At 67.4% G+C, this 114,083-nt stretch carries 101 protein-coding genes, 2 pseudogenes and 1 riboswitch (1 of these 104 running past the window's edge); of the genes and pseudogenes, 60 read left to right on the top strand and 43 right to left on the bottom strand.

Features of this window, described 5'->3' with window-relative positions:
* Window positions 1-146: 146 nt before the first annotated feature.
* Both V5F84_RS17595 and V5F84_RS17600 read right to left on the bottom strand, forming a co-directional pair.
* Entirely contained in the window at window positions 147-1,160 is a 1,014-nt protein-coding gene (locus tag V5F84_RS17595; RefSeq protein ID WP_394041412.1) for a GntR family transcriptional regulator, read from the bottom strand.
* Complete coding sequence (locus tag V5F84_RS17600) at window positions 1,136-2,680, bottom strand: D-arabinonate dehydratase (protein WP_394041413.1); 1,545 nt, start codon at window positions 2,678-2,680, stop codon at window positions 1,136-1,138. The genes V5F84_RS17595 and V5F84_RS17600 overlap by 25 nt, the downstream gene beginning before the upstream one ends.
* Window positions 2,681-2,918: 238 nt before the next feature.
* Here V5F84_RS17600 and V5F84_RS17605 point away from each other — a divergent pair, with 238 nt between their 5' ends.
* The 12 genes from V5F84_RS17605 (at window position 2,919) to V5F84_RS17660 (ending at window position 14,604) form a co-directional block, all read left to right on the top strand.
* On the top strand, window positions 2,919-3,602 hold the full coding sequence (locus V5F84_RS17605; protein WP_394041414.1) for an amino acid ABC transporter permease: 684 nt from the start codon (window positions 2,919-2,921) through the stop codon (window positions 3,600-3,602).
* A 7-nt stretch (window positions 3,603-3,609) separates the two neighbouring features.
* On the top strand, window positions 3,610-4,254 hold the full coding sequence (locus tag V5F84_RS17610; RefSeq protein ID WP_394041415.1) for an amino acid ABC transporter permease: 645 nt from the start codon (window positions 3,610-3,612) through the stop codon (window positions 4,252-4,254).
* 66 nt (window positions 4,255-4,320) lie between these two features.
* A complete protein-coding gene (locus V5F84_RS17615) occupies window positions 4,321-5,061 on the top strand; it encodes an amino acid ABC transporter ATP-binding protein (protein ID WP_394041416.1) in 741 nt (246 codons plus the stop codon).
* A 49-nt stretch (window positions 5,062-5,110) separates the two neighbouring features.
* Window positions 5,111-5,914: a transporter substrate-binding domain-containing protein gene (locus tag V5F84_RS17620; RefSeq protein ID WP_394041417.1), complete on the top strand. Its 804-nt coding sequence runs from the start codon at window positions 5,111-5,113 to the stop codon at window positions 5,912-5,914.
* Window positions 5,915-5,983: 69 nt separating this feature from the next.
* Window positions 5,984-6,910: a dihydrodipicolinate synthase family protein gene (locus V5F84_RS17625; protein ID WP_394041418.1), complete on the top strand. Its 927-nt coding sequence runs from the start codon at window positions 5,984-5,986 to the stop codon at window positions 6,908-6,910.
* Between the two features lie 86 nt (window positions 6,911-6,996).
* Window positions 6,997-8,571, top strand: a complete 1,575-nt coding sequence (locus V5F84_RS17630; protein ID WP_394041419.1) for an aldehyde dehydrogenase (NADP(+)) — start codon at window positions 6,997-6,999, stop codon at window positions 8,569-8,571.
* A complete protein-coding gene (locus tag V5F84_RS17635; RefSeq protein WP_394041420.1) occupies window positions 8,568-9,374 on the top strand; it encodes a shikimate dehydrogenase family protein in 807 nt (268 codons plus the stop codon). The genes V5F84_RS17630 and V5F84_RS17635 overlap by 4 nt, the downstream gene beginning before the upstream one ends.
* 206 nt (window positions 9,375-9,580) lie before the next feature.
* The gene (locus tag V5F84_RS17640; protein ID WP_394041421.1) at window positions 9,581-10,363 is read left to right on the top strand and encodes a DeoR/GlpR family DNA-binding transcription regulator; all 783 of its coding nucleotides are present in this window, start codon (window positions 9,581-9,583) and stop codon (window positions 10,361-10,363) included.
* Window positions 10,360-11,481, top strand: coding sequence for an ABC transporter ATP-binding protein (locus tag V5F84_RS17645; protein WP_394041422.1), 1,122 nt, complete (start codon window positions 10,360-10,362; stop codon window positions 11,479-11,481). Before V5F84_RS17640 ends, V5F84_RS17645 begins: the two co-directional genes overlap by 4 nt.
* A gap of 38 nt (window positions 11,482-11,519) precedes the next feature.
* Window positions 11,520-12,788, top strand: a complete 1,269-nt coding sequence (locus V5F84_RS17650; RefSeq protein WP_394041423.1) for an ABC transporter substrate-binding protein — start codon at window positions 11,520-11,522, stop codon at window positions 12,786-12,788.
* Between the two features lie 62 nt (window positions 12,789-12,850).
* Entirely contained in the window at window positions 12,851-13,774 is a 924-nt protein-coding gene (locus V5F84_RS17655) for a carbohydrate ABC transporter permease (RefSeq protein ID WP_394041424.1), read from the top strand.
* Window positions 13,771-14,604 (top strand): carbohydrate ABC transporter permease, encoded by an 834-nt coding sequence (locus V5F84_RS17660; protein ID WP_394041425.1) that lies wholly within the window; start codon window positions 13,771-13,773, stop codon window positions 14,602-14,604. Before V5F84_RS17655 ends, V5F84_RS17660 begins: the two co-directional genes overlap by 4 nt.
* A gap of 141 nt (window positions 14,605-14,745) precedes the next feature.
* Here the strand turns inward: V5F84_RS17660 and V5F84_RS17665 are convergent, their stop codons facing one another.
* Window positions 14,746-16,104, bottom strand: a complete 1,359-nt coding sequence (locus tag V5F84_RS17665; protein WP_394041426.1) for a dicarboxylate/amino acid:cation symporter — start codon at window positions 16,102-16,104, stop codon at window positions 14,746-14,748.
* 270 nt (window positions 16,105-16,374) lie between these two features.
* Here V5F84_RS17665 and V5F84_RS17670 point away from each other — a divergent pair, with 270 nt between their 5' ends.
* The gene (locus V5F84_RS17670) at window positions 16,375-18,216 is read left to right on the top strand and encodes a sensor histidine kinase (RefSeq protein ID WP_394041427.1); all 1,842 of its coding nucleotides are present in this window, start codon (window positions 16,375-16,377) and stop codon (window positions 18,214-18,216) included.
* The gene (locus V5F84_RS17675) at window positions 18,216-19,559 is read left to right on the top strand and encodes a sigma-54-dependent transcriptional regulator (RefSeq protein WP_394041739.1); all 1,344 of its coding nucleotides are present in this window, start codon (window positions 18,216-18,218) and stop codon (window positions 19,557-19,559) included. Before V5F84_RS17670 ends, V5F84_RS17675 begins: the two co-directional genes overlap by 1 nt.
* A gap of 108 nt (window positions 19,560-19,667) precedes the next feature.
* Here the strand turns inward: V5F84_RS17675 and V5F84_RS17680 are convergent, their stop codons facing one another.
* The 4 genes from V5F84_RS17680 to thiO all read right to left on the bottom strand — a co-directional run bounded on the left by V5F84_RS17680 (window position 19,668) and on the right by thiO (window position 22,720).
* On the bottom strand, window positions 19,668-20,303 hold the full coding sequence (locus V5F84_RS17680; protein WP_394041428.1) for a thiamine phosphate synthase: 636 nt from the start codon (window positions 20,301-20,303) through the stop codon (window positions 19,668-19,670).
* A gap of 33 nt (window positions 20,304-20,336) precedes the next feature.
* Window positions 20,337-21,134, bottom strand: coding sequence for a thiazole synthase (locus tag V5F84_RS17685; RefSeq protein WP_394041429.1), 798 nt, complete (start codon window positions 21,132-21,134; stop codon window positions 20,337-20,339).
* Window positions 21,135-21,296: 162 nt separating this feature from the next.
* Window positions 21,297-21,521 (bottom strand): sulfur carrier protein ThiS, encoded by a 225-nt coding sequence (gene thiS / locus V5F84_RS17690; RefSeq protein ID WP_509277123.1) that lies wholly within the window; start codon window positions 21,519-21,521, stop codon window positions 21,297-21,299.
* A gap of 2 nt (window positions 21,522-21,523) precedes the next feature.
* Window positions 21,524-22,720, bottom strand: a complete 1,197-nt coding sequence (gene thiO / locus V5F84_RS17695) for a glycine oxidase ThiO (protein ID WP_394041431.1) — start codon at window positions 22,718-22,720, stop codon at window positions 21,524-21,526.
* Window positions 22,709-22,808, bottom strand: a riboswitch (TPP riboswitch). It overlaps the preceding gene by 12 nt.
* A gap of 260 nt (window positions 22,809-23,068) precedes the next feature.
* Between thiO and V5F84_RS17700 the strand changes: the two genes are divergently transcribed.
* The 6 genes from V5F84_RS17700 to V5F84_RS17725 all read left to right on the top strand — a co-directional run bounded on the left by V5F84_RS17700 (window position 23,069) and on the right by V5F84_RS17725 (window position 29,687).
* A complete protein-coding gene (locus tag V5F84_RS17700; protein ID WP_394041432.1) occupies window positions 23,069-23,674 on the top strand; it encodes a glutathione S-transferase family protein in 606 nt (201 codons plus the stop codon).
* A 113-nt stretch (window positions 23,675-23,787) separates the two neighbouring features.
* Window positions 23,788-24,231, top strand: coding sequence for an NUDIX domain-containing protein (locus tag V5F84_RS17705; protein WP_394041433.1), 444 nt, complete (start codon window positions 23,788-23,790; stop codon window positions 24,229-24,231).
* An 81-nt stretch (window positions 24,232-24,312) separates the two neighbouring features.
* On the top strand, window positions 24,313-25,839 hold the full coding sequence (amaB, locus tag V5F84_RS17710; protein ID WP_394041434.1) for an L-piperidine-6-carboxylate dehydrogenase: 1,527 nt from the start codon (window positions 24,313-24,315) through the stop codon (window positions 25,837-25,839).
* A 91-nt stretch (window positions 25,840-25,930) separates the two neighbouring features.
* Window positions 25,931-27,319, top strand: coding sequence for an ethanolamine ammonia-lyase subunit EutB (locus tag V5F84_RS17715; protein WP_394041435.1), 1,389 nt, complete (start codon window positions 25,931-25,933; stop codon window positions 27,317-27,319).
* On the top strand, window positions 27,316-28,089 hold the full coding sequence (gene eutC, locus V5F84_RS17720; protein WP_394041436.1) for an ethanolamine ammonia-lyase subunit EutC: 774 nt from the start codon (window positions 27,316-27,318) through the stop codon (window positions 28,087-28,089). Before V5F84_RS17715 ends, eutC begins: the two co-directional genes overlap by 4 nt.
* Before the next feature lie 92 nt (window positions 28,090-28,181).
* Window positions 28,182-29,687 (top strand): amino acid permease, encoded by a 1,506-nt coding sequence (locus tag V5F84_RS17725; RefSeq protein ID WP_394041437.1) that lies wholly within the window; start codon window positions 28,182-28,184, stop codon window positions 29,685-29,687.
* Window positions 29,688-29,780: 93 nt separating this feature from the next.
* Here V5F84_RS17725 and V5F84_RS17730 read toward each other — a convergent pair whose 3' ends face one another.
* Window positions 29,781-30,161, bottom strand: a complete 381-nt coding sequence (locus V5F84_RS17730) for a hypothetical protein (RefSeq protein ID WP_394041438.1) — start codon at window positions 30,159-30,161, stop codon at window positions 29,781-29,783.
* 197 nt (window positions 30,162-30,358) lie between these two features.
* Between V5F84_RS17730 and V5F84_RS17735 the strand changes: the two genes are divergently transcribed.
* Window positions 30,359-30,727, top strand: a complete 369-nt coding sequence (locus tag V5F84_RS17735) for a hypothetical protein (protein WP_394041439.1) — start codon at window positions 30,359-30,361, stop codon at window positions 30,725-30,727.
* A gap of 105 nt (window positions 30,728-30,832) precedes the next feature.
* On the opposite strand, the gene V5F84_RS17740 is transcribed toward V5F84_RS17735, so the two are convergent.
* On the bottom strand, window positions 30,833-31,858 hold the full coding sequence (locus tag V5F84_RS17740) for a zinc-binding alcohol dehydrogenase family protein (RefSeq protein WP_394041440.1): 1,026 nt from the start codon (window positions 31,856-31,858) through the stop codon (window positions 30,833-30,835).
* A 100-nt stretch (window positions 31,859-31,958) separates the two neighbouring features.
* On the opposite strand from V5F84_RS17740, the gene V5F84_RS17745 reads away from it, so the two are divergent.
* Window positions 31,959-32,330, top strand: a complete 372-nt coding sequence (locus tag V5F84_RS17745) for a winged helix-turn-helix transcriptional regulator (RefSeq protein WP_394041441.1) — start codon at window positions 31,959-31,961, stop codon at window positions 32,328-32,330.
* Between the two features lie 40 nt (window positions 32,331-32,370).
* On the opposite strand, the gene V5F84_RS17750 is transcribed toward V5F84_RS17745, so the two are convergent.
* From V5F84_RS17750 to V5F84_RS17775, 6 genes are all read right to left on the bottom strand, one after another.
* A complete protein-coding gene (locus V5F84_RS17750; protein ID WP_394041442.1) occupies window positions 32,371-33,996 on the bottom strand; it encodes an MBL fold metallo-hydrolase in 1,626 nt (541 codons plus the stop codon).
* Window positions 33,997-33,998: 2 nt separating this feature from the next.
* Complete coding sequence (locus V5F84_RS17755; protein ID WP_394041443.1) at window positions 33,999-35,906, bottom strand: gluzincin family metallopeptidase; 1,908 nt, start codon at window positions 35,904-35,906, stop codon at window positions 33,999-34,001.
* Window positions 35,907-36,049: 143 nt separating this feature from the next.
* Window positions 36,050-37,171, bottom strand: coding sequence for a patatin-like phospholipase family protein (locus V5F84_RS17760; RefSeq protein ID WP_394041444.1), 1,122 nt, complete (start codon window positions 37,169-37,171; stop codon window positions 36,050-36,052).
* A gap of 35 nt (window positions 37,172-37,206) precedes the next feature.
* Entirely contained in the window at window positions 37,207-38,031 is an 825-nt protein-coding gene (locus V5F84_RS17765) for a hypothetical protein (RefSeq protein ID WP_394041445.1), read from the bottom strand.
* Window positions 38,032-38,043: 12 nt separating this feature from the next.
* Window positions 38,044-38,217: a hypothetical protein gene (locus tag V5F84_RS17770; RefSeq protein ID WP_394041446.1), complete on the bottom strand. Its 174-nt coding sequence runs from the start codon at window positions 38,215-38,217 to the stop codon at window positions 38,044-38,046.
* A gap of 27 nt (window positions 38,218-38,244) precedes the next feature.
* The gene (locus V5F84_RS17775) at window positions 38,245-39,777 is read right to left on the bottom strand and encodes a peptidoglycan-binding domain-containing protein (protein WP_394041447.1); all 1,533 of its coding nucleotides are present in this window, start codon (window positions 39,775-39,777) and stop codon (window positions 38,245-38,247) included.
* A gap of 642 nt (window positions 39,778-40,419) precedes the next feature.
* Between V5F84_RS17775 and V5F84_RS17780 the strand changes: the two genes are divergently transcribed.
* From V5F84_RS17780 to V5F84_RS17795, 4 genes are all read left to right on the top strand, one after another.
* Window positions 40,420-41,484: an NAD(P)-dependent alcohol dehydrogenase gene (locus tag V5F84_RS17780; protein WP_394041448.1), complete on the top strand. Its 1,065-nt coding sequence runs from the start codon at window positions 40,420-40,422 to the stop codon at window positions 41,482-41,484.
* Window positions 41,485-41,701: 217 nt separating this feature from the next.
* Window positions 41,702-42,232, top strand: coding sequence for a flavin reductase family protein (locus V5F84_RS17785; protein ID WP_394041740.1), 531 nt, complete (start codon window positions 41,702-41,704; stop codon window positions 42,230-42,232).
* Window positions 42,233-42,604: 372 nt separating this feature from the next.
* Window positions 42,605-44,464 (top strand): gluzincin family metallopeptidase, encoded by a 1,860-nt coding sequence (locus tag V5F84_RS17790; RefSeq protein ID WP_394041449.1) that lies wholly within the window; start codon window positions 42,605-42,607, stop codon window positions 44,462-44,464.
* A complete protein-coding gene (locus tag V5F84_RS17795) occupies window positions 44,446-45,810 on the top strand; it encodes an MBL fold metallo-hydrolase (protein WP_394041450.1) in 1,365 nt (454 codons plus the stop codon). The genes V5F84_RS17790 and V5F84_RS17795 overlap by 19 nt, the downstream gene beginning before the upstream one ends.
* 10 nt (window positions 45,811-45,820) lie before the next feature.
* Here the strand turns inward: V5F84_RS17795 and V5F84_RS17800 are convergent, their stop codons facing one another.
* Window positions 45,821-46,690, bottom strand: coding sequence for a LysR family transcriptional regulator (locus V5F84_RS17800; RefSeq protein ID WP_394041451.1), 870 nt, complete (start codon window positions 46,688-46,690; stop codon window positions 45,821-45,823).
* Between the two features lie 154 nt (window positions 46,691-46,844).
* On the opposite strand from V5F84_RS17800, the gene V5F84_RS17805 reads away from it, so the two are divergent.
* On the top strand, window positions 46,845-47,921 hold the full coding sequence (locus tag V5F84_RS17805) for an NAD(P)H-dependent flavin oxidoreductase (RefSeq protein WP_394041452.1): 1,077 nt from the start codon (window positions 46,845-46,847) through the stop codon (window positions 47,919-47,921).
* A gap of 108 nt (window positions 47,922-48,029) precedes the next feature.
* On the opposite strand, the gene V5F84_RS17810 is transcribed toward V5F84_RS17805, so the two are convergent.
* On the bottom strand, window positions 48,030-49,043 hold the full coding sequence (locus V5F84_RS17810; protein WP_394041453.1) for an alpha/beta fold hydrolase: 1,014 nt from the start codon (window positions 49,041-49,043) through the stop codon (window positions 48,030-48,032).
* 242 nt (window positions 49,044-49,285) lie between these two features.
* Window positions 49,286-49,819: a GlcG/HbpS family heme-binding protein gene (locus tag V5F84_RS17815; RefSeq protein ID WP_394041454.1), complete on the bottom strand. Its 534-nt coding sequence runs from the start codon at window positions 49,817-49,819 to the stop codon at window positions 49,286-49,288.
* A 171-nt stretch (window positions 49,820-49,990) separates the two neighbouring features.
* On the opposite strand from V5F84_RS17815, the gene V5F84_RS17820 reads away from it, so the two are divergent.
* The gene (locus tag V5F84_RS17820) at window positions 49,991-50,563 is read left to right on the top strand and encodes a CGNR zinc finger domain-containing protein (RefSeq protein ID WP_394041455.1); all 573 of its coding nucleotides are present in this window, start codon (window positions 49,991-49,993) and stop codon (window positions 50,561-50,563) included.
* A 137-nt stretch (window positions 50,564-50,700) separates the two neighbouring features.
* On the opposite strand, the gene V5F84_RS17825 is transcribed toward V5F84_RS17820, so the two are convergent.
* The 4 genes from V5F84_RS17825 to V5F84_RS17840 are packed head-to-tail and all read right to left on the bottom strand — an operon-like array spanning window position 50,701 to window position 53,686.
* Window positions 50,701-51,408, bottom strand: a complete 708-nt coding sequence (locus V5F84_RS17825; RefSeq protein WP_394041456.1) for a glutathione S-transferase family protein — start codon at window positions 51,406-51,408, stop codon at window positions 50,701-50,703.
* 43 nt (window positions 51,409-51,451) lie between these two features.
* Window positions 51,452-52,261 carry an SDR family NAD(P)-dependent oxidoreductase gene (locus V5F84_RS17830; protein ID WP_394041457.1) on the bottom strand — a complete coding sequence of 270 codons (810 nt, stop codon included), beginning with the start codon at window positions 52,259-52,261 and terminating at the stop codon, window positions 51,452-51,454.
* Window positions 52,251-52,991: a glutathione S-transferase N-terminal domain-containing protein gene (locus tag V5F84_RS17835; RefSeq protein ID WP_394041458.1), complete on the bottom strand. Its 741-nt coding sequence runs from the start codon at window positions 52,989-52,991 to the stop codon at window positions 52,251-52,253. Before V5F84_RS17835 ends, V5F84_RS17830 begins: the two co-directional genes overlap by 11 nt.
* Complete coding sequence (locus V5F84_RS17840; protein WP_394041459.1) at window positions 52,988-53,686, bottom strand: peroxiredoxin-like family protein; 699 nt, start codon at window positions 53,684-53,686, stop codon at window positions 52,988-52,990. Before V5F84_RS17840 ends, V5F84_RS17835 begins: the two co-directional genes overlap by 4 nt.
* Window positions 53,687-53,953: 267 nt before the next feature.
* On the opposite strand from V5F84_RS17840, the gene V5F84_RS17845 reads away from it, so the two are divergent.
* The 4 genes and pseudogenes from V5F84_RS17845 to V5F84_RS17860 all read left to right on the top strand — a co-directional run bounded on the left by V5F84_RS17845 (window position 53,954) and on the right by V5F84_RS17860 (window position 57,496).
* A complete protein-coding gene (locus tag V5F84_RS17845) occupies window positions 53,954-54,859 on the top strand; it encodes a LysR family transcriptional regulator (RefSeq protein ID WP_394041460.1) in 906 nt (301 codons plus the stop codon).
* A 124-nt stretch (window positions 54,860-54,983) separates the two neighbouring features.
* A pseudogene (locus V5F84_RS17850) lies at window positions 54,984-55,549 on the top strand (carboxymuconolactone decarboxylase family protein).
* 74 nt (window positions 55,550-55,623) lie between these two features.
* Entirely contained in the window at window positions 55,624-56,244 is a 621-nt protein-coding gene (locus tag V5F84_RS17855) for a pyridoxamine 5'-phosphate oxidase family protein (protein ID WP_394041461.1), read from the top strand.
* 244 nt (window positions 56,245-56,488) lie between these two features.
* Window positions 56,489-57,496, top strand: coding sequence for an ABC transporter substrate-binding protein (locus tag V5F84_RS17860; protein WP_394041462.1), 1,008 nt, complete (start codon window positions 56,489-56,491; stop codon window positions 57,494-57,496).
* Window positions 57,497-57,557: 61 nt separating this feature from the next.
* Here V5F84_RS17860 and V5F84_RS17865 read toward each other — a convergent pair whose 3' ends face one another.
* Window positions 57,558-58,388, bottom strand: a complete 831-nt coding sequence (locus V5F84_RS17865) for an IclR family transcriptional regulator (protein ID WP_394041463.1) — start codon at window positions 58,386-58,388, stop codon at window positions 57,558-57,560.
* A gap of 169 nt (window positions 58,389-58,557) precedes the next feature.
* Between V5F84_RS17865 and V5F84_RS17870 the strand changes: the two genes are divergently transcribed.
* The 11 genes from V5F84_RS17870 (at window position 58,558) to V5F84_RS17920 (ending at window position 69,284) form a co-directional block, all read left to right on the top strand.
* The gene (locus V5F84_RS17870; protein WP_394041464.1) at window positions 58,558-59,709 is read left to right on the top strand and encodes an acyl-CoA dehydrogenase family protein; all 1,152 of its coding nucleotides are present in this window, start codon (window positions 58,558-58,560) and stop codon (window positions 59,707-59,709) included.
* An 8-nt stretch (window positions 59,710-59,717) separates the two neighbouring features.
* Window positions 59,718-60,836, top strand: coding sequence for an acyl-CoA dehydrogenase family protein (locus V5F84_RS17875; protein WP_394041465.1), 1,119 nt, complete (start codon window positions 59,718-59,720; stop codon window positions 60,834-60,836).
* 14 nt (window positions 60,837-60,850) lie between these two features.
* Window positions 60,851-62,074 carry a CaiB/BaiF CoA transferase family protein gene (locus V5F84_RS17880; protein ID WP_394041466.1) on the top strand — a complete coding sequence of 408 codons (1,224 nt, stop codon included), beginning with the start codon at window positions 60,851-60,853 and terminating at the stop codon, window positions 62,072-62,074.
* Window positions 62,071-62,847: an enoyl-CoA hydratase/isomerase family protein gene (locus tag V5F84_RS17885; protein ID WP_394041467.1), complete on the top strand. Its 777-nt coding sequence runs from the start codon at window positions 62,071-62,073 to the stop codon at window positions 62,845-62,847. Before V5F84_RS17880 ends, V5F84_RS17885 begins: the two co-directional genes overlap by 4 nt.
* Window positions 62,848-62,946: 99 nt before the next feature.
* Window positions 62,947-63,744 (top strand): ABC transporter ATP-binding protein, encoded by a 798-nt coding sequence (locus V5F84_RS17890; RefSeq protein WP_394041741.1) that lies wholly within the window; start codon window positions 62,947-62,949, stop codon window positions 63,742-63,744.
* A 36-nt stretch (window positions 63,745-63,780) separates the two neighbouring features.
* A complete protein-coding gene (locus tag V5F84_RS17895) occupies window positions 63,781-64,665 on the top strand; it encodes an ABC transporter permease (RefSeq protein WP_394041468.1) in 885 nt (294 codons plus the stop codon).
* 29 nt (window positions 64,666-64,694) lie between these two features.
* The gene (locus V5F84_RS17900; protein ID WP_394041469.1) at window positions 64,695-65,459 is read left to right on the top strand and encodes an SDR family NAD(P)-dependent oxidoreductase; all 765 of its coding nucleotides are present in this window, start codon (window positions 64,695-64,697) and stop codon (window positions 65,457-65,459) included.
* Between the two features lie 79 nt (window positions 65,460-65,538).
* The gene (locus V5F84_RS17905) at window positions 65,539-66,750 is read left to right on the top strand and encodes an acyl-CoA dehydrogenase family protein (RefSeq protein WP_394041470.1); all 1,212 of its coding nucleotides are present in this window, start codon (window positions 65,539-65,541) and stop codon (window positions 66,748-66,750) included.
* Entirely contained in the window at window positions 66,740-67,792 is a 1,053-nt protein-coding gene (locus V5F84_RS17910) for a phosphotransferase family protein (RefSeq protein ID WP_394041471.1), read from the top strand. Before V5F84_RS17905 ends, V5F84_RS17910 begins: the two co-directional genes overlap by 11 nt.
* The gene (locus V5F84_RS17915; RefSeq protein ID WP_394041472.1) at window positions 67,789-68,181 is read left to right on the top strand and encodes a DUF6285 domain-containing protein; all 393 of its coding nucleotides are present in this window, start codon (window positions 67,789-67,791) and stop codon (window positions 68,179-68,181) included. The genes V5F84_RS17910 and V5F84_RS17915 overlap by 4 nt, the downstream gene beginning before the upstream one ends.
* Entirely contained in the window at window positions 68,178-69,284 is a 1,107-nt protein-coding gene (locus tag V5F84_RS17920) for a 3-hydroxyacyl-CoA dehydrogenase (protein WP_394041473.1), read from the top strand. Before V5F84_RS17915 ends, V5F84_RS17920 begins: the two co-directional genes overlap by 4 nt.
* Before the next feature lie 1,264 nt (window positions 69,285-70,548).
* Here V5F84_RS17920 and bktB read toward each other — a convergent pair.
* Both bktB and V5F84_RS17930 read right to left on the bottom strand, forming a co-directional pair.
* Entirely contained in the window at window positions 70,549-71,727 is a 1,179-nt protein-coding gene (bktB, locus tag V5F84_RS17925; RefSeq protein ID WP_394041474.1) for a beta-ketothiolase BktB, read from the bottom strand.
* A gap of 228 nt (window positions 71,728-71,955) precedes the next feature.
* Window positions 71,956-73,397, bottom strand: a pseudogene (locus tag V5F84_RS17930) (MFS transporter); the annotation flags it as partial.
* A gap of 242 nt (window positions 73,398-73,639) precedes the next feature.
* On the opposite strand from V5F84_RS17930, the gene V5F84_RS17935 reads away from it, so the two are divergent.
* Complete coding sequence (locus V5F84_RS17935) at window positions 73,640-74,227, top strand: hypothetical protein (RefSeq protein WP_394041475.1); 588 nt, start codon at window positions 73,640-73,642, stop codon at window positions 74,225-74,227.
* A gap of 154 nt (window positions 74,228-74,381) precedes the next feature.
* Window positions 74,382-74,630: a hypothetical protein gene (locus V5F84_RS17940; protein ID WP_394041742.1), complete on the top strand. Its 249-nt coding sequence runs from the start codon at window positions 74,382-74,384 to the stop codon at window positions 74,628-74,630.
* Window positions 74,631-74,680: 50 nt separating this feature from the next.
* Here V5F84_RS17940 and V5F84_RS17945 read toward each other — a convergent pair whose 3' ends face one another.
* Window positions 74,681-75,613 (bottom strand): response regulator, encoded by a 933-nt coding sequence (locus V5F84_RS17945; protein ID WP_394041476.1) that lies wholly within the window; start codon window positions 75,611-75,613, stop codon window positions 74,681-74,683.
* Window positions 75,603-78,974, bottom strand: a complete 3,372-nt coding sequence (locus V5F84_RS17950) for a hybrid sensor histidine kinase/response regulator (RefSeq protein WP_394041477.1) — start codon at window positions 78,972-78,974, stop codon at window positions 75,603-75,605. The genes V5F84_RS17945 and V5F84_RS17950 overlap by 11 nt, the downstream gene beginning before the upstream one ends.
* Before the next feature lie 511 nt (window positions 78,975-79,485).
* On the opposite strand from V5F84_RS17950, the gene urtA reads away from it, so the two are divergent.
* The 7 genes from urtA to V5F84_RS17985 all read left to right on the top strand — a co-directional run bounded on the left by urtA (window position 79,486) and on the right by V5F84_RS17985 (window position 86,243).
* Window positions 79,486-80,766, top strand: a complete 1,281-nt coding sequence (urtA, locus tag V5F84_RS17955; protein ID WP_394041479.1) for an urea ABC transporter substrate-binding protein — start codon at window positions 79,486-79,488, stop codon at window positions 80,764-80,766.
* 184 nt (window positions 80,767-80,950) lie between these two features.
* Window positions 80,951-81,877 carry an urea ABC transporter permease subunit UrtB gene (gene urtB, locus V5F84_RS17960; RefSeq protein WP_394041480.1) on the top strand — a complete coding sequence of 309 codons (927 nt, stop codon included), beginning with the start codon at window positions 80,951-80,953 and terminating at the stop codon, window positions 81,875-81,877.
* 12 nt (window positions 81,878-81,889) lie between these two features.
* A complete protein-coding gene (gene urtC, locus V5F84_RS17965; protein WP_394041481.1) occupies window positions 81,890-83,029 on the top strand; it encodes an urea ABC transporter permease subunit UrtC in 1,140 nt (379 codons plus the stop codon).
* A 12-nt stretch (window positions 83,030-83,041) separates the two neighbouring features.
* Window positions 83,042-83,809, top strand: a complete 768-nt coding sequence (gene urtD / locus V5F84_RS17970) for an urea ABC transporter ATP-binding protein UrtD (RefSeq protein WP_394041482.1) — start codon at window positions 83,042-83,044, stop codon at window positions 83,807-83,809.
* A 12-nt stretch (window positions 83,810-83,821) separates the two neighbouring features.
* A complete protein-coding gene (urtE, locus tag V5F84_RS17975) occupies window positions 83,822-84,511 on the top strand; it encodes an urea ABC transporter ATP-binding subunit UrtE (protein WP_394041483.1) in 690 nt (229 codons plus the stop codon).
* Between the two features lie 77 nt (window positions 84,512-84,588).
* Window positions 84,589-85,818 (top strand): formamidase, encoded by a 1,230-nt coding sequence (gene fmdA, locus V5F84_RS17980; protein ID WP_394041484.1) that lies wholly within the window; start codon window positions 84,589-84,591, stop codon window positions 85,816-85,818.
* A gap of 71 nt (window positions 85,819-85,889) precedes the next feature.
* Entirely contained in the window at window positions 85,890-86,243 is a 354-nt protein-coding gene (locus tag V5F84_RS17985) for an FmdB family zinc ribbon protein (RefSeq protein ID WP_394041485.1), read from the top strand.
* A 21-nt stretch (window positions 86,244-86,264) separates the two neighbouring features.
* On the opposite strand, the gene V5F84_RS17990 is transcribed toward V5F84_RS17985, so the two are convergent.
* From V5F84_RS17990 to V5F84_RS18005, 4 genes are all read right to left on the bottom strand, one after another.
* The gene (locus V5F84_RS17990; protein ID WP_394041486.1) at window positions 86,265-87,008 is read right to left on the bottom strand and encodes an RlmE family RNA methyltransferase; all 744 of its coding nucleotides are present in this window, start codon (window positions 87,006-87,008) and stop codon (window positions 86,265-86,267) included.
* 9 nt (window positions 87,009-87,017) lie between these two features.
* Window positions 87,018-88,334 (bottom strand): Ppx/GppA phosphatase family protein, encoded by a 1,317-nt coding sequence (locus V5F84_RS17995; protein ID WP_394041487.1) that lies wholly within the window; start codon window positions 88,332-88,334, stop codon window positions 87,018-87,020.
* 268 nt (window positions 88,335-88,602) lie between these two features.
* Window positions 88,603-89,352, bottom strand: coding sequence for a transaldolase family protein (locus V5F84_RS18000; RefSeq protein WP_394041488.1), 750 nt, complete (start codon window positions 89,350-89,352; stop codon window positions 88,603-88,605).
* A 349-nt stretch (window positions 89,353-89,701) separates the two neighbouring features.
* Entirely contained in the window at window positions 89,702-90,487 is a 786-nt protein-coding gene (locus V5F84_RS18005; protein WP_394041489.1) for a chorismate mutase, read from the bottom strand.
* 238 nt (window positions 90,488-90,725) lie between these two features.
* Between V5F84_RS18005 and V5F84_RS18010 the strand changes: the two genes are divergently transcribed.
* Window positions 90,726-91,085, top strand: a complete 360-nt coding sequence (locus V5F84_RS18010) for a hypothetical protein (RefSeq protein WP_394041490.1) — start codon at window positions 90,726-90,728, stop codon at window positions 91,083-91,085.
* 18 nt (window positions 91,086-91,103) lie between these two features.
* Here the strand turns inward: V5F84_RS18010 and V5F84_RS18015 are convergent, their stop codons facing one another.
* The 3 genes from V5F84_RS18015 to pncB all read right to left on the bottom strand — a co-directional run bounded on the left by V5F84_RS18015 (window position 91,104) and on the right by pncB (window position 94,061).
* Window positions 91,104-91,361, bottom strand: a complete 258-nt coding sequence (locus tag V5F84_RS18015; RefSeq protein ID WP_394041491.1) for a hypothetical protein — start codon at window positions 91,359-91,361, stop codon at window positions 91,104-91,106.
* Window positions 91,362-91,522: 161 nt separating this feature from the next.
* Window positions 91,523-92,587 carry a BON domain-containing protein gene (locus tag V5F84_RS18020; RefSeq protein ID WP_394041492.1) on the bottom strand — a complete coding sequence of 355 codons (1,065 nt, stop codon included), beginning with the start codon at window positions 92,585-92,587 and terminating at the stop codon, window positions 91,523-91,525.
* 181 nt (window positions 92,588-92,768) lie between these two features.
* Window positions 92,769-94,061, bottom strand: a complete 1,293-nt coding sequence (pncB, locus tag V5F84_RS18025) for a nicotinate phosphoribosyltransferase (protein ID WP_394041493.1) — start codon at window positions 94,059-94,061, stop codon at window positions 92,769-92,771.
* Between the two features lie 271 nt (window positions 94,062-94,332).
* On the opposite strand from pncB, the gene V5F84_RS18030 reads away from it, so the two are divergent.
* Complete coding sequence (locus V5F84_RS18030) at window positions 94,333-95,802, top strand: sensor domain-containing diguanylate cyclase (protein WP_394041494.1); 1,470 nt, start codon at window positions 94,333-94,335, stop codon at window positions 95,800-95,802.
* 91 nt (window positions 95,803-95,893) lie between these two features.
* Here V5F84_RS18030 and V5F84_RS18035 read toward each other — a convergent pair whose 3' ends face one another.
* The 9 genes from V5F84_RS18035 to V5F84_RS18075 all read right to left on the bottom strand — a co-directional run bounded on the left by V5F84_RS18035 (window position 95,894) and on the right by V5F84_RS18075 (window position 106,155).
* Window positions 95,894-96,736, bottom strand: coding sequence for an HTD2 family dehydratase (locus V5F84_RS18035; RefSeq protein WP_394041495.1), 843 nt, complete (start codon window positions 96,734-96,736; stop codon window positions 95,894-95,896).
* Between the two features lie 7 nt (window positions 96,737-96,743).
* The gene (locus V5F84_RS18040; protein WP_394041496.1) at window positions 96,744-97,907 is read right to left on the bottom strand and encodes an acyl-CoA dehydrogenase family protein; all 1,164 of its coding nucleotides are present in this window, start codon (window positions 97,905-97,907) and stop codon (window positions 96,744-96,746) included.
* A 90-nt stretch (window positions 97,908-97,997) separates the two neighbouring features.
* On the bottom strand, window positions 97,998-99,515 hold the full coding sequence (locus tag V5F84_RS18045) for a fumarate hydratase (RefSeq protein ID WP_394041497.1): 1,518 nt from the start codon (window positions 99,513-99,515) through the stop codon (window positions 97,998-98,000).
* A 7-nt stretch (window positions 99,516-99,522) separates the two neighbouring features.
* Window positions 99,523-100,845 (bottom strand): TRAP transporter large permease, encoded by a 1,323-nt coding sequence (locus V5F84_RS18050; protein ID WP_394041499.1) that lies wholly within the window; start codon window positions 100,843-100,845, stop codon window positions 99,523-99,525.
* Window positions 100,842-101,468, bottom strand: a complete 627-nt coding sequence (locus V5F84_RS18055) for a TRAP transporter small permease (RefSeq protein ID WP_394041743.1) — start codon at window positions 101,466-101,468, stop codon at window positions 100,842-100,844. The genes V5F84_RS18050 and V5F84_RS18055 overlap by 4 nt, the downstream gene beginning before the upstream one ends.
* Window positions 101,469-101,791: 323 nt before the next feature.
* Window positions 101,792-102,787 (bottom strand): TRAP transporter substrate-binding protein, encoded by a 996-nt coding sequence (locus tag V5F84_RS18060; RefSeq protein ID WP_394041500.1) that lies wholly within the window; start codon window positions 102,785-102,787, stop codon window positions 101,792-101,794.
* Window positions 102,788-103,111: 324 nt separating this feature from the next.
* Window positions 103,112-104,068 (bottom strand): LysR substrate-binding domain-containing protein, encoded by a 957-nt coding sequence (locus V5F84_RS18065; protein WP_394041501.1) that lies wholly within the window; start codon window positions 104,066-104,068, stop codon window positions 103,112-103,114.
* A 96-nt stretch (window positions 104,069-104,164) separates the two neighbouring features.
* Entirely contained in the window at window positions 104,165-104,989 is an 825-nt protein-coding gene (locus tag V5F84_RS18070; protein ID WP_394041502.1) for a class I SAM-dependent methyltransferase, read from the bottom strand.
* 26 nt (window positions 104,990-105,015) lie between these two features.
* Complete coding sequence (locus tag V5F84_RS18075; protein ID WP_394041503.1) at window positions 105,016-106,155, bottom strand: CaiB/BaiF CoA transferase family protein; 1,140 nt, start codon at window positions 106,153-106,155, stop codon at window positions 105,016-105,018.
* Between the two features lie 538 nt (window positions 106,156-106,693).
* On the opposite strand from V5F84_RS18075, the gene V5F84_RS18080 reads away from it, so the two are divergent.
* From V5F84_RS18080 to pyk, 6 genes are all read left to right on the top strand, one after another.
* Entirely contained in the window at window positions 106,694-107,524 is an 831-nt protein-coding gene (locus V5F84_RS18080; protein ID WP_394041504.1) for an HpcH/HpaI aldolase/citrate lyase family protein, read from the top strand.
* On the top strand, window positions 107,521-108,891 hold the full coding sequence (locus V5F84_RS18085; protein WP_394041505.1) for an MmgE/PrpD family protein: 1,371 nt from the start codon (window positions 107,521-107,523) through the stop codon (window positions 108,889-108,891). Before V5F84_RS18080 ends, V5F84_RS18085 begins: the two co-directional genes overlap by 4 nt.
* Window positions 108,892-109,234: 343 nt before the next feature.
* Entirely contained in the window at window positions 109,235-111,010 is a 1,776-nt protein-coding gene (gene gcl / locus V5F84_RS18090; RefSeq protein WP_394041506.1) for a glyoxylate carboligase, read from the top strand.
* 271 nt (window positions 111,011-111,281) lie between these two features.
* Window positions 111,282-112,058, top strand: coding sequence for a hydroxypyruvate isomerase (gene hyi / locus V5F84_RS18095; protein ID WP_394041507.1), 777 nt, complete (start codon window positions 111,282-111,284; stop codon window positions 112,056-112,058).
* Between the two features lie 93 nt (window positions 112,059-112,151).
* Window positions 112,152-113,030: a 2-hydroxy-3-oxopropionate reductase gene (gene glxR, locus V5F84_RS18100; RefSeq protein WP_394041508.1), complete on the top strand. Its 879-nt coding sequence runs from the start codon at window positions 112,152-112,154 to the stop codon at window positions 113,028-113,030.
* A gap of 209 nt (window positions 113,031-113,239) precedes the next feature.
* Window positions 113,240-114,083: the 5' portion of a pyruvate kinase gene (gene pyk / locus V5F84_RS18105; protein WP_394041509.1), read on the top strand. 626 nt of this gene lie beyond the right edge of the window; 844 of the gene's 1,470 nt are visible here — the first part of the coding sequence; its start codon is at window positions 113,240-113,242; its stop codon lies beyond the right edge, outside the window.

Below are 114,083 nucleotides of genomic sequence, written 5' to 3' on the forward strand. Positions count from 1 at the left end.
CCCTGCCTTGCGCGCATCCAAAATCATTCGTGTGTGTACGCTCCGCATAAGGCCGCGTCCACGCACCTGCCCACTCCAGGGTTCGAGACCGATCTCGTCGCAGTCGGAAGCCGCGCGCGGCGCCCCAGCGCGCGGCAATATCGGCGTCAGGCGATATAGGGCAGGTGCGGCACGCTTTGAGAGGCGCGGAAGGCGGCGAGGCGTTCGGCAGCCTTCTGGCTGGAGGCGCGCAGATGGGCCACCAGCGCCTTCTTCGCCGCCGCCCCGCTGCCCCGCCGCACGGCCCGCACGATATCCAGGTGCTCGTCCATGAAGGGGTCCACCAGCGTCGCACGCTTCAGCGCCACCTGGATATGCTTGCCGGAGACCAGGATGCAGCGCGTGCGCCGCAGCGCCTCGATGAGTTCGGGATTGCGGCCATAGCCGACGCAGTCGATGTGCAGATCGGCTTCCAGCACGTCGAGGTCGGAGATGTCCACCTGCGGGAACCGCGCGATGACGTCCTTCAGGCGGGCTTCGACGGAATCGAGCTGCGCCGGCGGGATCCGGCCGATGGCGCTTTCCAGGGCCACGGGCTCCAGCAGGATGCGCAGCTCATAGAGATCGTGGAAGCGGGCTTCGTCCAAAGGCACGATCCACCAATGGGATTTCTCGCCCTTGGAGACGATCCCCACCTCGCGCGCATGGATCAGCAGGTCGCGCGCCACGGTGCGGCCCACGTCGAAATGGCGCGCCAAAGCCAGTTCGTTCACGCGGAAACGTCCGAACACCGAGCGCAGGATGATCTCGCGCTCGAAATCGTAATAAAGCGATTGCCAGGCGAAGGACTTGGCGGCGGCCGGTGGCTCGGCGTGCATCTGGAGCATGGCCGAGGTGATCTTGACTCGCTGCGGCGTCTCGGTGGACCCGACCAGGAGGCCGCGCCCCTCGAACCGGCTGAGCAGCCCCTCGCCTTCAAGTTCGGACAAAGCCTGCTTCACCGGCGAGCGGCTGGAGCCGAACAGGGCCGCGAGCGGCCCTTCCAGCAAGACCGTGCCCTGCGGAAGGGAGCCGCCGCAGATGGAGCGGCGCAATTGCTCCGCGATCAGCGCATAGGCGGGCGTCCGGTCGACGACCGGCGCCTCCTTGCCGCGGTTCAGGTGACCGCGCCGATTTGCCATGGCACGAATTCGTTGTCGCCGAAGCCGTAATCCTCGCTGAGCGTATGCGCCCCCGAGGCGATGGAGAGGATCGTCTCGAAGATCCGCTCGCCCGCCGCCTCGATGGTGTCCTCCCCGGTGACGATGCCGCCGCAATTGACGTCCATGTCCTCCTGCATGTGCTCATACATCTCGTTGTTGGTCGCGACCTTGATGCAGGGGGCCGGCTTGAAGCCGGAGACCGAGCCCCGGCCGGTGGTGAAGACGATGACGTTGCAGCCCCCCGCCACCTGGCCCGTGACGGCAACCGGATCGTAGCCGGGCGTATCCATGAACACAAAGCCCGTGCGGTCGATGATCTCGGCATATTCATAGACCGCTTCGAGCGGCATGGTGCCGCCCTTGGCCACCGCCCCCAGCGATTTTTCCAGGATCGTGGTGAGCCCGCCCGCCTTGTTGCCGTGGGAGGGGTTGTTGTTCAGCTCCGCCTCGTTGCGCTCGGTGTAGCGGCGCCACCATTCGATGCGGTCCACGAGCTTCTGCGCCACCGCGGGGGTCACCGCCCGGCGGGTGAGGAGATGCTCGGCGCCATAGATCTCCGGCGTCTCGCTCAGCACCGCGGTGCCGCCGTGTTGCACCACCAGGTCCGCCGCATGGCCCAGCGCCGGATTGGCTGAAATGCCCGAATAGCCGTCCGACCCGCCGCATTGCAGGGCGACCTTGAGGCCGGAGAGCGGCACGGTGGTGCGCTTGGCGGCATTCACCGCGGGCAGCATCTCGCGGATGATGCCGGAGGCGACTTCCACGGTCTTTCGGGTGCCGCCCAGGTGCTGGATGGTCATGGTGCGCAGGAACGGGCCTTCCTCAAGCCCGTACTTCTTCACGATGGGGTCGATCTGATTGGTCTCGCAGCCGAGCCCAATCATGAGGATGCCGGCGAAGTTGGGGTTCTTCGCATAGCCGCTCAGCACCCGGGTGAGATAGGCATAGCCTTCGGTCTTGGTGTTGATGGCGCAGCCGGTGCCGTGGGTCAGCGCCACCACGCCGTCCACGTTCTCGAACCCGTCCAGGCCGCCGCCGCGATTGAACCCGTCGGCGATCGCGCGCGCCACCGTGGCCGAGCAGTTCACCGAGCTGACGATGCCGATGTAATTGCGCGTGCCCACCTGCCCGTCGGCGCGCACATAGCCTTCGAAAGTGCGGCGCTGGCCTTCGGGCAGCAGCGGGGTCGGGCGGGCGTCCTCGGCGAAATGATGGTCGACCCCGCTCTCCTGCATGGCGAGGTTGTGCAGGTGCACGTGGGCGCCGGGGGCGATGTCGGCGCCGGCAATGCCGATCACCTGGCCATATTTCAGCACCGGCTCGCCCGCCGCGATGGCGCGGATCGCCATCTTGTGGCCGCTGGGAATCTCGGCCAGCGCGACAAGGGCGCTCCCCTCCATTTGCACCGGCGTGCCCGCGGGGATGGCGGATCTGGCCACAGCCACATTGTCCCGCGCGTTCAGCTGGATCACCGGGGAGGCCGCGAGCGTCGTCAGCATGGAATCGTCCACTAAAAATGATTATTGCGTGCATCAATCAATCATGTTAGATCTCGTCCAGTCAATAGAAAAATGATAATAATTTAGGCGGGGAATAGCGCTTATGACCCTGATATAACACGAGAAAATTCCATCTCCGCAACACACGTCGGAGGCGGGATGGTTACGCATCGTCATATCGAAATTATATATTTATCGAATGCGATGAATTTCGCTTCTGAAGACGCGGGTTTTTGCCTTGTCCTACGAATTCGATTTCTCATTCCTGGATGAATATTTGCCAGACCTGTGGCACGGCATCTGGCTGACTGTGGGAATGACGACCGCTTCCATCCTTCCAGGCTTCGCCCTCGGAACGCTTTGCGCGGTCGGCCGCCTGTATGGGCCGCCCTGGGCGCGGCGGGCGGTGGTGATCTATGTGGAGGGCATCCGCAACACGCCGCTGATCATCCAGGTGTTCTGGCTGTTCTTCGGCCTGTCCGTGCTCCAGGTGAGGATCGGCCCGTTTCCGGCGGCGGTGATCGCCCTCGTCATCAATGTCGGCGCCTATACCGCCGAGATCATGCGCGCCGGCTTCATGAGCATTCCCAAGGGCCAGATCGAGGCCGCCTCCTGTCTCGCGCTGAAACCGAGCCAGGCCTTGTGGTCGGTGCAGCTGCCCCAGGCGGTGGAGCGCGTCTATCCCGCCCTCGTCAGCCAGTTCGTGCTGATGATGCTCGCCACCTCGATCATGTCGCAGATCTCGGCGGAGGAGCTGACCGGGGTTGCCTACATGATCCAGTCCTTCACCTTCCGCGGTTTCGAGGTCTATCTCGTGATCGCCGTCATCTATCTCGTCATGGCCTCGCTCCTGCGCCTCACGCTGCTCGGCGTGGCCCAGGTCTCCTTCCCCCGGCGCCGCCGGCTCGGCACCCCGCTGTGAGGCTCTGATGCTGGGACTGACCATCGAGCAGATCTTTTATCTCTTCCGCGGCGCGGGCTGGACCATCGTGCTCTCGCTGCTCGGCTTCGTCGGCGGCACGCTGCTCGGCCTGCCCGTCGCCCTGGCGCGCTCCTCCCACAGCAAGCTCGCGCGGGCGCTCTCCGGTGTGCTGGTGCAGGTGGTGCAGGGCATCCCGCTGCCGGTCATCATGTTCGTGGTCTATTTCGGCATCAGCATCGGCGGCTTCGACGTGCCGGCGCTGGTGGCGGCGGGCGTTGCCATGACGCTCTATGCAGGCGCCTATCTCGGCGAGATCTGGAAGGGCTGCATCCTCGCCGTGCCGCGGACCCAGTGGGAGGCGGGCGAATGCCTGGCGCTCACCTCCACCCAGCGCTTCATATTCGTGATCCTGCCCCAGGCGCTGCGCATCGCGGTGCCGCCGACGGTCGGCTTCCTGGTGCAGATCGTGAAGAACACCTCCTATTCGGTGGTGATCAATTTCTTCGACCTCACCTATTCGGCCAAGGTGATCAACAATTCCACCTTCAAGCCCTTCACCGTCTTCACCATCGCCGCTCTGATCTATTTCGCCATCTGCTTTCCCATGTCGCTGCTGGCGAGCCGGTTCGAGCGGCGGCTGCACCGCGGCTGAGGAGACGGCATGAACCTGCATTTGAAAGCCCCCGCCCCTTCCGCCGCTTCGCATGAGAGCTCTCCCATGACCAGCCCCGCTGCGCCCCTCGTGCGCTTCCGCGACGTGCGCAAGAATTTCGGCTCTCTGGCCGTGCTGAAGGGCATCAACCTCGACGTCGCACCGGGGGAGGTGGTGGCCCTGATCGGCCGCAGCGGCTCCGGAAAAAGCACGGCGCTGCGCTGCGTCAACGGGCTGGAGAAGGTGGACGGGGGCGAACTGACCGTCTGCGGGCGCGCGCTCCACAGCGGCACCGTCGACCTGCGCGAGCTGCGCCAGGACGTGGGCATCGTGTTCCAGAGCTACAATCTGTTCCCTCATCTGACGGTCGAACAGAACGTCACGCTGGCGCCCCGCAAGGTGAAGCGCATCGGCAAGGGCGAGGCGCGCGACCTCGCCGCCGACGTGCTGGCGCAGGTGGGGCTGGCGGACAAGGCGCAGAGCTATCCCGAGCAGCTCTCCGGCGGCCAGCAGCAGCGTGTCGCCATCGCCCGTTCGCTGGCCATGCACCCGAAGCTGATCCTGTTCGACGAGGTCACCTCCGCGCTCGACCCCGAGCTGACCGGCGAGGTGCTGAAGGTGATCGAACGGCTCGCCAAAGGGGGCATGACCATGATGCTCGTCACCCATGAAATGGCCTTCGCCCGCTCGGTCGCCCACGCCGTGGTGTTCATGCACCAGGGCAAGGTCTGGGAGAGCGGCAAGGGCGAGATGCTGGCCAATCCCCAGACCGTCGAGCTGCGCCAGTTCGTCGGCAACGGGCTGTGATACCCCCCTGCAACGCCACCAGAAAACAAGATTCGGAGGAGTTTCGACCATGACCATGACCCGCATCGCCGGCACGCTTGCGCTCGCCGTCGCCCTGGTGGCCGGCCCGCTGGCCGCCAACGCCGAGACGCCCGCCGGCATCAAGCAGCGCGGCAAGCTGCTGGTGGCCATCGACGTCAGCCATCCGCCCTATGGCATGCTGGACGCGCAGGCCAAGGAGACCGGCTCGGACGTCGAGACCGCCAGGCTCCTGGCGCAGGATCTCGGCGTGCCGCTGGAAGTGGTGCCGGTCTCGGGCGCGAACCGCGTGCCCTCGCTGCTGGCCGGCAAGGTGGACCTGGTGATCGCCTCCTTCTCCATCACGCCGGAGCGCAAGAAGGTGGTGGATTATTCCATCCCCTACGGCGTGATCCCGGTGGTGGTCTCCGCCCCCAAGTCGACCGTCATCAAGGGGCCGGCCGACCTTGCGGGCAAGTCCATCGCCGTCGCCCGCGGCACCACCGCCGATATCGAGCTGACGCGCACCGTCAAGGACGCCAAGGTCGCCGCCAACATCGTGCGCTACGAGGACGAAGCCACCGCCAACACCGCGGTCGCCACCGGGCAGCAGGACATTCTGGCCGCCGCCCTCTCGACCGCCAATGCGGTGGCCGAGCAGAACCCGGGCAAGCAGCTGGAAGTGAAGATCGAGATGGCCGCCTATCCCATGGCCGTGGGCCTGCGCAAGAGCGATCCCGAGCTGAAGACCTTCGTGAACGAATGGGTCGCGGCCAACCTCAAGAACGGCAAGCTGAACGACATCTATAAGAAGTATTTCGGCCAGTCGCTGCCCGAGAATCTCCCGGCCGAATGACGTTTCGCCAATGATGGAAGGGGCGCGACGTGCGCCCCTTCGGCTTTGTACCGTGCCTCAGGAGCCGCCATGACCTCCGCCGCCCTGCCCTATCGCGGGCTGTTCCCCGTCGCGCCCACCCCGTTCCTCGCCAATGGCGACCTTGATCCCGAAGGCCAGCGCCGCGTGCTGGACTGCATGATCGACCAGGGCGTGGACGGCATTTGCATCCTCGCCAATTATTCCGAGCAGTTTCTCTTGACCGACGAGGAGCGCCGCATCCTCACCGAGCTGTCGCTCGCCCATGTGGCGGGGCGCGTGCCGGTGATGGTGACCTGCTCGCACTTCTCCACCCGCGTCGCCGCCGAGCGCGCCGCCCATGCGCGCGCCGCGGGCGCCAGCCTCATCATGCTGATGCCGCCCTATCACGGCGCCGGCATCCGCCTGGACGAGCAGGCCATCTTCGATCATTTCGCCCGCGTGGCGGACGCCGCCGGCATCCCGGTGATGCTCCAGGACGCCCCGCTGAGCGGCGTGTCGCTGTCCGTGCCCTTCATGGTGCGGCTCGCCCGCGAACTGCCGCTGGTGCGCTATTTCAAGATCGAGGTGGCGGGCACCGCCGCCAAGCTGCGCGCGCTCATCGCCGCCGGCGGCGAGGCCATCGAGGGGCCGTTCGACGGCGAGGAGGCCATCACGCTGATGGCCGATCTCGACGCGGGCGCCACCGGCGTGATGTCGAGCGCGCTCCTGCCCGATCTGCTGCGCCCGGTGCTCGACGCCCACGCGGCCGGCCGCCGCGCGGAGGCGGCCGCCGCCTATGCCCGCGTGCTGCCGCTGATCAATTACGAGAACCGCCAGTGCGGCCTGCGCGCGGCGAAGATCGCCATGATGGAGGGCGGCGTGATCTCTTCCGACGCCGTGCGCCATCCGCTGGAGCCGGTGCATCCGGCAACCCGCGAAGGGCTCCTGGAGATCGCGCGGGAGCTCGATCCCCTCGCGCTGCGCTGGGGCAAATGACGCAAGGACGGCAGGCCGCCGACACAGGACGCGATCAAGGCCGATCCGCGGGCGAAAGCGACCGGCCGCAACGAAGGATGACCCACATGACCATCACGACCGATCTGCTGATCGGCGCTGACTCGCGGGCCGGCACGGTCGGCGAGGTCCGAGCGGTGGAAGCCGCGAGCGGCCTGCCGCTCGCCCCCGCCTTCGGTGGCGCCGCGCTGGACGACCTGGAGCGCGCGTGCGCCCTCGCGGAAGCTGCGTTCGACCCCTATCGCGCCGTATCGCTGGAAGAGCGCGCCCTGTTTCTTGAGGCTGTCGCGCAGAACATTCTCGATATCGGCGACGTGCTGATCGAACGGGCCATGCAGGAGACCGGCCTGCCGCGCCCGCGCCTGGAAGGCGAGCGCGGGCGCACGGTCGGCCAGCTGCGCCTGTTCGCGCAGGTGGTGCGCGACGGCGGTTTCCTCGATCTGCGCATCGATCCGGCGCTGCCCGAACGCAAGCCCCTGCCCCGCCCGGACCTGCGCCTGCGCAACGTGCCTCTGGGCCCGGTCGCGGTCTTCGGGGCGAGCAATTTCCCCCTCGCTTTCTCGGTGGCCGGTGGCGACACCGCATCGGCGTTCGCGGCCGGTTGCCCGGTGATCGTGAAGGCGCATTCGGCCCATCCCGGCACCTCCCAGCTGGTCGGCAAGGCGGTGCAGAAGGCGGTGGCGGACCGCGGCCTGCCGGAGGGCGTGTTCTCCCTGCTCTATGACAGCGGCCGCAAGGTCGGCCAGGGGCTGGTGGCGGACCATCGCGTCAAGGCGGTCGGCTTCACCGGCTCGCGGGCCGGCGGCACCGCCTTCATGAAGATCGCGGCGGAACGCGCCGAGCCCATCCCGGTCTATGCGGAGATGAGCAGCATCAATCCCGTGATCCTGTTTCCGGCGGCGCTCGCCGCACGCGGCGCGCAGATCGGCGCAGCGTTTTCGGCGGCGCTGAGCCTCGGGGCGGGGCAGTTCTGCACCAATCCCGGGCTGGTGCTTGCGCTTGAGGGCCCGGGGCTCGATGCCTTCCTCGCGGCCGCCGCGACCGCAATCACCGGGCTCCCCTCGGCCACCATGCTCACGCCCGGCATCCTCGCCGCCTATAATTCCGGCGTGGCGGCCCTTGCCGGGCACGACGCTGTGCAGGAGGTCGCCCGCGGCCAGGCGGACGGCGCGCTGAAGGGAAGGCCCGCCCTGTTCGCCACCAGCGCGGCGGAGTTCCTCGCCCATCCCGACCTCCACGAGGAAGTGTTCGGCGCCTCCTCCCTGGTCGTGCGCTGCGCGGACCTCCAGGAATTGACGCGCGTGCTGGAGAGCCTGGAAGGCCAGCTCACCGCCGCCCTGCACATCGACGAGGCGGATTATCCAGCCGCACGCGAACTCGTGCCCATGCTGGAGCGCAAGGTAGGGCGCATCCTCGTCAACGGCTTCGGCACAGGCGTCGAGGTGGCGCACGCCATGGTTCATGGCGGGCCCTTCCCGGCCACGGCGGATGGCCGCTCCACCTCGGTCGGAACGCTCGCCATCGCCCGCTTCCTGCGGCCGGTGAGCTATCAGGACCTGCCCGACGCGCTGCTGCCGCCGGAGCTGAAGGGCGCGGGCGCTCCCGGCCTGCCCAAGCGGCTGGATGGGAAGCTCCAGGCATGAGCGCGCGCAGCATCACGCAGATCACGGGCCACACGCGGGTGCTCGGCATCCTCGCCGACCCCATCGCCCACGTGAAGGCGCCGCCCGGCATCAACGCCATCTGCGAGCGGCGCGGCCGCGATGCGGTGATGGTGCCGTTCCAGGTCGCGCCGGAGCATCTGGCCGCCTTCGCCAGCAGTCTTCGCACGCTCAAGAGCTTCGACGGGGCCATCATCACCGTGCCCCACAAGGCGGCGATGGTGGCCCATTGCGACGAAGTGAGCGCTCGTGCACGGGCCATGGGCGCGGTGAACGTCATCCACCGCACCGCCGACAACCGCCTGCACGGCGACATGCTGGACGGGGCCGGCTTCGTGGCCGGACTTCTCGGCGCGGGCGTGGCGCTGGAGGGCCGGCGGATCTATCTCGCCGGTGCCGGTGGCGCGGCGAGCGCCATCGCCTTTGCCCTCGCGGCGTCGGGCATCTCGCACCTCACCATCGCCAACCGCACCCGCGCCAAGGCGCAGGATCTGTGCGATCGGATCGCCGTCGTCCATCCGGGCGTGTCGATTTCCGCCGGCGGCGAAGACCCGTCCGGCCACGACATCGTCGTGAACGGCACCTCGCTCGGCATGAAGCCGGACGATCCGCTGCCGCTCGACGCCACGCGGCTCGACGCCTCCATGGTGGTGGCGGAAATCATCATGGAGCCGGAAATCACGCCGCTTCTCGCCCGGGCGCGCGAAGCCGGCTGCCGCATTCATCTCGGCCGGCCCATGCTGGAACACCAGCTCGAACTGATGGCGGACTTCTTCGGCATCTAGCCCCCTGCCCGCCGCACCCCGGGCCTGCCGCGCGCAGGACCGGCGCTGCGGCGGCATCACCCGCGCTGGACGGTCCTGATCGCCGTGGCCGGTCATCCGGACGCGCGGCTGGACGTTCATTTGAACGTCACGCAACCGACACAGCGCGTTCAATGAACCCGATTACCGTCCGCCCGATGTTCAAATGAACATGCAGACGGGCGGGCATGCACATCACGTCACGACAGCAGGATATCGTCGATCTCGCGCGCCAGGGGGGCTTCCTGAGCGTCGAGACGCTCGCGGAGCATTTCTGCGTCACGCCGCAGACCATAAGGCGCGACATCAATTCCCTGTGCGACGCCAATCTGCTGCGCCGGCGGCGCGGCGGAGCGGAATATGTGGAAGCGCCCCGCCTCAACCTCGCCTACGACTCGCGCCGCATCGTCCACCCCACGGCCAAGCAGACCATCGGCGCCTTCGTCGCCGGCCTGATCCCCAAGGGCGCCTCGCTCTCGTTCGGCATCGGCACGACACCGGAATTCGTCGCCCTCGCCATGCAAGGCCATGAAGACCTGACGGTCATCACCAATAATCTCAACGTCGCCATGGCGCTGAGCGTCACCGCCTCCAACCGCATCATCATCCCGGGCGGGGCCCTGCGCCTGCCGGATCGCGACGTGCTCGGTCCGCACGTGGAGGAGATGTATCGCAATTACCGGGTGGATTTTGGCGTCTTCGGCGTCGGCGGCATCGAGCCGGACGGCACCTTGGTCGATTTCGATCGCGCCGAGGTCCTGGCCCGCTCCGCCATGCTCGAAAGCTGCCGCCGCTCGGTGCTGGTGGCCGACGTCAGCAAGTTCGGCCGGCCGGCGCCGGCGCGCGGCGGGCATCTGTCCGACATCGACCTGCTGGTGCTCGACGCACCGCCGCCGCCCGCTTTCGCCCCCCTGTTCCACAAGGACGGCCTCGGCGCGCGGGTGCGCATCGCCGGCGCGGACGCGGCATGAGCGCGCGCGCCCCCACGGGAGATTTCGTCCGCCTGCACGGCGTGACCCGCCTGTTTGAGGGCGGCGGGGGCGTCGACGACCTCTCCCTCGCCATTCCGCGCGGCGGGTTCACGGTGCTGCTCGGCCCTTCCGGGTGCGGCAAGTCCACCACGCTGCGCCTCATCGCCGGACTGGAAACGCCGGACCGGGGACGCGTCGAGATCGACGGCCGCGATGTCACCGCGCTCGCGCCGTCCGCGCGCGGCCTGTCCATCGTGTTTCAATCCTATGCGCTGTTTCCCCATCTGACGGTGGCGGAGAACATCGTGTTCGGCCTCAGGGTGCGCCACGTGCCGAAGGCGGAGCGCGACCGCAAGCTCAAGGACGCGCTCGCGCTCACCGGCCTTGAGGGGCTGGACGCGCGCAAGCCCGCACAGCTTTCCGGCGGCCAGCGCCAGCGCGTGGCGCTCGCTCGCGCCATCGTCGCCGACCATCCGTTGTGCCTGATGGACGAGCCGCTCTCCAACCTCGACGCGAAGCTGCGCCATTCGGTGCGCCAGGAGATCCGCGCGCTGCAACGGCGGCTGGGCATGACCGTGGTCTATGTCACCCACGACCAGACCGAGGCGATGGGCATGGCGGATCATGTCATTCTCATGCGCCAGGGCCGGATCGAGCAGCAGGGCGCGCCCGCCGAGCTCTATCAGGCGCCGGCGACCGCATTCGCCGCGAGTTTCATCGGCTCGCCGCCGATGACGCTGATCCCGGCAGACCTTGCGGGCGTGCCCGAGCCGCCGCAGGGCCTGCCCCGCGCACGGCTGATGGCGGGCGTGCGCGCGGAGGATTTGCGCCTCCAGCCCGAGGGCCTCGGCTGGCTGCCCGCGACCGTCGTGGCCAGCGAATTCCTCGGTGCCGAAACCTTCGTCTATCTCCAGATCGAAGGCGGCCCCGAGCTCATCGCCCGCGTCCCCGGCCGGGTCGACCCGGCCCCCGGTACGGCCCATTCCCTGTCCTGGGCCGAACACGCCACCCATTGGTTCGACCGCGACAGCGGCCGGAGCATCGCGCCAGGCTGCGGGCCGCGCACGAACCCCGAACCCCAGCCCGCGCAAAAGACGGTCGCGCCCCCGGCGATCTGACTCTTTCCCATTCACCCAAGGCCAGAAGGACACTGACCATGAGACGTTTCTTCACCGCCGCCGCCACGGCGGCGAGCCTGTTCGCAGCCGCAACGATGCCGGCCTTCGCGAAGACCGAGCTGACCATGTATTATCCAATCGCCGTCGGCGGGCCGCTGACGAAGGTCATCGACGACATGATCTCCGGGTTCGAGAAGGAGAACCCCGACGTCCACGTGAATGCCGTCTATGCCGGCAATTACGATGACACCCGCGTGCGCGCCCTGGCGGCCCTCAAGAGCGGCCAGCCGGCCCAGCTCTCCGTGCTGTTCTCCATCGATGCCTACGATCTCGTGGAACAGGATCTCATCGTTCCGTTCGAGGACGTGGTGAAGACCGAAGAAGAGAAAGCTTGGCTCGCCGGCTTCTATCCCGCGCTGATGGCCAACAGTCGCGTCGAGGGCAAGACCTGGGGCATCCCCTTCCAGCGCTCGACCATCGTCATGTTCTACAACAAGGACATGTTCCGCGAGGCGGGGCTCGACCCCGAGAAGCCGCCGCGGACCTGGGACGAATTGGTCGCGGCGGGCAAGAAGCTCACCAAGGACGGCCGCTACGGCCTCATGGTGCCGGGCACCGGCTATGCCTATTGGATGTTCCAGTGCTTCGCCATCCAGAACGGCAAGGAACTGATGAGCAAGGACGGCGCGAGCGTCTATTTCGACGATCCGGCGGTCATCGAGGCGCTCTCTTTCTGGCGGTCGCTGACCACTGACGCGAAGATCTCGCCGGCGGGCCTCGTGGAATGGGGCACGCTGCGCCAGGCCTTCGTGCAGGGCCAGACGGCCATGATGTGGCACACCACCGGCAACCTTACCGCCGTGAAGAAAGAGGCGAAGTTCGATTTCGGCGTCGCCGAGCTTCCGGCCCACAAGCAGCCCGGCTCGCCCACCGGCGGCGGCAATTTCTACCTGTTCAAGAACGCCTCCGAGGCGGAACGCGCTGCCTCCCTCAAGCTGATCCGCTACATGACCGCGCCCGAGCGCGCCGCCGACTGGTCCATCGCCACCGGCTATGTGGGCGTGAGCCCGGCGGCCTATGAGACCGAGAAGCTCAAAGCCTATGGCAAGGACTTCCCGCAGGCCCTCGTCGCTCGTGACCAGCTCAAGGTCGCCATCGCCGAATTCTCCACCTGGGAGACCGCCCGCGTGCGCGAGGCGCTGAACAATGCCGTGCAGGCGGCGCTCACCGGCACCAAGAGCCCGGCTGAGGCGCTCAAGGCCGCCCAGGCCACCGCCGACCAGCTGCTGAAGCCCTACAAGCACTGATCTTTCCGCGAAACGCGCCGGGGGGCGGAAGGCCCGCCCCCCGCATGACGAAAAAGCCGCCCATGCCCGAGACAGGTGCCCCGACCCGCGTGCTGGATCCGATCGCGCGACAGCAGCGTCGCCGCCATGCCCTGTATGGCTGGACGCTGCTGGCGCCGGCGCTGACCCTTCTGACGCTGTTCGCTTTCCTGCCCACCGCAACGACCTTCTGGGCGAGCCTGTATTCGCGCGGCACCGCGCGCCGGCCGTCCGTGTTCAACGGCGTCGAGAATTATCTCGACCTCATCCACGATCCCAATTTCTGGACCGTGGTCGGCAATAATCTGCTCTATGCCGGTGTGACGATCCCGCTCTCCATCGCTCTGGCGCTGGTGATGGCCCTGTGGGCGGACGCGCGCCTGCCGCTGCGCGGCTTCGTGCGCGGGGCCTATTTCACGCCGACCATCCTGCCCATGATCGCGGCGGCAAATCTCTGGCTGTTCTTCTACACGCCGGGCCTCGGCGTAATCGACAGCTTCACCGGCCTGTTCGGCCTGCCGCCGGTCAACTGGCTCGGCCAGCCGCAGACCGCGCTCTTTGCCATCATCGTCGTGACGGTGTGGAAGGAGGCGGGCTTCTTCATGATTTTCTATCTGGCCGCGCTGCAGACCATTCCGCCCGACCTCAAGGAGGCCGCGCTGGTGGAGGGCGCGGGGCGCCTCACCTATCTGCGCCGCGTCCTGCTGCCGCTGCTGATGCCCACCACCGCCTTCATCTTCATCAATGCGCTCATCAATTCGGTGAAGCTCATCGACCATCTGTTCATCCTCACCAAGGGCGGCCCCGACAACGCGACCAAGCTCGTCCTCTACTGGATATGGGAGATGGCTTTTTCCTATTTCGACCAGGCCCATGCCACGGCCCTGACCGTGCTGGTGCTTTTGGTGCTCGGAGCGGTCGCGGTGTTCCAGTTCACCCTCCTCGAGAAGCGGATCCATTACCGATGACCGGCCCCGCCTCGCGCCATCCGATCCGCTGGGGCGACGCGCTGGACGCCGTGGGCGCATGGCTGCTCGCGCTGGTCTGGATCGCGCCGCTCCTCTTCGCCGCCTGGGCCTCGCTCCATCCGCCCGGCCAGGCGCTCGACTTCTCGCTCTCGTCCCCCTTCACCTTCGAGAACTACCGGTCCGCCTGGGCGGCAGCGCCCTGGCTCACCTACGCGCTCAACACCCTGCTGCTGGTGGCCTTCACCCTCGCCGGCCAGCTCGTGCTGTGCACGCTCGCCGGCTATGCCTTCGCCCGCTTCCGCTTTCCCGGACGCGAAGCGCTGTTCGTGCTGGTGCTGCTTCAGCTGTTCATCCTGCCGGAGGTGCTGATCGTCGAGAATTACGCCATGGTCTCGCGCCTCGGCCTGCTGGATTCCATCGCCGGCATGGGCCTGCCCTATATGGCGAGCGCCTTCGGCATCTTCCTATTGCGGCAGGCGTTCAAGTCCGTCCCCGTGGAGCTGGAAGAGGCGGCGCGGGTGGAAGGCTGCTCCTGGCTGGGCGTGCTCTGGCGCGTCTATGTGCCCGCGACCCGGCCTGTCTATCTGGCCTATGCGCTGGTCTCGGTCGCGACCCACTGGAACAACTTCCTGTGGCCGCTGATCGTGACCAATTCGGCGGACACCCGGCCACTCACGGTGGGCCTCTCGCTGTTCGGCGCCCCGGAAAGCGGGGTGAACATTTCCATCATCAGCGCCGCGACGCTCATGGTGGTGGCGCCGCTGATGATCGCCTTCCTCATCTTCCAGCGCCAATTCATCCAGGCCTTCCTGCGCGTCGGCATCCGCTAGCGCCGGCGGCGGCCGCAGGTTCCGCGTTCAGCGGGCACATGCTGAAGGGATGAGAGGCGATGCCTTTCGCCCGGTGTACCTGCGCCAGTGTAGGTACGTAGGGCGATCGGACGGCCGGACGCATGATCCGGCCGTCCGTGTTCAGGCTGCGGTGCGGACGGGGGCCGCGTCGCCGTCCAGCACCACAGGGCGGTCGAGCAGCGTATCGGGATCGACCTGCCCCGCGAGGGCACGGGCGAGCTGATCGGCGTTCAATTCTCCCTCCCAGCGCGCCACCACGATGGTCGCCACCGCATTGCCGATGAAGTTCGTGATGGCGCGGCATTCCGACATGAAGCGGTCGATGCCGAGAATGAGCGCCATGCCGGCGACCGGCACCGCCGGCACCACCGAGAGGGTCGCCGCCAGGGTGATGAAGCCGGCGCCGGTAATGCCGGCCGCGCCCTTCGAGCTGAGCATGGCCACCAGCAGGAGGATCACCTGATCCGTCAGGCTGAGGTCGATGCCGGTGGCCTGGGCGATGAACAGCGCCGCCAGCGTCATGTAGATGTTGGTGCCGTCGAGGTTGAACGAATAGCCGGTGGGAATCACGAGCCCCACCACCGACTTGGCGCAGCCGGCCCGCTCCATCTTCTCCATCAGGCTGGGAAGCGCCGCCTCGGAAGACGAGGTGCCGAGCACAAGCAGCAATTCTTCCTTGATGTAGCGCAGCAGGGCGAGGATCGAGAAGCCGTTGTAGCGGGCCACCACGCCGAGCACGATGAACACGAACAGGAACGAGGTGAGGTAGAACGTGCCGACCAGCATGGCGAGGTTCGCCACCGAGGAGATGCCGTACTTGCCGATGGTGAAGGCCATGGCGCCAAAGGCGCCGATGGGGGCGGTTTTCATGAGGATCGCCACCAGGCGGAACATGGCCTGGGACAATGAGTTCAGCACGTTCATCACCGGCTCGCCGCGATCGCCGATGGCGGCGAGGGCGATGCCGAACAGGACCGCGAAAAACAGCACCTGGAGGATGTCGCCCGAGGCCAGCGCGCTCACCGGCGTATTGGGAATGATCGCCATCAGGAAGCCGACGATGGTCTGGTCGTGCGCCTTGCTGGCGTAATCGGCGACCGCCTTGGGATCGAGGCTCGCCGGATTGATGTGCAGCCCGGCGCCCGGCTGGACCACATTGCCCACCACAAGGCCGATCACCAGCGCCAGGGTGGAGAAGGTCAGGAAATAGATCATCGCCTTGCCGGCGACCCGGCCCACCTTGCCGAGGTCGCGCATGCCGGCGATGCCGGTGACCACGGTGAGGAAGATCACCGGCGCGATGATCATCTTCACCAGCTTGATGAAGGCGTCGCCCAGCGGCTTCAGGTCGGTCGCGAGGCTCGGGTAGAAATGGCCGAGCAGGATGCCGGCGGCGATCGCCAGGAGCACCTGGAAATAGAGGTGGCGATAGAATTTGCGGTGCCCGGCCGGAGCCGGCGTGGCGGGGACGGTTTGCATGTTGCTTCCTCTCGCATTGACCATCGGCGCCTCATTCCGCGGGCGGCGTTCTGGAACCTTGATGGTGGTGTCGGGACCGGCGCCGATCCGCGCCGCACGCAGCCCCGCGCAAGACGCATGCCAGCCCCATCAGCGGCGAGGGACTGCGACAACATATTGAAGTCAAAGGCATTTGATTCCGCCTTGCGCGGCCACCCTCGACTTCGCGTGCGGATTGATGCACAGTCGCTTTCAATGAAGTGCGGAAATCCGCACACGAAGGGAGAGGACATGGCGGCGGTCGCGGGGCGCACGGAGGGGCGATCGGCCACCCGGGGACGCGCGGCGCGGCAGCTCGCGGGGGCGGCGCTGGTGCTTCTCGCGCTGGCCGCCGTGGACCGACTGGCGGCCTATGCGGGCGCCCATTGGGCCCTGTCCCAATTGCGCACAGACGCCGATGCGGCGGCGATCCTGCGGGTTGCGGTGATCCGCAGCGAGATCGAGAAGCAACGCACCCTCCCCGTCGTGCTCGCCCAGGATCCGGACGTACGGGCGACTTTGGAACATCCCGATCCCGCTCGCCTTGCCGCGCTCGATGCCAAATTCGCGGGGCTCGCGGCCGGCACGCGGACCGGCGCGATCTATCTGCTCGACGTCACCGGCCTGACCATCGCCGCCAGCAATGCGGGAAGTTCGGCGAGTTTCGTGGGCTCCAATTATGCTTTTCGGCCCTATTTCCGCACGGCGATGGCTGATGGCAGTGCCGAACATTTCGCCTTCGGCACCGTGAGCCGGCAACCCGGCCTCTATCTCACCCGGCGCATCGACGGACCGTCCGGTCCGCTCGGCGTGCTGGTGGTGAAGGCCGAGTTCGAGGCCATCGAGGACCAGTGGCGGCAGTTCGAGGAGCCGACCTTCGTCACCGACGACCGGGCGATCGTGCTCATCAGCAGCGTGCCGGACTGGCGCTTCCGGGCGATCGCGCCCATTGCGCCGGAGCGGCGGGAGGAATTGCGGGCGAGCCTTCAGTTCGGCGATGCCACGCTCGACCTCCTGCCCATCGTCTCCGCTCCCGCCCTGGCGGGGCTGGTCGAGGCCAGCCTGCCCGGCCAGCGCAAGCCGCGCCTGTTCGTTGAGGCCTCCGCCGCGGTTCCGACCACCGGCTGGACCCTGCACGTGCTCGCGCCAGCCGATGCCGCAATGAGCCTCGCCACCGGCGCTGCCCGCGTGCTGGCGGTGCTCGTCGCCGTGTTCGGGCTCGGCCTCGGCGCGCTCGCCTTCTCCCGCCGCACCCGGCGCCTGGAGGATGCGGCGCGGCAGGCGGCCGCGCGGCGCCAGCTGGAGGAACGCGTGGCCGAGCGCACCGCCGAGCTGAGCCGGGCCAACATCCGCCTGCATGGCGAGATGGAAGAGCGGGTGCGCACGCAAAGCGCGCTCGACGGCCTGAAGGACGACCTCGTGCAGGCGAGCAAGCTGGCGGTGCTGGGGCAGATCGCGGCTTCGGTGGCCCATGAGGTGAACCAGCCAGTCGCCGCGATCCGCACCTTCGCGGAAAATTCGGCGCTGTTCCTGGACCGCGGCGAAACCGAAGCGGCGCGCGCGAACCTCTCCACCATCGCCGCCCTCACCGACCGCATCGGCGTCATCACCGGGGAATTGCGCGCCTTCGCCCGCAAGGCGGAAGGCCGGCTGGAAGCGGTGCCGCTGCGTGCCACCATCGATGGGGCGCTGCTGCTGGTCGGCCATCGCCTCACCCAGCAGGCGGTCGACATTGAGATCGCGATCCCGGACGACGCCCTGTGCGTGACCGCCGAGCGGGTGCGCCTGGAGCAGGTGTTCGTCAACCTGCTGCAAAACGCGCTCGACGCGCTGGCCGGCCGAACGGACGGGGCGATCGTCCTCCATGCCGAAGCCGACACCGATCAGGTGCGCGTGGACGTCGCCGACAACGGCCCCGGCCTGCCGCCCAACGTGATGGAAGCCCTGTTCATGCCCTTCACCACCACCAAGGCGCAGGGCCTCGGGCTTGGCCTCGTGATCTCCCACGACATCGTCGCCGAATTCGGCGGCACCCTTACCGTCGAGAACCGCGACGGCGCGTGCTTCACCCTCACCTTGCCAAGGGCGCCCTGATGGACGTGGCCTTCATCGACGACGACGACATCCTGCGCGCCGCCAATGTCCAGGCGCTGATGCTGGCCGGCCTCTCCGTCGCGCCGTTCGCTTCCGGGGCCGCGGCGCTCGACGCCATCGACGCGGCGTTTCCCGGCGTCGTGGTGAGCGACGTGCGCATGCCGGGCATGGATGGCCTGGAACTCTTCCGCCGCCTGCGCAAGATCGATCCCGACCTGCCGGTGATCCTGATTACCGGCCACGGCGACATCGCCATGGCGGTCGATGCCATGCGCGAGGGCGCCTATGATTTTCTCGCCAAGCCCTATGCCGGCGAGCGCCTGCTCGGCGCGGTGCGGCACGCGCGCGAGAAGCGCCGCCTGGTGCTGGAGAACCGCGAGCTGCGGCGGCGCGCGGAAGCGGCCAGCGAGGACCTGCCTTTGCTCGGCGAGACCGCCGAAATGGCGCGCCTGCGGCAGACCCTGCGCCAGCTCGCCGACGCCGACGTCGACGTGCTGGTGGAAGGTGAGACCGGCAGCGGCAAGGAGGTGGTGGCCAATGCCCTGCACCGCCTCAGCCGGCGCGCCGCCCGCCCGTTCGTGGCGGTGAATTGCGGCGCCCTGCCGGAAAGCGTGATCGAGAGCGAACTCTTCGGCCATGAGGCCGGCGCCTTCACCGGCGCCCTGAAGAAGCGCGTGGGCCGGATTGAGCATGCCCACGGCGGCACGCTGTTCCTGGATGAGATCGAGGCCATGTCGCCGGCGCTCCAGGTCAAGCTGCTGCGCGTGCTGGAGGCGCGCGAGATCACTCCGCTCGGCACCAACGAGGTGCGCCGCGTGGACATCCGCGTGGTCGCCGCCGCCAAGGTCAATCTCCAGGCCCTGGTGCGGCAGGGCGGGTTCCGGGAAGACCTGTATTATCGCCTGCATGTGGCGACCCTGCACATTCCGCCGCTGCGCGAGCGGCGCGCCGACGTGGCGCTGCTGTTCGGCCATTTCCTCGCGCTCGCCTGCGCCAGGTTCCAGCGCGCCCCGGTGCAGATCGGCGACAGCGTGCGCCGCCATCTCGATACCCACGACTGGCCGGGCAATGTGCGCGAGCTGGTCCATTATACCGAGCGCGTCGCCCTGGGCCTCGTCGCAAATCCGGTCGCGCCGGCCGGTTCGGGCGACCGGGCGCCCCTGCCCGAGCGCATGGAGGCGTTCGAGGCCGGCGAAATCCGCGCGGCGCTGGCGGAAAGCTATGGCGACGTGCAGGCGGCGGTGAAGGCGCTCGGCATTCCCCGCAAGACCTTCTACGACAAGCTGCGCCGCCACGGCATCGATCAGGCCGCCTATCGGACCAGCCGCGGGCCGGCGCAATAGAGTGGATTCGCATCCCATGGCTCGGCGTCGCGTCGGAAGCGCGGCGCATCAGACTTCGGGAGCGCGTCCCGGCTTTCGCAAAACGAAGGCCCGCCCCTGGGGGCCGGTCTACCGGGTTTCGCCCGCGCCTTGCGCCCAGGCGCGGCAGAGGGCGCGCATTTCGCCTGCGGGATCGGCGGCGCGCATCACCGCGCCCATGACGGCAATCCCCGCCACCCCGGCCGCCCGGCACGGGACGAGCGTGTCCGGCTCGATCCCGCCGAGCGCGAGAACGGGAAGGGACGTCGCGGCGACACGCGCGCGCAGGCCCGCTTCGCCCAGCGCCGGCCCATATCCGGGCTTGGAGCGCGTTTCGAACGCGGGGCTGGCGATGAGATAGTCGAGGCACCCGGCGTCGGCCGCCGCCACCTCCGCGAGCCCGTGGGTGGACAGGCCGATGAGCGCACCCGCGCCGAGCCGCGCCCGCGCCCGCGCCGCATCCGCGCCGGCCGGCAGATGGACCCCGTCCACGCCCGCCTCCGCCGCAAGCTCGAACGCCCCATGCAGCGTGACGCGGCCGCCGAAGGGAACGGCGAGCGACAGCAGGACGCGCGCGAGCGCGATCTGCTCGGCCTGCGGCAAATCCTTCTCGCGCACGCTGATCCAGCGGCACCCGCCTTCCAGCGCCGCCGCCACCACTTGGGGCAGCGGCGCGCGCGCCTGGGTACGGTCGGTGATCAGCAGGATCGGCGGCTGCGGCAGCATGAACTCTCCCTGCCCGCAGACTAGCTCAAGCCCTCAGCTGCCGACGAGGCCGAATTCCGGGCTGGAGGCTTCCGCATGCAGCTTCTTGGGGATACGCCCCGACAGCCGGGCGAGCCGCCCGCCGTCCACGGCGTGGCGGAAAGCGGCGGCCATGCGCACCGGATCGTGCGCCTTGGAGACCGCCGTATTGAGCAGCACCGCCGCGCATCCGAGCTCCATGGCCAGCGCTGCGTCGGAGGCGGTGCCGATGCCGGCATCGAGCACCACCGGCACCGGAGAGCGGGCGCAGATGAGCTCGATCATGTGCGGATTGGCGATGCCGAGCCCGGTGCCGATCATGGAGCCGAGCGGCATGACGGTGGCGGCGCCGAGATCCGCCAGCTTCTGGCAGGTGACGGGATCGTCATTGCAATAGGGCAGCACGACGAAGCCGCGATTGACCAGGTCCTCGGTCGCCTTCAGCAGCTCTTCCACATTGGGATAGAGCAGCTCGCGATCGCCGATCACTTCCAGCTTCACCCAATTGGTCTCCAGCGCCTCGCGCGCGAGTTCCGCCGTGAGCACGGCGTCCTTCGCGGTCTGGCAGCCGGCGGTGTTGGGCAGGATATGGACCCGGCCGTTCAGCAGGTCGGTCAGGCTCTCCTCATAGCTCGCCAGGCTGATGCGGCGGATCGAGGCGGTGGCCATCTCCGCGCCCGAGGCGTCGAGCGCATCGAGGAACACCTTCTGGTTCGGATAGCCCGCCGTGCCCAGGAACAGGCGCGAATTGAAGCTGCGCCCGGCGATCACCAGCGGGTCGGCATTGGGGGCGGCGGTCAGGGAAGCATTCATGGTCATTCTCTTTGCCCGCGCATGCGGCGGGCGCTCGTCGGTGTCTGGCAGGGCGGATCAGCCGCCCTGCTGGCCTCTGTTTTGCGGGCGGCTCAGCCCCCCTGCCGGTCTTTGTTTTGCGAGCGGCTCAGCCGCCCTGCTGGTCTTTGTTTTGCGGGCGGCTCAGCCGCCCTGCTTGGCCTGGATGATTTCCACCGCGTCGCCCGCGGCGAGCTTGTGCTCGGCCCAGCGGGCGCGTGGCAGCACGGCGCCATTCAGCGCCACGGCGATGCCCTTGCGGGCGGCATCCACGCCCTTGTGGTCCAGAAGATCGGCGATGGTGGCGACCGCGAGCGTTTCCCGCGCGCCATTCACCTGGAGATCGAGCAGGGTTTCGGTGTCCATCATCCTCACTCCGCCGCCGCGCGCGGCGCGAAACGTTCGACGCCGAAGGGCGCGATGAGCGGGTCGGTCCGGCCCTCCAGCACCAGCGCGCAAATGCTGGAGGTGGTCACCGGCAGCAGCAGGATGCCGTTGCGGTGATGGCCGGTGGCATGGATCAAGCCTTCCACCTCGCTCGCGCCCAGGATCGGCGCATCGTCGCGGCTGCCGGGGCGGAAGCCGACCCATTGCTCGATGATGGTCAGTTCCTCGATGGTGGGCACGCAGCGCCACGCATGGGTGAGCAGCGCCAGCTGGCCGCCGGCGGTGAGATCGGTGTCGAAGCCCTTCTCCTCCACCGTCGCGCCGATGATGAGCCGCCCGTCCTTGCGCGGCACCATATAGGTGCCCGGTCCCCACAGCACATGGGTCAGAAGCGGGGCGGCCGGATCCATGCGCAGGGCCAGCATCTGCCCCTTGATGGGGCGCACCGGAAGCGGCGCGGCCGGGGCGATGGAGACGCCGCGCGACCAGGCGCCCGCCGCCAGGATCACGGTATCGGCGGGATGGAGGACACCATCGACCACGACGCCGCGCGCCTTGCCGTCGCGGGTTTCCACCCGCTCCACCTTGGCGTGTTCGTGCAGCACCGCGCCGGCCTTGAGCGCCGCCACCTTCAGGGCAGCCGCCGTCTGCCGGTTGTCGGCCTGGTGATCCTGCGGACACCAAAGCGCGCCGGCCAGTTTGGTGGCGAGGTGCGGTTCCTTGCGGCGCGCCTCGGCGGCGGTCAGCCATTCCACCGGCAGGCCGAGGCTCTTTTGAAAGGCGTGCTGGTGACGCAGCTTGGCGGCATCGTCGGCGGTGAGGGCCACCACCAAGGTGCCCTCCTCGCGCAGGCCCACATCCATGCCGCTGGCCGCCTCCAGATCCGCCGCGAAGGCGGGCCACAGCGTCTGGCTGGCGCGGTTGAGGGCGAGCAGCCCTTCCTCTCCCGGCTCGGCTTCCGCGCAGGCGGCAAGCATGCCGGCGGCCGCGTGGCTGGCGCCGGATCCGGCCAGGCCGGCGTCGAACAGCTCGACCTTGCATCCCGCCTGGGCGAGGCGCCAGCCGATGGCGAGGCCGATGACGCCGGCGCCGATGATGGCGATGCGCTGTCCCGCGGCATCGCTGCGGGCCGGCTCGACGTGCGAAGAAACACTATTCGGGAACGATAAGCGGGTGCTCATCGGCTCCTCCCTACGCTGGAATGACCCAGACAGGTTCGATGGGTATGATCTCAGCCGCGCGTGACGCGCGGCACCCCAGGCCGTCTGACAGTATCACCGCTTAGCGCCCCGGCGGCAAGGAAAACTCAAAAATTCGCATCGAAACGTCACGAAGCGATGCAACGCGTTTCGTCCCATAGCTTTTTCGCAGGCGTGCCGCAATTGCGGCGCGCCGCGCGCCGGGGGGCGAGCGACTTGCCGCCCGCGCGCGGGCTGTGGACGACGCGGATCGACGCCGCCTTGGCCCCTCGACTCACACGAATGTTCTTGTTATGTTCTTATCATGGCTTTGTCAGCGAGGGCAGGACGATGAAACTCTATTGGGCGCCCCACACCCGCGCCTTCCGGGCCCTGTGGCTGCTGGAAGAGGCCGGATTGCCCTATGAGCGCCAGCTGGTGCCGCTCGACGGGCCGTTCCTCGCCTCGCCGGAATTCCGCGCCATCAATCCCATGATGAAGGTGCCCGCCCTGGAGGATGGCGACGCGCGGATCGCCGAGAGCGGCGCCATCTGCCTCTATATCGCCGACAAGGCGCCGGATGCCCATCTTGCCCCCGCGATCGACGATCCGCGCCGGGGCCGCTATCTGCAATGGCTGTTCTGGGACGCGGCCTGCATGGAAGCGGCCTTCACCCAAAAGCTCGCCGGCGTGAACCTGCCGAGCCGGGCCGCCGGCTGGGGCAGTTTCGAGCGTGTCATGGACGTGCTGGAAGCGGCGCTCACGCCCGGCCCCTATCTGCTGGGAGAGCAGTTCACCGCCGCGGACGTGATGGTGGGCAGCAATGTCTGGTACGGGCTGACGCTTCTGAAGGTGATCGAGCCCCGGCCGGTTTTCACGGACTATGTGGCGCGCTGCGAAGCCCGGCCGGCGTTTCAGCGCGCCAATGCCATCGAGGCGGAAGCGCTCGCCGCCTGAGGCCGCGTGGCGTGCGCCCGCCCGCGCTCGGGGCGCAAGGGCCCCTCGTGTGAGCGCTCGGGGCGCGCAACGCGCCCGCTGCCAGACGCCCGCGGACGCGCTATAAGGCGGCCATGCTGCCTCTGCTTCCGCTCATCCGGCGCGTGCGCCACGGCCTCACCCTCGGTGTGCGCACCATCCTCATGGACGAGGCGCGCGGCGTGCTGCTGGTGCGCCATTCCTATACGCCCGGCTGGCATTTTCCCGGGGGCGGCGTGGATGTGGGCGAAACCACGGAAGAGGCGGCCCGGCGCGAGCTGATGGAGGAAGCGGCGGTCACCGCCGAGGGTCCGCTGGTGCTGCACGGCCTGTTCTTCAATCCCCGCGTCGGCGGGCGCGATCATGTGGCCTGCTATCTCGTGCCGCGCTTTTCCTTCGCGGCGCTGCCCGGCCCCAATCTGGAAATTCGCGAGGTGCGGTTCTTTCCGCGCGACGCCCTTCCCGAGGATGTCACCGCCGGCACCTTGCGCCGTCTCGCCGAGATCGAGACCGGCCAGCCACCGGATCCGCGCTGGTAGGCCTCCCGCCCCGCCCGTGCCCCGGGCCGGCACCAAAGCCTGTCCGCGACCCGCCGCCTTTCTCATTCGGGAGCTTTTCCGATGGACGTGACCTCCACCCCCTCCCCCGCCGTCGAAATCGCCGCCTTGCTGGATCGGCTCGGCGTCGCGCCGGATGTCCGCGCCGGCGGCACGCTTGCGGCCCGATCGCCGATCACCGGCGAACAGGTGGCCGCCCTCACGGAAACGCCCGACGTGGCGGCGGCGATCGGCGCCGCGCACAAAGCCTTTCTCGCCTGGCGCACCGTTCCCGCCCCGCGCCGGGGCGAACTGGTGCGCCTGCTGGGCGAAGAATTGCGCACCGCCAAGGCCGACCTCGGCCGGCTGGTGACGCTGGAAGCGGGCAAGATCCTCTCCGAGGGCCTGGGCGAAGTGCAGGAGATGATCGACATCTGCGACTTCGCCACCGGCCTGTCGCGCCAATTGCACGGGCTGACCATCACCACCGAGCGCGCCGACCATCGCATGATGGAAACCTGGCATCCGGCGGGTGTGGTCGGCGTGATATCGGCGTTCAATTTTCCGGTCGCCGTCTGGTCCTGGAACGCCGCGCTGGCGCTGGTGTGCGGCGATGCCGTGGTGTGGAAGCCCTCGGAAAAGACGCCGCTGACCGCGCTCGCCGTCCAGGCCATCTTCGAGCGTGCGGCGGAGCGCTTCGGCGCTGCCCCGGCCGGCCTCTCAACGCTCCTGATCGGCGGGCGCGAGATGGGCGAGGCGCTGGTGGAGGATCCGCGCGTGCCGGTGGTCTCCGCCACCGGCTCCACCGCCATGGGTCGCGCGGTCGCGCCGCGCCTTGCCGTCCGGTTCGCACGGGCGATCCTGGAACTCGGCGGCAACAATGCCGCCATCGTCTGCCCCTCCGCCGACCTGGATCTCACGGTGCGCGCGGTCGCCTTCGCCGCCATGGGCACCGCCGGCCAGCGCTGCACCAGCCTGCGGCGGCTGATCGTGCACGAGAGCGTGCATGACGCCCTGCTCGCCCGCCTCAAGGCCGCCTATGGCTCGGTGCGCGTGGGCGATCCGCGCGATCCGGCAACGCTCGTCGGCCCGCTGATCGACGATGCGGCCGCGCGGGCCATGGCCCTCGCGCTCTCGCGGGCCGTGGCCGAAGGCGGAACGGTGCATGGCGGAGAAAGGGTCCAGCCGGCCGGCCTTGCGGGCGGCGCCTATGTGCGGCCCGCCTTGGTGGAGATGCCGGCCCAGAGCGCCATCGTGCGCGCCGAGACTTTCGCCCCCATCCTCTACGTGCTGCGCTATCGGACCCTGGACGAGGCCATCGCCCTTCAGAACGACGTGCCGCAGGGCCTCGCCTCCTCCATCTTCACCACCGACCTGCGCGAGGCCGAGCGCTTCCTGTCCGCGGCCGGATCGGATTGCGGCATCGCCAATGTGAATATCGGCCCCTCGGGGGCCGAGATCGGCGGGGCGTTCGGCGGCGAGAAGGAGACCGGCGGCGGGCGCGAGGCCGGCTCGGACAGCTGGAAGGCCTATATGCGCCGCGCCACCAACACCATCAATTACGGGGCCACCCTGCCCCTCGCCCAGGGGGTCAGCTTCGATCTGGACTGAGGCGCGCGGCGGCCCGGCGGCGCGACGGATTTCTTGTAAGGCATAAATATTGCTTCATAATCGGCATGTTCAGCGTGCGGGAGCCTTGTGAATGCCTTTCGTCCATCGCGTCGGTCCGCGCAGCTATGTGTTCGCCGATCTCAAGGAGCTGATGGCCAAGGCAACGCCGCCGCGCTCCGGCGACATGCTGGCCGGCATCGCCGCGACCTCCGCGGAGGAAAATATCGCGGCCAAGATGTGCCTCGCCGAGGTGCCGCTGAAGGCCTTCCTGTCCGAGGCGCTGATCCCCTATGAGGAGGACGAGGTGACCCGTCTCATCCTCGACGGGCACGATGATTCCGCCTTCGCGCCGGTGGCGAGCCTGACCGTGGGCGATTTCCGCGATTATCTGCTCTCGGACACGGCGACGCCGGAAGCCCTCGCGCGCCTGGCGTACGGCCTGACGCCGGAAATGGTGGCCGCCGTCTCCAAGATCATGCGCAACCAGGATCTGATCCTGGTGGCGAAGAAATGCCGGGTGGTCACGCGCTTCCGCAACACCATCGGCCTGCCCGGCACCATGGCCGTGCGACTCCAGCCCAACCATCCCACAGACGATGCCGCCGGCGTTTCCGCCGCCATTCTCGACGGCCTGCTCTACGGCTGCGGCGATGCCGTGATCGGCATCAATCCCGCCTCCGACAGCCTGCCGGTGCTCGACCGGCTGCTGAAGCTGATGGATGCAGTGATTACGCGCTTCGACATTCCCACCCAGAGCTGCGTGCTGACCCATGTGACCACCTCGATCGACCTGATGAACCGGGGCGCGCCGGTGGATCTGGTGTTCCAGTCCATCGCCGGGACGCAGGCCGCCAACCGCTCGTTCGGCATCGATCTTTCGGTGTTGCGCGAGGGGTATGACGCCGCCCGATCGCTGAACCGCGGGACGCTCGGCACCAATGCCATGTATTTCGAAACCGGCCAGGGCGCCGCGCTCTCCGCCAATGCCCACCATGGCGTGGACCAGCAGACTTGCGAGGCGCGAGCCTATGCGGTGGCGCGCGCCTTCGAGCCGCTGCTGGTGAATACGGTGGTGGGCTTCATCGGCCCGGAATATCTCTATGACGGCAAGCAGATCATCCGCGCCGGCCTGGAAGACCATTTCTGCGGCAAGCTGCTCGGCGTGCCGCTGGGGGTGGACGTCTGCTACACCAACCACGCCGAAGCCGACCAGGACGACATGGATAGCTTGCTCACCCTGCTGGCGGCGGCGGGTGTCACTTACATCATGGGCATTCCCGGCGCCGACGACGTGATGCTCAATTATCAGTCGACTTCGTTCCACGATGCCCTTTATGTGCGCGAAGTGTTCGGCCTGAAGCGGGCGCCGGAATTCGAGGCGTGGCTTCAGTCCATGCGGATCACCGGCGCCGACGGGCGTCTGCTGCCCGCAGATGGCGGCCATCCCCTGCTGGGCTTCGTTGCGGAGCGGGCGGCATGATCGATCGCGATCCCTGGCTCGCCTTCGCCCGTCATACGCCGGCCCGCATCGCGCTCGGCCGCACCGGCGCGAGCCTGCCGACGCAGGAAGTGCTGCGCTTCGCCCTCGCCCACGCCCAGGCCCGCGATGCGGTCCATACGCCGTTCGACGCCGAAGCCGTGGCGGCGCAGGTGCGCGCGCTCGGCTTTCAGACGATGCAGGTGGCCAGCGCCGCGCCGACGCGCGATGTCTATCTGCGCCGGCCCGATCTCGGCCGCCGCCTCGCGGATGCGGACCGCGCCATGCTTGAGGCGGACGCCCAAGGTCCGATCGACCTGGCGCTGGTGGTGGCGGACGGGCTCTCGTCCGCCGCCGTGCACGCGCAGGCCGTGCCCTTTCTCGCGGCGCTCAAGCCCTGGATCGAAAAGGAGAAATGGCGCGTCTCCCCGGTCTGCATCGCGGCCCAGGCGCGGGTGGCGCTGGGCGATGAGGTGGGCGCGGCGCTCAAGGCGCGGGCGGTGCTGGTGATGATCGGCGAGCGGCCCGGCCTCTCCTCCCCCGACAGTCTCGGCCTCTACCTCACCTTCGCGCCCCGACCCGGCCGCACGGATGCGGAGCGCAATTGCATCTCGAACGTCCGCGCCGAGGGGCTTTCCCACGCGGCCGCCGCCTTCAAGCTGGCGTGGCTGCTGAAGGAGGCGCTGCGCCGGGAATTGACCGGCGTCGATCTGAAGGACGAGAGCGATGCGCTGCTGGAGGGCGCCCCTCAGCCCGCGGCCTTGTCCCGGTAAGGGGCGCGATTCCGTAGAGGCACGATCTTTGCTTCACAAGAAAAACGGAACGCAGGGGGCATTTGCCCGCGCGCGGCTGGAGGGATTACCTGATGAGCAGTCCGGAAAAGTCCTCGGGAGTAAGCTATACTGCGGTGGACGTGACCTATTTTGAGCAACGTCTGCTTAAACGTCACGCACGGGTATGGTCATTGTGGGCGCTGGGCGTCGGCGCGGTGATCTCCGGACAGTTTTCCGGCTGGAATCTTGGCTTCGCCACGGCCGGCTGGGGCGGCATGATGCTGGCATCGGCGGTCATCGCCATCATGTATCTCGGCCTGACCTTCTGCATCGCCGAGATGTCGCCCGCCCTGCCCCACACGGGCGCGGCCTATTCCTTCGCCCGCGCGACCATGGGGCCATGGGGCGGCTTCGTGACCGGCCTGTGCGAGAATGTCGAATACATCATCACGCCGGCAGTGGTGGTGTTCTTCATCGGCACCTATCTGTCGTCGATCTTCGGGACGCCGACCGCGTTCCAGCCGGTCTACTGGATCTTCTGCTATGTCATCTTCGTCGGCTTCAACGTCGCCGGGGTCGAGCTCTCGTTCAAGGTGACGCTGGTGGTGACGCTGGCCGCCCTCGCCTGCCTCGCCGCCTTCTGGGTGAGCGCGCTGCCGGTGATGGAATTCAAGCGCTGGGCGCTCAATATCGGCGTCGGCCCGGACGGCACGGCGGTGGAACTGCCCGACGGCAACGGGCCCTATTTCCCGTTCGGCATCGGCGGGGCGTTCACGGCCCTGCCGTTCGCCGTGTGGCTGTTCCTCGCCATCGAGCAATTGCCGCTGGCGGCGGAGGAATCCGTCGATCCCGCCCGGGACATGCCCAAGGGCATCATCGCCGGCATGATCACGCTGATCGTCTCCGCCTTCCTGGTGCTCTGGCTCAATCCCAGCGTCGCCAAGGGCGCCTTCGGCCTCTCCACGTCGGGCGAGCCGATCCTGGACGGGTTCCGCGCCATTTATGGCGACGGCCTCGCCAAGGTTCTCGCGCTGATCGCGGTGATCGGCCTCGTGGCGAGCTTCCACACCATCATCTTCGCCAAGGGGCGGCAGGTCTATTCGCTGTCGCGCGCCGGCTATTTCCCGCGCTGGCTGTCGGTGACCCACAGCAAATACCGCACGCCCCACGTGGCCATGGCCGCGGGCTCGGGCGTCGCCCTGGTCATCATGCTCGTGATCTGGTTCGTGATGGGCTCGGAGAGCGGCGCCGCCACCATCGGCGGGACGCTGCTGAACATGGCCGTCTTCGCCGCCATGTTCTCCTACATCATGCAGGGGATTTCCTTCATCCTCATGCGGCGGAACATGCCGCGCATCGCCCGTCCCTATCGCAGCCCCTTCGGCATTCCGGGAGCAGTGGCGACGATCGTGATCGCGCTGATCACCGTGTTCTTCCAACTGTCCGATCCGGTCTACCGGGCGGGCGTGATCGGGGTCGGCATCTGGTTCGTGGTGGGCATCGCCTATTTCGCCGCTTATGGGCGCCACAAGCTGGTGCTCTCCCCCGAGGAAGAATTCGCCCTCTCCAAGGGCACGGCCGCGTACAAGAGCTACTGAGGCCGAGCCGCGCATAGATCCTCCCGCGGGCGCCGAGCGGCCGCGGGAGGACGACTTCACGACCCGAAGGTCACGACCCGAAGTGCGAGCGCCTCACACGTGCTCGACCGACACCACCCGATAGGTGTGCATCTCCTCGTCCTCGCGGATCGAGACATATTCGCCGGGCGCGAAGGCTTCATCGCCGAAGCGATAGCCCGACTCGTCGTCCTCGTCGCCGGAAACGTCATAGCGGAACGCCCAGCTGCCGCCGGGCCGGCGCACCAGATGGCCGATGTCGTCCGCTTCGTCGGGCCGAAAACGCACGACACGGCACGCCTCGCGGTGCTTGTGCCAGAGATCGGCATCGACGCGGCCGTTCGCATCCAGCGGCGCGACGAAGGAATAGCCGAAATTGCGGGCGCCCTCGGGATGATCCTTTTCACGCGCCAGCTCGAGACGGATCTCGCGGAAGGAATGAGGCAGTTGGCTCATAAACAGTCTCCTCGGGTGTCACCCGTCGCCGATTCCGGTCTGGGCTCCTTTCATGCCGCAGGAATAAAACAGGCGCCAGTTACGGACTTTCACTTAGGCAAAGACCGCGCGAAATATTTACATTCGTTGATCCAGGCCAAGGCGTCCGCAGCCGCGCATGGCATGTTAGACTCTTACGCCAGTGCGGAGACGGACCCATGAGCGACGCTTCGACTTTTCCCGACTTCACCAAAGCCTATGCCGAGATGTGGCCCGGCAAGGCCGCTGCGTTCGGCTGGCCGATGGCCGCGGCCCGCGTCTATTGGATCGAACTGCCGGTGGCCATCAATGCCCATCTGCAACGCTTCGCCACCGCCCAGCTCCAGGAGCAGATGCGCCTGATGGGCGAAATGGCGAAGCCCGACGCCGCCACCTCGGTGTTCAACAAGGAAGCGGCCTTCCTTCAGCAATCCGCGTTCGCCTGGGGCACGGAAGTGCTCGAGATCGTGGAATTGTGCAAGGAGAAGCTGCTGAACCCCACCGCTCCGGCCGAGGCGCCCGAGGCCGGGTATCGTCACGCCGCCTGAGCCGCGTGACGTTGGAAGCACAAGCCGCGGCGTCGCTCTGTGCCGCGGCCGGAGGGTCTTGGCCCGGAAAACCGGGGCCGACCCAGAGATGCTGCGGCGCCCGCCTCACGGCGCGGGGGCGAACCCCTCCAGCACGATCTTGCCCCGCGCCCGGCCGCTTTCGAGCAGGCGGTGGGCGCGCCGCAGGTTGGCGGCATTGATCGGGCCATAGGTTTCCGCGAGCGTCGTGCGAAGCTCGCCCGCATCCACAAGGCCGCTCACCTCGTTCAGCACGGCGTGCTGCGCCTCCATGTCCGCGGTTTCGAACATGGAGCGGGTGAACATGAATTCCCAATGCACCGACACGCTCTTGCGCTTGAAGCCGTTGATGTCGAGCGTCACCGGATCGTCGATCAGCGCGAACCGGCCCTGCGGCGCGATCAGCTCGGCGATCGCACCGAGGTGCTGGTCGGTGTTGGTGGTGGAGAAGACGAAGGCGGGTTCGCCAATGCCGAGCGCCTTCACCTGCTCCGCCAGCGGCCGGGAATGATCCACCACATGGTGCGCGCCGAGATCGCGCACCCATTGCTGCGTCTCCGGCCGTGAGGCGGTGGCGATCACGGTGAGAGCGGTCAGCTTGCGCGCCAGTTGCACCGCGATGGAGCCGACCCCGCCCGCGCCGCCGATGATGAGGAGCGCGGGCGCAACGCCGACCACCGGCTGCGTCACCTGAAGGCGATGAAACAGCGCTTCCCAGGCCGTGAGGGCCGTCAGCGGCAGCGCCGCCGCCTCCGCCCAGTCGAGCGTGGCGGGCTTCTTGCCGACGATCCGCTCATCCACGAGATGGAATTCGGCATTCGTGCCTTGCCGGCCCAGTGCGCCGGCATAAAAAACCGCATCGCCCGGCTTGAAGAAGCTGGCATCCGGCCCGGCTTCCACCACGATGCCCGCCGCATCCCAGCCGAGCACCTTCCATTCCCCCGCCTCGGCTCCCGCGCGGCGGCGCACCTTGGTATCCACAGGGTTCACCGAGACGGCTTGCACCTGGACCAGCAGGTCCCGGCCCGTGGCGGTGGGGCGGGGCAGCTCGATATCGCTCAGGGCCAAGGCATCGTCGATGGGAAGGGGAAGCTGATAGCCGACGGCACGCATGGAAACCTCCAGTTCTGGACTGGCGCGAAAATGCTGGGTACGCTTGCCTTACACAAGAACGCACATAAATCGCACATAGTATCGAAAAGGATACCGTGACATGGCACGGGTGCGCCACAAGAGCCTGGATTGCAGCCCCGGCTGCGCCGTCGAAGGCACGCTGAGCCTGATCGACGGCAAATGGAAGGGCGTGATCCTCTATCACCTGTTCGAAGGCACGCTGCGGTTCAACGAACTGCGCAAGCGCCTGCCGAACGTGACCCAGCGCATGCTGACCAACCAGCTGCGCGAGCTGGAGGCGCAGCAGCTGATCGTGCGCACCATCTTTCCCGTCGTGCCGCCCAAGGTCGAATATTGCTTGTCCGCGCGCGGCCGCAGCCTGGAGCCGGTGATCATGGCGCTCAAAGCCTGGGGCGATGCCAATCTCGATCTGAGCAAGCCCATGGAACCGGCGGCCGAGGCGGCGGCCTGAGCCCTGGGCGGACGGGCGCGCCGGACCGCGCCGGGGGAGGTCAGGATTTCGACGCCCGCGCGCCGAGGACGGGGAAGGTCAATTCCACCCAAAGCCCGCCGTCCGGGCTCTGGTGCTCGACCCGCACCGGCCGCGTCGGATGCGTCGGATTATCCACGAACGCCTTTGCCTCGGCGGCCGGATCCCCGTCGCCCTGCACGATGCGCCCCTCGGTTCGCTCCACGAGGTCCGCATGGAGCAGAGGAAAGGGCATATCCCATCCTGCGCCCGGCGTTGTCTTGCCGGCGTTCTGCACCGCGGCCACCGCCTCGACCACCGGAATGGCGGCGGTGAGCCGACCGCCGACCATTTTCCGAAGGCCGAGCGGCACCAGGGTCGCATTGCGGCTGCCGTGATGGCCGACCTTGTAGAACACCACCCGGCGCAGCAGATCGTCGATGGTCACCACGCTTTCGCCGGGCCGCGCCGGCTTGGGATAATCCTGCTGGCGCCAGGACAGCCAATTGCCCACCTGCGCATCGCCGGGAAACAGCAGCACCTGCCCGTCCGGCAATTCCATCGCGAGGGCGAGGCTGGTGTTGTTGGTGTCGGAATCCATCTTCAACGCCAAAGCTTCCGCCGCCCCCACCCAGGCATGGTCGATCCTGCGATAGGCCTGGTCCTGGTCTCGATACAGCGTCACGAGGTCAGCGCGCGGGTCATCCTTGCCCGGCGTCCCGACGTCGCCCCAGCGGTGCGGTCGGGCGAACGGCTGGTCCGCCGCCTCCCCGTCCACCGCCGAACCGGACGCAAGGCGTCGCTCGCTCGCGGCGACGGCGCTCGCCAGGGCGACCGCGTCATCGCTCTGCGTCAGATAGACTTCCTTCGCGCTGCGGGCGGAGGGCGCATCCTTCTGCAGCATCACCTCATCGCGCGGAGGACCGAGAACATAGGTCCTCAAGCCCACGCCCTCATCCCCGGCAAGCACCTGCCCCGGCGCGAGATAGGAGGTGGATGCGGCGCCCACTTTCAGCTGCATCTGCTGGATCATGCCGCGCGTCGAATTGCTGCGCGCGCGATCCGTTGCCGCCCCGGCGGCTTTCTTTGTCCGTCCGGGGTGCGCCGGCTCTTCCGGGGCAAGACCCATGAAGGCCGCGAGATCTTCGGCGATCGCCAGCCGTTGGCCGCCGGCGGCGGCGAGCTGCGGCGCCACGGCCAGGGCCTCCGCGACCGCCGTGCGCCCCGTGTCGAGGCGCTTGCGCAGCCGCTGCGCCTGCGGGTCCGCCGGATCCTCGGTCCAGGCCATCCAGAGCCGATCGATGATTACATCCTTATCCTGGAACGTCTTCTTGGCATAATAGAAGCCGCACAGATGATCGAAGTGTTCATGAGTGAGAATCAAAAGATCGATGTGCTCGCCGGTGGTCTCGAGGATATCCGCCACGATGCGCTTGATCAGGTCCGGCCCGGCCTGCACCGCCTTCAGCCGCGCCGCGCCCACCTTTGCCAGCACCTGCGGCGAAACTTTGCCGACAAGCTCGTCGCCGGCGGACACGTTCTGCAAAACCCCGCAGTCGATCAGCGCATATTTCGTTTCGCCGCCGATGCAGGTCGTCAGCAGGAAGCAATCGCCCAATATTCCGCGATACATGCGCACCTTGACGAAATCCGCTGTCGCCTCCGCCATGGCTAGACCCCCCGATGAAGCATGGCGAACGGCTCGTCGAGGAAGGCGCCGCTGCCATAGGTGGCGCCCAGCGGCCCGCCGCGCCGGTGGGCGGCCAGGAAGGCGCGATGATCGTTGAGCCGCGCCTCGTCATCGATCCGCTTTCGCACCACATAGCGAAGTTTCCGGCTGCGCAGGTCGAAGATCATGGTCGCCCCGCCGCGGAAGATGAAATCGCCGGGGCGATAGGGCTTATGTCCCCAATCCTGGTCGTCCTGGACCTTGGGATCGAAGAAGCCGCGGCGCTCCTGCGTCACCTCGATGATCAGCTGCCTTATATCCTGGCCATCGGGGCCGGCGCGTCGGGTGGTGCGCACCTGCTGGATTTCCGCCGGCGGCAGCTTGCGAATCAGCCTGCCTTTCCCATCGGGACGAAAGAGGATGGTTTTCAGCGGGCCCTTTTCCGGCATCAGATCCTCCCGGAAGATGACGCCGCAGGCCTTTTGCCAATCTATGTCCTTCTTGTCCCCGTCGTAATCCTCGCTTTCGAAAAACCAATCCTCGACCGCTGCAATATTCGCCGCCACCCGCTGCGCCGCGTCCGTGCGCTTGAAGACCGGGTCAAGCTGAAGCCCGGGAATGTCATCCAGCTCCAGGACATTCTCCGGCCGCTCCCACAACAGACTGTCCACGGCGAGCGAAAGGCAGTTCTCCGGCACGATGCCGCGGCAGCGGAACGCTTCCACCAGCGCGACGCGATAGCCGAAGGGATCGTCCGGCACGAGGTCGGCATCGGCGGTGACGAGGGCGCGGAGAAACTCGCCGAAACGCACGTCCACCGGCGGGAGATAATCCAGCGCGCGAATGCACATGCGCATCACATGGTCGGCCGCCTTCACCGCTTCTCGGGTCAGGCGGGCGGTCAGGTCCGGATGCAATTCGCGCCGCGCGCCCCGGTCGATGCCGATATTGGCGATGCGCAGCAGGTCGGCCGTGCGACGCCTATAAATGGTGAGAAACGCATCGAACACCGCCGACACGAGCACCGCGCCGCGCGCGTGCGGCTCGGTGATGCCATCGAGCGCATTCGGATCCGGGGTGCCGCCCATGTCCACATCGATCGCTTCGCGCAAGGCGCCCGGCCGGCCGATGGCGGCGCCGAACTGCCGCGCGAGGCCGCTCATCAAGGTGCGCTCGTCGAGATTGCCGCCGTGGACGGAAATCGCGTCATGCACCGCCTCGCTGAGGGTGAAGTGGGACAGCAGCGCGACGATATCGGCGAACGCCTCATGGAAGGCGAGGCTGTCGATGCTGGTCGGCTCGACATAATAACGGTGCAGGCCGTCGACGATGGCATGGGTGGTTTCGTGCGCGATCACATCGTGGGACAAGGCGGTGAACACCCAGCTCGCCCCGGCATTCAAGGTCGAACTCTTGAAATAGCCGAACAGAAGCGCCTTTTGTGTCGGACTATAATAGGCATTTGCTTCCCGCAGCGCATGCGGATAGATGCGCAGCCGGTCGACGGGAACGAAAGCGCCCTTCTCGTTGCGGCGGGGCGACCAGAAGACCGTGCGGCCGAGCGCGCGCTCGAAGGTCTTGATGGTCTTCATGGCCACCGCGAACACCATCTGCTGGTGGAACCGCGGATCGCCCTCCGACGGCGCGAGCCCGTCCTGTGCCAGAAGGAACGGGTTGTTCAGATCGACCGGCTCATAGAATTGCTCGCTGACCGGATCAAAATCGATCACTTCGAGATAGGTATTGACCGGGCCCGGGCTCAGCTCTTCGTCGAGTTCTTCCGCTTCCCACGGCAGGGAAATGACCGCGACATTCACCCCCGCCGTCTCGACGCGGGTCGAGGCTTGCGGATCGAACGCATAGACGCGCAGCCGCCGCAACGCCGGCGTCGGATAGGAGGCAGGTGTCATAGGCCCATCCCCGCGACCTTTTCTATCGTTCGCTCACATGTTCCCCACGCCAAGAATACACGCATTTGGTGCATTTGCGAGCCCGATTTCCGTTGCGGGAGCCCTCGGTCGCGAGCCGGGAAAAATCCCCGGCGCCCACGGGCCTACGCGAGCGGATATTGGGGCAGGGGCAAGGCGGCCGGCGCGGGGGCGCCGGTGACGACGAACGAGCGCAACGCCACGTCCATCATCAGCCAGCCCCAATTGATCAGGCGCCCCTGCTCCTGGTCCGAGAACGGGTTGAGGCGGGTGCGCAGGCGCGCCAGGCTCGCCGTCAGCGCCGGGTCCGCGCGCAGAATCTGCGGCGCCGGATAGGCGGCGGGCGTGCCGTCGATGCCGCAGAAGGCCACCGCCCGGTGCTCGGCGTCGCAGCGCGCGAACAGCAGGCGCTTGCGCAGGCCGCGGGCCTGATCCGTGGCGATATCGAGCGCCCGCATGAGTTGTGCCGACCAAAGCGTGTTCGCCGCTTCCTCCAGTCCGAACGGCGCCCCGGCATCGCTCACGATGACCGGGTTGAAATCGTCGATCGTCTCCAGGCCGAGATTGTCGTAGGCGCCGCCGTCGGTAAGGTTCAGCGCCTTGCCATACGCGGGATCGCCATGATGGATCGCGCCGGGAAGCGCCTGCCACGCCTGCGGATCCACCGCGATCTCCACCGGCGAGAGGACCGGGGGAAAGGCGCTGGAGGCGGCCACCGCGACGGCGAGCCGGATGACGGGATGTGCAATCTGGCCGATGGTATAGTCTGCGAGCCGCAGTTTCTGCATGCGCACGAGCCGGCCGGTCTGCAAATTCGTGGCATTGAACACGAATTGCGGCAGATCCGGCAGATCCTGCAAGGTGATGCCGCCGAACATCTCGTCATAGCTGTCGGCCAGCACATCGCCGACCGACTTCCCCGGCAGCAGCGCGCCCCATCCGAGCGCCATTGTATCGATGGAGCGGCTGCAGAAGCTGCGCAGCGGGGCGATGACTTCGCGCTCAAGATTGGTGATCACGCCGTCCTTCACCTCCAGGCGCGGCCACGCCGCCGCCAGCATGCCATTGGCGATGGCGCCGCCGGAGACGCTGGAGATGCGCGTGATGCGGGTCAGCACGCCGAGTTCGTTGAGGCGGGTGAGCGCGCCGCAATGAAACAGCACCGCGCGAAATCCCCCGCCCGACAAGGCCAGGGCGGGCGTCGCCCGATCCAGGCTCTGCGCCGCGGTGCCGGCCCCGTCCGTCATGGCGTGTTCCCTGCTCTGAAATTCCTGGCCACGGATCACGCCGTGTGGACGAAATCGATGATCGAGCGGCCCGCGAAGCGGCCCGTATAGATGGTCTCGGCGACCGGCACGGGCGCTGCGTCCGCATCCTCCGCCGGCAGCCGATAGCGCACCGAGATGCAATAGACGGTGGCGCCCGCCTCCACGGTGCGGCCGCCATACATGGGCACGCGCGCCGGATCGGCGAAGAACAGGCCGCTCAGGCGCTGCCACACGGATCGCCCTTGGCCGATCACCCCGACGAGGGCCGGGGCGGCGCGCAGCTCCGGCGCGGGATCGGCGAGCGTGTCGAAATGGACCGTGACCTCACCGACCGCCCGCTTGCGGACGATGCGGACCGACACCCAGGCCTTGTCCTCCGGCGGCTTGCGGGTCGCCGCCTCGGGCTCGACCGGGGGCCGCAGGCCCAGCGCCTTGAACAATTCATAGACCGCCGCGCTACCTCCGGCGAGCACCAGCGCGGACAGCAGCCGGGACATCCCATCGCCTGCGCCCGTGCCGCCGGAGAGCACCACGATCTGCTGGAAGATGTCGTATTTGAACGTCACCACCACGGCATAGCCGACCGCCGCCATCACCAGGGTCTTGACCGCGCGGCCGTTGAAGAATTCGCGGTACAGGCGCCAGTTGAAGATCGCGGTGAGCGCGGATTCCATCAAGGTGGCCACCACGAACAGGCCGACCAGCTTCGTCCCCAGCACCGGCAGCGCGTCCGCCACCCCGCCCTGCGCGTAAGCGGGCTGCGCACCGAGCAGCAGCACGGCGCCCGCGGCGAGGGTGTTCGCGATACCCGCAGATATGGCCTTTTCCCGCCCCCTCATGATGATCCCCCTTCAGACCGTGAAGCCCTTCATCACGCCGCTCGCCTTCAGCTTGGCCACGCCGGCGTCCACGGTGTCGATGCGGGAACGGCAGTCCCGCCGGCCGATCTGCTTCAGGCCCGCCTCCGGCTTCCCCGAGGCCAGGGCGGCGCTGATCTCCCGATAGCTGCCGCGCCCCTGGTGCAATATATCGAGAATCCAGAGCGCGACGACTCAATCGTCCCCAGTAAATTGCGAGATACTTTTCTTTGCAAGCCTGATGTTTTCCTTGCACTGGTCGATGAACACGCTGATCTGGATTTCCTTCGTCGCAGGATCGAGACGCAACCAGTTGATCAGCCGCGCCGACGCTGAAAGCTCCGCCGCATCGATCTGCGTCGCCGAGGGATTGAGATAGGCCATGAGATGGACGAGTTGCACGTCCGGCTTCCCGTTCGGCCGCACCAGCCGCACTTCTTCTTCAAGATCCTTGAAACCTTCGCCTGTGTCCAGATGAACGGTCGTCTTTCCGGCGGCATTCTTGCGCAATGAAAGTTCCGGAAAGTGCTTCGCGGCATCGGCAAGCGCCAGCAGGCGGCGAAGATAGATGATGAAATTTTTCCTTGGTGTGTGAGCCGCCAATTGCGGGGCGCCGAAGGTGAAGGCCGCCCGGTCATAGGTGTTCAACGTGGCGAAGCGCGCACCACCCTCGGCGGAAAGTGTCGGCGCGATAAAATAGGCCCATTGGCCGAGACCGGGGAAGTTATCCGCGGCATAGGTTCCGAACTGCTGCGTATCGCGGATCGCGGTCTTGCCCTGGAACAAGCCGAGCCGCCACATATCGTCGATATAATCGTCGATGGATGCGAAATTGAAGGCGAAGCCCGAAGCGGTCGTCGCCTTGAATGTCGTGCCGGTCTGGGCAATGCCGACGATGCCGTCGAAGGCGGCCGGCGTCGCCGGCAGCGGAATCACATCCGGCCCGCGCGGGGATTGGATCTGCTTGAAGTCGCGATCGTCCGCTGCCGCCGGCGCGATCGGGTAGGAAAGGCCCAGGGCCTTGGCCGTGTTGGGGCCCACCACACCGTCCACCTCCAGGCCTTTCATCACCTGGAACGACAGGACGGCCGCGCTCGTCAGCGGGCCAAACGCGCCGTCGATCGGCCCGGGATCCACCCCGTTGCGCGCCAGCGCGCGCTGCAGGGCGACCACCACGGCGCCCTTGAAAAAGGGCCGGCGCAGCCAGAGATAGCCGGCAGGCAGCGTTGCCGCCGCCGGGGTGGCGACCGCATCCGGCAGGGTCTCGCCGGTTTCATATTCGACGCCGGGAAGCAACCAGCCGATGCTCCAGGGGCGCGTCGCGGCCCGATCGAAAATGCCGACGCCATAGGCCGCGCCCCGCGCCTCCAGCGTACGGTCATTGTCCCCCATGGCGAACGCCACATGGCCGGTCTTGCCCGGCCCCGGCGCGCGGATGAGGGCTGCGCCGGGGATCTTCAGCGCTTCCTGCCGGGAAATGGCGGTGCCGGCCTTGCGGGCCTCCGCATACCAGTAACCGGAATAGGGATCGGCCTCCGACAGGCTCCGCGTCGTTCCGGCGCCGTAGATCCGGCCATAGGCCTGATAGGCGCACCAGGAGGTGAATTCCGCGCAATCCCACGGACCGGCCCAATTCGGATTATTGAGAGGCACCCGCGCGCCCCAGACATATTTCTGGCCGACACGCGTCTTGCCGATATCGATCACATCCTGGCCAAGGTTTCCCATCTGCGCCCCCGGATCCGCGTTTCGGAATCTCGGATCAGCCTGGAGCGACCCCGCCCGGAGGAAGGGCAAGCCCCCGCCGGGGGATATCGCTCCCGCCCAAGCTCCCTAAGGGAAGAAAATCACAACCCAGGGTTATAATAAATAGGGATTTCCTCCTCCACCGCCTGCGCGCGGATTATTTTAGTTTAGACGGCTCATAACGCGCCTATGCGGGCGCACGTCGCAAAAAGCGACGCATATAGGCGCTTGAGTATAAGTATTTACGCCCGCAGCGCAGATCCGCCGCGATACGCGCCAAGGGAAGAATTACATCCATGGTTACACCTATGGCCTGACTGCACCACATCTTCCCGGCCCGATCGTGCGCGGGGACGGCATGGAAGAAGCGACCCGGCAGCCGGCTTGCCGGCCGCGATCCTTCAGGCGACCGGGAACGTGCCCTCCAACACCGTTTCGGCGAGCGGCCAACGCCATCGCCTGCGCGCCGATCCTGGCTGCGGGGGTGGATGCGGCGGTGGGTCCGGCGGTGGGTGCGGCGCACGATCCCGCGAGCGGCCGCCGCATGGGATGCCAGCTGAGCGCTTCGTTGATAAGGAGGGCGCGCGCGACGCGCGCGTTTTCCATTCGTCGATGGAGCCCGAGATGCAAGTTAAAGCCTATGCCGCCCAATCATCCACGACGCCGCTGGCGCCTTTCGCCATCGAGCGGCGCGCGGCCGGCCCGAAGGATGTGGCCATCGACATCCTGTTCTGCGGCGTCTGCCATTCCGACCTTCACGCCGTGCGCAGCGAATGGGCCGGCATCATGTATCCGGCGGTGGCCGGCCACGAGATCGTCGGCCGCGTGACCGCCGTGGGCGGCGAGGTCAGCCGCTTCAAGACCGGCGACCTCGTCGGAGTGGGCTGCATGGTGGGAAGCTGCCGCCATTGCTTCTCCTGCGATGACGGCCTCGAACAATATTGCGAGGGCGAGCACGGCTTCATCCAGACCTATAACGGCGCCGTGCGCGGCGGCGTCCCGAACACCTATGGCGGCTATTCCGAGGCGATCATCGTGGACGAGCATTTCGTCCTCGCGATCCGTCATGATGTGAAGGACCTCGCTGCGGTCGCGCCCCTCCTGTGCGCCGGCATCACCACCTGGTCGCCGCTGCGCCACTGGAAGGCGGGCCCGGGCAAGAAGGTCGGCATCGTCGGCATCGGGGGCCTCGGCCACATGGGCGTGAAGCTCGCCCATGCGCTCGGCGCCCATGTGGTGGCCTTCACCACCTCCGCCGCGAAGCGGGAGGAAGCCCTGAAGCTGGGCGCGGACACGGTGGTGGTCTCCACCGACCCGCAGGAGATGGCGGCCCACGCCGGCAGCTTCGATTTCATCCTCAATACGGTGGCGGCGTCCCACAATCTGGACGTCTACACCGCCCTTCTGAAGCGCGACGGCACGCTCACCGTGGTCGGCGTCCCCGCCCATCCGCACCCCTCGCCGTCGGTGGGAACCCTGATCTTCGGCCGCCGCCAGATTGCCGGCTCGCTCATCGGCGGCATCCGCGAAACCCAGGAGATGCTCGACTTCTGCGCCGAGCACGGCATCGTCGCGGATATCGAGATGATTGCCATGCAGGACATCGAGGCGGCCTTCGCCCGCATGCTGAAAAGCGACGTGAAGTATCGCTTCGTGATCGACATGGAAACGCTCAAGCAGGCGGCCTGAGCGGTTCGGCCGACGCGGCGCGGGCCGCCGATCCAATCATGGGCGGCCCGGCCCGATCCCTCCGCCTTGTGCCCGTGTCCCTTGACACAGCTCAAGGCGCAGGCCCGCAGGAATGTCGGACACTCTTCAAATAGCTGTCTCCTGCCGTGCCGACACCCCCGCGATGAAGGAGGCGCCTGCGATGAAGGAAATGCCTTCGATGAAGGACGCGCCTTCCATGAAGGACTTGCCGCTTTCGCAGGTGTATCAATTGATCGAGCCTGGGCCGGTGGTTCTGCTCACCACGCGCCACAAGGGGCGTGCGAATGTCATGACCATGTCGTGGCATATGATGGTGGAGTTCACCCCGCCCCTGATCGCCTGCATCGTCAGCAGCGGCGATTTCAGCTTCACCGCCCTGCGCGCCACGAAGGCGTGCGTCATCGCCATTCCGGCCGTGGAGCTTGCGTCCAAGGTGGTCGCGGTGGGCAATTGCTCCGGGCGCGAGACGGACAAGTTCGCCACCTGCGGCCTCACGCCCCTGCCGGCCGCCCAGGTGCCGGCGCCGCTGGTTGCGGAGTGCTTCGCGAACCTGGAATGCGTGGTGCGGGATACGCGGCTCGTGAATGCCTATAATCTCTTCGTTCTCGAAGTCGTCAAAGCGTGGCACGACCCGAAGCAGAAGGCGCCGAAGACCATTCATCACCATGGATACGGGACGTTCCAGGTGGATGGCGAGACGATCACCCTTCCCTCCAGGATGCCGTAACGCGCGCCTGACGCCGAGGGTGCTGGCGGCGCGCGGGGAGCGTGCGAATTGCCGCCGCGGAGCGTTATCTGTGGTTGCAAATGACACGGCCCTGCACCACACTTTGCCGCGTGAGCGACTTCATCCGGCCGCCGAAAGACCGATCGGATGGGTGCCTGCGCCGGTCATTCCCCAGTGTTCAAATTATTCCAAGTATTCCAATTATGCGGCGAACGCCCTTCGCGCAGATGACGTATTCGAACGCAGATCAAAGTCCACGCGTGTCGGATTAAGCACAGCATCCCGTTATTCTTCGGAGGCGCCGCGCCTCCGGCAAGCCGGTTCCGCATGCGGTTGCGACCGCCGGACCGGGCATGCGACAGGGAGGGGTCGATGGACGAGACCACGGATGCCGGCCCGCCCACGGAACCCGAGGGAGTGCGTTTCGCCCTCGGCGCCCGGCGCGAATTCTATGGCGTGCGGCGGTTCCTCACGAAGGAGGGGCAGGACGCCGCGGGCCTGCGCATCCCCGTCGATGTCTATTTCAAGGACCCGCTCGTGGCGGCGGAATTCCCGGGCGTGGGCATCGATACCGGCTTCACGGTGCCGTGGGAGCCGGGCATCGGCGACGGGCCCACGAGTGCCCGCTTCGCCGTGGTGGATTTCGACGCCACCACCGGAACGCTCAGCCCGCCGGCGCGCTGGGATGCCGCGAACGGCGTCTTCCGGGGCGTGTCCGACGAAATATTGGACCAGCACGCCACCGACACCACCCAATATCGGCAGATGAGCACCTGGGCCGTGGTGCAGAACACGCTCGATCATTTCGAAAACGCCTTCGGCCTCGGCCGGCGCATCCTCTGGGGTTTCCAGGGCAATCGCCTGATCGTGGTGCCCAACGCCGGATATGGCCAGAACGCCTATTACGACCGGCAAAGCAAATCCCTGCAATTCTACTATTTCGACGACGGGGATGCGCGCGTGCATACGTGCCTCTCCTCGGACATCGTGGTCCATGAGCTGGGCCATGCCATCCTCGACGGCATTCGTCCCTATTTCCTGGAATCAGTCACGCCGCAGACCGCCGCGTTCCATGAATTCGTGGGCGATCTCACGGCGATCCTCATGGTGTTCCGCAACAACCGGTTCCGAAAGGAAATCGCCAAGCGCGCCGGCGACAATCTCGCGGGAGAGGTCCTGCTGTCCGGCATCGCCCGGCAATTCGGCGAGGCCGCGAAAGGCCAGGACTATCTGCGCAGCGCGACCAATGAGCGAACCATGGCCAATCTTCCGACGAGGCTGGAGCCCCACGACGTCTCGGAAGTGCTCACGGGCGCGATGTTCGACTTCCTCCTGCGCGTATCGGTGCAATATCGCACGCGGGGCAAGAACATCTCGGTCGCCGACGCGCTCTGGTACACGGTGCAGCGCGTGCAGACCATGGCGATCCAGGCGCTCGACCTCCTGCCGCCGGTGGAGGCGACTTTCGCCGATTATGCCCGCGCCATGCTGCGTGCGGAAGCGGTGGCCAATCCCACGGACCCGGCGGGCTACCGCAAGATGCTGGCGGACGTGTTCATCGCCCGCGGCATCCTGGATGGCGAAGAAGGCGCGGCCCTGCTCGCGCCCGATTATGTCTTCGCGCCGCTCGCGCTCGACGTGTTCCACGACGTGCGCGACATCGCCAGCTCGCGCGCGGCCGCCTATCGCTTTCTCGACGACAATCGCAGAAGCCTGTTCATTCCCTACGCCGTCGATCCGATCATCGCCGATGTCTTCACGGCGGAAAAACTGTCGCGCGCGGGGCAGCGCCTGCCCAAGCAGGTGATCCTGCAATATGTCTGGCGGGAGGAGATGGTTCTGGAAGGTCCGCGCTTCGGGGCCTATGCCGGGCAAACCACCAGCCTTCTGTGCGGCGGCACCCTGGTGCTGGACGAGAACGGCAACACGGTCGCCTGGGCGCGCAAGCCCGGCGCCCAGGCGTGCGGCACCGGCAAGCGCGCCCTCGCGGAGGCGCAGGAGGGCGCCGCGCGGCGCGCGCGGTATCTGGACGACCTCGCCGCCAGCATCGGCGGCGGCAAGGTGGGCGCGGAAGTCGGCGGCGCGGCCGGCCTGATTGCCGAGGCCGTGCCCCTGTTCGCGGCACGCACCGTGGACGGAACGCTGCGCTTCGAACTGACGCCCCACGTCTCGGCCGGGCACAATCACAATGCGGAAGCAACGGGAGGACGGCCATGGCAGATGAGCTCCTGATCCGCGTCTACGATGTGGGCCTCGGCGATTGCATCTTCTGCCGCATCCCCGGCGCCATGCGCGTGGACGGGGCGGCGGCCGACTTCCACATGCTCATCGACTGCGGCAGCTGGAGCGGCGGCCGGTTCCTGGAAGCCGCGCTGAAGGATCTGGCGACCCTCCTGCCCGACACGGCGGGCGGCAAGAAGCGGCTCGACCTGCTGGTGATCACCCACGAGCACAAGGATCACATCGCCGGCTGCGATCCCAAGCTGTTCGCACCGTTCAAGATCGGCGCCATCTGGATGAACGCCGCGATGGACCCGGACCACCCGCAGGCCAAGGGCACGCAGAAACTGCACGCCGTGGCGCTGGCCGCCATGCGCGGCCTCACCGCGTCCGGCCTTGCCCTGAGCCCGCAGGTGCAGGACCTCGCGGACATGTTCGGCATCGACAATGACGGCGCCATGGCCGCCCTGCGCGAGGGCCTGCCCAAGGCGAACGCCATCACGCCCCGCTATGTCGAGGCCGGGAAGACCAACGCCGATTACGGCCTGCCGCTCACCGGCGCCGCCATCCACGTGCTCGGCCCGGAGGCGGACATCGACCGCTTCTATCTCGGCAAGACGGCGCCGGCCGCCCACGCCTTTTCCGCCCTCAGCGCGTCCGGCGCCCTCGATGCCCCCGCGCCCAGCCCGCCGTCGGCGGACGCCCCTTCGGCGCTGCCCGCCAATATCGCCGCCGCGGACTTTCGCCAGCTGCGTTCGCGCATGTTGTCGAGCGCGCTCGCCTTCGCCGCGCTCTCCAGCAAGGTCACCAACAATTCAAGCGTGGTGCTGCTGGTGGAATGGCGCGGCAAGCGGCTGTTGTTCGTCGGCGATGCCGAATGGGACGAGCCCTACAAGGAGGGCAAGTCCAACGGCGCCTGGAACGTGATGTGGAACCAGCGCCGCCAGCAGCTCGGCGGTGCGCTGGATTTCCTCAAGATCGGCCATCACGGCAGCGAGAATGCCACCCCCTGGGCGGACGGGGCGGCAGGCGATTTCCCCGAATCCACCGCCATTCTCGACGCCATCCTCCCGCTGCCGGCCCCCGGCGCGGCGGCGCGCGCCTTCGCCGTCGCCTCGACGGAGCGTTCCAAATACAAGACCATTCCCCGCACCGCCTTGCTCGCCGAGATCGGTCGGCGCGTCGGCAATGGGCAGAATTACCAGGACCGCTTCCAGGCCGTGGGCAAGGATGTCTCCGCCATCCCGAAATATCGCGATTTCGAGCACCAGGACATAAATGCTCCGCAGCCCCAGCGCACGGACCTGGAACGGATTCTCACCGGCAGCAGCTTCGTCGACGTCATTTTAACCGCATAAGCGGCGCGGCTCACCCGAACGCGGCCATAAAGGCATCGCAGGCCGCGGATTGAAAGCCGCGCCGGCGGATGAAGACGGTCTCCATCCGTGCCAGCACCTGACATGCCACGCCCGGCACGGGCGGGTGCAGATCCAGCACGGAGCGCGGGATCACGCCGAGGCAGCCGCCGGCGACGATGCAGGCGATGATCGCGTGATAGGAGCGCAGATCCAGCGGCCGCAGCACGTGCTCGCGTGTGCCGGAACGGGCCAGCCACGTCTCCACCACCCGGCGATAGGTGCACCCCGCCTCCAGCGCCGCGAGCCGCTTCACCTCCAGATCGTCCGCCGTGCGCACGGGCGGGTGGCTGGCGGGGAGCACCAGCATCAGCTCTTCCTCGAACACCGCGCGGCTTTCCAGATCCGGGACGAGCGAGGGGTCGGAGCCCTCCTCCCCCGGCAGGCGGGCCACCAGGGCGCAATCGAGCCCATGCCCCAGCACATCCGCCATTAGGGCGCGGCTGGTGCCGGTCTTCAGTTGAAGATCCACGTCCGGCCATGCGCGATGGAAGGCGGCGAGAGGGCCCGGCAGGCGGCTTGCCGCCGTGCTCTCCATGGCGCCGATCCGCAGCCGCCCCGTGGGACGGCCGGGGTTCAGGGCACCGCGCGCCTCGGCGCCGAGCGAGAGGATCCGCCGCGCGAAATCCAGATAGGTGCGCCCTTCGGCGGTCAGATCCATGCGCTTGCCCTCACGCAGGAACAGGGCGGCGCCGAGATCCTCTTCCAGCTGCCGCAGGCGGGTCGTCACATTGGACGGCACCCGGCCGAGGCGCTCCGCCGCGCGGGTGACGCTGCCCGTCTCGGCCACGGCCACGAAAATTTCAAGGGTGGAGAAATCCAAGGCGCGCCGCTCGCTTGATCTGATTTTGAGAATGATTTAAGAATTATATTCTCATTTGCAGAACGACCCGTCAACGCGATACCCACGCTCCCCGATATGATCGCGCACCCGGCGCCGCCCGCGCCGCGGTTCGCGCCCCGTAAAGGCAAACGCCATGACCCAATGGCCCGACCGCCGCATCCTCGACCTGTTCGGCATCGAAGTGCCGATCCTGCTCGCGCCCATGGCCGGCCCCGGCTCGCCCGAGCTGGCGGTCGCGGTGGGCCGGGCGGGCGGGCTCGCTGCCCTGCCCTGCGCGCTCCTGACGGCGGACCAGTTGCGCGCCAATCTCGACGCGGTGCGTCCCGGCCTTGCAGGGCGCCCGCTCAACCTGAACTTCTTCTGCCACACCCCGCCGCAGCCGGACCCGCAGGGAACCCTGCGCTGGCGGGCGCGCCTTGCGCCTTATTATCTGGAACGCGGGCTCGACCCCGAAGCGCCGATCCCGGCCGGTGGCCGCGCGCCGTTCGATGACACGTTCTGCACCATCGTCGAGGCCGAGCGGCCGAAGGTGGTCAGCTTCCATTTCGGCCTGCCCGACGCGGCTCTGCTGGCGCGCGTGAAGGCCACCGGCGCGAAAATCATCTCCTCCGCCACCTGCGTCGCCGAGGCGGTGTGGCTGGAACAGCACGGCTGCGATGCGGTCATTGCCATGGGGCTGGAGGCCGGCGGCCATCGCGGGCACTTCCTGAGCGACGACCTGGCCCGCCAGTCCGGCACTTTCGCCCTGGTGCCCCAGGTGGTGGATGCGGTCTCGGTGCCGGTGATCGCCGCGGGCGGCATCGCCGACGCGCGCGGCATCGTCGCGGCCCTGGCGCTCGGCGCGTCGGCGGTGCAGATCGGCACCGCCTATCTGTTCAGCCCCGAGGCGAACGTGCTGCCCGTGCACCGCGCGGCGCTGGATGCCGCCGACGACCAGAGCACCGCGCTCACCAACCTGTTCACCGGCCGGCCCGCACGGGGGCTCATGAACCGGATCATGCGGGAAATCGGCCCGCTCAGCCCGGATGCGCCGAGCTTCCCCCTGGCCGGAGGCGCGCTCGCGCCGCTACGGGCCGAAGCGGAGGCGGAGGGTTCGGACGCCTTCACCAATCTATGGTCCGGCCAGGCCGCGCGCCTCGCCCGGCATTTGCCGGCGGGCGAACTCACCCGCCGGCTCGCGGCGGAGACCCTGGAGAAGCTTGGGCGCTGAAACCGCCACGGGATCGCGCGATCCCGTGGCCTGTGATCACGCGGGGCCGGCGCACGGCTCCGCGGCAGCGCGCGGTCAGCGCGCGGTCAGCGCGCGGTCAGCGCGCGGTCAGCGCGCCTTGGGCAGCCGGCCGAGGAAGTCGAGGGTGGTCGCGGCGATCTCCTCGCCATAGGTTTCCAGCGCGAAATGGCCCGCATCATAAAGATGCACCTCGGCCTTCGGCAGGATCGTCCTGAAATATTCGACGCCCTTCATGGTGAAATAAGGATCGTTCTTTCCCCAGACGATCAGCGCCGGCGGCTGCGCGCCCTTCAGGAATTCGCCCCAAGCGGGGTAGGAGGCGACGTTGGTCTGATAATCGGTGAAATACTGGAGCTGGATGTCCGTATTGCCCGGGCGGTCGAGCCCCGCCTGGTCAGAGGTCCAGGCATCGGGCGACAGGCGCTCGGGCCGGGTCGTGCCATGGGTGTATTCGAACTTCACCCCGTCCGGCGTCAGCAGCTCGCGGATCGGCTTTTCGGTCTCCGCCGACCGGTTTTTCCAGAACGGCGCGAGCTGGGCGACCACATCCGGATTCCAGCCTTCCGCATTGGCGACCGCGTTCTGGATGATCAGCCCGCGCAGCCGGTCGGGATGCTTGACGGCGAGGCGGAGACCCACCGGCCCGCCGTAATCCTGCACGAACAACACATAGGATTTCGCCCCCACCGCGACGGTGAACTTGTCGATGAGGTCCGCGACCGCCGCGAACGTGTAGGGAAACGCGCCCGTGCCCAGCGCCGGGGCCGAACTATAGCCGAAGCCCGGATAGTCCGGCGCAAGCACGCGATACTTGGAAGAGAGCTTGGGAATGAGATCGCGATACATGTGCGAGGACGAAGGAAAGCCATGCAGAAGCAAAAGCACCGGCGCGTCCTTCGGCCCGGACTCGCGATAGAAAATCTCCAGCCCGTCGATGGTCACGGTCTTGGACAGGACCGGCTGCGCCGCCTCGGCCCGGGCGGCGGTCGGGGCCACGGCGGCGGGAAGGATCGACATGGCGCTGAACAGCGTGGAGGCGAGCAGGCCGCCGCGCCAGAAGCGGGCGAGCTTGGAGGACGGCGGAAGGGCAAGGGACGGCATGGGAATTTCCGTAACTGTTGATTTGTGACTTCAACGGTGTCTGAGAATCTGAAACCTGTCAATGTAATTTTTAACAGTTACATGCGCGGCGAACGGCGCCGAGCGGACGTGCGAAGGCACGCCCGGCGGGTGCCTCCGAGCGTGCCATTGGTCTCCCCCTTCCTCCTCCTCCCTCCCCCTCCTCCCCCGAGCTCCGCCGAGCAACGCGATCCGCATCACCCCGCGGCAGGGCGCAGCCGCCCTCAATGCGGCAGGCGATCCTTGATCTTGGCGAGCCCGGCGGCCGCGCAGGCCTCGTCCTTTTCGCCCCCCGGCGCGCCGCCGACGCCGATCGCCGCCACGCTTTCCCCGTTGGCCGTCACGGCGACACCTCCCGCCAGCAGGAGGATGTTCGGCAGGCTCGCGAACGCGGGCGCATTGGGATTGCCACGCATCTTCTCGACGAAGGCCCCAAGGCTCTCGAACTTGAAGATCGGCCCGAGCGTGACGACCGTGTAGGCCTTGCGAAAGCTCGTATCCTTGGTGTGGACCGTGCTGTGATCGCCCTTGGCGAAGGCGATGGTTTCGCCCGAGGCGTCGACCACTGCGGCCGAGACATCGTAGCCGCTGGCGCCGCAGGCCCGCACGGCCTCTCCCACCGCCTCCATGGCCAGCGCCAGCGGCAGGCGATAGCCGCTCCCATGGACCTGGGCCATGGCCGGCGGAAGGCTTGCAAAGGCGCACGTCAATGCCAGGGCGCGCACGGCCAGACGCCGGGCCCGAAGGGTCTTCAGCATGAAAATCTCCACGGAAAGCAAAGCCGCGCCCGCACGGCACTCGGCAGGGCAGCGTCGCCATAGGGATCGGGCCGCAGCGCCAGGGGCACTTGCGCGAAACCGCTTTGCGACTAAATTGGTGGTTACAAGCGACAGATGTAACCTGTAAATAATTTTTGAAAGGTTTCTTGCGTGACCGACACCGAAAGGGAGTCCGGTGATCTGCGGGACGGCATGCCCTTTCTGGGCGGGCGGCTATGGATTGATTTCGTCAATTCCGCCCCGGCCGCTTTCGGCGATTTTCTCGCGACGGAAGACGGCTGGGCGCGGTGGCGCCGGGCAGCGGGCCTGAGCGCGAACGGCCCGGCCGAAGCCGCGCGGGCCTTCCGCGCCCACCTCGCCGTGCTGTTTGAAGCCATGCTGGCTGAAAAGGCGCCGCCGGCGGACGCGCTCGCCGCCGTCAACCGCGAGCTGGCGAAGATTGCCACGCACCGCCGGCTCGAACAGGCGGACGGCGCGCTGACGATCCGCGATGCGCCGGACGGGCCGATCGGCCCCCTTGGGACCATCGCCCTCGACTTCGCGGATTTCGTGGGCGCGTTCGAGCCCCATCGTATGCGTCATTGCAACGGGCCGGACTGCACCCTGGTGTTCTACGATACCGCCCGCAACGCCACCCGCCGCTGGTGTTCCATGGCGCTGTGCGGCAACCGCCACAAGGTGCGCAGCCACAGGGCCCGCAGATCGAGCCTGCATTGCGACTGACCGGGCCCGCCGGCGCGCCTTCTTCAAGCACGCCGGCTTCCGCTTGGTCCGCAACCGCCTGGTGGGGCGCCAACCCGTTTGGTCGCTAAAGATGTACAATCCTTCCGCCGCCGCCACACATGCGGCCGGCCGCATCTTCAGGCGACGGTCGCCGGGTAGTTCTGTGGGAACAGGGCGCGCAGGGCGACCTCGTCCATCTCCTGCTTGAAAGTCACATTGCTGCCCACCGCGCGGGCCCGCACCGCCGCCGGGCGCGCATCCACCCGCTCGAACCAGCGCTTGAGATGGGGGAAGGCCCCGAGCGGATCTTCCTCCACGCCCAGCGCGAACGAGGCCCGCGTCAGCCAGCCCCAGGCCGACATATCCACGATGCTGATCTCGTCGCCCACAAAAAACGTCCGCCCGGAGGCGAGGCGCTCGTCCAGCAGGTGGTAATGGCGCTCCACTTCGCGGCGATAGCGATTGATCGCATAGGGCAGCTTTTCCGGTGCGGCGCGCTGGAAATGCACCGACTGGCCGGAATAGGGACCGACCCCCGTGGCGATGAACATGAGCCAGGACAGCAGGTCGCCACGGTCGTGCGGGCGTCCGAGGAAGCGGTCGATCTTCTGTGCGAGATACAGCAGGATCGCGGTGGAATCGAACACCGCCGTCGGCCCGCCAATCCCGTCCGTATCGACGATCGCCGGCAGCTTGGCGTTGGGATTGATGGCGCGGAAGGCCGGAAGGTGCTGCTCGCCCTTGCGGGTGTCCACCGGGACCACCTCATAGGCAAGCCCGGCTTCCTCCAGGAACAGCGCCACCTTGTACGGATTGGGCGTGGGGTGGAAATAGAACTTGATCATCGAAGCTCCATGGGCGGGGAGGAGACAGGAAAAGCACGCGCCTTCAGAAGGCGCGATGGCTGGAGACGGCGGCTTCCAGATCGGCCTTGATGGTGCGGAAACGCTCGTCGAGCGCCTCCGGCTCATCGCGGTTTTTCGTGATCATGGCAAGCCGCGCCGCGCCGCCGCGGATCACCTCGCGGGCATTGCTCTCAAGCCCCTCGATGAGGCCGTCGGCCACCGCTTCAGGGGTTTCGCGCACGAAGCCGAGATCGGGGCCGGCCTTGTTGGTGGCCAGCATCGGCGTGTCGGTGGCGGTGGGATAGAGCGTCATCACATGCACCCCCTCGCCGATCAGCTCGCGGCGCAGCGCCTCGCCGAACCGGCCGAGCCCCGCCTTGGCGGCGGCATAGGCCCCATAGAACGGCCCGCCCACGAGCCCGAAGCCGGAGGAGACGTTGACGATGGCCGCGTCCCCGCTCGCCCGCAGCAGGGGCAGCGCGGCGCGCGAGAGCAGGATCGGCGCGAGAAGATTGAGGTCGAGCATGGCCTCGATCTCCGCTTCGGGGATCTGCTCCAGGCGCCCGGCGCGCACGTTGCCGGCATTGTTCACCAGAATGTCGAGCCGGCCGCCGAACGCGGCGGATGCGGCGGCGATCAAGGCCGCCCGGTCGGCGGCGACCGTCACGTCGCAGACCTGAACCTGCGCCGAGCCGCCGGCCGCGCGCACCAGGGCCGCGGTCTCCTCGAGCGGCGCGAGCCGACGCCCGGCCAGCAGCAGGCGCGCCCCCTTGCGGGCGAAGGCGAGCGCGGCCGCGCGGCCGATGCCGCTGCCCGCGCCGGTGAGCAGAACGCTCTTGTCCTCAAGCTTCATTGTTCTTCTCCGTGGAGGGGGTTGCCGAAAGCGTGGCGATGCTGGCGGCGGTCTGGCCGAACAGGAGGCTCTTGCCGGCCTCGGTCACCGCCGGGCGGGTCTGGAACGGCTCGCCCTTCGCGTAGGCCGCAACGGTCGCCGGGCGCGCCGCGATACCCGCGAACCAGCGCTTGAGATGGGGAAAAGCCTCGAGATCCTGCTGCTGGCGGCGCCAGGGCACGACCCAGGGATAGATCGCCATGTCGGCGATGGAATAGTCCGCGCCGGCGACGAACGGCACGAGCGCCAGGCGCCGGTCGAGCACGCCATAGAGCCGGTTGGTCTCCTTGACGTAGCGCTCCATGGCATAGGGGATGCGTTCCGGCGCATATTGCACGAAATGGTGGTTCTGCCCGGCCATGGGGCCAAGACCGCCCACCTGCCAGAACAGCCATTCCAGCACCGCCTTGCGGCCGCGCACGTCGTTCGGCAGGAAGCGCCCGGCCTTCTCGGCGAGATAGACCAGGATGGCGCCGGACTCGAACACGCTCACGGGCGCGCCGCCGTCGGCCGGATCGGGATCGGTGATCGCCGGCATGCGGTTGTTGGGAGAAATGGCGAGGAAGTCCGGCTTGAACTGGTCGCCGGCGCTGATGTCGATGGGGTGGATGCGATACGCGAGGCCCAGTTCCTCCAGCAGCATCGTCACCTTGTGGCCGTTGGGGGTGGGCCAGTAGAACAGCTCGATCATGCACCTTCTCCCTGCGAGGGGCCGGGCCGCGGGTCCGGCGCCTGCTCGTCCTTCAGATCCGCCAACACGTTCAATATTTCCTCGGGATCGAGGCGATTGCGGTAATCGGCATCGACGTAGGACATCAGCACCCGGCCGTCGGGGGCGACCACGAAGGTGCCGGGCACGGGCAGGCGCCAGCGGGCCTCGCCATTGATCTGCGGCAGCTCGATGCCGTTGCGGGCATAGGCCTCGCGCAATTGCGGCGGCAGCTCGCACACCAGCCCGTAGGTGGCGGCGACCGCATTGCCGACATCGCTCAACACCGGAAAGGCAAGGCCGCCGGTGGCGACCGTCTCCCTGGACCGGTCGGGCAGCTGCGGTGAGATGGCGAGCAACGCCCCGCCCAGGTCCCGGATGCGGGGCAGCGCCTGCTGGTACGCGCGCAGCTGGAGATTGCAGTAGGGGCACCATCCCCCACGATAGAAGGTGAGGACCACCGGCCCCTTCGCGAGGATTTCGGCGAACCGGACATCCTCCCCCTGGGCATCCGGCAAGATGAAATCCGGCGCCGCCTGGCCGGCGCTCAAGGCCACGTCGAGCAGCCCGGAGCGCCGCAGATCCTCGATCGCCCCCTCATAGAGCGAGACCCGGTCGCGCGGCGCCTCGCGCTCGAAGGCGGCCCGCCGGGCCGCGAGATCCTGGACCAGGCTCATGCGAACACCTGCCCGGCGGCATGCGCCGGCTTCAAGGGGAGACGCCCCGGCGCCTTCGAAGCGCGGCGGGAAGGCCGGGCATCGAGGGAAAGCGGAACGGGGATGTGCGGCGGGAAGGACATTTGCAATGCGAAGGACAATTGCGATGGGAAGGACATGGGCGGTTCCACCAGCAGCATTCGCCGGGCATTTGATCTGATCCCGCGATTTCCAAAATCCCGGTCGATCGCATATGATTCATTCTTCAAAGGAATGAATGGGGCCACCTTGGACCGATTTGCGTCCCTCAGCCTGTTTGTGCGCGTGGTTGAAACCGGCAGTTTTTCGGCCGCTTCGCGCGCGGCGGGAATCTCCCAGCCCACGGCCAGCAAGCAGATCGTGGAACTCGAGCGCCACCTTGGCGCCCGCCTGCTCCAGCGCACCACGCGAAAGCTCAGCCTGACCGAGGCGGGAACGCGGTTCTACGATCATGCCAAGCGCCTGCTCGCGGATCTGGCGGAGGCCGAATCCAGCGTCTCGCGCCTCCAGGATGCGGCGGTGGGTACCTTGCGGGTGGGCGCGCCGGTGGCATTCGGGCGCCTGCACATCATGCCCGAGCTGCCGGAATTCCTGCGCCTCTATCCCGGCCTCGCCGTGGATCTTTCGCTCAACGACAGGTTCGTGGACCTCATCGAAGAGCGGGTCGACGTGGCGATCCGCATCGGCCGCCTGTCCGACATGAACCTGATCGTGCGGCATCTCGGCGAGAGCCGGCGTGTGCTGGCCGCAAGCCCGGCCTATCTCGCCGCGCGCGGGGAACCGCGCACGCTCGATGATCTGCACGACCACGATTGCATCCTCTACCGATACCTCGCGACCGGAAACGAATGGCCCTTCACCGGGCCGTCCGGGCCGGTTTCCGTGCGCGTGAGCGGCAGCTTTTCCACCAACAGCTCCGAAGCCATCCGCGCGGCCGTGCTCGGCGGCATGGGCATCGCGATGGTGCCGTTCTGGATGGTGGGGGACGCGCTTGCGAGCGGCGCGCTCAAAGCCCTCCTCACCGACCATGTGGCGCCGGGCACCGATATCAGCGCGCTCTACCCGCCCACCCCCCACCTCGCCCCAAAGGTGCGGGTGTTCATCGACTTCCTGCGGCGGGCGCTGCGGCGCAGCGCGGCCCGGTGGGGCGCCTGAGTGGCGCATCATTCCATCTGGCGAAACAATCAATTACAAACGCGGTGGATTATCGTTTCTGCCAGACGAGATCATCTTCCGTCCACGGGTGCCGGCGATCGGCGCCCCAACGGAGGACGATCCCATGTCTGACATTTCCAGCCCCCGCATTCCGACCCCCGCCACCATCGAGGACGCCCCCGCCGCCGCCCAGCCGCTGCTGAACGCCGTGAAGGCCCAGCTGGGCAGCGTGCCGAACCTGTTCCGCCTCGTGGCCAACAGCCCCGCGGCCCTGGAAGGCTATCTCGGGCTCAATGCCGCCCTCGGCAAGGGCGAGTGCCGGCGGCGACGCGCGAGCGCATCGCCATCGCCATCGCAGAGATCAACGGCTGCGATTATTGCCTCTCGGCCCACACCTATCTCGGCCATGCGCTTGCCAAGCTGGACGCGGCCGAGATCGCCGCCAACCGCGCGGGCACCTCGACCGACCCGAAAGCCGACGCGGCGGTGCGCTTTGCCGCCAGCGTCGCGCGCCAGCGCGGCCATGTGGAGGCAAGCGAAGTCGCGGCTGTAAAGGCGGCCGGCTATGACGACGGCCAGGTGATCGAGATCGTGCTTCACGTCGCCCTCAACACCTGGACCAATTACATCAACGAAGTCGCGCAGACCGAGATCGACTTCCCGGTGGTCAACACGCGCAAGGCGGCCTGACCCGCACGACGTTCCCGCCGGCCGGCGCCGCTGGCCGGCAGGACGCGCGCAGAGGCCCCTCACAGGAGGCACCGATGACCTCACCCTTATCCGTTCCGAGCGATGTCGCCTTTTCCCCGGCGGTGAAGGCGATCCAGGCCCGCAAGGGCTCGCGCGCCGGCTATCGCCGGTTGGAGGAGACCGGCGGCTGGCGCGACGCGATCACGCCCGATCTCGCCGCCTTCCTTGCGGCGCAGACGAGCATGTACCTCGCCACCGCCAGCGCCGCCGGCCAGCCCTATATCCAGCACCGGGGCGGCCCCGCCGGCTTTCTGCGGGTGCTGGATGACCACACGATCGCGTTTGCCGATTTCAAGGGCAACCGGCAATACATCACGCTCGGCAATCTCAGCGAGAACCCGGCCGCGCACATCTTCCTGATGGATTATGCGAACCGCCGGCGCATCAAGATGTGGGGCACGGCCCGGGCGGTGGAGGACGATCCGGCCCTGCTGGAGTCCCTGCGGGTCGCGGGCTACAAGGGCGTGCCGGAACAGGCGCTGGTGTTCACGCTCACCGCCTGGGACATGAACTGCCCGCAGCATATTCCCCAGCGTTTCGAGGCGGCCGATGTCGCCGCCGCGCTGGAGGCGCGCGACCGGCGCATCGCCGAGCTGGAAGCGCAGCTGGCGCGTCTCGGGAACGGCGCGGGGTGAGAGGGCGGCGCGCGAACATGCGGGCCGGGGCGCTGAACGCGACGGCGAACCCGCGCCCGTACCGCATCGCAACGGATCAACACATCCGTGATATTCTCTTCCAAGCACGCGATGCGCGTTGCGCGACCGGCGCGGCGGATGATTTGATCCGCCCGTGTTTGCGCCATGGTCGACCGCCCGGGCCGGCCGGAAGAAGCGGAAAGTATCCGCCACCGACGCGCGCCGGACATTCAAGGGAGAGAAAATGAAAACGAACGCCCCCAAGAGGGCCATTGCCTGTCTTGTCGCCGCATTCTGCATCGCCTTTTCAACCGCGCCGCGCGCGGAAACCTCCACAGTGCGGATCGGCCTGCAATATGGCCTGGTCTATCTGCCCATTGTGGTGGCGGCCGAGGAAAAGCTGTTCGACTCGCAGGCCAAGGCGCTGGGACTGCCGGGCCTTGAGGTGACGCTGAACCGTTTCTCCGGCTCCGCGGCGATGAATGACGCCCTGTTCTCCAACAGCATCGATTTCGGCGCGTTCGGCATCGCGGGGGCGCTGATCGCCTGGGACAAGACCCGCGGCCGCCAGCAGGTGAAGAGCCTCGGCGGCCTGTCGGTGATCACCTACACGCTGTTCACCAACCGGCCCGAGATCAAGGCGTTCAAGGATTTCACGCCGGATGCGAAGATCGCCGTGCCGGCTTTCAACTCGCCCCAGGCAATTCTGCTGCGCGTCGCCGCCCAGCGCGATCTGGGCGACAAGGGCAAGGCCGATGCGCTCATGGCGAGCCTGCCCCATCCCGACGCGACCGCGGCCCTGCTGGCCGGCCAGGCGATCGGCGGCTATTTCGCCACCCCGCCTTTCTCCCAGATCCTGGAGCGCGACCCGAAGATCCACAAAATCCTGGTGTCCGCCGACCTGTTCGGCGGCAAGGAGGCGACCGCCGCCACGCTCGCGGGCATGCAATCCTTCGCCGATGCCAATCCCAAGGCGGCCCAGGCGCTGCTCGCGGGGCTGGACGAAGCCTGCAAGCTGATCCGCGCCGACCCGAAAAAGGCGGCGGAAATCTATCTGAAATCGGAGAGCGTCCAGCTCGCCCAGGCGGAAGCCGAAAAGATCATCAGCGACGGCTCGATCATCTACCAGACCGAGCCGCAGGGCGTGATGACCTATGCGAAATACATGGTGGACCAGGGCATGATGAAGAAGATGCCGGAGAAATGGCAGGATGTCTTCTTCCCCTATATCGCCGACCGCAAGGGCGATTGAGGGCGCGGCACACGCCGCGCGGACAGCGGAAGGGCGCCTTCGGGCGTCCTTCCCGGCATGCTCAATCGGAGACCAGATAGCGCGCGATGGTGTCGCGCAGCAGCGCGATGATCTCGTGCTCGCGCCGCTCGATGTCCTCCAGCACGCCGGAAACCGCGATCACCATGGGCCGGTTGCGGCGCTCGATGCCGTCGGGCAGCGGCATGGCGAGCGCGCCCGCGCCGGGCGAGACCAGCGCGCGGGAGAAGAAATAGCCGGCGCGCCGCGCCTCATGCACATGGCCGAGCGCGGCGCGATAATCGATGCGCGGCCGCTCGCTCGGCGCCTCCGCATTGGTGCGCGCGACCAGGGCGCGCACCTCCTCGTCCGGGGCGCGCATCAGCAGGGCGAAGCCGGTGCCGGACCACGCCAGCAGGCGGCGCGAGCCCTGGGGCACGTGGTAGCGGATCGGCGTCGTCGCCTGCACCACGTGGATATATTGAGAATAGATGCCGTTGCGCACGGCGAGAATGATGGTGTCGCGGCTTTCCCGCGAGACTTCCTCCATCAGGCGCAGCAGGCGGCCGTTATGGACCGGCCCCTCGTTCAGCCAGGTGCCGAGCAGCGCCACGCGGGCGGTGGGCAGGAAGGTGCGCCGCACCCGGTCGTAATCCAGATAGCCGAGCTGGGCCAAGCTCTTGAGCAGCGCCGAGGTGGACGATTGGGGAAACTGGAGATGCGCGGCAATCTCCGTCACGCGCGCATCGCGCTGGATCTCGTCGAAATATTCCAGAATCCGCAGCACCCGTTCCGCCGATTTGACGACCGGGCTGTCCGCCATATCGCCGACCGCCGTGACCGGGCGGACCCCATCGTCTTCTTGGAAGATCTTTGATTTTACAGGCGTTCGCATGGCCGCTCCCGTTACGTGCGCGCCGCAATTGATCACATATCTGATGATTTTTCCATATATGTGTAATGCGCTTGCCGCGCCCCCCGCGCGGATGCTTTCTTCCCCTCAACAACACCGCGCCCCGCAAAGCCACGGGGGATAAGCGGAGTGCCAAGGGAGCGCCGCCCATATGCAAAGCTTTCGATTCGGCTTCGACCATCTTCCGGCGGAAGCCGAGCAGGTCCGGCAGGATGTTCGCGCCTTTCTGCAAGCAGAGCGCGACGCCGGACTTTTCGTTTCGCATCGCTGTTCGTGGAGCACGTTCGACCCCGCCTTCTCCAGGCGCGCGGCGGCCGCAGGATTTGTCGGCGTCACCTTGCCGAAAGCCTATGGCGGGCAGGAACGCTCCAGCCTCGTGCGCTTCGTCGTCACCGAGGAGATGCTGGCGGCCGGCGCCCCCTGTGGCGCCCATTGGATCGCCGACCGGCAATCCGCCCCGCAGATCCTGCGCCACGGCACCGAATACGCGAAGAACCTCATCGTACCGCGCATCTGCGCCGGCGAATGCTATTTCGGCATCGGCATGAGCGAGCCGGATTCCGGCTCCGATCTCGCCGCCGTGCGCACCCGCGCCACCCGTACCGAAGGCGGCTTCGTGCTGAACGGCTCGAAGATCTGGACCACCAATGCCCACCGCGCCCATTATCTGATCGCGCTGGTGCGCACCGGCGATGCCGGGCCGGACCGCCATGGCGGGCTGACCCAGTTCATCATCGACATGTCGGCGCCCGGCATCGTGGTGCGGCCGATCTACGATCTCTCGGGTCATCACGAATTCAACGAGGTGTTCTTCACCGACCATCTGGTGCCCGATGCGCTCATGGTGGGCGAGGAGGGCCAGGGCTGGGACATGGTCACCCAGGAGCTGGCCTTCGAGCGCTCCGGCCCCGACCGCTTCATGTCCGACTACCGCCTGCTCGTGGAACTGGTGGACCGCATCGGCCAAGAGCCCGACCGCCAGCAGGCGGTGGAGACCGGGCGCCTCGTCGCCCATATGGCCGCGCTCATGAACATGTCGGCGTCCGTCGCCGCTCTGCTGGGCCGCAACGAGATGCCGAACGTGGAAGCGGCCCTGGTGAAGGATGTCGGCACCGCCTTCGAGCGCGATATTCCCGAGGTGGCACGCCGCCTGATGCCGGTGGAATCCAGCCTCGATGCGCAGGACGATCCGTTCGCCGAGACGCTCGCGGACGTGATGCTGCGCGCCCCTTCCTTCACGCTGCGCGGCGGCACGCGGGAAATCCTGCGCAGCGTCACCGCGCGCGGCCTCGGACTGCGCTGAGACATCCCATGCTCGATATCAACACCGCCCCCGCCGCGTCCGGAGAGGACGATTTCGCCGCCATCCTGCTGGAGCAGACCGACCGCCTGCTGGCCCACCACGTCACCCCCGCCTGCCTGAAGGCGGCCGATGAGGGGGCCTTTCCCGTCGCCGCCTGGGCGGCGGTGAGCGAAGCCGGGCTGCCCCTCGCTTTGGTGCCGGAAGAGGCGGGCGGCGCCGGGCTTTCCGCCGTCACCGCCGGCCAGATCCTCCGCCGCGCGGCCTATCATGCCTTGCCGGCTCCGCTCGCCGAAACGCTGATGGCGCAGGCGCTCTGGACGCGCGCGGGCGGCGAGGCCGCGGACGGCCCGGTGACGCTCGCCACCGGCACCGCCCTTGCGCTTTCATTCGACGGTGAAGGCGCGGTGCTGAGCGGAAGCCTCGCCTCGGTGCCCTGGGGCGCGCGGGCAAGCTTCATCCTGCTGATCGCTCAGGACGGCGACGGCGTCGCCCATCTCGTGCTGCTGCCCCATGCGGACCGGCCGGTCCGCACCCGTCGGAACGTGGCGAACGAGCCGCGCGACGGCCTCACGCTTGAGGGGGTGCAGGTGAGCGCCGGCCACATCCGCCCCTTGCCGGCCCTGCTTGCCGATGCCGACGGGCTGATGATGTTCGGCGCCTTCATCCGCGCCCAGCAGATGGTGGGCGCGATGGAGCGCTGCCTCGATCTGGCGCTGACTTATGCCAATGAGCGCAAGCAGTTCGGCAAGCCCATCGGCCGCTTCCAGGCGGTCCAGCACATGCTCGCCGAGGCCGCCGGCCAGTGCGCGGCGGCGGGCGCGGCGGCGCAATTGGCGGCCTCCGCCTGGGGCGGGGCGCAGTTTCCGTTCGCGGTGGCGGTGGCGAAGGCGCGCTGCGGGGAAGCCGCCGGCAAGGTGGCGGAAATCTGCCACCAGGTGCACGGCGCCATGGGCTTCACCCACGAGCACCCGCTGCATTTCTTCACGCGCCGCCTGTGGGCCTGGCGCGACGAATTCGGCCGCGAGGCCCATTGGCAGGAGCGCATCGGCCGCGCGGTGTGCGGCCGGGGCGGAGACGCGCTGTGGCCCACGCTGGTGGCCCTGCGCCCTTGCGGCGCGCAGGATTGAGGAGAGCAAGATCCGTGTCTTCATTTGAGAAAAGCGGCCCGCTTGCCGGCGTGCGCATCATCGATCTGACCAGCGTCATCATGGGGCCCTTCGCCACCCATATCCTCGCCGATCTCGGCGCCGACGTGGTGAAGGTGGAATCGCCGGAAGGCGACACCTTCCGCAGCTACAAGCCCTCGCGCACGCCCGGCATGGCGGGGAATTTCCTGCACCTCAATCGCAACAAGCGCTCGCTCGTCCTCGACCTGAAGCGGCCCGAGGCGCGGCACGCGCTGGGCCGGCTGATCGCGGGGGCGGACGTGTTCGTCCATTCCATGCGGCCGAAGGCCATCGCCCGCCTCGGCTATGAATATGCGGCGGTCCAGGCGCTCAATCCCGACATCGTCTATTGCGGCGCCTATGGCTTCAGCGCCAAGGGCCGCTATGCGGACAAGGCGGCCTATGACGATCTGATCCAGGCGGGCTCCGGCCTCTCGGCGCTCCAGGCGGCGATGCACGGCACGCCGGGCTATCTGCCCACCGTGCTGTGCGACAAGATCGCCGGGCAGGCCATCGCCTCGTCCATCATGGCGGCCCTGCTCCAGCGCGCGAACGGCGGCGGCGGGCAGGCGATCGAGGTGCCCATGTTCGAGACCATGGTGGAGTTCAACCTGGTGGAGCACATGGTGGGCGCGGCCTTCGAGCCGCCGCTCGGGCCGCCCGGCTTCAACCGGGTGATCTCCCCGCGCCGCAAGCCCTACGCCACGCGCGACGGCTATGCCTGCATCCTGCCCTATTCGGATCGCAACTGGCGCGACTTCTTCGATTTCACCGGCCGCACCGAATTCAAGGACGATCCGCGCTTCGCGACCCTCGGCGAGCGGGTGCAGAATATCGACGTGCTCTATGCGGCGGTGGAGCAGGAGGCGGTGCGCTTCACCACCGCGGAATGGGAAGCTTTCTGCGATCGCGTCTCCATCCCCTGCATGCCGGTGAACGGGCTCGATGATTTGCTGGAGGATTCTTATCTCCAGGAGGTGGGTTTCTTCTCCATCGAAGAACATCCGAGCGAGGGCGCCTATCGCTCCATGCGCCAGCCGGTGTCGTTCAGCGCGGCGCCGTTCCGCATCCGCCACCATGCCCCGCGGCTCGGCGAGCACGGCGCGGAAATCCTCGCGGAAGCCGGCCTCACGGCCGAGGAAATCCGCGCGCTGGCCGACACCGCCGACGCCCCCGCCGAAATGGAGCGGATCTCGTGAGCGCGCATCTCAAATTCACCGTCAGCGACGGCGTCGGCACCATCCTGCTCAACCGCCCCGAGCGGATGAACGCCTTCACCTTTGACATGATCGCCGCCTGGACCGACGCGCTCCAGCACTGCCGCGCCGACCCCGCCGTGAAGGTGGTGCTGGTGACAGGCGCCGGCAGCGCCTTCTGCTCCGGTGGCGACATCGTGGAAATGGGCGACCGGCTCCAGCAGGAACCCGCCCAGCGCAAGGACGAATTGTTTGAGAAGATCCAGCGCATTCCCCTCACCCTGGAGGACCTGGACAAGCCGGTGATCGCGGCCGTGAACGGGGTGGCCACCGGCGCGGGCATGGACCTCGCCCTCATGTGCGACCTGCGCTATGCCGCAAAAAGCGCGCGCTTCGCGGAAACCTATGTGAAGGTCGGCCTCGTGCCCGGGGCCGGCGGCGCCCATTTCCTGCCGCGCCTCGTCGGCACCGCCAAGGCGCTGGAACTGTTCTTCACCGGCGATTTCATCGACGCGGAGGAAGCGATGCGCATCGGCATCGTCAACAAAGTGTTCGACGATGCGGCGCTGGTGAGCGAGGTGGAAAAGATCGCCCGCCGCATCGCCCGCGCCCCGCAGCTAACCCTGCGCATGATCAAGCGCGCGGTCTACCAGGGCATGCGCAACGATTTGCGCGCCAATCTCGATATGATCTCCTCCCATTACGCGGTGATCACCTCCACCGACGATCACAAGAAGGCCGTGGAGAGCTTCATCGCCGCCAAAGCCAAGGCGTGATCTCCCCGGCCCGCCAAGCCGCCGACCCAAGACAAGCAGCCCTTCAAGACATTGAAAAGCAATAAAAAGATCGACCCTCAGGGGAGCCAGATGAAACACATGCCCACGCCGCAATATCCCGACGCCAAGGTCAAGCCGCTGCTCGAAGTGGACGGCGTGACGCTGCAATACAAGACGCGCGACCATCTGGTAACGGCGACGTCCGAGGTGAGCTTCGAGATCTTCCCAGGCGACCGTTTCGTGCTGCTCGGGCCGTCGGGCTGCGGAAAATCCACCTTGCTCAAGGCCATCGCCGGCTTCATCCGCCCCACCCAGGGGGCGATCCGCCTCAAGGGTCAGGTGGTCACGCGCCCGGGCCCGGACCGCATGATGGTGTTCCAGGAATTCGACCAGCTCATGCCGTGGAAGACGGTGCGGCAGAACGTGGCCTTTCCGCTGCGCGCCAACGGCATGTCGGCGGCCGAGGCCGACGCCCGCGCGGTGGACGTGCTGGAGAAGGTGAACCTGACCAAATTCTTGGACGCCTATCCCCACATGCTTTCGGGCGGCATGAAGCAGCGGGTGGCCATCGCCCGCGCCATGGGCATGCGCCCCGACATGCTGTTGATGGACGAGCCCTATGCCGCGCTTGACGCGCTGACCCGCCGCAAGATGCAGCAGGAATTGCTCGACCTGTGGGACGACATTCGCTTCACCGTGGTGTTCGTCACCCATTCCATCGAGGAGGCGGTGTTGATCGGCAATCGCATCCTCGTGCTCTCGCCCCACCCCGGACAGGTGAAGGCGGAGCTGAACTCCCACCATTTCGACGCCAGCCACCAGGGCGGCGCCGAGTTCCAGACCCTCTGCGGGCGCATCCACACCATGCTGTTCGACGAGACCCAGCCGGCTCACTGAGCGCGCGGCCGCCGAACCCATCCCGAGGAGATCCCCATGTCGCAGACCGCGATGAAGCTGGAGCCGGTGATCCGGCCCGAATATGTCCGCACCACCTTGCCGCCGGTCACCACCGGGGCGGTGGAAGCCCCCCTGCCGTTCTTCCAGCGCATGTTCGCCCACGCCATCGTGCGGCGCGCCCTGGTGCTCGTCGCGCTGGCCATCGTGTGGGAACTCTATGGCCGCTGGCTGGACAATCCGCTGATCTTCCCGAGCTTCACCGAAACCTTGCAGGCGCTCTGGGACAACATCATCAACGGCCGCATTCCCCAGCGCCTGGGCGTGTCCCTGCGCATCCTCGTGATGGGCTATGCGCTCGGCATCGCGCTCGCCGCCATCTTCACCACGCTCGCCGTCTCCACCCGCATCGGCACCGACCTGCTCTCCACGCTCACCGCCATGTTCAATCCCATGCCGGCCATCGCCCTGCTGCCGCTGGCGCTGCTGTGGTTCGGCCTCGGCGTGCCGAGCCTGATCTTCGTGATCGTGCATTCGGTGCTGTGGGCAGTGGCGCTGAACGCCCATGCCGGGTTCCTGGCGGTCTCGGAAACCCAGCGCATGGCCGGGCAGACCTTCGGCTTGCGCGGGCTGCGCTTCGTGGTTCAGATCCTGATCCCGGCCGCCTTCCCCTCCATCCTCTCGGGCCTGAAGATCGGCTGGGCATTCGCCTGGCGCACGCTGATCGCGGCGGAACTGGTGTTCGGCGTCTCCGCCGGCCAGGGCGGGCTTGGCTGGTTCATCTTCGAGAACCGCAATCTGCTGGAAACGCCCGGCGTGTTCGCGGGCTTGATGACCGTGATGATCGTCGGCCTGTTCATCGAAGGGGTCATTTTCCAGACCATCGAGCGCTACACTGTGCGCCGCTGGGGCATGCAGCGTTGAGTCTGGCCGAACGACGCGGAGTTGAGAGTATGGATCTGGCGCACCATGTCGCCGGCAAGGGCATCGTCGTCACCGGCGCCTCCTCGGGCCTGGGCGAACATTTCGCCCGGCTGCTGGCCGGGTCCGGCGCGCGCGTCATCGCCGCCGCGCGGCGCACCGACCGGCTGGCGGCGCTCGCCGAGGAAGCGACGGCCAAGGGCTGGGACATCACCCCGCTCGCCCTGGACGTGACCGATGATGACGCCATCGCGCCCTTCTTCGGTGAGGTGCAGCGGACGCTCGGCCGGCTGGATGTGCTGATCAACAATGCCGGCGTCGCCGATACGACCCCGGCGCTGGAGCTGACGCCGGCGCAGTTCGACCAGGTGGTGGACACCAATCTGCGCGGCGCCTTCTTCATCGCCCAGGGCGCGGCCCGCGCCATGCAGGAGAGCGGCGGGGGCAGCATCGTCAACATCGCCTCCATCCTGGCGCTGCGGGTGGCGGGAAACGTCGCACCCTACGCCATCGCCAAGGCCGGCCTCGCACAGATGACCCAAGCGCTGGCGCTCGAATGGGCGCGCTACGGCATCCGCGTCAACGCGCTCGCCCCGGGCTATCTGGAAACCGAGCTGAACGCGGATTTCTTCGCCACCCCCGCCGGTCAGGCGCTGATCAAGCGCATCCCCCAGCGCCGGCTCTCCCGCCTCACCGATCTCGACGCGCCCCTGCTGCTGCTCGCGGGCGATGCGGCGCCGACGCTGACGGGCGTCGTGCTGCCGGTGGACGGCGGGCATCTCGTTTCCTCCCTCTAGAGTATTTTCAAGCGAAGTGGGTACCGGTTCGTGTGAAGAAAATACGATAGCCAAAGACTCTCACTCCCTCAGGGTTCCGATGGACTTTTCCCTTCCGCCGCATATCGAGACCGTCCGCGCCCAAACGCGCGCCTTCGTGGCCGATCACATCCTGCCGCTCGAAGAGGACCGGGCGAATTATGACGCCCATGACAACATCGCCGAGCCGGTGCTTGAGAGGGTGCGCGCGAAGGCCCGCGCCGCAGGCCTGTGGGCGCCGCAGGTGCCGCAGGCGCTCGGCGGCATGGGCATCGGCATGGTGGGGCAGGCCGCCATGTACGAGGAGGCGAACCGCTCCATCTTCGGCCCCGCCTGTTTCAATGCCGCCGCCCCCGACGACGGCAACATGATGCTCATGTCCAAGGTGGCCACCCCCGCACAGCAGGACTGGTGGCTGAAGCCCGTGATCGCCGGTGAGATGCGCTCCGCCTTCGCCATGACCGAGCCCCATCCCGGCGGCGGGTCCGACCCCGGCATGATGCTGACGCGCGCGGAAAAACGCGGCGATCGCTATGTGATCACCGGCCGCAAATGGTTCATCACCGGCGCCGAGGCGGCGCAGCGCTTCATCGTCATGGCGCGCACCTCGGACGACCCGCGCACCGGCCTCACGGCCTTCCTGTTCGATGCCAAGGCGCCCGGCTGGCGCATCGCGCGGCGCATCGAGATCATGGGGCCGGAAGAGCACGGCGGGCATTGCGAGCTGATCTTCGACGGCCTGGAGATCCCGGCCGAGAACGTCTTGATGAAGGAAGGCGACGGCCTGCGCGTCACCCAGATCCGCCTCGGCCCGGCGCGTCTCACCCATTGCATGCGCTGGCTCGGCCTTTCCAAGCGCGCGCTGGAGATCGGCCATGCCTATGCCAGCGAACGCACCGGCTTCGGCATCCGCCTTGCCGACCGGGAAAGCGTGCAGATCAAGCTCGGCCGCGCCGCCTCGGCGATCGAGGTGGGCCGCCTGCTGGTGATGAAGGCGGCCTGGCTGCTCGATGCCGGCGACAAGGCCCGCAAGGAAATCTCCATGGCCAAGAACCATGTGGCCGAGACGCTCCACCTGTGCGCCGACACCGCGCTCCAGCTCTGCGGCGCCAAGGGCTATTCCAAGGACACGCCGCTCGAATGGATCTATCGCTACGCCCGCCAGGCGAAGCTGGTGGACGGCGCGAGCGAGGTGCACGACATGGTGCTGGCCGCAAATTATGCGCGGGAAGGCCAGGATTTCTGGCGCTGGGGCGGCCCCCATGGCAAGTGAGGGGCCTCCCGAAGCGGGCCTGCCCCTCGACGCGCTCGCCGGCTATCTCGCGCGCGAACTCGAAGCCACCGCCGTCGTGCCGCGCGCCGCGCACTTGCTGAAGGGCGGCGCGATCCAGCAGAACTGGCGGCTCGACCTCACCATCGCGGGCGGCCCGGAGGCGGGCGAGCGCTCCTACGTCCTGCGCAAGGATGCGCCGAGCGTGGTGGGCTCCAGCCATGGCCGGGTGGCGGAATTCGAGATCATCAAGGTCGCGCACGCGGCGGGCGTCACCGTGCCCCGCCCGATCCTCGCCTGCGCCGATGCCTCCCTGCTCGGCACACCCTTTGCGCTGATGGAGCGGGTGGAGGGCACCGCGCTCGGCCCGCGGGTCGTGAAGGACCCCGCGCTCGGAGGCGACCGGCCATCGCTGCTGCGCCGGCTCGGGGCCGAGATGGCGAAACTGCACCGCGTGCGCCCGCCCCACGCCGCCCTCGCCTTCCTGCCCCTGCCGCCGGAGGATTTCGCCCGCGCCGACATCGCCGACCTGCGCGCCGCGCTGGATGCACTCGGCGCCCCCCGCCCGGCGCTGGAATGGGGCCTGCGCTGGGGCGAGGTTGCCGCCCCGCCGCCGGGAGACATCCGCCTCATCCATCGCGATTTTCGCACCGGCAATTACATGCTCGACGCCACCGGCGTGACCGCCATTCTGGATTGGGAATTCGCCGGCTGGGGCGATCCCACGTCCGATCTCGGCTGGTTCTGCGCCGAATGCTGGCGCTTCGGCCGGCCCGACCTGGAAGCCGGCGGCATGGGCGACCGCGCCGATCTCTATGCCGGCTACGCGGCCGAAAGCGGCCGGCCGGTGGACGATGCCCGCGTGCGCTATTTCGAGGTGATGGCCCATATCCGCTGGGCCATCATCGCGCTTCAGCAGGGCGCGCGGCATGCGAGCGGGCAGGAAAGCTCGCTGGAACTCGCCCTCACCGGACGGATCGCCGACGAATTGGAACTGGCTATCCTGCGTGCCACCGCGCCTGCCGCCTGGGAGATGCGCCCATGACCGGCCACACCCCGCCCGTCCAGACCTTCGGCGCGGACCTGCTCGCCATCGCGCGCCGGACCTTGCAGGAGGAGATCGCGCCCCATCTTTCCGGCGACCAGCGCTATCAGGCGGCCATGGTGGCCAATGCTTGCGCCATCGCGGCCCGCGAACTGGAAACCGCGCCCGCCGCGCGCCAAGCGGAAGCGGCCTGCCTTGAAGCGGCGCCGGCGCCCTCCGCGTCCGCGCTGTGCGCCGCGATCCGCGCCGGCGCGCACGACGCCGCTCCCGGCCTTCATGCCGCGCTGCTGCGGCACAGCCTGATCGCGACCTATCGCACCCGTCCCGGCGCCCTCCGGCGGGCGGAGCGGCAAGAGGTCGATGCCCTCCTTGAGGACCAGACGAAATGACCAAGCCAAAACTCGGCGTGCTCGGCGCCGGCCTGATGGGCGGCGGCATCGCCCTCGACGCCGCACGCCACGGCCTCGACGTGCTCCTGTATGACGCGCGCCCGGACGCGATTGAAACCCTCAAGGCCCGCGCCGCCAGGACCTATGCGCGCTGGGTCTCCTCCGACCGCATGACGGCCGAGGATGCCCAGGCCGCCCTCGCCCGCATCCGGGGCGCGGGCGGTCTCGCGGACGTGGGCGCGTGCGACCTCATCATCGAGGCGGTGTTCGAGGATCTGGCGGTGAAGCGCGCCGTGTTCGCGGAGCTTGCGCCACACATCGCGCGCGGCAGCATCGTCGCCACCAATACCAGCGCCCTGAAGGTGGGCGACATCGCCGACGGTCTGCCCGATCCGGCGCGCGTCCTCGGCCTGCATTATTTCAGCCCGGCCGAGGTGAGCCCCCTCGTGGAAGTGGTGCGGGCGGCGAAGACCTCGGCGGAAACCGTGGCGCGCGCCCTCGCCTTCCTGGAACAGACCCGCCGCGTGCCGCTGCGCTGCGCCGACACGCCGGGCTTCGTCGTCAACCGCTTCTTCTGCCCCTATTACAATGAGGCGGCCCATATCGTTCAGGACCTGCGGGCGAGCCCCTCCGAGGTGGACTTCGTGGCCCGGGAGCGGCTCGGCGTCGCCGCCGGTCCGTTCAAGGTGATGAACCTCATCGGGCCGACGGTCGCCGCCCACGCCATGGAGAATCTCTCGCCCCTCGGCCCCTTCTATCGCGCCTGCGCCGCCTTGGCGCGGCAGGGCGAGAGCGGTGCGGCCTGGGAGGTTTCCGAGGATGCCGCGCCGTCCCTCGAAATCGCCGACGAGATCAAGCAGCGGCTTCTCGGCGCGCTGTTCGTGCCGGCCCTGGAATTGCTGAACGCCGGCGCATCCTCGCCCGCCGACATGGACAAGGGGGCACAGCTCGCCCTGCGCTTCACGCTCGGCCCCTGCGCCCTCATGGAGCGCGCGGGTCCCGCCGCCGTGAAGGCGGCGCTCGCCCGCCTGTGCGCCCGCGACGGGCACCCGCAACCCGCCCTGTTCGATCTTCAGCCGAACCGCACCGACCGCGCCTCCTGAATCCCATTCCCGGAGTCCGGTCCCGCGTCCCAGCCAAGTGGAACGCCGCAGGCGTGGAACGCGAGCCGGGACCCAGCGGAAAAACCCGCCGCAGGCGCTTCAACCCCCAAAGCGCGCAGCGCGTGCGCCGGCTGCGCCGTCTTTTTTCCTGGGTCCCGGCTCGGCGCTCCGGCAAGGCCGTCGCTGGGCCGGGACACGAACGCGCATGCCGGAGAGACCCCACCCGCGTCCCGGCCAAGTGGAACGCCGCAGGCGTGGAACGCGAGCCGGAACCCAGCGCACAAAACCCGCCGCAGGCGCTTCCATCGCACAAGCGCGCAGCGCATGCGCCGGCTGCGCCGTCTTTCCCCTGGGTCCCGGCTCGGCGCTCCGGCAAGGCCGTCGCTGGGCCGGGACACGAACACACGCAGGAGACCCCGCCCGCATCCCGGCCAAGTGCAACGCCGCAGGCGTGGAACGCAGAGCCGGGACCCAGCGCAGAAAACCCGCCGCAGGCGCTTCCATCTCAGGCGCACAGCGCGTGCGCCGGCTGCGCCGTCTTTTCCCCTGGGTCCCGGCTCGGCGCTCCGGCAAAGCCGTCGCTGGGCCGGGACACGAACACGCATGCAGGAGACCCCACCCGCGTCCCGGCCAAGCGGAACGCCGCAGGCGTGGAACGCGAGCCGGGACCCAGCGCAAAAAACCGCCGCAGGCGCTTCAATCGCAGGCGCGCAAGGGCGTGGGCCGGCTGCGCCGTCTTTTTCCCTGGGTCCCGGCTCGGCGCTCCGGCAAAGCCGTCGCTGGGCCGGGACGCGAACGCGCATGCAGGCGGCCCCACCGCGTCCCAGCCAAGTGGAACGCCGCAGGCGTGGAACGCAGAGCCGGGACCCAGTGCAAGAAACCGCCGCAGGCGCTTCCATCGCAGGCGCGCAAGGGCGTGCGCCGGCTGCGCCGTCTTTTCCCCTGGGTCCCGGCTCGGCGCTCCGGCATGGCCGTCGCTGGGCCGGGACAGGAACGGGCATGCAGGCGGCCCCACCGCATCCCAGCCAAGTGGAACGCCGCAGGCGTGGAACGCGAGCCGGGACCCAGCGCACAAAACCCGCCGCAGGCGCTTCCATCGCACAAGCGCGAAGCGCGTGCGCCGGCTAGGCGGCCCGGCGGGGATGGCCGGGACACGCCCGGCCATGACGCGCAAAAAACGACGACCGGCGAAAGAAAGACAAGGGCGCGCACTTGCCGTCAGGCGCCACGACGATGCACCCCGCCGCCGAATGTCGATCCGTCCTCACACCCGTTCGATGGCCAAGGCGATGCCCTGGCCGCCGCCGATGCACATGGTGATGAGGCCGTAGCGCCCGCCGATGCGCTGCAGCTCGTTCAGCGCCTTCACCACCAGGATCGCCCCCGTGGCGCCCACCGGATGGCCGAGCGCGATGGCGCCGCCGTTGGGATTGAGCTTGGCGGGATCGAAATCCAATTCCCGCGCCACCGCGCAGGCCTGGGCGGCGAACGCCTCGTTGGATTCGATCACGTCGAAATCGGACACCTTGAGGCCGGTGCGCTCGCACAATTTGCGCACCGCCGGCACGGGGCCGATGCCCATCTCGCCCGGCTCCACGCCCGCATGGGCATAGCCGACGATGCGCGCGAGCGGCGTCTTCCCGGATCGGGCCGCGCGATCCTCCGCCATCAGCACGAGGCTCGCCGCGCCGTCATTGATGCCGGAGGAATTGCCGGCGGTGACCGTGCCGCCCTTCTTGAAAGCGGCGCGCAGGCCGGCAAGGATCTCGGCGGTGGTCGCCTTGGGATGCTCGTCGGTATCGAACACGGTTTCCTTGCGGCCCACCGTCACCGTCACCGGCAGGATCTGGTCGTGGAAGCGGCCCTCATCGATGGCCGCGCGGGCACGCTGCTGGCTGGCGAGGGCGAGTTCGTCCTGTGCCGCGCGGGTGATGTTCCATTTCTCGGCCACATTCTCGCCGGTGATGCCCATGCCGCCATGGCCGAACGGGTCGGTGAGCACACCGATCATCAGGTCGGAGGCGGCCATGTCGCCCATGCGCTGGCCGAAGCGCGAGGTGGACAAAAGATGGGGCGAGCGGCTCATGCATTCCGCGCCGCCGGCCACCGCCACATCGCAATCGCCGAGAAGAATCGCCTGCGCCGCCGAGACCACCGCCTGGGCGCCGCTGCCGCAGAGCCGGTTCACATTCATGGCCGGCACCTCCTTGGGGATGCCGCCTTCCATGGCCGCGACCCGGCTGAGATAGGCGTCGCGCGGTTCGGTGACGATCACATGGCCGAACACCACGGTGCCCACCTCCGCACCCTCCACCTGCGCGCGCTTCAGCGCCTCGGCCACCACCAGGCTGCCGAGCCGGGTCGGCGGGACCGAGGCGAGCGCGCCGCCGAAGGTGCCGATGGCGGTGCGCACGCCGGACATGATCATGACGGATTGAGACATGCTGTTCTTAAGCCTCCCCAGAGCATTTTCGAGCGAAGTGGACATCGGTTCGCGTGAAGAAAATGCGAAAACGCAATTGGCCTGCCCCGAGCGCGGGCGGACCGCCGATCGGCTTCCGGCCTAAACCCGGGAGCGGCCATCGCGCAATGGGCACGGGGCCGGCGCGGCCATTCATCATGTCCATGATCGGCCGCCGCGGCAGGCGGCCGCCGGTCAGGGGTTCGGCTGCACCTCGCCGCGCGGGTCCGGCAGGCTGTCCTTTTCGGCGGGCGAGACCTTGCGCCCCGCCATTTCCGCCCCCGCATCCTTGGGCAGGCGCAGGAAGCTGATGACCGAGGAGGCACTGATCAGCGCGACGATGAGAAAGGCGGGCGTGAAATCCGCCAGCACCAGATTGGTCTCTCCCCGCAGGTCGCGCATCACCTCCAGGATGATGCCGGCGGTGGCGACGCCGAGCGAGATCGACACCTGCTGACCGACGCTGGCGAACGAGGTCGCCCGACTCATGGAGGACGGCTCGACATCGGCATAGGCGATGGCGTTCAGGGCGGTGAATTCCAGCGAGCGGAAGAAGCCGCCGATGAGCAGAACCGCCATGATGACGAAGGTCGGCGTATTCGGGGTGAACAGCGCGTTAGAAGCGATGAAGGCCGCCGAAATCAGGCTGTTCACCACGAGAACCCGGCGAAATCCGAAGCGGCGGATGATCGGCGCGGCGGTGGTCTTCATGATCAGCGCGCCGGCCGAGGCGGCGAAGGTCATGAGGCCGGACGCGAACGGGGAGAGGCCGAAGGTCAGCTGAAGCATCAGCGGCAGCAGGAACGGCAAGGCGCCGATGCCGATGCGGAACACCGACGCGCCGATCACGCCGGCGCGGAAGTGGGCAGGCGCAGCAGCGTGAGATCAAGCACCGCATGCGGCGTCACCCGCGCGTGCCGAACGTAAAAAATCAACGCGATCAAGCCCATGGCCGTCACGCCACCGGCCACCCAGAGCGGCACCAGCGCCTGCCCGAAGACCGCGAAGCCGAACACCAGGCCCGAAAGGCCGAGGCCCGAGAGCACGAGCCCCCGCAGATCGAGCGGCGGTACATCCTCCTCGCGCACGTTCTCGATGAAGCGGGTCGCCAAAGCGATGCCCAATATCCCTATGGGAACATTGATGTAGAAGATCAGGCGCCAATCGAAATAGGTGGTGATGAAGCCGCCCAGCGGCGGCCCGAGCACCGGCCCCAGCAGCGCCGGCACGGTGAGCCACGCCAGCGCCGAAACCAGCTGCGCCTTCGGGATCGATCGCAGGATCACGAGCCGCCCCACCGGCACCATCATCGCCCCGCCCATGCCCTGGATGATGCGGTAGAGCACGAAGTCCGACAGGCTCGTGGACATGCCGCAGAGGATGGAGCCGATGGTGAAGATCACGATGGCCGCGCGGAACACGGTGCGCGCGCCATAGCGATCGGCCGCCCAGCCGCTGGCGGGAATGAAAACCGCGAGGCTCAAGAGATAAGAGGTCAGCGCCAGTTTCAGCGCCACCGGATCCTCGCCCAACGCCTTGGCGATGGCCGGGAGCGAGGTGGAGATGACGGTCGAATCCACCTGCTCCATGAACAGCGCGCAAGCGACGATCAGGGGAATGAGGATTTCGCGGGGAATCTGGCGGGAGAGCATGGGCGCAGGCAATCTTGCTCCGCTTGGAGCACCCTCTTAGACCATCTTTTTCGATCCCGCCATGGTCCGTTTCCCACGCCGCCCGCCGTGCTCCGGTACGGCATATGGCAAGGCTCCAGCCTGTTTATGAAGGCTTTACGCACCCGCCCCGCCTTCCGGATGGAGCGCTTATGGGGGCTGTTGCATCCTGATTGCCGCAGCGTCGGGTTCGCCCCGCGCTGGCGTCACTGAGGGAGGGCACGATGCCCCAGATCAACACCGCCGCCTTGCGGCGTCGCGAAGACGATCCCGAAATCGAACCCGAGCCGTCCAGTCCGGGGCGCAGCCCGCTTGCGGCGCGCGAACGGCGGCGCCCGTGCGCCATCGCCGCGCCGCAGGCCGGCGGCGGCGCCCCGGAAGAGCCAAGCCAGAATTGGGCGATCGAGGAAATCGCCGCCTTCGCCCATCTTCGGCCGTGCGATCACGTTGTCGTGCTCGGCAAGGAGAGCCTCAACCTCGCCCTCGGCCTGTGGCGGTCCGGCTTCACGAACGTGGGCTGCGCGCCGCGCAATCTCGACAGGGTCGCCCACGGCGGCGCGGACGCGCTGATCATCGATCACCTCGCGGCGGGCGAAGATTTCGCCGCCGCCATCGCTCGCAACCGCAGCTTCGTGCGGCGCGGGGGCTGGATGCTGGTGCATGTGGCGCGCGCGGCCGGGCGCGGCGCACTGCCGGCCCTGCGGGCGCTTCTGTCCAAGGCCGGCTTTTCCGCCGGGCCGGGCATCGTGGACAGTGCCGGCGTGTGGATCGCCGCCCGGCGCGAGGAGGAGGCGCCGCGGCTCGCCTCATGACCCGAACCGGCGCCGGCGGCGATCCGGGGGCGCCGGTGGGGGCGGGAGGATGGGGGCGTGGCGACATGCGCGCAATGTCGTCGCCCCGCAATCTTGAAGCGCGCCGGATCTCCCCCATATGGAAGCGTGGTTCCTCGGAGCGCCGGTCACGCCCATGATCTATATTGTCGCCGCCTTGCTTCCGCCGCTCGGCCTGCTGTTGAATGCGCAGCCCGTCTCGGCGATCGTCAATCTGGTGTTGATCGTGCCGTGCGTGCTGCTCGGCCTGATCTTTCCCCTGTTCTTCGCGATTCCTTCCGCCCATGCGGTGATCGCCGTGCATATGAAGCGGTCCGACCGGCGCCAGCGGGAAATCGTCGACGCGATCTCCCGGCACGGCGTGCCGCCGGGCTGGGGCCGCTGATCGCCCCTTGCGTCCAACGCCAAAGAAAGGCGCCCTCCGCGGGCGCCTTTTTATTGACCGGACAGGGCGCGCACGGCCAGGGCGGTGGCAGACGCGCGGTTTTCCACGCCGATCTTGGCGTAGATCTGCTCCAGATGCTTGTTCACCGTGCGCGGGCTGAGGCCGAGGATCTGGGCAATGTCGCGATTGGCCTTGCCGCGCGCGATCCACACCAGCACCTGTGCCTCGCGCTGCGTGATGGACAGCGCCCGCCGCAAGACTTCCTCGTCCTGGGCCGGGGCCTCCTCGATCACCCGCAGCAGGAATTCGCGCCCGCCGATCTGGCCCACATAGGCGAGCTTCAGCGTGCGGGGCGCATCGGCGCGGCGCGAAAGGTCGATCCCGTCGCGCTGTGCCGCGTCCGAGCTCTGGCACGCCTCCAGCCATAGCCGCACCGCATCCGGCAGCACAAACCCTTCGCCGGGCTGGGCGGGGGCGATCTGTGCCATCAGGCGGGTCGCCTGCGGGGTGCTCCAGAGCACCCGCCCATCCAGATTGGCGGACAACAGGAAGCGCCCGGCGGCATCCAGCGCCACCTGCGCGCCCTGGGTCTGGCGCGCATTGGCGAGATGCACCTTCATGCGGGCGATGATCTCGCTCGGCACGATGGGCTTGGTGACATAGTCCACCCCGCCCGCCTCCAGCCCCTGGACGATGTGCTCGGTCTCCGACAGGCCGGTCATGAAGATCACCGGCACATGGGCGAGCGCCTTGTTGGTCTTCAGCGCCCGGCAGGTCTCGAAGCCGGTCATGCCGGGCATGATGGCGTCCATCAGGATGATGTCGGGGGTGATCTGCTCCACCAGGGCGAGGGCGTTCGCGCCCTCCACCGCCACCAATACGGTGATGCCGGCCTCCTCCAGCGCGTCGGTGAGCAGGCTCAGGGTTTCGGGGCTATCGTCCACCACCAGGACGATGTCGCGTCGCTTGGCGCTATGCATCATCGCTGCGCAGACCCTCCAGCACGGTCATGTAACGGTTGAGATCGAAGCTGCGGACGATGTCGCTCATCTGCGCGACGAATTCCGCATGATCGGGGGATTCCTCGCCCAGCGCCTGGAGCTTCGCCTGGATGCCGCGCACGTAGCCGATGCGGCCGAGCTTCAGCAATTCGTCGATATGGCGGTTGGCGGGGGCGATGATCTCGCCGGGCGGCGGCACCGGCGTGGCGGGCGGGTCGCCGTCATAGGTCCATTCCAGGGTCAGCAGCCCGCGCAATTGTTCCAGCAGATGGCGCAGGTCCACCGGCTTGGCGATCTGCTGGTCGTGGTGGCGGCCCTCGACCTCGGGCCGGCCGGTGTCGCCGGCATTGGCGGAAATCATGATGATGCGCGCGCCCGGCGCCACCTTGGCGCGCAGGCGGCGGGCGACCTGCCAGCCGTTGAGGCCCGGCATGGCGATATCCAGCAGCACCAGGTCGGGCTGGATCTGCGCGGCGAGTTCCAGGCAGGCGACGCCGTCCGGCGCGGTGAAGACGACGAAGCCCAGCGGCCGCAGCAATTCGCACATCAGGTCCCGGTGGGCGGCATCGTCGTCCGCCACCAGCAAGGTGCGCGGTTCGCCGCGATAGCCGGTGATGCGCCGCTCGGCCGGGGCGGCGTCGTCCGGCGTGGAGACCTCCGACAGCAGCAGCCGGACGGCAAAGATCGAACCGCCCTGCGGCCCGGTCTTCAGGACGATTTCTCCGCCCATGATTTCCGTCAACAGCTTGGTGATGGTGAGCCCGAGGCCGATGCCGGCGGTATTATAGGTGCCGGCCCTGCCGCCCCGTTCGAACGGCTCGAAGATGCGCGCGCGGTCTTCTTCCGCCACCCCGAGCCCGGTGTCCTCCACCTCGAACTCCGCCACCTGGTTGCGGAACGAGACCCGCAGCGCGACGTGGCCGGCGGCGGTGAACTTGATGGCGTTGGACAGCAGGTTGATGAGGATCTGCCGCAGCCGCTTTTCATCGGTGAACACCTGCGGCGGCAGCCGCTCCGAGCGGGTGTGGCGGAAGTCGATGTCCTTGGCCTGGGCCTGCAAGCGGAACATGTCCACGATCTGATCCAGCAATTCGTGGATGCGCACCTTGTCCCGGTTCAGATGCAGGCGGCCGGCCTCGATCTTGGAGATGTCCAGCAGCCCGTCGATCAGGCCGGAGAGATGCTCGGCGCTGCGGCGGACCACGCGGATGGCATCGCGCCGGCCGGCGGGAATGGCGGTGTCGCGCTCCAGCAGCTGGGCATAGCCGAGGATGGCGTTCAGCGGCGTGCGCAATTCATGGCTGATGCCCACCACATAGCGGCTTTTCGCGAGATTGGCCGCCTCCGCCACCTCCTTGGCGCGCTGGAGCTTGGCGTCGGTGCGCTTGTGGGCCTCGATCTCGCGCATGAGAAGCGTCGTCTGGCGCTGGCTCTCCTCCTGCGCCACGTTGCGGCTTTCCTGCGCCAGCACGAACAGCCACGCCACCACCCCCACGACGATGATCAGGACGAAATAGACCGTCCACAAGGTGGTGCGGATCGCCACCCCATAGGCAGGGGATTCAAACGTGGCGTGGAAATAGATGATGGCGAGAATCGCCGCAATCAGCGAGGCGAGCGTCGCCAGGATCGCGATGTAATGTCCGACGCGCGAGTTCAGCCGCCGCACCGCCCAGCGCGGCAAGGTGGCGGCGAGGAAGGCGAGGATCTGGTCGGCGGCGCGCGCATCCTCCTTGCAGCGGTCGCGGCAGCGGGCATCGAGCGAGCAGCACAGGGAGCAGATCGGCCCGGCATAAAGCGGGCACTGGGCCATGTCCTCATGCTCGAACTTGTGCTCGCACACGCAGCAGCGGATCGTGCCCTTGCCGCGCCACTGCACCTTGGTCTGGCGGGCGATGTAATAGCGCCCCTTGGTGGCGAGTGCGATGGCCGGCGCCGCGAGGAACGACACCGCAAGCGCCACGAACGGCGCGAACGCCTGGAGCATGCGGCCGAACTGCCCGGAATAGGCCAGCACCGCCACCGCCGTGCCCAGCGCCACCGAGCCCACCCCCACCGGATTGATGTCGTAAAGATGGGCGCGCTTGAACTCGATGTTCGGCGGGGAAAGGCCGAGCGGCTTGTTCACCACGAGGTCCGACACCAGCGCCGCCACCCAGGCGATGGCGACGATGGCATAAAGCCCGAGGATCTCGTCCAGCGCCTTGTAGATGCCAAGCTCCATGAGCATCAGGGCGATGGCGACATTGAACACCAGCCACACCACGCGGCCGGGGTGCGAATGGGTGAGACGCGAGAAGAAGTTCGACCAGGCGATCGAGCCCGCATAGGCGTTCGTCACATTGATCTTGAGCTGGGAGATGATGACGAAAACCCCGGTGAAGGCGAGGGCCGCCTGTTGCGAGGGCAACATGGAACCGAAGGCGACCAGATACATCTGGGTCGGCTCGGCGGCATGGTCGAGGCCGATCCCGTGCTGGAGCGCGAGATAGGCGAGGAACGAGCCGATCATCATCTTCAGCGCGCCGGGCACGATCCAGCCCGGCCCCGCGGCGAGCAGGCTCACCCACCAGCTCAGCCGCCGGCTGCTTTCCCGGCGCGGCAGGAAGCGCAGGAAATCCACCTGCTCGCCGATCTGCGCCACCAGGGCGAACACCACGGTGGATGCCCCGCCGAACGCGAGCCAGGAGAAGCTTCCGTCCGCGGGCCCGAGCCGCCCGGTGAAATCCGTCCAGGCGGACAGATCCTCGCCATGGGTGAAGGCGATATAGGCCAGCGGAATGATGTGCAGCGCCAGCCACACCGGCTGGGTCCACATCTGGAACCGGGAAATGAGCGTGATGCCGTGGGTCACCAGCGGAATCACCACCAACGCGCTGATGATGTAGCCGAGCGCCAGCGGAATGCCGAAGCACATCTCGAGCGCCAGCGACATGATCGCCGCCTCGATGGCGAAGAACAGGAAGGTGAAGGAGGCATAGATCAGCGAGGTGAAGGTGGAGCCGATATAGCCGAAGCCGGCGCCGCGCGTGAGCAGGTCGATATCGACGCCGAATTTCGCGGCGTAGAAGCAGATCGGGAAGCCGGCGGCGAAGATGATGGCGCTCACCACCAGGATCGCGGCGATGGCATTGGTGAAGCCGAACGACAGGGTGATCGCCCCGCCGATGGCTTCCAGCGCCAGGAAGGAGATGGCGCCGAGCGCGGTATTGGCGACGCGGAACGACGACCAGCGCCGCGCGCTCTTGGCGGTGAAGCGCAGGGCATAGTCTTCCAGGGTCTCGTTGACGACCCATTTGTTGTACTGGCGTCTGATGCGAACGATCCGCTGTTCCCCGGCCATATGTTCCCCGTCCGGCCCCTGAATTCCCCTGCCGTCAAGCCCGGCCCGCGCCGAGCCTCCCCGCCTCACCGCCCGCCCCACTCCGCCTGACCGCACCGGCGGGACCGCCCGGCTGGCCGGGACCCGCCCGGCCATGACGCGCCGAGGCGATATCCCCAAGATAATTCATTATGCCACAGCCTATTTCTCGTCGGGTGGCTGAATTTATCGCGGCTGCGGGGGTGTTCTGACCAATCCGCAAGCATTTCCTCCGCCGCCACGACCAGTATTCAATATTCCCGTCTGCCAAGAGAGACGCGGGCGCGCCTGCACGTTGCGTGTACGCGCGCCCGCGCGCGCGAATTAAATAGCGTGGCGAAAAACCTCCCTGCCAAACCAATCATATGGGTTTCCCGGCGGCGCCATATACGTCAATCACCGTATTGCTGCGACGCATCATCCCCGGAACCATGGCGGACAAGCAGGACCAATTTTCCTGTGTTCGATCCGTAATGCGCTGGAGGGAACCTTTATGTCGGGTGGCGATGATCGCAACAGCAAGATGAATGCAACGCGCCGGGATGTCTTGAAAGGTGCAGCTGCGCTGCCTCTTGCTTCCCTTATTCCTGCGACGACGTTGTTCTCCGGCGTCGCCCAGGCTCAGGCCCCGGCGACCTTGGCTGTGAATACGACCGGACTTGCCGTGACCGACACCGAAGTCACGGTCGGCATCCTGCATTCCGTCACCGGCACCATGGCGATTTCCGAGACCGGTTCGGTCCAGGCCGAGAAGCTCGCGATCGACCAGATCAACGCCTCCGGCGGCATCCTCGGCCGCAAGATCAAATACATCCAGGAAGACGGCGCCAGCGACTGGCCGACCTTCGCCGAAAAGGCCAAAAAGCTGCTGGTGCAGGACAAGTGCGCCTCGGTGTTCGGCTGCTGGACCTCCGCCTCCCGCAAGGCGGTGCTGCCGGTGTTCGAGCAATATAACGGCATGCTCTACTACCCGACCTTCTACGAGGGACTGGAGCAGTCCAAGAACGTCATCTACACCGGCCAGGAAGCGACCCAGCAGATCATCGCCGGCCTCAACTGGGTGGTGAAGGAGCGCGGAGCGCAGACCTTCTACCTCCTCGGCTCGGACTATATCTGGCCGCGCACCTCCAACAAGATCGCGCGCAAGCACATCGAGAACTTCCTGAAGCTCAAGGTTGTGGGCGAAGAATATTTCCCGCTGGGGCATACGCAGTTCAATTCGGCCATCAATAAGATCAAGCTCACCAAGCCCGACGTGATCTACGCCATCATCGTCGGCGGCTCGAATGTCGCCTTCTACAAGCAGCTCAAGGCGGCGGGCATCGACCTGTCCAAGCAGACCCTGCTGACCATCTCGGTCACCGAGGACGAGATCCTGGGCATCGGCGGCGAGAATATCGCAGGCGCCTTCGCCTGCATGAAATACTTCCAGTCCCTCGACAATCCCAACAACAAGGCGTTCGTCGAGGCGTTCAAGAAGACCTATGGCGACAAGATCGTCATCGGCGACGTCACCCAGGCCGCCTATCTCGGTCCCTGGCTGTGGAAGCTCACGGCGGAGAAGGCGGGCTCGTTCGACATCGACAAGATCGCCGCCGCCTCCCCCGGCGTTGCCTTCGACAAGGCGCCGGAAGGCTATGTCCGCATCCACGAGAACCACCATCTGTGGAGCAAGACCCGCGTCGGCAAGGCCCGCCCGGACGGGCAATACGACGTGGTGTTCGAGACCTCCGAGCTGGTGGAGCCGAACCCGTTCCCCAAGGGCTATCAGTGAGCGGGCGCTGACCGCCGGGGCTGGCCCAACAGGCCCCCTCTCCCGCTTGCGGGGGAGGGCTGGGGAGGGGGCAGACGAAACTTCCCCTCTGGCCCCGCACGTTTCGGCCGGCGGCGGCCCCCTCCCTAACCCTCCCCCGCAAGCGGGAGAGGGAATATGGCAACGGATTCAATGGGGTGCTGGAATGTTCATGGGATATTCGCTCGGAGAACTCGGCTCCATCTTCGCCATGCAGGCGTTCGCGGGCCTGATCCTGTTCTCGGTCTTCGTATTGATGTCGCTCGGCCTCGCCATCATCTTCGGCCAGATGGGCGTCATCAACATGGCTCACGGCGAATTCATGATTCTCGGCGCCTATATGACCTATCTCACCTCGCAACTCTTCCAGACCTATTTGCCCGGCCTCTATCCCATCTATTTCTTCGTCGCGATGGCGGTCGCGTTCCTTGCCAGCGGCGCGCTCGGCATGCTGGTGGAATGGAGCATGATCCGCTTCCTCTACAGGCGCCCGCTGGACACGCTGCTCGCCACCTGGGGACTGTCGCTGATCATGCAGCAGGCGTTCCGCTCCATCTTCGGCGCGCGCGAGGTGGGGGTCGAACTGCCCGAGTGGATGATGGGCTCGCTCCCGGTCACCGACACCATCGAAGTGCAGATCAACGGCCTGTTCGTGATGGGCCTCACCACATTGATCGCCGGCGCGGTCTATCTGCTGATGTATCGCTCGCGCTGGGGCTTGCAGGTGCGCTCCGTGATGCAGAACCGCACCATGGCCGGGGCTGTGGGCATCAATACCGAGCGGGTGGACCGCACCACCTTCGGCCTCGGCTGCGGCATCGCCGGCATCGCGGGGAGCGCCTTCACCATGATCGGCTCCACCGGGCCGACGGCGGGCCAGCTCTACATCGTCGATACCTTCCTGGTGGTGGTGTTCGGCGGGGCCGCGAGCCTGCTCGGCACCATCGCCTCGGCCTTCACCATCTCCCAGGCCCAGTCGACCATGGAATTCTTCATGTCCGGCTCCATGGCCAAAGTGCTGACGCTCATGGTGGTCGTCGGCATCCTGATGGTGCGCCCCGAGGGCCTGTTCGTCCTCAAAGTCCGCCGCTGAGGAGCGCCACACATGCAAAGCGAAGCTTTCACCCTGCGCTCCAAGGACCTCGTCGGCGTGCTGATCCTGGCGGCCCTGCTGTTCGTGATCCTGCCGGCACTTCTCGAACCCTTCCGCCTCAACATGGTGGGGAAATATCTCACCTATGCCTTCGTCGCCGTCGGCCTGGTGCTGTGCTGGGGCAATGCCGGCATCCTCTCCCTTGGCCAGGGCGTGTTCTTCGGGCTCGGCGGCTATTGCATGGCCATGTATCTGAAGCTGGAGGCCTCCAGCCCGGAGGCGACGAAGATCCAGTCCACCCCCGGCATCCCGGACTTCATGGACTGGAACCAGATCACCGAGCTGCCCTTCTTCTGGGTGCCGTTCAAATCGCTCGGCTTCTCGCTCGCCGCCGTGGTCCTGGTGCCGGCGCTCCTCGCCCTGGTCATCGCGTTCGCCTTGTTCAAGCGGCGCGTGGGCGGCGTGTATTTCGCCATCATCACCCAGGCCATGGCGGCGATCGTGACGATCCTGATCGTCGGCCAGCAGGGCTATACCGGCGGCATCAACGGCATCACCGACCTGCGCACCCTGCACGGCTGGGACATCCGCACCGACAGCGCGAAGACCATCCTTTATTTCGTCAACGGCGGCCTGCTGATCGGCTGCATCCTTTTGTGCCAGTTCATCCGCCGCTCGAAGCTCGGCCGCATCCTGGTCGCCATGCGGGACAAGGAGGATCGGGTCCGCTTCTCCGGCTATGACGTGGCGAGCTACAAGATCTTCGTGTTCTGCTTCGCGGCCGCGCTGGCGGGCATCGGCGGGGCCATGTTCACCTTGCAGGTGGGCTTCATGTCGCCCTCCTTCGTCGGCATCGTGCCGTCGATCGAGATGGTGATCTATGCGGCGGTGGGCGGGCGGCTCTCCCTGCTCGGCGCGGTCTACGGCACGCTGCTGGTGAACTGGGCGAAAACCTCATTTTCCGAAAGCTTTCCGGAGCTCTGGCTGTTCGGCCTCGGCGGCCTGTTCATCGCCGTGGTGCTGCTCTTCCCCAACGGCCTCGCCGGCCTCTACCGCGCCTATGTCGAGCCGCGCATCGACGCGCTCTTCGCCCGCAAGCGCGGCCCGGGTGCCGATGCCGCCCCCGGCGCCGCCCCGACCCTGGCCGAGTGAGGAGCAAGACCCATGAACGCCGCACCCATCACCGACCAGATCGCCCCCGACTTCCTGCTCGCGGTGGAAGGGCTCACCGTCTCCTTCGACGGGTTCAAGGCGGTGGACGACCTGTCCTTCTACGTGGATGAGAATGAGATCCGCGTCATCATCGGCCCCAACGGCGCCGGCAAGACCACGGTGCTGGACCTGATCTGCGGGCGCACCAAGGCGACCTCCGGCTCGGTCAAGTTCAAGAGCACGGAACTGACCAAGCTGAAAGAATACGAGATCGTCCGCAAAGGGGTGGGGCGCAAGTTCCAGAACCCCTCGATCTATGACGATCTGACCGTATTCGAGAACCTGGAAATCTCGTTCCCGCGCGGCCGCGGCGTGCTCGGCGCGCTCGCCTTCAAGCGCGATGCGGAGGTGCGCGAGCGTGTGCAGCACGTGGCCGAGACCATCTTTCTCGCCGACCAGCTCCACCGCAAGGCCGAGTTCCTCAGCCACGGGCAGAAGCAATGGCTGGAGATCGGCATGCTGCTGATCCAGGACCCCGAGCTCCTGATGCTCGACGAGCCGGTGGCCGGCATGAGTGTCGCCGAGCGCAAGAAGACGGCGGAACTGCTCAACACCATCATCAAGGACCGCTCAGTGATCGTGATCGAGCACGACATGAAGTTCGTCGAGGACATCGCCCACAAGGTCACGGTCCTGCACCAGGGCAAGATCCTCTCGGAAGGATCCATGGCCAAGGTGAAGGCCGATCCGAAGGTGATCGAAGTCTATCTCGGCCATTGAGGGGGCGAAAACATGCTCGACGTTTCCAACCTCGTCGTCTCCTACGGGCAGAGCGAGGTTCTGCACGGCCTGAATTTTACCGTCGCGCCCAACGAGATCGTGGCCGTCATGGGCCGCAACGGCATGGGCAAGACGACGCTGATGAAATCGCTCATGGGCGTGGTGCCCACCCGCTCCGGCAAGGTATCGCTGGCTGAGAGCGAGATCACGGCGCTGAAGAGCTATGAGCGCGTGGCGAAAGGCATCGCCTATGTGCCGCAGGGCCGCATGATCTTCTCCGCCATGACGGTGGAGGAAAATATCGAGACCGGCCTCGTTTCCTCCGGCGCAGCAAAGGTGCCCGGCGACATCTACGAGTTGTTCCCGGTGCTGCTGGACATGAAGCACCGGCGCGGCGGCAATCTCTCCGGCGGGCAGCAGCAGCAGCTTGCGATTGCCCGGGCGCTCGCCACCAAGCCCAAGGTGCTGCTGCTGGACGAGCCCACCGAGGGCATCCAGCCCTCCATCATCCGCGAGATGGCGCGCACCTTGAAGCGCATCCGCGACGAAAAGGGCCTCTCCATCGTGGTGTCGGAGCAGGTGCTCTCGTTCGCCCTCGACATCGCCGACCGGGTGCTGGTGCTGGAAAACGGCGCCATCGTCCACGAGGACCTCCGCGCCGACATCGACGAAGCCAAGGTGGCGAAATTCCTGTCGGTGTGAGGCTGCCGCCTCGCCCCATCCATCCGCCCAAAATTCTCCTTTTCGCCCAAGAGACTCAAGCAAGCTGGGAGCTGTCCATGGCCGATACTTTGATTAAGGTCGATCTCAACCAGTCCGCCTATGACAACGACATGGTGCACAATCGCTGGCACCCGGATATTCCCATGGTGGCCTGGGTGAAGCCCGGCGACGACTTCATCGTCGAGACCTATGACTGGACCGGCGGTTTCATCCAGAATAACGACAGCGCCGACGACGTGCGCGACATCGACCTGTCGATCGTGCACTTCCTCTCCGGGCCCATCGGAGTGAAGGGGGCCGAGCCGGGCGACCTGCTGGTGGTGGACCTGCTGGATATCGGCGCCATGCCGGACAGCCAATGGGGCTTCAACGGCTTCTTCTCCAAGAAGAACGGCGGCGGCTTCCTGACCGACCATTTCCCCCAGGCGCAGAAATCCATCTGGGATTTCAAGGGCATGTTCACCTCGTCCCGGCACATTCCGGGGGTGAATTTCGCCGGCCTGATCCATCCGGGCCTGATCGGCTGCCTGCCCGACCCCAAGCTCCTGGACACGTGGAACAAGCGCGAGGTGGACTTCATCGCGACCAACCCGACCCGCGTGCCGCCGCTCGCCAACCCGCCCTTTGGCCCCACCGCCCACATGGGGCGCCTCACCGGCGAGGCCAAGGCCAAGGCGGCGGCCGAGGGCGCCCGCACCGTGCCGCCCCGCGAACACGGCGGCAATTGCGACATCAAGGATCTCTCGCGCGGCTCGAAGATTTATTTCCCGGTCTATGTGGACGGTGGCGGCCTCTCCATGGGCGATCTGCACTTCTCCCAGGGCGACGGCGAAATCACCTTCTGCGGCGCCATCGAGATGGCCGGCTGGGTGCATCTGAAGGTGGATGTGCTGAAGGGCGGCATGGCGAAGTACGGCATCAAGAACCCGATCTTCAAGCCCTCGCCCATCACGCCCAACTACAAGGACTATCTGATCTTCGAGGGCATCTCGGTGGACGAGGCCGGCGGCCAGCATTATCTGGACGTCCATGTCGCCTATCGCCAGGCCTGCCTCAACGCCATCGAATATCTGAAGAAATTCGGCTATTCCGGCGCCCAGGCCTATTCCATCCTCGGCACCGCGCCGGTGCAGGGGCACATCTCCGGCGTTGTGGACATTCCCAACGCCTGCGCCACGCTCTGGCTGCCCACCGAGATTTTCGACTTCGACATCAATCCAACCGCGGCGGGACCGACCAAATTCCTGGACGGCTCCATCGACATGCCGCTGTCGCCCGATTTGTGATCGCGGACGCGTCACCGGCCGGGGCGTGCGCGCCCCGGTCTCCCGCGAGGAACGCCAGAAACGAGGGCGACATGCCGGTCTATGATTATATGTGCGACGCCTGCGGCCCCTTCACGCAGACCCGGCCCATGAGCGAATACAACCATCCCCAGGCCTGCCCGGAATGCGCGGCCTCTTCGCCCCGCGCCATCCTCAGCGCGCCGCGGCTCGCCAATATGGATGCCGGTCGCCGCACCGCGCTTTCCACCAATGAGCGCAGCGCAAACGCGCCGATGAGCGTGGGCCAGTTCGCGGCGACGCAGGCTTCATCCAAGCACGGCCCCGGCTGCGGCTGCTGTTCGGGCAAGATGAAAAGCCGCACCAAGACCGCGCAGAACGGCGCCAAGAGCTTCCCGTCCGCGCGCCCCTGGATGATCAGCCATTAGGCCGGTGCGAAGCGAAAAGCCTCAGTGGGCGGATTGCCCGATGGGCGCATAGCCCTCCTCGCCCGGCAGAGGATCGGCCTTGCCGCGAAAACCGGTCGCCAGAACATAAAGTTCCGCCGAATCCGCCCGGCTCGCGGCCGGCTTGAGGTGCTTCACGGAGGTGAAATCCCGCTTCAGGTCCGCGAGCAGAACACCTTCGGTGCCGCCCTGGATCACCTTCGCGAGGAAGGTGCCGCCGGGCGCCAGCACCTGCCGGGCGAATTCCACCGCCAGTTCGACCAGGGCGACGATCTTGATATGGTCGGTCTTCTTGTGGCCGGTGGCGTTGGCGGCCATGTCGGACATGACGATATCCGCCCGCCCGTCCAGCAATTCCAAGAGCCGCGCCGGGGCCTTCTCGTCCAGGAAGTCCAACTGCTCAAAGATCACGCCGGTCACCGGCTCCATCTCCAGCAGGTCGATGGCGACGATCTTGCCGCGCCCCTCTTCCAGGCCGATCTTCTTCGCGGCCACCTGGCTCCAGCCACCAGGGGCGGCGCCGAGATCGACGATGCGCATGCCCTTCTTGAGCAGGTGCGCCTTCTCGTCCATCTCGATCAGCTTATAGGCCGCGCGCGAGCGATAGCCCTCCCGCTTGGCGCGGGCGACATAGGGGTCGTTGAGCTGCCGTTGCAGCCATTTCTGCGAGGAGGTGGTGCGGCTGCGGGCGTTTTTCACGCGCACTTTCAGCGGCCGCCCATCCGGGCCCCGGGTTGGATTGGTCACGCGATGCTCCTATTGGGACCGATGGCGACGCCAGGCCCCGTCCGCCCGCATCAACTGCACCAGCATGCCTTCGCGCAAGCCCCGATCGGCGACGCGCAGCCGATCCGTGGGAAAAGCCTCCCGCACGGCCTCCATGATGGCGCAGCCGGCGAGCACCAGATCCGCCCGCTGCGCGCCGATGCAGGGGTTGGAAACCCGCTCCTCGAACGACATGTCCACGAGGCGGTCCACCACCTCATTGATGTCGCGGGCATGGAGCCAGGCGCCGTCCACGCGGGCGCGATCATAGCGCTCGAGACCGAGGTGGATACCGGCGACCGTCGTCACAGTTCCCGACGTGCCGAGCAAATGGATGCGGCCCGGCGGACGCACGCCCCAGCTCTGGCGCACGCCTTCCAGCATATCCAGGACTTCGTCCACCATCTTGATGAACAGCGCGCGGGACACCTTCACGCCGCCATGGCGCTCGGCCAGCGAGACCACGCCCACGGGCATGGAGGCCCAGGAGCGGATGCGGGCGCGCGGCGGCCCGTCGTCCCCCGCCGCGCGGCGGCCGAGCCAGACCACTTCGGTCGAGCCGCCGCCGATATCGAACAGAATGGCGCCGTCGCAGCTCGGGTCCACCAGCGGCGCGCAGCCGGAGGCGGCAAGGCCGGCTTCCGTGCGGCGGTCCACCACTTCCAGCACAAGGCCGGTGCGGCGCTCCACCTCGGCGCAGAAATCGGCGCCGTTCTCCGCCGCCCGGCAGGCTTCGGTCGCGATGATGCGGGCGCGCGAGACACCGCGGGCGGCGATCTTGCCGGCGCATACTTCCAGCGCCGCGATGGCGCGCCCCATGGCCGGAGCGCCGAGGCGCCCGCTGCCCGAGAGCCCTTCGCCCAGCCGCACGATGCGGGAGAAGGCATCCACCACGCGGAAATTGCGGGCGGTGGGACGGGCGATCAGCAGGCGGCAATTGTTGGTGCCGAGATCCAGCGCGGCATAGATGCGGTCGCAGGAGGGCACGGCCTGCTGGCCCTCCCCCACATGGGCGTGCGCGGAGGCGGGATCGGGCGCCGCCGGGCCGCGCGGGTCCTCGCTTTCCTCGGTGCCGCAGGCCTCGTCGGCCCGTGCGGGGCCGCGGCTGCCGGCACCGGCCGGCCGCTGATCCGACGCCGGTCCCGCGACCTTCGGCGCGGAGCCCCATGCGGCACCTAAGGCCTCATCGCGCCGTCCCAGGGCCTGAGCCGGAACGGTTTGCGGGCGAGGGGCCTGCGCGGGAAAGATCGGCGCCGCATCGGCACAGGGCCCGGCGCGCGGGTCCGCCTCGGGGCACTGATCAAGCACCGCCGGTTCCGCCATATCCCCGCCGAAGGCGGTGCGGATCGAAGGAAAGCAAGGCTCCGCCTCGCTCTCCTGGCAAGAGCGCTCCGGGTCCCTCTCGGACCCGTGCGTCTCGTCCCTCATCTCAAACCCCTCGCCGCCCTGCGCCCGCGCCGGTTTTCAGCTTCGCGCGCCTGCGGTCAAAATGTCGCTTCGGCACGAAGTGTAACACCGGGCGAGGAAGGCGCAATGCGCCTGCCCTGCCGCGCGGCGGAGAAAGGGGGGCGGCGCCCTATTCGGCGGCGCGGCGGCCGGTCAGATCGAGCGTGAGGCCGGTGGCCAGCGCATCCGCCCGGAACGCCTTGACCGCGTCCAGCGACAATTCCTCGGCGGTCCTGCTGCCGAGGGCGGGGAGCTTCTTCAGCACGTCGGCCGGCGCGGTGATGATGTGGCAGCCGAGGCGGTCCGCCTCGATCACGTTCCACACCTCGCGGGTGGAGGCCCAGATCACTTCCACGTTCGGCGTCGCGCGGGAGAGTTCCACCGCTTTCGAGATGGCGGGCACATAATCGATGCCGAGATCGGCGAGGCGGCCGGCGAACACGGAGATGATGGAGGGCGCGCCGCCCGCCAGGGCCGCGACGCCCAATTCCACCTGCGGCACGGCGAAGATGGCGGTGAGGTTCACCTTCACGCCGTCCTGCACCAGGTCGCGCACCAGATCGTACAAAGTCTCGCCGCGCGTGGTGGAGACCGGCAGCTTCACATGGACGTTCTCGCCCCAGGTGGCGATGACGCGGGCCTGGGCGCGGATTTCGTCGATCTCGTCGGAGAACACTTCAAAGGAAATATGCCGGTCGGGCACCGCCGCGACGAGGTCGCGGGCATAGGCCTCGTAATCGGAAACGCCGGCCTTGCGCAGCAGGGAGGGATTGGTGGTGAAACCGGCGATATGGGCCTGCTTCGCCATCTCGACGATCTGCGCCTTGTCGGCACCGTCGGTGAAAAGCTTCACCTTGAGATCAGCGAGCGTCACGGCCATGGCTTGTTCTCCCGTCGCGTTTTGCCGCTTCCTATAGCGCGCGCATGCGGCCGCGTCACGGACGAAGGCGGCGGCGTCCGGGCACGAAAGGTGCGCCTTTTTGGCCTCGAAACGGGCGCCGCGCGGCCGCCAATTCCGAAAAATGTTTCACGTGAAACAATGACTTGGCGCGGACGAACAGCGGTTTCGTGAAGCTCTACACCGGCTTTTCGGCCGACCAAACCGCCCATTCGGGCAACGTTCGCTTCAGATGAATCCGCCCGACCGTCCTTCCTTCCGGCGACGGACCCGGAGGGCGGGCGGCAGGGACCCGCGCGCCCTGCCCGAGCCCGATCCCCTCCACATGCGCTCACCGGTTCGGCGAAAGCGGCGCCGCCATCAGGCCGAGACGGATCGCGCCGGGCGGAAGGGCGCTTGCGGCCGGCAGGGCGATGAGGCTGTCCGCGCCGGAGCGGGCGAGAACGCGGGCCTCCGCCGGCGGCGGGCCGGCGATGCGCGCCAGGGTCAGGTCCGCGCCGGAGGAATCGCCTTCGTACCGGGTGAGGATCAGCGCCTGGGGCGGCGCCTCGGCCGCGCGCAGCAGCGGAACACCGGCGGCGATGCGCACGCCCTCCGGCAAAGCCAGCCACCACGACCCGCTTGCCGGCAGGACCGCGGCATCGGCTTGTCCCGCCGCCAAAGCGTCGAGCGCCTTGGCGGGCTCGGCGGCGCGCGCTTGGGGAATGGCGGCGCCGAAATAGGATTGGGCAAGGCTTGCCTGGTCTGCGTCCCCGGCCACGGCGACTCGGAAATCCGGCTTCTGCTGAAGGATCGAGCCGGCGATGATGGCGGTCCAGACCTGGACCAAGGTCTGCGGCGTCTGCGGCCCCGCGTTGCGCTCCATCAGCCGGCGCAGCAGCGCGGCCTGCCGGCCCGGCCGGAACACGGGGCCGCCGCCGCTGGCCTTGCCGGCGCCCACTTCCGCGACAATTCCCGCCCGCGCATTGAGCAGCCCCAGCAGTTCGCCGTCCACGCGGTCGATCTCCGCCCGCAGGACGTCCAGCGGGCGCGGCGCCGCGGCGGTCTGCGCGTTCGCGGCGCCGATCGCGAGAAGAGAGAAACACAGAGATAAAACAGGGAGATAGCGCGCACGCATGACAGCCGGCCTCGGTCCGCGCCGCAGCGGCGCTAACGTTTCATTGACCAAGCCACAGGATCGGCCGGCCCGGCAAGCCGCAATGCGTCGGCTGGAAAGAGTCCGGAAACTCCCGTGCCGCATCGTGCTGGCGTGCCTGTGGGGCAGGGACGCGCGGTGGATGCACGCGGGCAGATGCATGCGGCCCCTGCGTGCGGTATTCCGCTCGGGCAGGCGCATGCGGCGCGAAGAGGGTGTGATGGTTTCTGCGGATCTGGTGCAGCGGATGGCGAAGAAGGCTCACGCGGCCGCGCGGGCCCGCTATCCCTTGCTGGAGCCGTGGGATCTCCTCTCCCCCGAACGCCGCGCCTATCAATGCCGCCTCATGGGCCAGGCGCTCTCGGCGCTGACCGCCCACGACCTGCTCGACCTGCTGGATGCGGTGCCCGAGGTGATCGCCTTGCCCGCCGAGCCGAGCCCGTTCGCGCTCGCCGAATTGCAGGAAGCCGCGATCGGCGACAATGGCACGGTCAGCGATGCGCGGCGCCGCTATCGCTCGCTCCTGGCCATCGCGGCCCGGCCGCTGCGCCTGCGGCGCGCCGGCCAGCCCACGCCCTGAACGCTCAGGTCCGGCCCCTCAGCCGTCCCATTCCTGGCGCGCCACGAGCCGCGCCTTCAGGCACGCCAGCCCGCCGATCATGCCATAGCCGCCGACGCTGCCCGCATAGGCATAGGTCACATTGTGGTCCTTGTGCAGGAAGGTGCCGGCAAGCCCGACCAGTTCGCCGGCCCGGGCGGCCTCCAGCAGGCGCTCCAGTTCCGCGACCACGGTCGGGTTCGGCGTCGCGGTGGGGGGCAGGCTTGCCCCGCGCAGGCTGATGACTTTCTCGGACATGGCCGGTCTCCCTGTTTCGCACGATGCAAGAAGCAAGGGCCGTGCCGACGCAGAAAGGGCGACCCGAGGGCCGCCCTTTCGCTGGTTTCGTCGATTACGACCGGGACGATGCCTGCGGCCCGTGCTGACGGCGCAGGCTTAGGCCCGCAATGGCGCGCCGGTCAGCGCTTCACGGTGCCGGGCACGCTGGCCTGGGTCCCGCTGGCCTGGGTCCCGCTCGTCGTGGTCCCGCTTGTCGTGGTCCCACTCGCGAGGGTCCCGCCGGTCTGCGACGCCGAGGTCTGCGCCGTGCTCCCCTGGCCAAGGCCGGAGGAAAAATCACGCACCCGCAGATTGTTCTGCACGTGACGGACACCGGAAACCTGTTCCGCCACATCCTCGGCCCGGCGGCGCTGAAGCCGGTCGGCCACAGTGCCGGTCAAGGTGACCTCGCCGCCGCTGGCCGTCACTTCGATGTCGGAGGCATCCACCTGCCAGTCGTCGGTGAGACGGTCGCTCACATCCTCGCGGACCCGATCGTCCGAGCGGGAATAGTTCTTGGGGCCACGGCCGCGATACTCGTCCTCGCGCCGGCGCCGCTCCGCCGCTTCATCGCCGAACCAGGACGAAACCTCGTCGGTCGCCCGGTCCCAGAGGCCGCGTTCCTGATTGCGGTCCGCGTCGCGGCCGAAATAGCCCTCGCGGCCGTAGGAGCCGCGTCCGGTCTGCTGCGGGCCGGACAGGCCCCACTCCTCGCGCCCCCAGTCGGGCCGGCGCATCTGCCGGTCACGGGAAAAGCGAGAAGGCTCCTCGTCGCGCGCATGGCCGTAGGAGAAATCGGAGCGCGGATAGGTGCCGCCGCCGAAATAATGCTCCTCGCGGGCGCCCTGCCCACGCGTCTCCTGCCCGCGCCCGGACCCGTAATCCTCATAGGGGCCGCGCCCATAGTCGCGGTGGGGGCCGGAGCCGTAATCCTGGTAGCGATCCTGGTAGCGGCCGCCCTGCTCGCGGGCGCCGGACGGGTCGCGCCAGCCGGGGCGGTTGCCATAGCTGGATTCCGACGAGAAATAGCGCTCGCCGCCGCGCCCGTAATCGTCGCGATAACCCTGGTCTCGGCCGCGCGCGTAGCCCTCGCGGTCAGTGCCGCCGCGCGGTCCGCTGCGGAAGCTGTCCTCGTTGCGCCAATCGGAGCCGTATCGATCGTCATTACGGTGCCGGTCGTCTTCGGCGCGCCAGTTCTGAGGCATGCATTCCTCCTGCATTGGAATTTTCTTCCCCTCTCAGAAAAACAGCGCTCCGCCGAAGAGGTTCCGAGAAACAGCAGGGACATTGCCTAAATGAAATGCAATTGCCTCAAGTTCTTGCATGCCCTGTGCAAGGCAAACGCGAGCGCGGCCGAAAGTCTCGGGCCGGTCTGATCGCGCTTTGTCACACCGTGGCGGGGCGCGCGACCTGGTGCCCGACCTCGAACAGGCGCCGATAGCGCGCAATTTCGCCCGCCGGCCCCATGGCCTTGGTGGGATTGTCCGAGAGCTTCACCGCCGGACGGCCGTTGGCGGAGATCACCTTGCAGACGATGGAGATGGGATCCAGCGCCCCGTTCGGCGCAAGGCCGCGGAAATCATTGGTGAGCAGCGTGCCCCAGCCGAAGCCGAGGCGCATGCGCCCGGTGAAGCGGGCGTGGATGCGCGCCACCTCGTCCACGTCCAGGCCATCGGAGAAAATCGCCAGCTTCTCGCGCGGGTCCTGGCCGCGCGCCTTCCACCAGGCGATCACCTCCTCGCCCCCCTCGATGGGGTCCTTGCTGTCGATGCGGATGCCGGTCCAGCCGGTCAGCCAATCGGGCGCATGGGCCAGGAACCCACTGGTGCCGTAGGTATCCGGCAGCATGATGCGCAGGTTGCCTTCGTAATCCTCCTGCCAGTCCGCCAGCACCTGATAGGGCGCGCGCAGCAAAGCTTCGTCGGTGCGGGCGAGGGCGGAATAGACCATCGGCAGTTCATGGGCATTGGTGCCGGTCGCCTCCACCTCGCGCCGCATGGCGATCAGGCAATTGGAGGTGCCGAGGAAGCCCTCGCCCAGCCCTTCCATGAGCGCCTGCACGCACCAGTCCTGCCAGAGATAGCCGTGACGCCGGCGGGTGCCGAAATCGGCGACGTTCACCGGCCCGAGGGCCTTGATGGCCTCGATCTTCTCCCACACCCGCGTCATGGCGCGGGCATAGAGGATCTGAAGCTCGAACTTGCCGAGATCCTTCAGCACCGCGCGCGAGCGCAATTCGTTGATGATGGCGAGGGCCGGGATCTCCCACATGGTGGTCTCGACCCAGGGGCCCTCGAACACCAGTTCGTATTGCCCGTCCCACTTTTCCAGGTGGTAGGCGGGGAAGCGGAAGCCCTCCAGCCACGCCACGTAATCGGGCGAGAACATCTGCCGCTTGCCGTAGAACATATTGCCGCGCAGCCAGGTGGACTCCCCCCGCGTGAGGCTCAGCGAGCGGACGTGATCCAATTGCTCGCGCAGGGCGCCGATGTCGATGATATCGGCGAGGCGCACCCGGCTGGTGCGGTTGTGGATGCCGAACGTGACCTTGACATCCCGATGCCGGCGAAAAATCGTCTGCCCCATCAAGAGCTTATAAAAATCCGTGTCCAGCACGGAGCGGACGATGGGGTCGATCTTCCAGGTATGATTGTAAACGCGCGTGGCTATGTCGGTCATGGGAGTCCCGAGGCGGCGGACGACTGCTATACCACCGCGCCCAAGGTGTACATCCACTTTGCCCCATAGCGATGCTGAGAACCGCCAATAATGGCAGCAATCATCACACTCTGGATTGAAAAGCACCTGTCCGGTGCATCCAATTTGTGTTAGCAAAGAACTACTAAACGGCCGAGGCACAATCGAAGGTTGCGCTTCTGGCATCTCAAGTATTTTTGCGATTATTTTTGTCGCATTACTTGAACAATTCGAAATACCTCCGGAGATACACTTGGACAAGGCGCGGTGCGGCGAGATCATGGGCGGCGATTGGGCGAAAGCGCTAAATGCCCTGAGGCAGCTCCTCAGCCTCTCGAACTGCACGATCATCGAAACCTATGATCATTATTTATCGACCGCGCGTGCCGTCTTCGGCATGGATGTCGCGATCATCTCCGCGGTGAAGGACGGCATGTTCACGCCCCTGCGGCTCCAATCCTCCCGGCCGATGCCGATCCTGGAGGGCAAGCCCCTGCCGCTGGAGACCACGTTCGTGGTCGAGGCGATCCGTACCGGCAACGCCATTTCCTGCCCGCACGTGGCGCTCGACCCGGTCCTGCGCACGCATCCCATCTATGCCGAGACCAAGCTCGAATGCTACCTCGGCGCGCCGATCAAGATCGGCGACGAGATCATCGGCGCCCTGAGCCTGCTGGACCCCACGCCGCACGAGCATCCCTTCACCCCGGAGTCCATGGCCCTGCTGGAATTGCTGGCGGAAACCCTCGGCCGCGCCATCGAGCGCGACCGGCTGGAAGCCGAGCGCCGGGAAGCGGACAAGGAGCGCACCTCGGCCATCAATTTTTTCCAGACCGCGTTCGCCAATGCCCCCATCGGCATCACCCTGGTGGATCTCGACGGGAAGTTCCTGCGCGCCAATCCCGCCGCCTGCCGGCTGTTCGGCTATTCGGAAGAAGAGCTCCAGGAGCGCGACTTCCAGTCGCTGACCTATCCCGACGACCTGAGCCTCGACCTGATGCAGCTGGACCAGATCAAGGCCGGCTTCATCTCCGAATACGCCATGGACAAGCGCTATGTGCGGCCGGACGGAACCATCGTCTGGGCCCAGCTCAACGTCGCGCTGGTGCGCAACGAGGACGGCTCGCCCCGGTGCTTCATTTCGCAGATCCACGACGTCACCGAGGAGCGCACCCTGATCCAGGAACTCAACCAGAAGCGCAAGCAGCTGGAAGAGGCCAACCACAAGCTGACCCAGCTCGCCTCGCTGGACCCGCTGACCGGGGCGCTGAACCGCCGCGCGCTGCGCCAGCGGCTCGACCAGGAAATGGCGCGGGCCAACGCCCAGGGCACGCCGCTCGCGTTCATCATGGTCGATGTGGACGATTTCAAGCCCTATAACGACCGCTACGGCCATCTCGCGGGCGATGTCGCCCTGAAGGAGGTCGCGCAATGCATGCGGGCGGCCTCGCGGGCGGATGATGCGGTCTGCCGGTTCGGCGGCGAGGAATTCCTGCTGCTGCTGCCCCACACGCCCCAGGCCGAAGCCCGCAAGGTGGCCGAGCGCGTGCGGCAATCCATCGCCACCAGCACCGCCCTGCCCGAGCGACTCACGGTCAGCGCGGGCGTGCACGTCTATACGCCCTCGGAAAAGGGCCTGCCCATCGACCGCCTGATCGCCCAGGCCGACGCGGCGCTGTATGAAGCCAAGCGCAACGGCAAGAACCGCGTGGAAATGCTCTGAGCGAACCGCACCCGGCAGCCGGCGCCCCGCGCCGCGGGGCCGCCCGTGCCGCCCCGCTCGTCTCATCTCCTGCCACGCGTCCCGCGCGCGCTCAAACCGCCTGCGCGATCATGCAGGGCCGGCCATCCGCGCCGGAGGTCCACAGCTCCAGCCCCTCGGCGCCCTCGGCGGCATTGAGGCGCATGGGCGGGCCATCGAAGATCGGCCGCACGCTGCGGAACGAGAAGCGCTTCAGCGGCCGCCCCAGCAGCCGCGCGGCGAATTCCACCAGCATCGTCGCCTGCAACGGGCCGTGCACCACGAGGCCGGGATAGCCCTCCTCCTGCTGGCAATAGGTACGGTCGTAATGGATGCGATGGCCGTTGAAGGTGACGGCGGAATAGCGGAACAGCAGCACCGGGGAGGTGTCCACCTCCTCCTGCCAGGTGGCGACCGGCGGCGGCTCGCTCTTGCCTGCCCCGCCCGCCGGCGCATCCACGCCGCGATAGACGATGTCCTGCCGCTCGGCGATCGCGAGGCCGCGCGGCGTATAGATGTTGTGCGCGACGGTGACGAAGCAGAGCGTGCCCGTGCGCCCTTCCTTCACCACCACGTCCGCGATGCGCGACAGGCGCCGCGCCTCGTCGCCCACCCGCAGGGCATCGTGAAAATCGAGCTGGCCGCCCGCCCACATGCGGCGCGGCAGCGGCACGGGAGGCAGGAAGCCGCCGCGCGCGGGGTGCCCGTCCGGGCCCAGGCGGTCCATCTCCACCGTGATCGGCGAGAGGCACCAATGGGCGGTCAGGGTCGCCTCGTCGCCGGCGACGGGTTCGCCGGGATCGCGGTTCAGCGTGGCGCGCATCTCGCGCACCGCGCGGGCGGTCACGAGGTCGCTCACCTCGTTGGTGCGGCCGATCCAGCCGCGCAGGGTGTCAACGTCCAGGGGCTCGCTCATGTCGACCTCAATAGGAGCGCGGCAGGCCGAGCACGTGCTCGGCGATATAGCTCAGGATGAGATTGGTGGAGATCGGCGCCACCTGATACAGGCGGGTCTCGCGGAACTTGCGCTCCACGTCGTATTCCTCGGCAAATCCGAAGCCGCCGTGGGTCTGCACGCAGGCTTCCGCCGCCGCCCAGGAGGCATCCGCCGCCAGCATCTTCGCCATATTGGCCTGCTCGCCGCAATCAAGGCCGGCCTCGAAGCGTTCCGCCGCCTTGTGCACCATCAATTCGGCCGCGCGCATCTGGGCATAGGCCTTGGCGATGGGAAACTGGATGCCCTGATTCTGGCCGATGGGCCGGCCGAACACCACCCGCTCCTTGGCATAGGCGGTGGCCTTCTCGATGAACCATTTGGCATCGCCCACGCATTCCGAGCCGATGAGGATGCGCTCGGCGTTCATGCCCGAGAGGATGTAGCGGAAGCCCTTGCCCTCCTCGCCGATCAGGTTCTCGGCGGGGATGCGGACATTGTCGAAGAACACTTCGGTGGTGGAATGGTTCATCATCGCGCGGATCGGGCGGATGGTGAGGCCGGCCTTGCGGGCTTCGCGCATGTCCAGGATGAACACCGAGAGGCCATCGGTGCGCTTCTTCACCTGGTCTTTCGGCGTGGTGCGGGCGAGCAGCAGCATCAAATCGGAATATTCCGCCCGCGAGGTCCACACCTTCTGCCCGTTGACCACATAATGGTCGCCGCGCTTCTCCGCGAAGGTCTTGATGGAGGAGGTGTCGGTGCCCGAGGTCGGTTCGGTGACGCCGAACGCCTGGAGGCGCAGTTCGCCGGAAGCGATCTTGGGCAGATAGGCCTGCTTCTGCGCTTCGTTGCCGTGCCGCAGCAGGGCGCCCATGATGTACATCTGGGCATGGCAGGCGCCGCCGTTGCACCCTGCCCGCTGCACTTCCTCCAGAATGGCGGCTGCGGCGGACAGGGGCAGGCCGGCCCCGCCATAGGCTTCCGGTATCAGGGCGGACAGGAAGCCGGACTGGGTCAGCGCAGCCACGAACTCGGACGGATAGGCCGCCTCGCGGTCGAGGCGGCGCCAATATTCGCCCGGAAAGCCTGCGCAGAGCTTGCGCACCGCATCGCGGATATCGGCGAATGTTTCCTCGTCCTGACCCTGCATAACAAACTCCAAAGCAAACCACCCCTTCCCTAGCAAGGGATGGGGGCATCTTGGAAAGTGATAAAAGTGATCGCCCCGTGCGGGAAAAAGCTATACCCGCTCCGCGATCCGCGCCCGCCATAGCGCCGGCCCCAGCGCATGCACCGATTGCCCGGCGCTATCCACGGCCACGGTCACCGGCATGTCCTCCACCACGAATTCGTGGATCGCCTCCATGCCGAGATCCTCGAACGCCAGCACCCGCGCGCTCTTGATGGCCTTCGACACCAGATAGGCCGCCCCGCCGATGGCGATCAGATAGGCCGCCTTGTGGCGCGCGATGGCCGCGATCGCAGCCGGCCCGCGCTCGGCCTTGCCGATCATGGCGATCAGCCCGGTGCCGGCGAGGATCTCCTCGGTGAAGCCGTCCATGCGGGTGGAGGTGGTGGGACCGGCCGGGCCGACCGCCTCCTCGCGCACCGCATCCACCGGGCCGACATAATAGATCACCCGGTCCTTCAGGCTCACCGGCAGGGGTTCCCCCGCCCGCAGCATCTGCGACATGCGGGCATGGGCGGCGTCGCGCCCCGTGAGCATGTGCCCGTTCAGCAGCAGCTTCTCGCCGATGCGCCAGGAGGCGACCTCCGCGCGGGTCAGCGTGTCGAGATCCACCCGCCGCGCGACCGTGCTGGTCTGCTCCAGCACGATCTGCGGCCAGGCGGAGAGGTCCGGCGGGTCGAGCTTCACCGGCCCGGAACCGTCGAGCACGATGGTGGCATGCCGGTTGGCGGCACATTGGGGGATCAGCGCCACGGGCTTGGAGGCCGCATGGGTGGGGAAGGTGGCGATCTTCACGTCCACCACCGTGGTCAGCCCGCCCAGCCCCTGCGCGCCGATGCCGAGCGCATTCACCTTCTCATACAGCTCGATGCGCAATTCCTCCTCCCGGCTCGCCGGGCCGCGCGCGAGGAGTTGCGTCATGTCGATGGGGTCGAGCAGGGATTCCTTGGCCAGCAGCATGGCCTTTTCCGCGCTGCCGCCGATGCCGATGCCGAGCATGCCCGGCGGGCACCAGCCGGCGCCCAGCTCCGGCACCGTCTTCAGCACCCAGTCCACCACCGAGGCGGAGGGATTGAGGGTCGCGAAGCGCGCCTTGTTCTCCGAGCCGCCGCCCTTCGCCGCCAGCGAGATTTCCACCGTGCGGCCCGGCACCAGCTCCACATGCACCACGGCGGGGGCATTGTCGCGGGTGTTGCGGCGGGCGAACAGCGGGTCCTCCACCATGGAGGCGCGCAGCGGATTGTCCGCGTCGAGATAGGCCCGGCGCACGCCCTCGTTGATCAGATCGGCGAGCGCGCGCGCGGTGTCGAACCGCACCTCCATGCCCACCTTCACGAACGCCACCACGAGCCCGGTATCCTGGCAGATCGGGCGATGGCCGAGCGCGGCCATGCGCGAATTCACCAGGATCTGCGCGATGGCATCCTTCGCCGCCGGGGATTCCTCCCGCGCATGGGCCTGCGCGAGATGAACAATGTAATCGGCCGGGTGAAAATAGGAGATGTATTGCAAGGCGTCGGCGACGCTCGCGATCACATCTTCCTCGGCGATGACGACATTCGGTGTCATGGCGCCCTCACCGGCCCAGCAGATGCGGGACGAACAGGGTGATGGCCGGAATATAGGTAATGACCAGCAGGAAGGCGAGCATCGCCAGCAGCCAGGGCATCACCGCCACGGTGAGTTCGCTGATGCCCATGCGCGTGATGCCGGACGCGACATAAAGATTGAGGCCGACCGGGGGATGGCACATGCCGACCTCCATGTTGACCACGATCATGATGCCGAAATGCAGCGGATCGATGCCCAGCCGCACCGCCACCGGCGTGAGGATCGGCGCCATGATCAGCACGATGGAGGTCGGCTCCATCACGTTGCCGGCCAGCAGCAGCAGCACATTGACCATGAGCAGGAAGCCGATGGCGCCGAAGCCGAGGTCCACCATCCATTGGGTCATGGCCTGGGGGATATTCTCGTTGGTCATGAGGAACGAGAACAGGGCCGCGTTGGAGATGATGTAGAGCAGCATCGCCGACATGTTGGCGCTCGACAAAAGCACCCGCGGCACATCCTTCAGGCTCATGTCGCGATACACGAACACCGCGATGATGAAGGCATAGACCGCCGCCACCGCGGCCGCCTCGGTGGGCGTGAACGCGCCGGTATAGATGCCCCCCATCACGATGACGATCAGCGCGAGGCCCCAGATGCTCTCGCGGAATGCCCGCCAGCGCTGGAGCATCGAGGCGCGCGGCATGCGCGGATAATCATTCTTCCAGGCGCGATACCAGGTGGTGACGCCGAGCAGGACCGCCAGAAGAAGCCCCGGCACAACGCCGGCGATGAACAGGTCGCCGATGGATGCGGAGGTGACGCGCTCGCCGTTCGGCCCGGTCATTTGCAGGCCGGTGGTCGCGACCGAATACATCACCATCACGATCGACGGCGGAATGAGGATGCCGAGCGCGCCCGACGTGGTGACCACGCCGGCGCCGAATTTCGGCGGAAAGCCCTGCGCCTGCATGGCGGGCAGGATGATCGAGCCGATCGCCACCACGGTCGCCGGCGAGGAGCCGGACACCGCCGCGAACAGGGCGCAGGCAAGCACGCCGGCGAGCCCGAGGCCGCCCGGCCAATGGCCGATCAGCGAGGTGGCGAAATTGATCAGCCGCCGCGCCACCCCGCCGTGGGTGAGGAAATTGCCGGCCAGGATGAAGAACGGGATCGCCATGATCTCGAACTTCTCGATGCCGGTGAACAGCTTCTGCGCGACGATGTCGACCGGGATCGTCGTCAGCGTATAGACGAAGGTCAGAACCGTCATGCCGAGGGCGATCGAAATCGGCATCCCGGTGAGCATCAGAAGCAGGAACAGGCCGAAGATGATGAGGGCGCTCACCGGCGAATCTCCTTCGGAAACAGGTCGGAGGAATCGGCGCCCGGCAGGTCGGTATCCAGCCCGTCCACATGGCCGTGGTCGTGCACCGGCAGGTGACCCGTGCGCCAGAACGACAGCGCGACCTGGAGAAAGCGGAAACACATGAGGTAGGAGCCGATGGGGATCGCCAGATAGGCGATCCAGGACGGCAGTTCCATCTCCGCCGTCATGTCGCCGAAGGCGTAGCGCGCCATCACGAATTTCAGGCCGAAGCTGCCGACCACCGCCGTGAACACGGCCCCGCACAGCAGCCCGAACAGGATCAGCGCCGCGCGCGAGCGGTCCGGCAGGCGGTTCACCAGCACGTCGACGCCCACATGGATGCCGGTGCGCACGCCGTAGGCGGCGCCGATCTTGGCCATCCACACGAACATCAGGATGCACGCCTCCTGCGCCCAGCCGAGATTGATATGGCCCACATAGGGATAGAGCAGGCTGGTGCCGGCCGCGTAGCGCTGGAGAACGGCCACGAAGATCAGCAGGGTCGCCGCGCCGATCAGCACCGCGATCAGCGTTTCCTCGAGATGATCGAGGGTATGGACCAGTGCGGTGCGCGTGCCCTCGGCCCGGGCCTGGATCGCCATATAGATGACGAACACGGCCGCCGTGAATGCGAGCATCGTGTAGAGCTTGTACAGCGGATCTTCCATGGCCTCCCCTCTCGGGCGCGTTTCGGCGGCCCGGTAACCGGGCGCCTGGGCGATGCTCTTCTTTTAGAATGCGGTCGGCGCGGCCTCCGGCACGGCGCCGGGATCGCCCGGTGCGCCGTCTCGGCAAGGCCGGCGACGCCGAGACGAGCGCATGCCCGCCCATCGACCGCAGGACATTCGTTCGTCACGCCCCGCACGGGGCCGGACGAGACCCGAAGGCCGCGCCGCGCGGGGCGGGCGGCCTCCGGATCAGGCGATCACTGGGTGGCCTGAGTCTCTTTCAGCACCGCGTTGATGGTTTCCTGGCCGATGCGGCTTCCCATCTCGGTATAGACCACCTCCATCGCCTTGCGGAACGCGGCGGTCGTTTCCTTGGTCGGCGTCGAGATCTGGATCTTGCCGGACGCCTTCATCGCGTTGAGCGCCTCGTCATTCTCGGCCTGCGAGATGGAATTGGAATAGGCGGTGGCCTCCGCCATGGCCTTTTCCAATTGCGTGCGCACGTCGGCGGGCAACCCGTCCCAGAACGGCTTGTTCACGATCACCGCATAGCCGATATAGCCGTGATTGGTGACCAGCGCATACTTCTGCACTTCATAATGCTTCTGGGTATACATGTTGGAAGGCGTATTCTCCGAGCCATCCACCACGCCGGTCTGCATGGCCTGATAGACTTCCGAGAAGGCCATCACCTGCGGCAGCGCGCCGATGGCGCGGAATTGCGCGTCCAGAACCTTGGACGACTGGATGCGCATCTTCAGGCCGCGGAAGTCCGTCGGCTTGGCGATGGGCGTGTTGGCGCTCATAATCTTGAAGCCATTGTCCCAATAGGCGAGGCCCTTGATGCCCTTGGACTCGAGCTTGGCGAACAGCGTCTTGCCCACCTTGCCTTCGGTGACCCGGCGCAGCGCTTCCTTGTTCGGGAAGATATAGGGCAGGTCGAACACCTCGAACTCCCGCACGCCGAGCGGGCCGAACTTGGCCAGCGAGGGCGCGAGCATCTGGACGGCGCCGAGCTGAAGCGCCTCCATCTCCTCCTTGTCCTTGTAGAGCTGGGAGTTCGGGTAGATTTCGACCTTCACCTTGCCGTTGGTGTACTTCTCGGCCAGTTCCTTGAATTTCTCCGCACCCCTGCCCTTGGGGGTATCGGGGGTGGTGACATGGCTGAACTTGATCACCGTCTGCTGGGCGAAGGCCGCAGGAGCGCCCATCAGCGCAGCCGCCATCACGGCACCGAATACGAACCTCTTCATTGCGTCTCTCCCTCTTCGTGCCGCCAACGCGGCCCCTCTTGATCGCGGCGAAGTCGCTCGCGGCATTGGGGACCTTCGCGGGCCGTAACGGACCCGGCAGCGTCATCTGCGCCGGCGCATCTTGAAAATGCGCGACGCCAGAAGCAAAGACTATTTAGAGCTGCTTGTAATCGCAATTTATTATGGCCGGGCAAAAAGCAGTATTCCGCTAGGTCATGTGACACTGAAACGGACGATCTCACGTTCCGCGCGGCGCGCGCCCCCTGCCGCGCCCCTTGCCGCGCCGCCTGCCGCGCCCCCCTGCCGCGCCCCCTGCCGCGCCTGCTACCGCGCCTCCTCCGTCTCCTCGGCCAGGGAGGCGCTCCAGGCGCCTTCCCGCACCAGGCGGATCAAGGTGGCGTGCGCCAGCGCATCGATGGCCCGCACGGCATTCGACAGCGGCCGGTCGCAGGGCCGCACGATGTGCAGGTCGCGGGTCAGCACCGGCACGCCCAGCGGCCAGGCGAGAAGCCGCCCCTCCTCCACCTCGCGCCGCACCGCCGCCGCCGGAAGGATGGCATAGCCGAGCCCGCCCTCCACCAGCAGCTTGATCTGGCCATAGGTGTCGATGTCGATGACCGTGCTGAGCAACGCCCCCTCGGAGATCGCCCGCTCCTCGATCAGCTCGCGCAGGCCGTGGCCGAGGCTCGGCAGAATCAGCGTGAGCTGCGCCACCCGGCCGAGCGGCACCGGCCCGCCCGAGGGATGGCTCTCCCCCTCCGGTGGCACCTTGGGCCCGATCAGGCACAATTCCTCGGACAGCACGCGATGGGCGATCAGGCCGCGATCATTGACCGTGCGATAGAGCACGCCGAGATCGATTTTGCCGTCGCGCAGCCAATCCAGCACGAAGCCGCTCATGGCCTCGGCGACCCGCAGCTTGACCTTGGGATAGCGCCGCCGGGCCTCGCTCAGCAAAGGCACGCACAGCATCTGGCTGATGGTGCCGGGCATGCCGAACCGCACTTCGCCCGCCGGTTCCGCCTGCCCACCCTTCACCGCCTCGCGCGCCACCTCCATCTGGCCGATGATCAGGCGGGCATGGCGCAGCAGGGTTTCGCCCGCCTCCGTCGGCCGCACGCCCTGGGGGCTGCGGAACAGAAGCTCCACGCCGAGATCCATCTCCATGTTGCGCACATGCTGGCTCAGCGCCGGCTGGGCGACGCGCAGCCGATGGGCGGCCTTGGAGAAGGAGCCCATCTCCACGATGGTGGTGAAGTAACGAAGTTGGCGCAGGTCCACGGTCGGCGTCTTCCCTGAGGGTCAGAAGCCGGGATTATACGCAAAGGGGTACGAAGAAGGGAAATCTATGGAGCTAGGTCGCCCCGTGCACGCTCGCTAGGGTTCGCGCTTTCGCGCTTCAAGCTCCTTTTTGAGAGCTTCAATCCTTTGGCGCAGCCTCGCTTCACTACCATCATGAGGGTTTCCGCCGGGCGCCGCTAAAGCAAGCTGCATGGCTTCAAGTTCCTCTTGCAAATCGCAATCGGAAAAACCCAGCCGATGCGCCCGGTGCGGCTGAACCAGGCGGAACAGGGCGCCGTCCGGCACCGCATTGGCGTTGAACAGCTCTTGCAGCACGCCGCGCTTCTCGACGGTCGCGGGGGCGCGGGCGGGGTCCACCTCCACGAGCTTGGCGATGAAGGCGTCGAGCCCGGAGAATTTGCGCGGATCGTCATATTCCACGCATTCGAGAATGTGCAGGCCGTCGCGCGCCACGGCGGCGAGCGCCGCCTGGGCCTGGGCGCGGATCTCGGTTTCATCCTCCACCGGCAGCATGGAGGCGAAGAAGGTCCCCTCCGCCAGGGGCTCGATCACCACCACATTGCCGCCGCTCACCCGCGCCGCCTCGCGCAGCGCCGCCGCCATCAGCGGCTGCGGCACGTGGTGCAGGCTGTTGAGGAACACCGCCGCGCCGAACTCCCCATCGGCGAACGGCAGGGCCTGGGCGCCCGCCTGTTCGAAGCGGGCTCCGGGCACGGCGGCCCGGGCGGCGGCGATCGCCTCCGGCTGGGGATCGATGCCGGTCACATCGGCCCCGCGCGTGCCGAGGGCGCGGGCGAGCGCGCCGGTGCCGCAGCCCACATCCAGCACCTTCAGCGCCGTGAAGGGGGCAAGCCAGCGCTCCAGGAGGGCGAGCGCCGTGCCGGCGGGCCGAACAGTCATGGCGTTTTCTTCCCTGTTTCTTGGTCTCAGGCGGACGCCGGCGCGGGGGCGAAGGCCGCCCGCACCGCTTCGGTGTGGGCGCCGAGCGCCGGCACCGCGCGGAATTCCGCCGGCTGGCCATCCACCACCGCTCCGGGGGCGAGGCAGCGCACCGGGCCGGTGGGGGTGTCCACGTCCACATAGCGGTTTTGCGGATGGGCCGCGACATCTTCGAGCGTGCTGACCCGGCCATAGGCCACGCGGGCGCGCTCCAGCCGCTCCACCGCCTGCGCGCGGGTCAGCGTGGAGAACACCGCGTTGATCGCCTCGTCCAGCGCCGGCCGGGAGGCGACGCGATGATTATTGCTGTCGAAGCGCGGATCGGCGGCAATGGCGGCATCGCCCAGCACCTCGGTGCAGAACATCTGCCATTCCCGCTCGTTCTGGATCGAGAACAGCACCGCCTTGCCGTCGGCGCAGGTATAGGCGCCATAGGGCGCGATGGTGGGATGGTTCAGCCCCGCCCGCTCCGGCACCTTGCCGCCATAGACATATTGCAGGTACGGCACGTTCATCCAGTCGGACAGCGCATGATAGAGCGACACCGCGATGTGCCGGCCGACGCCGGTGCGCTCGCGGGCATAGAGCGCCTGCATCACCGCCTGGAGCGCCGTCATGCCGGCGGCGATATCGCACACCGACACGCCGACCCGCGCGGAACCGTGTTCGTTGCCGGTGATGGAGGACAGGCCCGTTTCCGCCTGCACCAGCAGGTCATAGGCTTTCAGGTCGCGATAGGGACCGGTATCGCCATAGCCCGAGATGGAGCAGGTGATCAGGCGGGGATTTTCCGCCCGCAGCTTTTCCGGCGCAAAGCCGAGCCGGTCGATGGCGCCGGGCGCGAGGTTCTGGATGAAGATATCCGCCTTGGCCACCATCGCCCGCAGCACCGCGAGATCGTCCGGGGCCTTGAGATCCAGGCAGACCGAGTCCTTGCCCCGGTTGAGCCAGACGAAATAGGCGCTCTCGCCATGCACCAGGGAATCGTAATTGCGGGCGAAATCCCCTTCCGGCCGTTCGATCTTGATCACCCGCGCACCGGCATCCGCGAGGCGGCAGGACAGATAGGGAGCGGCGACCGCCTGCTCCACGGAGACCACAAGGATGCCTTCAAGATCGTTCTGCATCGGGACCGGAAAAGTTCGAGGAGCCGCCGCGCCCGGCGCGCACGCGCCGTGCGGGTCGCATGGCGTGAGACACTCGCCCCAAAGGCCGCCAGAGCACAAATACGCATCTGGCCTAGGCGTTATATTGAAAACATATAGCGCGGTTTTGCGCCGCGCGAGGCTGCCGACCAAGACGGGAAAACTTGGGGCAGAACTTGGTTGCGGAGGGCCGGGCTCGAACCGACCGAACTCCGATCCTAATGTTACTCCGGATCGGCGAGGGCCACTCCTCGTCACCGCACCGATTTCCTCGCGCGGATCGCCGATCTGGTCAAGCTTCCGAGCATAGGGCAGAGCTTCTACGGCTTCGTTTTCCGCATCGGAGCAACGTTGGCACTGTCGTTGCCGAGCGCCAGATTCGGAAAACCGCAGCGGGAATTCTCCCCTTCGGCTATGGGGCCATAGGTCTTTGCTATGAGCGGGCATAGCAATTCCCTATTTGCGCCGGGCCAGCCGCGCGGCACTGTGCGCCCTCATTGGTTCTGATCCAGGGGCGTTCATGTCCTCCTCGCTGTTCGACGCGCGTCTCGTGGTCCTGTTTGTTCCCGGCGACCGGCCGGAACGGTTCGCCAAGGCGCTGGCCGCCGGTGCCGATGCCATCATCCTCGATTTGGAGGATGCCGTGGCGGTGGCCGAGAAACCCCGCGCGCGCGACGCCATCGCGGCCGGCTTTCCGCCGGGCGGCGGGCCGATCTTCCTGCGCGTCAATCCCGTCGGCACGCCCTGGCATGGGGAAGACCTCGCTTTGGCGCGGCGCCTGCCGCTCGCCGGGCTGGTGCTGCCCAAGGCCGAGAGCGTCGCCGACATCCCCGCTCTCGACGGCCTGCCGGTGATGGCGCTGGTGGAGAGCGCGCGCGGCATCGCCAATGCCCGCGCCATCGCCGCCGCGCCGCAGGTGCGCCGCCTCGCCTTCGGCTCCATCGATTTCGCCGCCGACATCGGCAGCGCCCATACCAACGATGCCCTGCTCGCCGCGCGCAGCGAACTGGTGCTGGCCTCGCGCCTCGCGGGTCTCGCAGGCCCGCTCGACGGGGTGACCGCCGCCTTCGACGATGCCGCCCTGTGCGAGCGGGAAGCGGCTTATGCCGCAAGCCTCGGCTGCGCCGGCAAGCTGTGCATCCATCCGCGCCAGATCGCGCCGGTGATGAAGGGATTTGCCCCGTCGCAGGCGGAATTGGACTGGGCGCGGCGGGTGCTTGCGGCCTCGGCCGCCGGCGGCGCGGCGGTGAAGCTGGACGGCGCCATGGTGGATACGCCCGTGCGCCTGCGCGCCGAGGGCATTCTGGCGCGCGCAATCGGCACGCCGGCGCTTCAGGGAGACGCCAAATGAGCGACGAAACCACTATTCTCGCGCGCTATGTCGCCGATCTCGCCTTCGCCGACCTCCCGGCGGAGGTGGTGGCGCGGGCCGAACGGCTGGTGCTCGACTTCTTCGGCAATATCGCGCGCGGCGGGGCGGATGCGGACTCCAGCGCCAGCGTGCGCGCCATGCTCGCTCGCCTCGGCCTCGACGGCCCCGGCGGCTGCACCGTGGTCGGGGCTTCGCGCACCTATGCCCCGGCGGTCGCCGCGCTGCTGAACGGCGTCTATGGCCATTCGCTGGATTTCGACGACACCCATGCGGAATCCTCGCTCCACCCGAGCGCGCCGGTGGTCTGCGCCGCCTTCGCCGCCGCCGAGATGACGGGGGCCAGCGGGCGCGATTTCATCACCGCCGTGATCGCCGGGTATGAAGTGTGCTGCCGGCTCGGCGTCGCGCTCGATCCCACTGTGCACTATGCGCGCGGCTTTCATCCCACAGCCACCGCCGGCACGTTCGGCGCGGCGGCGGCGGCCGGAAAGCTGCTGGGGCTCGATGCCGAGCGCATCGCCTGCGCCTTCGGGGTGGCGGCGAGCCAGGCGGCGGGCTCGCTGCAATTCCTGGTCAACGGCGCCTGGAACAAGCGCTACCAGGTGGGCGCGGCGGCCATGAACGGACTGATCGCGGCCACGCTTTCGGCCGAGGGCTTCAAGGGCGCCTCGCAGGCCATCGAGGGCAAGCACGGCTTCCTGCACGGCTATAGCGACGGCGCCGACCCCGCCAAGGCGGTGCGCGACCTCGGCACCGTGTACGAGACCATGAAGATCGGGCTGAAGCCCTATCCGAGCTGCCGCTATACCCATGCCGCGCTCGACGGGCTGCTGTCGCTGCGGGCCGAACACCATCTCACCGCCGCCGACATCGTGAAGGTGCGCGTGGGGCTGCATCCCAACGGCATCACGCTCACCGGCGCGCCGCTGGACGAGAAGCGCCGGGCGCGCACGGTGGTGGACGGGCAATTCTCCATGCCCTTCACCGCCGCCGTCGCGCTCGACCAGGGCGCCTTCGGCTGGGACGATTACGACCGGCTCGGCGATCCCGCGCTCGACGCGCTGTGCGACCGCATCGACGTGGAAGCCGATTCCGCCTTGGAAGGCCGCGCGCATCCCTTCGGCGCCCGGCTCACCGTGACCACCACCACCGGCACGTTCGAGATGGACATTCCCGACCCCTCGGGCGAGCCGGACCTGTTTCCGGCGGACGCCGCGCTGGCCGCGAAATTCACCACGCTGGCGAACCCGGTGCTGGGGGATAAAACTCCGGATCTCGCGCGCAGCCTGCTCCAGAGCGCGGAGATCGCAAGCATGGCGCAGGTGGCGGCCCTCGCCCGCGGCTGAGGCGGGATCATCCGCGCTGCATCATCGGCGCCGCCGCAACCCGCCCCGGGTGCGGCGCGCGGCGCTGCGGCGGGGCAGATCGGGAGGGCGGCGGACCGGGGGTCCGGCCGCCGTTTTGCCTTGTGGCGCAAGGCTCTCCCGCGCCCGCGCGGCGCCCCTTCCGCCGCGCCGCCGGCCCCGCCCGGGGCTTTTGCAGCGCACATGCTGCAACGCCAAACTATTCAGCCGACACGGCTTTTTCGCCATCTTTGCCTTTTCGGCATCAATGTCGTTCCATATCTTCGATAGTGGAACGAAAGGCACGGGAGTATCCAAGGGACAATTCAGAAATAGGGAGGACACCATGCCCCGCATGCGTGCCATAGACGCAGCCGTCCGCGTTCTCGAGAAGGAAGGCATCACCTGCGCCTTCGGTGTTCCCGGGGCGGCGATCAACCCGCTCTACTCCGCCATGAAGCTGCGCGGCTCCATCCGCCACGTGCTGGCGCGCCATGTGGAAGGCGCCTCCCACATGGCCGAGGGCTATACCCGCGCGGTGGCCGGCAATATCGGTGTGTGCATCGGCACCTCCGGCCCCGCCGGCACGGACATGATCACCGGCCTTTATTCCGCCTCGGCGGATTCGATCCCGATCCTCTGCATCACCGGCCAGGCGCCCCGCGCCCGCCTCTATAAGGAAGACTTCCAGGCGGTGGACATCGAATCCATCGCCAAGCCGGTCACCAAATGGGCCGTGACCGTGCGCGAGCCGGCGCTGGTGCCCATGGTGTTCCAGCAGGCCTTCCACGTCATGCGCTCCGGCCGCCCCGGCCCGGTGCTGATCGACCTGCCCATCGACGTGCAGCTCGCCGAGATCGAGTTCGACGAGAGCACCTATGAGCCGCTGCCCGTCTACAAGCCCAAGGCGACCCGCGCCCAGGCCGAGAAGGGCCTCGAATTCCTGCTCTCGTCCGAGCGCCCGCTGATCGTCGCCGGCGGCGGCATCATCAATGCGGACGCCTCCGACCTGCTGGTGGAACTGGCCGAAGTCACCGGCGTGCCGGTTATCCCCACCCTCATGGGCTGGGGCACCATTCCCGACGATCACCCGCTGATGGCCGGCATGTGCGGCCTGCAGACCTCGCATCGCTACGGCAATGCGAACATGCTGGCCTCCGACTTCGTGCTCGGCATCGGCAACCGCTGGGCCAACCGCCACACCGGCTCGGTCGAGGTCTACACCAAGGGCCGCAAGTTCGTGCATGTGGACATCGAGCCGACCCAGATCGGCCGCGTGTTCGGCCCGGATTTCGGCATCGTCTCCGACGCCAAGGCGGCGCTGGCGCTGTTCGTCGCCATCGCCAAGGAATGGAAGGCCGCCGGCAAGCTGCCCGACTTCTCCAAATGGGCGGACGAATGCCTCATGCGCAAGCAGACCATGCTGCGCAAGTCGCACTTCGACAATGTGCCGCTGAAGCCGCAGCGGGTCTATGAGGAGATGAACGAGGCGCTCGGCCGCGACGTCACCTATGTCACCACCATCGGCCTCTCGCAGATCGCCGGCGCGCAGTTCCTGAACGTCTACAACCCGCGCCACTGGATCAATTGCGGCCAGGCCGGCCCGCTCGGCTGGACGCTTCCCGCCGCCCTCGGCGTGCGCGCCGCCCGCCCGGACGCCAAGATCGTCGCGCTCTCGGGCGACTATGATTTCCAGTTCCTGATCGAGGAACTGGCGGTGGGCGCCCAGCACAAGCTGCCCTATCTGCACGTGGTGGTGAACAATTCCTACCTCGGGCTGATCCGCCAGGCGCAGCGCGGCTTCGAGATGGATTTCGAGGTCTCGCTGTCGTTCGACAACATCAATTCCGAAGAGATCGGCGCTTATGGCGTGGACCATGTGGCGGTGGCCGAGGGCCTCGGCTGCAAGGCGATCCGCGTGCGCACGCCGAACGAGTTCAAGGATGCCTTCATCAATGCCGAGAAACTGATGCAGGAACATCAGGTGCCGGTGGTGCTGGAATTCATCCTGGAGCGCGTCACCAACATCGCCATGGGCGTCGAGATCGACAAGGTCAACGAGTTCGAGGACATCCTCGACGTGCCCGTGGACCAGGTGCGGCAGGTTGAGCCGGCCGAGTGATCTGCTAAAGCTTTGCTCCGCCCTGCCGGTGCCGGTTCCCGCCGGCTGCGCGCGGTGGCGGGGCGATGTCGTCGGCGCCGGGCCCGTCCGGGCGCCGCGGCGATCGTTCACAAGGGGATCGCCGCCTCGCCCAGCCGCCCTTGCAACGGGGGCCGGCATGCGCGGCGGCCATGTCCGCCGATCGAGGACCAACCCGAAGCGGAGCTTGCCCGCCGCCGGGGAGTTGAGCGCAAACGTCGAAAAGGCCAAGGCTAAGCCAGCGGAGAGGTGAATGCCCAAACTCGCAGCGAATCTCACAATGCTCTGGAACGAGCTTGATTTCACCGAACGCTTCGCCAAGGCGGCGTCGGTGGGCTTCAAGGGCGTCGAGTATCTGTTTCCCTATGCCTATCCCGCCGAGCAGCTCGCCGAGAAGCTCAAGGAGAACGGCCTGACCCAGGCGCTCCACAACCTGCCCGCCGGCGACTGGGCCAAGGGCGAGCGCGGCCTCGCCGTGCTGCCGGACCGGGTCGGCGAATTCCAGGACAGCGTCGGCAAGGGCATCGAATATGCCAAGGTGCTCGGCACGCAGACGCTGAACGTGCTGGTGGGTCTCACCCCCAAGGACGTGCCGGCCGAGACCGTGCACGAGACCCTGGTGTCGAACCTCAAGTTCGCGGCCGCGGAACTCAAAAAGGCGGGCATCCCGTTCGTGGCGGAAGCCATCAACACCCGCGACATCCCCGGCTTCTACCTGACCAACACCAAGCAGGCGCTGGCGCTGTTCGACGAAGTCGGCGCGGACGACATCTTCTTCCAGTACGACATCTATCACATGCAGATCATGGAAGGGGATCTCGTCCCCACCATCCGGGCCAACCTGCCCCGCATCAAGCACATCCAGCTGGCGGACAATCCGGGCCGCGGCGAGCCGGGCACGGGCGAGATCAATTATCCGTTCGTGCTGAAAGCCATCGACGAGGCCGGCTACACCGGCTGGATCGGCTGCGAATACAAGCCCAAGACCACGACCGACGAAGGCATCGGCTGGATCAAGGATTACCAGTAGGCCGTCCGCGGGCCGGACATCCTCGGCTCCGGCCGCAAATCAAGCACCCCTGCCCCGCCCGGCGGGGGTGAAATCAATCCAGGAGATACGCACATGAACGTGGGTTTCATCGGTCTCGGCATCATGGGCACCCCCATGGCCGGCCACCTCATCGACGCCGGCCACACCCTGTTCGTCTATGACGTGTTCAAGATCCCGTCCGAGCTGACCGACAAGGGCGCCACCGCCGTCGCCTCCTCGGCCGAAGTGGCGAAGAACTCCGACATCATCATCCTCATGGTGCCCGATACGCCGCACGTGGACGAAGCCCTGTTCGGCAAGGGCGGCGTCGCCGAGGGCCTGACCGCCGGCAAGATCGTGGTCGACATGAGCTCCATCTCGCCGGTGGAGACCAAAAAGTTCGCGCAGAAGATCAATGCGCTCGGCTGCGACTATCTCGACGCCCCGGTCTCCGGCGGCGACGTGGGCGCGAAGGCCGCCTCCCTCACCATCATGGTCGGCGGCCCCGAGGGCGCGTTCGAGACCGTGAAGCCCCTGTTCGAGAAGATGGGCAAGAACATCACCCTCGTCGGCGGCAACGGCGACGGGCAGACCACCAAGGTCGCGAACCAGATCATCGTCGCCCTCACCATCGAGGCGGTGAGCGAGGCGCTGCTGTTCGCCTCCAAGGCCGGCGCGGACCCCGCGAAGGTGCGCCAGGCGCTGATGGGCGGCTTCGCCAATTCGCGCATCCTGGAAGTGCATGGCGAGCGCATCGTGAAGCGCAATTTCGCCCCCGGCTTCCGCATCGAGCTGCACCAGAAGGATCTGAACCTGGCGCTCTCCTCGGCGCGCGCGCTGCAGATCGCGCTGCCCAACACCGCCACCGCCCAGGAATTGTTCAATGCGGTCGCCGCCCGCGGCGGCTCCAAGCTGGACCATTCCGCCATGGTGCAGGCGCTGGAACTGCTGGCCAATCACGACGTCGCGTGAAAACGGCCAAGCTTGGCCGAAAGTCATAGAACTTTCGGCTAAGACCTTTATGTAAATACGATACCCCCGGCAAGCCGGGACGGGTGCGCAGGGGGTGGCCGCCGGACGGCGCCGGCCCCTGCCCACACCATAAGAACAAAGAAGCCGCGACCATCGGCCGGACACGGATCAACGGGCGGCCAACGACCGCAAAACGGGAGGAGACGAGAATGTCGACGAAGCGCGCGCGTGCCACAAAGATCGTGGCAACCGTCGGGCCCGCCTCCAACAGCCCGGAAAAGCTGAAGGAATTGTTCCAGGCCGGGGTCGATGTGTTCCGCCTCAACTTCAGCCACGGCACCCAGGAAAACCACGGCGAGGTGCTCGCCCGCATCCGCGCGCTGGAACAGGATGTCGGCCGCCCCATCGGCGTGATCGCCGATCTTCAGGGCCCCAAGCTGCGCCTCGGCAAGTTCGCCGACAATGCCATCACCTTCGCGCCCGGCAAGGTGCTGCGCTTCGATGCCGATGTCGCCACGCTGGGCGATGAAAACCGCGTGCCGATCCCCCATCCCGACATCATCGAGGCGCTGGTCGTCGGCTCCACCGTCCTGTGCGACGACGGCAAGGTGCGCCTGAAGGTGGTGGCCAAGGGCCCCGGCTGGCTGGACGCCCAGGTCATCAGCGGCACGCGGCTGTCCAACAACAAGGGCTTCAACATTCCCGACGTGGTCCTCCCGCTCTCCCCGCTGACGGAGAAGGACCGCAAGGACCTGGATTTCGCCTGCAATCTCGGCGTCGAGTGGATCGCGCTCTCGTTCGTGCAGCGCCCCGACGACATCCACGAGGCGCGCGCGCTGATCGGCGATCGCGGCGCCGCCATCATGCTGAAGATGGAGAAGCCGGCGGCGGTGGAGCATCTCACCGAACTGGTGAAGCTCTCCGATTCGATCATGGTGGCGCGCGGCGACCTCGGCGTCGAACTCTCCCTGCCCGAGATCCCGGCGATCCAGAAGCGCATGATCGCGGAATCGCGCCGCTACGGAAAGCCGGTGATCGTGGCGACCCAGATGC

Origin of the sequence: Roseixanthobacter liquoris (assembly GCF_043195135.2) — a bacterium.
GTDB lineage: Bacteria > Pseudomonadota > Alphaproteobacteria > Rhizobiales > Xanthobacteraceae > NCEH01.

Bases quoted from the DNA above. Each gene is read 5' to 3' on its own strand.
- V5F84_RS17650 (WP_394041423.1), top strand. From the start codon at position 11,520: ATGAGACGTTTCTTCACCGCCGCCGCCACGGCGGCGAGCCTGTTCGCA.
- V5F84_RS17855 (WP_394041461.1), top strand. From the start codon at position 55,624: ATGACCTCACCCTTATCCGTTCCGAGCGATGTCGCCTTTTCCCCGGCG.
- glxR (WP_394041508.1), top strand. From the start codon at position 112,152: ATGAACGTGGGTTTCATCGGTCTCGGCATCATGGGCACCCCCATGGCC.
- V5F84_RS17865 (WP_394041463.1), bottom strand. From the start codon at position 58,388: ATGCGAACGCCTGTAAAATCAAAGATCTTCCAAGAAGACGATGGGGTC.
- V5F84_RS17890 (WP_394041741.1), top strand. From the start codon at position 62,947: ATGCCCACGCCGCAATATCCCGACGCCAAGGTCAAGCCGCTGCTCGAA.
- V5F84_RS18035 (WP_394041495.1), bottom strand. From the start codon at position 96,736: ATGAGCGAGCCCCTGGACGTTGACACCCTGCGCGGCTGGATCGGCCGC.
- V5F84_RS17895 (WP_394041468.1), top strand. From the start codon at position 63,781: ATGTCGCAGACCGCGATGAAGCTGGAGCCGGTGATCCGGCCCGAATAT.
- V5F84_RS18015 (WP_394041491.1), bottom strand. From the start codon at position 91,361: ATGTCCGAGAAAGTCATCAGCCTGCGCGGGGCAAGCCTGCCCCCCACC.
- V5F84_RS18045 (WP_394041497.1), bottom strand. From the start codon at position 99,515: ATGACACCGAATGTCGTCATCGCCGAGGAAGATGTGATCGCGAGCGTC.
- V5F84_RS17920 (WP_394041473.1), top strand. From the start codon at position 68,178: ATGACCAAGCCAAAACTCGGCGTGCTCGGCGCCGGCCTGATGGGCGGC.
- V5F84_RS17705 (WP_394041433.1), top strand. From the start codon at position 23,788: ATGCTGCCTCTGCTTCCGCTCATCCGGCGCGTGCGCCACGGCCTCACC.
- V5F84_RS17860 (WP_394041462.1), top strand. From the start codon at position 56,489: ATGAAAACGAACGCCCCCAAGAGGGCCATTGCCTGTCTTGTCGCCGCA.
- V5F84_RS18040 (WP_394041496.1), bottom strand. From the start codon at position 97,907: ATGCAGGGTCAGGACGAGGAAACATTCGCCGATATCCGCGATGCGGTG.
- V5F84_RS17945 (WP_394041476.1), bottom strand. From the start codon at position 75,613: ATGATGCATAGCGCCAAGCGACGCGACATCGTCCTGGTGGTGGACGAT.
- V5F84_RS17805 (WP_394041452.1), top strand. From the start codon at position 46,845: ATGACCCAATGGCCCGACCGCCGCATCCTCGACCTGTTCGGCATCGAA.
- V5F84_RS17730 (WP_394041438.1), bottom strand. From the start codon at position 30,161: ATGAGCCAACTGCCTCATTCCTTCCGCGAGATCCGTCTCGAGCTGGCG.
- fmdA (WP_394041484.1), top strand. From the start codon at position 84,589: ATGGCCGATACTTTGATTAAGGTCGATCTCAACCAGTCCGCCTATGAC.
- thiO (WP_394041431.1), bottom strand. From the start codon at position 22,720: ATGAGCACCCGCTTATCGTTCCCGAATAGTGTTTCTTCGCACGTCGAG.
- V5F84_RS17775 (WP_394041447.1), bottom strand. From the start codon at position 39,777: ATGGGAAACCTTGGCCAGGATGTGATCGATATCGGCAAGACGCGTGTC.
- V5F84_RS18085 (WP_394041505.1), top strand. From the start codon at position 107,521: ATGAGCGACGAAACCACTATTCTCGCGCGCTATGTCGCCGATCTCGCC.
- V5F84_RS17760 (WP_394041444.1), bottom strand. From the start codon at position 37,171: ATGACGGACGGGGCCGGCACCGCGGCGCAGAGCCTGGATCGGGCGACG.
- V5F84_RS17700 (WP_394041432.1), top strand. From the start codon at position 23,069: ATGAAACTCTATTGGGCGCCCCACACCCGCGCCTTCCGGGCCCTGTGG.
- V5F84_RS17900 (WP_394041469.1), top strand. From the start codon at position 64,695: ATGGATCTGGCGCACCATGTCGCCGGCAAGGGCATCGTCGTCACCGGC.
- V5F84_RS17935 (WP_394041475.1), top strand. From the start codon at position 73,640: ATGCCCCAGATCAACACCGCCGCCTTGCGGCGTCGCGAAGACGATCCC.
- V5F84_RS17835 (WP_394041458.1), bottom strand. From the start codon at position 52,991: ATGATCGAGCTGTTCTACTGGCCCACCCCCAACGGCCACAAGGTGACG.
- V5F84_RS17985 (WP_394041485.1), top strand. From the start codon at position 85,890: ATGCCGGTCTATGATTATATGTGCGACGCCTGCGGCCCCTTCACGCAG.
- hyi (WP_394041507.1), top strand. From the start codon at position 111,282: ATGCCCAAACTCGCAGCGAATCTCACAATGCTCTGGAACGAGCTTGAT.
- V5F84_RS17915 (WP_394041472.1), top strand. From the start codon at position 67,789: ATGACCGGCCACACCCCGCCCGTCCAGACCTTCGGCGCGGACCTGCTC.
- V5F84_RS18070 (WP_394041502.1), bottom strand. From the start codon at position 104,989: ATGACTGTTCGGCCCGCCGGCACGGCGCTCGCCCTCCTGGAGCGCTGG.
- V5F84_RS17635 (WP_394041420.1), top strand. From the start codon at position 8,568: ATGAGCGCGCGCAGCATCACGCAGATCACGGGCCACACGCGGGTGCTC.
- V5F84_RS17940 (WP_394041742.1), top strand. From the start codon at position 74,382: ATGATCTATATTGTCGCCGCCTTGCTTCCGCCGCTCGGCCTGCTGTTG.
- V5F84_RS17670 (WP_394041427.1), top strand. From the start codon at position 16,375: ATGGCGGCGGTCGCGGGGCGCACGGAGGGGCGATCGGCCACCCGGGGA.
- V5F84_RS17735 (WP_394041439.1), top strand. From the start codon at position 30,359: ATGAGCGACGCTTCGACTTTTCCCGACTTCACCAAAGCCTATGCCGAG.
- V5F84_RS18005 (WP_394041489.1), bottom strand. From the start codon at position 90,487: ATGCGTGCGCGCTATCTCCCTGTTTTATCTCTGTGTTTCTCTCTTCTC.
- V5F84_RS17825 (WP_394041456.1), bottom strand. From the start codon at position 51,408: ATGATCAAGTTCTATTTCCACCCCACGCCCAATCCGTACAAGGTGGCG.
- urtA (WP_394041479.1), top strand. From the start codon at position 79,486: ATGTCGGGTGGCGATGATCGCAACAGCAAGATGAATGCAACGCGCCGG.
- urtD (WP_394041482.1), top strand. From the start codon at position 83,042: ATGAACGCCGCACCCATCACCGACCAGATCGCCCCCGACTTCCTGCTC.
- V5F84_RS17810 (WP_394041453.1), bottom strand. From the start codon at position 49,043: ATGCCGTCCCTTGCCCTTCCGCCGTCCTCCAAGCTCGCCCGCTTCTGG.
- V5F84_RS17595 (WP_394041412.1), bottom strand. From the start codon at position 1,160: ATGGCAAATCGGCGCGGTCACCTGAACCGCGGCAAGGAGGCGCCGGTC.
- gcl (WP_394041506.1), top strand. From the start codon at position 109,235: ATGCCCCGCATGCGTGCCATAGACGCAGCCGTCCGCGTTCTCGAGAAG.
- V5F84_RS17780 (WP_394041448.1), top strand. From the start codon at position 40,420: ATGCAAGTTAAAGCCTATGCCGCCCAATCATCCACGACGCCGCTGGCG.
- urtE (WP_394041483.1), top strand. From the start codon at position 83,822: ATGCTCGACGTTTCCAACCTCGTCGTCTCCTACGGGCAGAGCGAGGTT.
- V5F84_RS17615 (WP_394041416.1), top strand. From the start codon at position 4,321: ATGACCAGCCCCGCTGCGCCCCTCGTGCGCTTCCGCGACGTGCGCAAG.
- V5F84_RS17740 (WP_394041440.1), bottom strand. From the start codon at position 31,858: ATGCGTGCCGTCGGCTATCAGCTTCCCCTTCCCATCGACGATGCCTTG.
- V5F84_RS17745 (WP_394041441.1), top strand. From the start codon at position 31,959: ATGGCACGGGTGCGCCACAAGAGCCTGGATTGCAGCCCCGGCTGCGCC.
- urtC (WP_394041481.1), top strand. From the start codon at position 81,890: ATGCAAAGCGAAGCTTTCACCCTGCGCTCCAAGGACCTCGTCGGCGTG.
- V5F84_RS17950 (WP_394041477.1), bottom strand. From the start codon at position 78,974: ATGGCCGGGGAACAGCGGATCGTTCGCATCAGACGCCAGTACAACAAA.
- V5F84_RS17665 (WP_394041426.1), bottom strand. From the start codon at position 16,104: ATGCAAACCGTCCCCGCCACGCCGGCTCCGGCCGGGCACCGCAAATTC.
- V5F84_RS17910 (WP_394041471.1), top strand. From the start codon at position 66,740: ATGGCAAGTGAGGGGCCTCCCGAAGCGGGCCTGCCCCTCGACGCGCTC.
- urtB (WP_394041480.1), top strand. From the start codon at position 80,951: ATGTTCATGGGATATTCGCTCGGAGAACTCGGCTCCATCTTCGCCATG.
- V5F84_RS17680 (WP_394041428.1), bottom strand. From the start codon at position 20,303: ATGCTGCCGCAGCCGCCGATCCTGCTGATCACCGACCGTACCCAGGCG.
- V5F84_RS17830 (WP_394041457.1), bottom strand. From the start codon at position 52,261: ATGAAGCTTGAGGACAAGAGCGTTCTGCTCACCGGCGCGGGCAGCGGC.
- V5F84_RS17750 (WP_394041442.1), bottom strand. From the start codon at position 33,996: ATGGCGGAGGCGACAGCGGATTTCGTCAAGGTGCGCATGTATCGCGGA.
- V5F84_RS17610 (WP_394041415.1), top strand. From the start codon at position 3,610: ATGCTGGGACTGACCATCGAGCAGATCTTTTATCTCTTCCGCGGCGCG.
- V5F84_RS17725 (WP_394041437.1), top strand. From the start codon at position 28,182: ATGAGCAGTCCGGAAAAGTCCTCGGGAGTAAGCTATACTGCGGTGGAC.
- V5F84_RS17790 (WP_394041449.1), top strand. From the start codon at position 42,605: ATGGACGAGACCACGGATGCCGGCCCGCCCACGGAACCCGAGGGAGTG.
- V5F84_RS18055 (WP_394041743.1), bottom strand. From the start codon at position 101,468: ATGGCGATCCAGGCCCGGGCCGAGGGCACGCGCACCGCACTGGTCCAT.
- V5F84_RS17715 (WP_394041435.1), top strand. From the start codon at position 25,931: ATGCCTTTCGTCCATCGCGTCGGTCCGCGCAGCTATGTGTTCGCCGAT.
- thiS (WP_509277123.1), bottom strand. From the start codon at position 21,521: ATGATGGACACCGAAACCCTGCTCGATCTCCAGGTGAATGGCGCGCGG.
- V5F84_RS17685 (WP_394041429.1), bottom strand. From the start codon at position 21,134: ATGAATGCTTCCCTGACCGCCGCCCCCAATGCCGACCCGCTGGTGATC.
- V5F84_RS18000 (WP_394041488.1), bottom strand. From the start codon at position 89,352: ATGGCCGTGACGCTCGCTGATCTCAAGGTGAAGCTTTTCACCGACGGT.
- V5F84_RS17625 (WP_394041418.1), top strand. From the start codon at position 5,984: ATGACCTCCGCCGCCCTGCCCTATCGCGGGCTGTTCCCCGTCGCGCCC.
- V5F84_RS17645 (WP_394041422.1), top strand. From the start codon at position 10,360: ATGAGCGCGCGCGCCCCCACGGGAGATTTCGTCCGCCTGCACGGCGTG.
- V5F84_RS17765 (WP_394041445.1), bottom strand. From the start codon at position 38,031: ATGAGGGGGCGGGAAAAGGCCATATCTGCGGGTATCGCGAACACCCTC.
- V5F84_RS17905 (WP_394041470.1), top strand. From the start codon at position 65,539: ATGGACTTTTCCCTTCCGCCGCATATCGAGACCGTCCGCGCCCAAACG.
- V5F84_RS17630 (WP_394041419.1), top strand. From the start codon at position 6,997: ATGACCATCACGACCGATCTGCTGATCGGCGCTGACTCGCGGGCCGGC.
- V5F84_RS17755 (WP_394041443.1), bottom strand. From the start codon at position 35,906: ATGACACCTGCCTCCTATCCGACGCCGGCGTTGCGGCGGCTGCGCGTC.
- amaB (WP_394041434.1), top strand. From the start codon at position 24,313: ATGGACGTGACCTCCACCCCCTCCCCCGCCGTCGAAATCGCCGCCTTG.
- eutC (WP_394041436.1), top strand. From the start codon at position 27,316: ATGATCGATCGCGATCCCTGGCTCGCCTTCGCCCGTCATACGCCGGCC.
- V5F84_RS17840 (WP_394041459.1), bottom strand. From the start codon at position 53,686: ATGAGCCTGGTCCAGGATCTCGCGGCCCGGCGGGCCGCCTTCGAGCGC.
- V5F84_RS17870 (WP_394041464.1), top strand. From the start codon at position 58,558: ATGCAAAGCTTTCGATTCGGCTTCGACCATCTTCCGGCGGAAGCCGAG.
- V5F84_RS17785 (WP_394041740.1), top strand. From the start codon at position 41,702: ATGAAGGACTTGCCGCTTTCGCAGGTGTATCAATTGATCGAGCCTGGG.
- pncB (WP_394041493.1), bottom strand. From the start codon at position 94,061: ATGACCGACATAGCCACGCGCGTTTACAATCATACCTGGAAGATCGAC.
- V5F84_RS17795 (WP_394041450.1), top strand. From the start codon at position 44,446: ATGGCAGATGAGCTCCTGATCCGCGTCTACGATGTGGGCCTCGGCGAT.
- V5F84_RS18010 (WP_394041490.1), top strand. From the start codon at position 90,726: ATGGTTTCTGCGGATCTGGTGCAGCGGATGGCGAAGAAGGCTCACGCG.
- V5F84_RS17655 (WP_394041424.1), top strand. From the start codon at position 12,851: ATGCCCGAGACAGGTGCCCCGACCCGCGTGCTGGATCCGATCGCGCGA.
- V5F84_RS17640 (WP_394041421.1), top strand. From the start codon at position 9,581: ATGCACATCACGTCACGACAGCAGGATATCGTCGATCTCGCGCGCCAG.
- bktB (WP_394041474.1), bottom strand. From the start codon at position 71,727: ATGTCTCAATCCGTCATGATCATGTCCGGCGTGCGCACCGCCATCGGC.
- V5F84_RS17675 (WP_394041739.1), top strand. From the start codon at position 18,216: ATGGACGTGGCCTTCATCGACGACGACGACATCCTGCGCGCCGCCAAT.
- V5F84_RS18060 (WP_394041500.1), bottom strand. From the start codon at position 102,787: ATGAAGAGGTTCGTATTCGGTGCCGTGATGGCGGCTGCGCTGATGGGC.
- V5F84_RS17620 (WP_394041417.1), top strand. From the start codon at position 5,111: ATGACCATGACCCGCATCGCCGGCACGCTTGCGCTCGCCGTCGCCCTG.
- V5F84_RS18075 (WP_394041503.1), bottom strand. From the start codon at position 106,155: ATGCAGAACGATCTTGAAGGCATCCTTGTGGTCTCCGTGGAGCAGGCG.
- V5F84_RS17660 (WP_394041425.1), top strand. From the start codon at position 13,771: ATGACCGGCCCCGCCTCGCGCCATCCGATCCGCTGGGGCGACGCGCTG.
- V5F84_RS17815 (WP_394041454.1), bottom strand. From the start codon at position 49,819: ATGCTGAAGACCCTTCGGGCCCGGCGTCTGGCCGTGCGCGCCCTGGCA.
- V5F84_RS17600 (WP_394041413.1), bottom strand. From the start codon at position 2,680: ATGCTGACGACGCTCGCGGCCTCCCCGGTGATCCAGCTGAACGCGCGG.
- V5F84_RS18020 (WP_394041492.1), bottom strand. From the start codon at position 92,587: ATGCCTCAGAACTGGCGCGCCGAAGACGACCGGCACCGTAATGACGAT.
- V5F84_RS17875 (WP_394041465.1), top strand. From the start codon at position 59,718: ATGCTCGATATCAACACCGCCCCCGCCGCGTCCGGAGAGGACGATTTC.
- V5F84_RS18080 (WP_394041504.1), top strand. From the start codon at position 106,694: ATGTCCTCCTCGCTGTTCGACGCGCGTCTCGTGGTCCTGTTTGTTCCC.